The organism is uncultured Streptomyces sp., from assembly GCF_947488945.1.
Lineage (GTDB): Bacteria > Actinomycetota > Actinomycetes > Streptomycetales > Streptomycetaceae > Streptomyces.
The window spans coordinates 170485-282502 of record NZ_CANLBS010000009.1 but is presented as its reverse complement, the minus strand read 5'-3'; the positions used below and the strand labels follow the sequence as shown (position 1 = coordinate 282502).

Annotated in this window: 105 protein-coding genes, 2 pseudogenes and 1 riboswitch (2 of these 108 running past the window's edge); of the genes and pseudogenes, 57 read left to right on the top strand and 50 right to left on the bottom strand. The window is 72.9% G+C overall.

All coding sequences use genetic code 11. The features are described 5' to 3' along the window. Nucleotides 1–209, top strand: the 3' end of a protein-coding gene (locus Q0994_RS17355) for a M1 family metallopeptidase (RefSeq protein WP_299535561.1). 1213 nt of this gene lie to the left of the window's left edge; only the last 209 of its 1422 coding nucleotides appear in the window; its start codon lies beyond the left edge, outside the window; it ends in the stop codon at nucleotides 207–209. A gap of 190 nt (nucleotides 210–399) precedes the next feature. Here the strand turns inward: Q0994_RS17355 and Q0994_RS17350 are convergent, their stop codons facing one another. Then, the gene (locus Q0994_RS17350) at nucleotides 400–975 is read right to left on the bottom strand and encodes a TerD family protein (protein ID WP_299535558.1); all 576 of its coding nucleotides are present in this window, start codon (nucleotides 973–975) and stop codon (nucleotides 400–402) included. Between the two features lie 245 nt (nucleotides 976–1220). On the opposite strand from Q0994_RS17350, the gene arfB reads away from it, so the two are divergent. Further along, nucleotides 1221–1655 carry an alternative ribosome rescue aminoacyl-tRNA hydrolase ArfB gene (gene arfB, locus Q0994_RS17345; RefSeq protein WP_299535555.1) on the top strand — a complete coding sequence of 145 codons (435 nt, stop codon included), beginning with the start codon at nucleotides 1221–1223 and terminating at the stop codon, nucleotides 1653–1655. A gap of 85 nt (nucleotides 1656–1740) precedes the next feature. Here arfB and Q0994_RS17340 read toward each other — a convergent pair whose 3' ends face one another. Next, nucleotides 1741–2259 (bottom strand): flavin reductase family protein, encoded by a 519-nt coding sequence (locus tag Q0994_RS17340; RefSeq protein WP_363325555.1) that lies wholly within the window; start codon nucleotides 2257–2259, stop codon nucleotides 1741–1743. 490 nt (nucleotides 2260–2749) lie between these two features. Between Q0994_RS17340 and cdgB the strand changes: the two genes are divergently transcribed. Next, nucleotides 2750–4411 carry a diguanylate cyclase CdgB gene (cdgB, locus tag Q0994_RS17335; protein ID WP_299535551.1) on the top strand — a complete coding sequence of 554 codons (1662 nt, stop codon included), beginning with the start codon at nucleotides 2750–2752 and terminating at the stop codon, nucleotides 4409–4411. A 144-nt stretch (nucleotides 4412–4555) separates the two neighbouring features. Next, nucleotides 4556–5551, top strand: a complete 996-nt coding sequence (locus Q0994_RS17330; RefSeq protein WP_299535548.1) for a carbohydrate-binding protein — start codon at nucleotides 4556–4558, stop codon at nucleotides 5549–5551. 87 nt (nucleotides 5552–5638) lie between these two features. On the opposite strand, the gene Q0994_RS17325 is transcribed toward Q0994_RS17330, so the two are convergent. From Q0994_RS17325 to Q0994_RS17310, 4 genes are all read right to left on the bottom strand, one after another. Next, nucleotides 5639–6484, bottom strand: a complete 846-nt coding sequence (locus tag Q0994_RS17325) for a class II fructose-bisphosphate aldolase (protein WP_299535546.1) — start codon at nucleotides 6482–6484, stop codon at nucleotides 5639–5641. 158 nt (nucleotides 6485–6642) lie between these two features. After that, nucleotides 6643–7590 (bottom strand): 1-phosphofructokinase family hexose kinase, encoded by a 948-nt coding sequence (locus Q0994_RS17320; RefSeq protein ID WP_299535544.1) that lies wholly within the window; start codon nucleotides 7588–7590, stop codon nucleotides 6643–6645. A 158-nt stretch (nucleotides 7591–7748) separates the two neighbouring features. Then, complete coding sequence (gene nagA, locus Q0994_RS17315; RefSeq protein ID WP_299535542.1) at nucleotides 7749–8915, bottom strand: N-acetylglucosamine-6-phosphate deacetylase; 1167 nt, start codon at nucleotides 8913–8915, stop codon at nucleotides 7749–7751. Further along, on the bottom strand, nucleotides 8915–9847 hold the full coding sequence (locus tag Q0994_RS17310; RefSeq protein ID WP_299535540.1) for an ROK family protein: 933 nt from the start codon (nucleotides 9845–9847) through the stop codon (nucleotides 8915–8917). Before Q0994_RS17310 ends, nagA begins: the two co-directional genes overlap by 1 nt. Before the next feature lie 230 nt (nucleotides 9848–10077). Between Q0994_RS17310 and Q0994_RS17305 the strand changes: the two genes are divergently transcribed. Beyond that, nucleotides 10078–10476 (top strand): DUF3263 domain-containing protein, encoded by a 399-nt coding sequence (locus Q0994_RS17305; RefSeq protein ID WP_299535536.1) that lies wholly within the window; start codon nucleotides 10078–10080, stop codon nucleotides 10474–10476. Between the two features lie 70 nt (nucleotides 10477–10546). Continuing rightward, a complete protein-coding gene (gene otsB / locus Q0994_RS17300) occupies nucleotides 10547–11398 on the top strand; it encodes a trehalose-phosphatase (RefSeq protein ID WP_299535534.1) in 852 nt (283 codons plus the stop codon). A 67-nt stretch (nucleotides 11399–11465) separates the two neighbouring features. Here otsB and Q0994_RS17295 read toward each other — a convergent pair whose 3' ends face one another. Then, nucleotides 11466–12851 carry a trehalose-6-phosphate synthase gene (locus Q0994_RS17295; protein WP_299535532.1) on the bottom strand — a complete coding sequence of 462 codons (1386 nt, stop codon included), beginning with the start codon at nucleotides 12849–12851 and terminating at the stop codon, nucleotides 11466–11468. A gap of 252 nt (nucleotides 12852–13103) precedes the next feature. Then, complete coding sequence (locus Q0994_RS17290; protein ID WP_299535530.1) at nucleotides 13104–14051, bottom strand: glucosyl-3-phosphoglycerate synthase; 948 nt, start codon at nucleotides 14049–14051, stop codon at nucleotides 13104–13106. 152 nt (nucleotides 14052–14203) lie between these two features. Then, nucleotides 14204–14331, top strand: a riboswitch (SAM riboswitch). 19 nt (nucleotides 14332–14350) lie between these two features. Between Q0994_RS17290 and thrC the strand changes: the two genes are divergently transcribed. The 5 genes from thrC (at nucleotide 14351) to Q0994_RS17265 (ending at nucleotide 19497) form a co-directional block, all read left to right on the top strand. Next, a complete protein-coding gene (gene thrC / locus Q0994_RS17285; RefSeq protein WP_299535528.1) occupies nucleotides 14351–15643 on the top strand; it encodes a threonine synthase in 1293 nt (430 codons plus the stop codon). Nucleotides 15644–15671: 28 nt separating this feature from the next. Further along, nucleotides 15672–15950 carry a MoaD/ThiS family protein gene (locus Q0994_RS17280; RefSeq protein ID WP_299535526.1) on the top strand — a complete coding sequence of 93 codons (279 nt, stop codon included), beginning with the start codon at nucleotides 15672–15674 and terminating at the stop codon, nucleotides 15948–15950. A 476-nt stretch (nucleotides 15951–16426) separates the two neighbouring features. Further along, nucleotides 16427–16633, top strand: a complete 207-nt coding sequence (locus tag Q0994_RS17275; protein WP_003967346.1) for a cold-shock protein — start codon at nucleotides 16427–16429, stop codon at nucleotides 16631–16633. A 434-nt stretch (nucleotides 16634–17067) separates the two neighbouring features. Further along, entirely contained in the window at nucleotides 17068–18690 is a 1623-nt protein-coding gene (groL, locus tag Q0994_RS17270; protein ID WP_299535469.1) for a chaperonin GroEL, read from the top strand. Between the two features lie 237 nt (nucleotides 18691–18927). Further along, a complete protein-coding gene (locus tag Q0994_RS17265) occupies nucleotides 18928–19497 on the top strand; it encodes a potassium channel family protein (protein WP_299535466.1) in 570 nt (189 codons plus the stop codon). A gap of 58 nt (nucleotides 19498–19555) precedes the next feature. Here Q0994_RS17265 and Q0994_RS17260 read toward each other — a convergent pair whose 3' ends face one another. Both Q0994_RS17260 and hemC read right to left on the bottom strand, forming a co-directional pair. Then, complete coding sequence (locus tag Q0994_RS17260) at nucleotides 19556–20494, bottom strand: hypothetical protein (protein ID WP_299535464.1); 939 nt, start codon at nucleotides 20492–20494, stop codon at nucleotides 19556–19558. Between the two features lie 1424 nt (nucleotides 20495–21918). Next, nucleotides 21919–22854, bottom strand: a complete 936-nt coding sequence (gene hemC / locus Q0994_RS17255) for a hydroxymethylbilane synthase (RefSeq protein WP_299535462.1) — start codon at nucleotides 22852–22854, stop codon at nucleotides 21919–21921. A 188-nt stretch (nucleotides 22855–23042) separates the two neighbouring features. Between hemC and Q0994_RS17250 the strand changes: the two genes are divergently transcribed. From Q0994_RS17250 to Q0994_RS17240, 3 genes are all read left to right on the top strand, one after another. Continuing rightward, entirely contained in the window at nucleotides 23043–24083 is a 1041-nt protein-coding gene (locus tag Q0994_RS17250) for a phosphotransferase (protein WP_299535460.1), read from the top strand. 150 nt (nucleotides 24084–24233) lie between these two features. Next, the gene (locus tag Q0994_RS17245; protein ID WP_299535458.1) at nucleotides 24234–24503 is read left to right on the top strand and encodes a hypothetical protein; all 270 of its coding nucleotides are present in this window, start codon (nucleotides 24234–24236) and stop codon (nucleotides 24501–24503) included. 331 nt (nucleotides 24504–24834) lie between these two features. Beyond that, complete coding sequence (locus Q0994_RS17240; RefSeq protein WP_299535750.1) at nucleotides 24835–25074, top strand: hypothetical protein; 240 nt, start codon at nucleotides 24835–24837, stop codon at nucleotides 25072–25074. A gap of 189 nt (nucleotides 25075–25263) precedes the next feature. On the opposite strand, the gene Q0994_RS17235 is transcribed toward Q0994_RS17240, so the two are convergent. The 6 genes from Q0994_RS17235 to Q0994_RS17210 form a co-directional block, all read right to left on the bottom strand. Continuing rightward, nucleotides 25264–25617, bottom strand: a complete 354-nt coding sequence (locus Q0994_RS17235; RefSeq protein WP_299535456.1) for a PRC-barrel domain-containing protein — start codon at nucleotides 25615–25617, stop codon at nucleotides 25264–25266. Nucleotides 25618–26025: 408 nt separating this feature from the next. Further along, the gene (locus tag Q0994_RS17230) at nucleotides 26026–26196 is read right to left on the bottom strand and encodes a hydrophobic protein (protein WP_299535453.1); all 171 of its coding nucleotides are present in this window, start codon (nucleotides 26194–26196) and stop codon (nucleotides 26026–26028) included. Between the two features lie 366 nt (nucleotides 26197–26562). Then, entirely contained in the window at nucleotides 26563–26829 is a 267-nt protein-coding gene (locus Q0994_RS17225; RefSeq protein ID WP_299535451.1) for a hypothetical protein, read from the bottom strand. A 593-nt stretch (nucleotides 26830–27422) separates the two neighbouring features. Then, the gene (locus Q0994_RS17220) at nucleotides 27423–29069 is read right to left on the bottom strand and encodes a PTS transporter subunit EIIC (protein ID WP_299535449.1); all 1647 of its coding nucleotides are present in this window, start codon (nucleotides 29067–29069) and stop codon (nucleotides 27423–27425) included. A gap of 52 nt (nucleotides 29070–29121) precedes the next feature. After that, nucleotides 29122–30102: an N-acetylmuramic acid 6-phosphate etherase gene (gene murQ / locus Q0994_RS17215; protein ID WP_299535446.1), complete on the bottom strand. Its 981-nt coding sequence runs from the start codon at nucleotides 30100–30102 to the stop codon at nucleotides 29122–29124. A 60-nt stretch (nucleotides 30103–30162) separates the two neighbouring features. Next, entirely contained in the window at nucleotides 30163–31077 is a 915-nt protein-coding gene (locus Q0994_RS17210; RefSeq protein WP_299535442.1) for a MurR/RpiR family transcriptional regulator, read from the bottom strand. A gap of 157 nt (nucleotides 31078–31234) precedes the next feature. Here Q0994_RS17210 and Q0994_RS17205 point away from each other — a divergent pair, with 157 nt between their 5' ends. After that, the gene (locus Q0994_RS17205) at nucleotides 31235–31603 is read left to right on the top strand and encodes a hypothetical protein (protein WP_299535440.1); all 369 of its coding nucleotides are present in this window, start codon (nucleotides 31235–31237) and stop codon (nucleotides 31601–31603) included. Then, the gene (locus tag Q0994_RS17200) at nucleotides 31600–31881 is read left to right on the top strand and encodes a DUF4031 domain-containing protein (RefSeq protein WP_299535437.1); all 282 of its coding nucleotides are present in this window, start codon (nucleotides 31600–31602) and stop codon (nucleotides 31879–31881) included. Before Q0994_RS17205 ends, Q0994_RS17200 begins: the two co-directional genes overlap by 4 nt. Nucleotides 31882–32071: 190 nt before the next feature. Here Q0994_RS17200 and Q0994_RS17195 read toward each other — a convergent pair whose 3' ends face one another. Next, nucleotides 32072–33364 carry a Cmx/CmrA family chloramphenicol efflux MFS transporter gene (locus tag Q0994_RS17195; protein WP_299535748.1) on the bottom strand — a complete coding sequence of 431 codons (1293 nt, stop codon included), beginning with the start codon at nucleotides 33362–33364 and terminating at the stop codon, nucleotides 32072–32074. A 275-nt stretch (nucleotides 33365–33639) separates the two neighbouring features. Here Q0994_RS17195 and Q0994_RS17190 point away from each other — a divergent pair, with 275 nt between their 5' ends. Beyond that, nucleotides 33640–34239, top strand: a complete 600-nt coding sequence (locus Q0994_RS17190) for a hypothetical protein (protein WP_299535435.1) — start codon at nucleotides 33640–33642, stop codon at nucleotides 34237–34239. A 181-nt stretch (nucleotides 34240–34420) separates the two neighbouring features. Here the strand turns inward: Q0994_RS17190 and Q0994_RS17185 are convergent, their stop codons facing one another. After that, the gene (locus Q0994_RS17185) at nucleotides 34421–35122 is read right to left on the bottom strand and encodes a hypothetical protein (RefSeq protein ID WP_299535433.1); all 702 of its coding nucleotides are present in this window, start codon (nucleotides 35120–35122) and stop codon (nucleotides 34421–34423) included. A gap of 95 nt (nucleotides 35123–35217) precedes the next feature. Here Q0994_RS17185 and Q0994_RS17180 point away from each other — a divergent pair, with 95 nt between their 5' ends. From Q0994_RS17180 to Q0994_RS17165, 4 genes are all read left to right on the top strand, one after another. Then, the gene (locus tag Q0994_RS17180) at nucleotides 35218–35967 is read left to right on the top strand and encodes a LamB/YcsF family protein (RefSeq protein ID WP_299535746.1); all 750 of its coding nucleotides are present in this window, start codon (nucleotides 35218–35220) and stop codon (nucleotides 35965–35967) included. An 89-nt stretch (nucleotides 35968–36056) separates the two neighbouring features. Further along, entirely contained in the window at nucleotides 36057–36719 is a 663-nt protein-coding gene (locus tag Q0994_RS17175; RefSeq protein WP_299535744.1) for an allophanate hydrolase subunit 1, read from the top strand. After that, the gene (locus Q0994_RS17170) at nucleotides 36716–37657 is read left to right on the top strand and encodes a biotin-dependent carboxyltransferase family protein (RefSeq protein WP_299535431.1); all 942 of its coding nucleotides are present in this window, start codon (nucleotides 36716–36718) and stop codon (nucleotides 37655–37657) included. Before Q0994_RS17175 ends, Q0994_RS17170 begins: the two co-directional genes overlap by 4 nt. Before the next feature lie 260 nt (nucleotides 37658–37917). Next, nucleotides 37918–38607 carry a copper homeostasis protein CutC gene (locus tag Q0994_RS17165; protein ID WP_299535428.1) on the top strand — a complete coding sequence of 230 codons (690 nt, stop codon included), beginning with the start codon at nucleotides 37918–37920 and terminating at the stop codon, nucleotides 38605–38607. A 61-nt stretch (nucleotides 38608–38668) separates the two neighbouring features. On the opposite strand, the gene Q0994_RS17160 is transcribed toward Q0994_RS17165, so the two are convergent. Continuing rightward, the gene (locus Q0994_RS17160; RefSeq protein WP_299535426.1) at nucleotides 38669–40744 is read right to left on the bottom strand and encodes an AAA family ATPase; all 2076 of its coding nucleotides are present in this window, start codon (nucleotides 40742–40744) and stop codon (nucleotides 38669–38671) included. A 488-nt stretch (nucleotides 40745–41232) separates the two neighbouring features. Here Q0994_RS17160 and Q0994_RS17155 point away from each other — a divergent pair, with 488 nt between their 5' ends. Then, complete coding sequence (locus tag Q0994_RS17155) at nucleotides 41233–41421, top strand: hypothetical protein (protein ID WP_299535424.1); 189 nt, start codon at nucleotides 41233–41235, stop codon at nucleotides 41419–41421. Nucleotides 41422–41475: 54 nt separating this feature from the next. On the opposite strand, the gene Q0994_RS17150 is transcribed toward Q0994_RS17155, so the two are convergent. Further along, nucleotides 41476–43119 carry a DNA repair helicase XPB gene (locus tag Q0994_RS17150; protein ID WP_299535422.1) on the bottom strand — a complete coding sequence of 548 codons (1644 nt, stop codon included), beginning with the start codon at nucleotides 43117–43119 and terminating at the stop codon, nucleotides 41476–41478. A 189-nt stretch (nucleotides 43120–43308) separates the two neighbouring features. Beyond that, nucleotides 43309–43818, bottom strand: a complete 510-nt coding sequence (locus Q0994_RS17145) for an Lrp/AsnC family transcriptional regulator (RefSeq protein ID WP_299535420.1) — start codon at nucleotides 43816–43818, stop codon at nucleotides 43309–43311. Between the two features lie 159 nt (nucleotides 43819–43977). Between Q0994_RS17145 and Q0994_RS17140 the strand changes: the two genes are divergently transcribed. Continuing rightward, nucleotides 43978–44514, top strand: coding sequence for a DUF2000 domain-containing protein (locus tag Q0994_RS17140; protein WP_299535417.1), 537 nt, complete (start codon nucleotides 43978–43980; stop codon nucleotides 44512–44514). 49 nt (nucleotides 44515–44563) lie between these two features. On the opposite strand, the gene Q0994_RS17135 is transcribed toward Q0994_RS17140, so the two are convergent. Further along, complete coding sequence (locus Q0994_RS17135) at nucleotides 44564–47080, bottom strand: helicase C-terminal domain-containing protein (protein WP_299535415.1); 2517 nt, start codon at nucleotides 47078–47080, stop codon at nucleotides 44564–44566. Between the two features lie 73 nt (nucleotides 47081–47153). On the opposite strand from Q0994_RS17135, the gene Q0994_RS17130 reads away from it, so the two are divergent. After that, nucleotides 47154–48194, top strand: a complete 1041-nt coding sequence (locus Q0994_RS17130) for a hypothetical protein (protein ID WP_299535413.1) — start codon at nucleotides 47154–47156, stop codon at nucleotides 48192–48194. 59 nt (nucleotides 48195–48253) lie between these two features. On the opposite strand, the gene Q0994_RS17125 is transcribed toward Q0994_RS17130, so the two are convergent. Then, the gene (locus Q0994_RS17125; RefSeq protein ID WP_299535411.1) at nucleotides 48254–49423 is read right to left on the bottom strand and encodes a serine hydrolase; all 1170 of its coding nucleotides are present in this window, start codon (nucleotides 49421–49423) and stop codon (nucleotides 48254–48256) included. 241 nt (nucleotides 49424–49664) lie between these two features. Here Q0994_RS17125 and Q0994_RS17120 point away from each other — a divergent pair, with 241 nt between their 5' ends. After that, nucleotides 49665–50324 (top strand): HAD family hydrolase, encoded by a 660-nt coding sequence (locus Q0994_RS17120; RefSeq protein WP_299535408.1) that lies wholly within the window; start codon nucleotides 49665–49667, stop codon nucleotides 50322–50324. 50 nt (nucleotides 50325–50374) lie between these two features. Here the strand turns inward: Q0994_RS17120 and Q0994_RS17115 are convergent, their stop codons facing one another. Further along, nucleotides 50375–50614, bottom strand: coding sequence for a hypothetical protein (locus Q0994_RS17115; protein ID WP_299535406.1), 240 nt, complete (start codon nucleotides 50612–50614; stop codon nucleotides 50375–50377). 170 nt (nucleotides 50615–50784) lie between these two features. Here Q0994_RS17115 and Q0994_RS17110 point away from each other — a divergent pair, with 170 nt between their 5' ends. Further along, nucleotides 50785–51168, top strand: coding sequence for a cold-shock protein (locus tag Q0994_RS17110; protein WP_299535404.1), 384 nt, complete (start codon nucleotides 50785–50787; stop codon nucleotides 51166–51168). 108 nt (nucleotides 51169–51276) lie between these two features. On the opposite strand, the gene Q0994_RS17105 is transcribed toward Q0994_RS17110, so the two are convergent. The 4 genes from Q0994_RS17105 to Q0994_RS17090 are packed head-to-tail and all read right to left on the bottom strand — an operon-like array spanning nucleotide 51277 to nucleotide 54812. After that, a complete protein-coding gene (locus Q0994_RS17105; protein WP_299535402.1) occupies nucleotides 51277–52134 on the bottom strand; it encodes a 1,4-dihydroxy-6-naphthoate synthase in 858 nt (285 codons plus the stop codon). Further along, complete coding sequence (locus Q0994_RS17100) at nucleotides 52118–52819, bottom strand: futalosine hydrolase (protein WP_299535400.1); 702 nt, start codon at nucleotides 52817–52819, stop codon at nucleotides 52118–52120. Before Q0994_RS17100 ends, Q0994_RS17105 begins: the two co-directional genes overlap by 17 nt. A gap of 31 nt (nucleotides 52820–52850) precedes the next feature. Beyond that, on the bottom strand, nucleotides 52851–53330 hold the full coding sequence (locus tag Q0994_RS17095; protein WP_299535397.1) for a DUF2771 domain-containing protein: 480 nt from the start codon (nucleotides 53328–53330) through the stop codon (nucleotides 52851–52853). A gap of 27 nt (nucleotides 53331–53357) precedes the next feature. After that, entirely contained in the window at nucleotides 53358–54812 is a 1455-nt protein-coding gene (locus tag Q0994_RS17090; protein WP_299535395.1) for an MFS transporter, read from the bottom strand. Between the two features lie 408 nt (nucleotides 54813–55220). Here Q0994_RS17090 and Q0994_RS17085 point away from each other — a divergent pair, with 408 nt between their 5' ends. From Q0994_RS17085 to Q0994_RS17075, 3 genes and pseudogenes are all read left to right on the top strand, one after another. Beyond that, on the top strand, nucleotides 55221–56147 hold the full coding sequence (locus Q0994_RS17085; protein WP_299535393.1) for a DUF3027 domain-containing protein: 927 nt from the start codon (nucleotides 55221–55223) through the stop codon (nucleotides 56145–56147). Nucleotides 56148–56378: 231 nt separating this feature from the next. Next, a complete protein-coding gene (locus Q0994_RS17080) occupies nucleotides 56379–59636 on the top strand; it encodes a sacsin N-terminal ATP-binding-like domain-containing protein (protein WP_299535742.1) in 3258 nt (1085 codons plus the stop codon). A gap of 172 nt (nucleotides 59637–59808) precedes the next feature. Further along, nucleotides 59809–59961: pseudogene (locus tag Q0994_RS17075) on the top strand (calcium-binding protein); the annotation flags it as partial. Between the two features lie 122 nt (nucleotides 59962–60083). Here the strand turns inward: Q0994_RS17075 and Q0994_RS17070 are convergent. Together Q0994_RS17070 and Q0994_RS17065 are read right to left on the bottom strand one after the other, a co-directional pair. After that, nucleotides 60084–62504 (bottom strand): HAD-IC family P-type ATPase, encoded by a 2421-nt coding sequence (locus Q0994_RS17070; RefSeq protein ID WP_299535391.1) that lies wholly within the window; start codon nucleotides 62502–62504, stop codon nucleotides 60084–60086. A 158-nt stretch (nucleotides 62505–62662) separates the two neighbouring features. Further along, on the bottom strand, nucleotides 62663–62953 hold the full coding sequence (locus tag Q0994_RS17065; RefSeq protein ID WP_299535389.1) for a DUF2530 domain-containing protein: 291 nt from the start codon (nucleotides 62951–62953) through the stop codon (nucleotides 62663–62665). 335 nt (nucleotides 62954–63288) lie between these two features. Here Q0994_RS17065 and Q0994_RS17060 point away from each other — a divergent pair, with 335 nt between their 5' ends. Beyond that, complete coding sequence (locus Q0994_RS17060) at nucleotides 63289–64746, top strand: NCS2 family permease (protein WP_299535387.1); 1458 nt, start codon at nucleotides 63289–63291, stop codon at nucleotides 64744–64746. Here Q0994_RS17060 and Q0994_RS17055 read toward each other — a convergent pair. Next, a complete protein-coding gene (locus Q0994_RS17055) occupies nucleotides 64713–65021 on the bottom strand; it encodes a hypothetical protein (RefSeq protein ID WP_299535384.1) in 309 nt (102 codons plus the stop codon). The two genes, Q0994_RS17060 and Q0994_RS17055, sit on opposite strands and share 34 nt — an antisense overlap. Before the next feature lie 134 nt (nucleotides 65022–65155). On the opposite strand from Q0994_RS17055, the gene Q0994_RS17050 reads away from it, so the two are divergent. The 3 genes from Q0994_RS17050 (at nucleotide 65156) to thpR (ending at nucleotide 67712) form a co-directional block, all read left to right on the top strand. Next, nucleotides 65156–65596 carry a MarR family winged helix-turn-helix transcriptional regulator gene (locus Q0994_RS17050; protein ID WP_299535381.1) on the top strand — a complete coding sequence of 147 codons (441 nt, stop codon included), beginning with the start codon at nucleotides 65156–65158 and terminating at the stop codon, nucleotides 65594–65596. A gap of 97 nt (nucleotides 65597–65693) precedes the next feature. Continuing rightward, nucleotides 65694–67028: an MFS transporter gene (locus Q0994_RS17045; RefSeq protein WP_299535379.1), complete on the top strand. Its 1335-nt coding sequence runs from the start codon at nucleotides 65694–65696 to the stop codon at nucleotides 67026–67028. Nucleotides 67029–67148: 120 nt separating this feature from the next. Further along, nucleotides 67149–67712, top strand: coding sequence for an RNA 2',3'-cyclic phosphodiesterase (thpR, locus tag Q0994_RS17040; RefSeq protein WP_299535376.1), 564 nt, complete (start codon nucleotides 67149–67151; stop codon nucleotides 67710–67712). Between the two features lie 160 nt (nucleotides 67713–67872). Here thpR and Q0994_RS17035 read toward each other — a convergent pair whose 3' ends face one another. After that, nucleotides 67873–68868: an aldo/keto reductase gene (locus Q0994_RS17035; RefSeq protein WP_299535373.1), complete on the bottom strand. Its 996-nt coding sequence runs from the start codon at nucleotides 68866–68868 to the stop codon at nucleotides 67873–67875. Between the two features lie 298 nt (nucleotides 68869–69166). Here Q0994_RS17035 and Q0994_RS17030 point away from each other — a divergent pair, with 298 nt between their 5' ends. After that, nucleotides 69167–69697, top strand: a complete 531-nt coding sequence (locus tag Q0994_RS17030) for a hypothetical protein (protein ID WP_299535371.1) — start codon at nucleotides 69167–69169, stop codon at nucleotides 69695–69697. Between the two features lie 30 nt (nucleotides 69698–69727). On the opposite strand, the gene Q0994_RS17025 is transcribed toward Q0994_RS17030, so the two are convergent. Continuing rightward, complete coding sequence (locus Q0994_RS17025; RefSeq protein ID WP_299535369.1) at nucleotides 69728–71620, bottom strand: serine/threonine-protein kinase; 1893 nt, start codon at nucleotides 71618–71620, stop codon at nucleotides 69728–69730. A 516-nt stretch (nucleotides 71621–72136) separates the two neighbouring features. Between Q0994_RS17025 and Q0994_RS17020 the strand changes: the two are divergent. Continuing rightward, nucleotides 72137–73068 (top strand): annotated as a pseudogene (locus tag Q0994_RS17020) (IS5 family transposase). Nucleotides 73069–73071: 3 nt separating this feature from the next. Here the strand turns inward: Q0994_RS17020 and Q0994_RS17015 are convergent. From Q0994_RS17015 to Q0994_RS17005, 3 genes are read right to left on the bottom strand one after another with little or no spacing between them, the layout of a single operon-like run. Next, nucleotides 73072–73506 (bottom strand): hypothetical protein, encoded by a 435-nt coding sequence (locus tag Q0994_RS17015; RefSeq protein WP_299535367.1) that lies wholly within the window; start codon nucleotides 73504–73506, stop codon nucleotides 73072–73074. A 55-nt stretch (nucleotides 73507–73561) separates the two neighbouring features. Continuing rightward, complete coding sequence (locus Q0994_RS17010) at nucleotides 73562–74143, bottom strand: HD family hydrolase (RefSeq protein WP_299535365.1); 582 nt, start codon at nucleotides 74141–74143, stop codon at nucleotides 73562–73564. Between the two features lie 20 nt (nucleotides 74144–74163). After that, nucleotides 74164–75288 (bottom strand): DNA-binding transcriptional regulator, encoded by a 1125-nt coding sequence (locus tag Q0994_RS17005; protein ID WP_299535362.1) that lies wholly within the window; start codon nucleotides 75286–75288, stop codon nucleotides 74164–74166. Between the two features lie 223 nt (nucleotides 75289–75511). Between Q0994_RS17005 and Q0994_RS17000 the strand changes: the two genes are divergently transcribed. The 9 genes from Q0994_RS17000 (at nucleotide 75512) to Q0994_RS16960 (ending at nucleotide 81611) form a co-directional block, all read left to right on the top strand. Continuing rightward, nucleotides 75512–75994, top strand: coding sequence for an ATP-binding protein (locus Q0994_RS17000; RefSeq protein WP_299535359.1), 483 nt, complete (start codon nucleotides 75512–75514; stop codon nucleotides 75992–75994). Continuing rightward, a complete protein-coding gene (locus Q0994_RS16995) occupies nucleotides 75991–76386 on the top strand; it encodes a DUF6415 family natural product biosynthesis protein (protein ID WP_299535357.1) in 396 nt (131 codons plus the stop codon). The genes Q0994_RS17000 and Q0994_RS16995 overlap by 4 nt, the downstream gene beginning before the upstream one ends. Nucleotides 76387–76475: 89 nt before the next feature. Next, nucleotides 76476–77009, top strand: a complete 534-nt coding sequence (locus tag Q0994_RS16990; protein ID WP_299535354.1) for an NUDIX domain-containing protein — start codon at nucleotides 76476–76478, stop codon at nucleotides 77007–77009. 228 nt (nucleotides 77010–77237) lie between these two features. After that, on the top strand, nucleotides 77238–78281 hold the full coding sequence (locus Q0994_RS16985; protein WP_299535352.1) for a radical SAM protein: 1044 nt from the start codon (nucleotides 77238–77240) through the stop codon (nucleotides 78279–78281). Between the two features lie 18 nt (nucleotides 78282–78299). After that, nucleotides 78300–78941 (top strand): AAA family ATPase, encoded by a 642-nt coding sequence (locus tag Q0994_RS16980; protein WP_299535349.1) that lies wholly within the window; start codon nucleotides 78300–78302, stop codon nucleotides 78939–78941. Next, a complete protein-coding gene (locus tag Q0994_RS16975) occupies nucleotides 78934–79440 on the top strand; it encodes a hypothetical protein (RefSeq protein ID WP_299535347.1) in 507 nt (168 codons plus the stop codon). The genes Q0994_RS16980 and Q0994_RS16975 overlap by 8 nt, the downstream gene beginning before the upstream one ends. After that, nucleotides 79437–80234, top strand: a complete 798-nt coding sequence (locus Q0994_RS16970; RefSeq protein WP_299535345.1) for an STM4013/SEN3800 family hydrolase — start codon at nucleotides 79437–79439, stop codon at nucleotides 80232–80234. Before Q0994_RS16975 ends, Q0994_RS16970 begins: the two co-directional genes overlap by 4 nt. Before the next feature lie 19 nt (nucleotides 80235–80253). Continuing rightward, nucleotides 80254–80706 (top strand): NUDIX hydrolase, encoded by a 453-nt coding sequence (locus Q0994_RS16965; RefSeq protein WP_299535344.1) that lies wholly within the window; start codon nucleotides 80254–80256, stop codon nucleotides 80704–80706. 380 nt (nucleotides 80707–81086) lie between these two features. Further along, complete coding sequence (locus tag Q0994_RS16960) at nucleotides 81087–81611, top strand: O-acetyl-ADP-ribose deacetylase (protein WP_299535342.1); 525 nt, start codon at nucleotides 81087–81089, stop codon at nucleotides 81609–81611. 247 nt (nucleotides 81612–81858) lie between these two features. On the opposite strand, the gene Q0994_RS16955 is transcribed toward Q0994_RS16960, so the two are convergent. Beyond that, complete coding sequence (locus Q0994_RS16955; protein ID WP_299535339.1) at nucleotides 81859–83397, bottom strand: choice-of-anchor A family protein; 1539 nt, start codon at nucleotides 83395–83397, stop codon at nucleotides 81859–81861. Nucleotides 83398–83643: 246 nt separating this feature from the next. Between Q0994_RS16955 and Q0994_RS16950 the strand changes: the two genes are divergently transcribed. Both Q0994_RS16950 and Q0994_RS16945 read left to right on the top strand, forming a co-directional pair. Next, nucleotides 83644–84333, top strand: a complete 690-nt coding sequence (locus tag Q0994_RS16950; RefSeq protein ID WP_299535336.1) for a hypothetical protein — start codon at nucleotides 83644–83646, stop codon at nucleotides 84331–84333. Nucleotides 84334–84596: 263 nt separating this feature from the next. Continuing rightward, nucleotides 84597–85256 (top strand): TetR/AcrR family transcriptional regulator, encoded by a 660-nt coding sequence (locus Q0994_RS16945; RefSeq protein ID WP_299535333.1) that lies wholly within the window; start codon nucleotides 84597–84599, stop codon nucleotides 85254–85256. Here Q0994_RS16945 and Q0994_RS16940 read toward each other — a convergent pair. Then, on the bottom strand, nucleotides 85234–86022 hold the full coding sequence (locus Q0994_RS16940) for a GDSL-type esterase/lipase family protein (RefSeq protein ID WP_299535330.1): 789 nt from the start codon (nucleotides 86020–86022) through the stop codon (nucleotides 85234–85236). The two genes, Q0994_RS16945 and Q0994_RS16940, sit on opposite strands and share 23 nt — an antisense overlap. Here Q0994_RS16940 and Q0994_RS16935 point away from each other — a divergent pair. Next, the gene (locus Q0994_RS16935; RefSeq protein ID WP_299535327.1) at nucleotides 86021–87028 is read left to right on the top strand and encodes a WD40 repeat domain-containing protein; all 1008 of its coding nucleotides are present in this window, start codon (nucleotides 86021–86023) and stop codon (nucleotides 87026–87028) included. The genes Q0994_RS16940 and Q0994_RS16935 overlap by 2 nt on opposite strands. A 66-nt stretch (nucleotides 87029–87094) precedes the next feature. Then, the gene (locus tag Q0994_RS16930; protein ID WP_299535324.1) at nucleotides 87095–87793 is read left to right on the top strand and encodes a class I SAM-dependent methyltransferase; all 699 of its coding nucleotides are present in this window, start codon (nucleotides 87095–87097) and stop codon (nucleotides 87791–87793) included. Between the two features lie 10 nt (nucleotides 87794–87803). On the opposite strand, the gene Q0994_RS16925 is transcribed toward Q0994_RS16930, so the two are convergent. The 9 genes from Q0994_RS16925 to Q0994_RS16885 form a co-directional block, all read right to left on the bottom strand. After that, nucleotides 87804–88445, bottom strand: coding sequence for a Uma2 family endonuclease (locus Q0994_RS16925; protein ID WP_299535322.1), 642 nt, complete (start codon nucleotides 88443–88445; stop codon nucleotides 87804–87806). Nucleotides 88446–88635: 190 nt separating this feature from the next. Further along, nucleotides 88636–89754 (bottom strand): phosphoserine transaminase, encoded by a 1119-nt coding sequence (gene serC, locus Q0994_RS16920; protein ID WP_299535320.1) that lies wholly within the window; start codon nucleotides 89752–89754, stop codon nucleotides 88636–88638. A gap of 148 nt (nucleotides 89755–89902) precedes the next feature. Then, entirely contained in the window at nucleotides 89903–91111 is a 1209-nt protein-coding gene (locus tag Q0994_RS16915; protein WP_299535318.1) for a cytochrome P450, read from the bottom strand. Further along, nucleotides 91108–92343, bottom strand: a complete 1236-nt coding sequence (locus Q0994_RS16910) for a cytochrome P450 (protein ID WP_299535316.1) — start codon at nucleotides 92341–92343, stop codon at nucleotides 91108–91110. Before Q0994_RS16910 ends, Q0994_RS16915 begins: the two co-directional genes overlap by 4 nt. Then, a complete protein-coding gene (locus tag Q0994_RS16905; RefSeq protein ID WP_299535314.1) occupies nucleotides 92340–92987 on the bottom strand; it encodes an ATP/GTP-binding protein in 648 nt (215 codons plus the stop codon). Before Q0994_RS16905 ends, Q0994_RS16910 begins: the two co-directional genes overlap by 4 nt. Next, a complete protein-coding gene (locus tag Q0994_RS16900) occupies nucleotides 92968–93339 on the bottom strand; it encodes a DUF742 domain-containing protein (RefSeq protein WP_299535311.1) in 372 nt (123 codons plus the stop codon). Before Q0994_RS16900 ends, Q0994_RS16905 begins: the two co-directional genes overlap by 20 nt. Beyond that, a complete protein-coding gene (locus Q0994_RS16895; protein WP_299535309.1) occupies nucleotides 93336–93770 on the bottom strand; it encodes a roadblock/LC7 domain-containing protein in 435 nt (144 codons plus the stop codon). The genes Q0994_RS16900 and Q0994_RS16895 overlap by 4 nt, the downstream gene beginning before the upstream one ends. Continuing rightward, entirely contained in the window at nucleotides 93767–95395 is a 1629-nt protein-coding gene (locus Q0994_RS16890; protein WP_299535307.1) for an ATP-binding protein, read from the bottom strand. The genes Q0994_RS16895 and Q0994_RS16890 overlap by 4 nt, the downstream gene beginning before the upstream one ends. A gap of 378 nt (nucleotides 95396–95773) precedes the next feature. Next, the gene (locus tag Q0994_RS16885) at nucleotides 95774–96712 is read right to left on the bottom strand and encodes a LysR family transcriptional regulator (RefSeq protein WP_299535304.1); all 939 of its coding nucleotides are present in this window, start codon (nucleotides 96710–96712) and stop codon (nucleotides 95774–95776) included. Between the two features lie 218 nt (nucleotides 96713–96930). Between Q0994_RS16885 and Q0994_RS16880 the strand changes: the two genes are divergently transcribed. Then, nucleotides 96931–97932, top strand: coding sequence for a DMT family transporter (locus Q0994_RS16880; RefSeq protein ID WP_299535301.1), 1002 nt, complete (start codon nucleotides 96931–96933; stop codon nucleotides 97930–97932). 49 nt (nucleotides 97933–97981) lie between these two features. On the opposite strand, the gene Q0994_RS16875 is transcribed toward Q0994_RS16880, so the two are convergent. After that, nucleotides 97982–98488, bottom strand: a complete 507-nt coding sequence (locus Q0994_RS16875; RefSeq protein ID WP_299535298.1) for an SRPBCC family protein — start codon at nucleotides 98486–98488, stop codon at nucleotides 97982–97984. 3 nt (nucleotides 98489–98491) lie between these two features. Next, nucleotides 98492–98842 (bottom strand): metalloregulator ArsR/SmtB family transcription factor, encoded by a 351-nt coding sequence (locus Q0994_RS16870; RefSeq protein WP_299535296.1) that lies wholly within the window; start codon nucleotides 98840–98842, stop codon nucleotides 98492–98494. Between the two features lie 162 nt (nucleotides 98843–99004). On the opposite strand from Q0994_RS16870, the gene Q0994_RS16865 reads away from it, so the two are divergent. From Q0994_RS16865 to Q0994_RS16830, 8 genes are all read left to right on the top strand, one after another. Then, the gene (locus tag Q0994_RS16865) at nucleotides 99005–99802 is read left to right on the top strand and encodes a TIGR03084 family metal-binding protein (protein ID WP_299535294.1); all 798 of its coding nucleotides are present in this window, start codon (nucleotides 99005–99007) and stop codon (nucleotides 99800–99802) included. A gap of 107 nt (nucleotides 99803–99909) precedes the next feature. Further along, nucleotides 99910–101640 carry an acyclic terpene utilization AtuA family protein gene (locus Q0994_RS16860; protein ID WP_299535740.1) on the top strand — a complete coding sequence of 577 codons (1731 nt, stop codon included), beginning with the start codon at nucleotides 99910–99912 and terminating at the stop codon, nucleotides 101638–101640. Beyond that, nucleotides 101637–103235: an acyl-CoA carboxylase subunit beta gene (locus tag Q0994_RS16855; RefSeq protein WP_299535291.1), complete on the top strand. Its 1599-nt coding sequence runs from the start codon at nucleotides 101637–101639 to the stop codon at nucleotides 103233–103235. The genes Q0994_RS16860 and Q0994_RS16855 overlap by 4 nt, the downstream gene beginning before the upstream one ends. An 8-nt stretch (nucleotides 103236–103243) precedes the next feature. Further along, nucleotides 103244–105250 (top strand): biotin carboxylase N-terminal domain-containing protein, encoded by a 2007-nt coding sequence (locus Q0994_RS16850; RefSeq protein WP_299535289.1) that lies wholly within the window; start codon nucleotides 103244–103246, stop codon nucleotides 105248–105250. A gap of 112 nt (nucleotides 105251–105362) precedes the next feature. Continuing rightward, complete coding sequence (locus tag Q0994_RS16845) at nucleotides 105363–106523, top strand: acyl-CoA dehydrogenase family protein (RefSeq protein ID WP_299535287.1); 1161 nt, start codon at nucleotides 105363–105365, stop codon at nucleotides 106521–106523. A gap of 194 nt (nucleotides 106524–106717) precedes the next feature. Next, the gene (locus Q0994_RS16840) at nucleotides 106718–108364 is read left to right on the top strand and encodes a 4-coumarate--CoA ligase family protein (RefSeq protein WP_299535284.1); all 1647 of its coding nucleotides are present in this window, start codon (nucleotides 106718–106720) and stop codon (nucleotides 108362–108364) included. Further along, nucleotides 108361–109125, top strand: a complete 765-nt coding sequence (locus Q0994_RS16835; protein ID WP_299535281.1) for an enoyl-CoA hydratase family protein — start codon at nucleotides 108361–108363, stop codon at nucleotides 109123–109125. Before Q0994_RS16840 ends, Q0994_RS16835 begins: the two co-directional genes overlap by 4 nt. Then, nucleotides 109113–109715, top strand: coding sequence for a TetR/AcrR family transcriptional regulator (locus Q0994_RS16830; RefSeq protein ID WP_299535279.1), 603 nt, complete (start codon nucleotides 109113–109115; stop codon nucleotides 109713–109715). The genes Q0994_RS16835 and Q0994_RS16830 overlap by 13 nt, the downstream gene beginning before the upstream one ends. A gap of 61 nt (nucleotides 109716–109776) precedes the next feature. On the opposite strand, the gene Q0994_RS16825 is transcribed toward Q0994_RS16830, so the two are convergent. Then, a protein-coding gene (locus Q0994_RS16825; protein WP_299535276.1) for a PA14 domain-containing protein crosses the window boundary here: on the bottom strand, nucleotides 109777–112018 show its 3' portion. It continues 203 nt past the right edge of the window; only the last 2242 of its 2445 coding nucleotides appear in the window; its start codon lies beyond the right edge, outside the window; the stop codon is at nucleotides 109777–109779.

Below are 112018 nucleotides of genomic sequence, written 5' to 3'. Positions count from 1 at the left end.
GCGGGGCGATGGTGGTGCACCGTCTCCGGCTGGCGATCGACGACGACGAGGCGTTCTTCGCCCTACTCAAGGGCTGGACGGCCGCGCACCGCCACGGCAACGCCGCCACCGGCGACTTCACCGCCTACGCGGAACGCCGCACCGGCCTCGACCTGGCCCCCCTGTGGGACGCCTGGCTCTACGGCGACGGACGCCCTTCCCGCGCCTGACGCCTGAACCGGGCCCCGCCGCCCGGTCCTGGCCTGACGCCCGACCCTGGGGTCAGGTCTCGTGGACACCGCACGGGGGAAGCCCCCGGCCGACAGGAACGACCGGGGGCTTCTCTCATGCGCCCGGGTCACGGACGACGCGGCGGACGACCGACGCGTCGTCGCATGCTGAAGCGGGGTGGAGCGTGCGTCAGAGGTTGACGCCGAAGTCGGTGGCGATGCCGCGCAGGCCCGAGGCGTAACCCTGGCCGACCGCGCGGAACTTCCACTCGGCGCCGTTGCGGTAGAGCTCGCCGAAGACCATGGCGGTCTCGGTGGCGGCGTCCTCGCTGAGGTCGTAGCGGGCGATCTCGGTGCCGCCGGCCTGGTTGATGATGCGGATGAAGGCGTTCCGCACCTGGCCGAAGTTCTGGCTGCGGTTCTCGGCGTCGTAGATCGAGACCGGGAAGACGATCTTGTCGATGTCGGCCGGGAGGGCCGCCAGGTTGACGTTGATCTGCTCGTCGTCGCCCTCGCCCTGGCCGGTGACGTTGTCACCGGTGTGGACGATGGTCTGGTCCGGCGTCGACTTGTTGTTGAAGAAGACGAAGTGGCCGTCGGAGTAGACCTTGCCGGCGTTGTTGACCGCGATCGCCGAGGCGTCGAGGTCGAAGTCGGTGCCGGTGGTGGTGCGGACGTCCCAGCCGAGGCCGACCGTGACGGCGGTCAGGCCGGGTGCCTCCTTGGTGAGCGAGACGTTGCCGCCCTTGGACAGGCTTACAGCCATGGGAAGTGCCTTTCCTCGTCTTGTGCGGGCCTCGTGCCCTCACGAAAGCTACCGTCACCCGTCATAACGCACGCATGGGACCACGAGGTTCCTGGTCCCTTTACTTTCTTTGCCGAACTTCTGTCCCGTTCCGTCCCGTCCGTGTCGCGGGACGGTGGAACCGGGGCGTCCGCGGCCCCGCGGCCGCTTCGCGCGGCAGGAGTGCGGGCAAAAGAAGGTGACGTGGGGGGTCCGTTGCGGGGAACATGGGTGTCATGTCCGGGCCCTATGTCATCCGCGGCTCGGTCTCCCTCCCGGAGGCCGAGCTCATGTGGCGTTTCTCGCGGTCCTCCGGGCCCGGCGGCCAGCACGTCAACACCAGCGACTCGCAGGTGGAGCTCCGCTTCGACCTGGCGGCGACCGGGTCGCTGCCCGAGGTGTGGAAAGCGCGCGCCTTGGAGCGGCTGGCGGGCCGGCTGGTCGACGGCGTCGTCTCGGTGCGCGCTTCCGAGCACCGCTCGCAGTGGCGCAACCGCGAGACGGCGGCGGTGCGGCTCGCCTCGCTGCTCGCGGAGGCCACCGCGCCGCCGCCCAAGCCCCGCATCAAGCGGAAGATCCCGCGTGGCATCAACGAACGCAGGCTGCGGGAGAAGAAGCAGCGCGGCGACACCAAGCGCGGGCGCTCCGGCCGCGACTGGTGATCCGTGCGGGCCGCCCGTCGCACGGAGCGGGCGGGAGGGCCGGACGGCGGGGCCGCGAGGCGTGGGGCCGTGCGGCCACCGGACTTCAGTCCCCCGGCCGGTCCAGGTGCCGGTAGGCGCCCCGGTAGTAGGCGAGCGGCTCGCCGGGGACGGACGGCATCCTGGCGGCCAGCACCCGGCCGATGACCAGGGTGTGGTCGCCCGCCACCACGCGCTGCTCGGTGCGGCACTCCAGCGAGGCGAGCGCCCCGTCGACCAGCGGCGCGCCGGTGACCTCTCCCCGCGCGTGCGGGATCTCGGTGAAGAGCAGCCGGTCGCTGAGCCGGCCCTTCATGGCGAACCGGGCGGCGATCAGCCGCTGGTCCTCCGCGAGCACGGAGACGGCCCACAGCGGCTGTTCGGCCAGCAGGTCGTCCATCCGTGAGTCGTTGCGGACGCTCACCATGACCAGGGGCGGGTCCAGCGACACGGACATGAAGGCGGTGGCCGTCATCCCGGCGTCCTCGCCCCTGCCGTCCGCGTCGAGCGGGGGTTCCTGGGCGGTGATCAGGACCACGCCCGCGGCCAGCCGGGACAGGGCGGCCCGGAACTCTTCGTTGCTCACCCCCTCAGCATGGGGGACGGTCGGTGCGGCCGGGGTGGAGGTCTTCGTCTGGAACACGAGTGGAACGCTAGTCGCGGGGTCCCGGCGGCCACATCGGGCCAGGGGACCAGCCGGGTCCTAGGACCCGCAGCCGGTGCGGCGGTGCTGACGTCCGGCTCCGGGCGCCTGCGGAGTGGACGGGGCAAGAGGCGTACGCCGGAGCGCGGGGCCGAGGACGCGCGACCGCGGGAACGAGGGCGGCGTGCGGAAGTCACCGGGAACCCTCCCCCGGCTCTTGTGACTTGACTCACAGAAGTCACAATTTGCTGACCCTGTGTACCGGTTGCACAGCTCACTGTGATTCAGTGAGGTTGACGCTGAAACAAGTACGGAGATAGGGCATGCGACGTGTACGCCCATATGTACGTCGTCTTGTGCGTCGATATGTGCGGCGATGAGCACGTCGCTGGGAAACCGGGAGTTGCTGTCGAGGTCTCGGGGAGAGCGAGTCATGGAGGCCGAGTCGGAGCCCTACGTCCGCCTTGCGACCATGCGGCAGCTGCACCAGGCCGTCGCTGAGCTCAACAGGGCGCGCAGCCTGGCCGACACCCTGCAGACCGTGGCCGACGGGATCGTCTCCGGTCTCGGCTACGAGCTGGGCTGCGTCAACCTCGTGCAGCCGGACGGCCACCTCGTCGTCGCCGCGTTCGCCGGGAACGACGCCGCCGAATCCCTCATATCCGGCCGGGTCGGCTCCCGTGAGGCGTGGGAGCGCCGGCTCGGCATGGGGGAGGCCTGGGGCGAGCTGCGGTTCATCCCCCACACCGAGGGCTGGGTCCTGCTCGACGACGACGTGCCCCAGTGGCACACCGAGGGCCCGGAGCCCCGCTTCGAGGACGAGTGGCACTCCCTCGACCGCCTCTACGCCCCCATGTACACCTCCGGGGGCGGGCGCGACCTGCTCGGCGTCCTGTCCGTCGACCGTCCGCGCAACGGCCGCCGCCCCGGCGCCTGGGGCCGCGAGGCCCTCCAGATGTACGCCTCGCAGGCCGCCATAGCGATCAGCAACGCACGGCTGCGGGCCAACATGCAGCGGGCGCTGGTCCGGCTCGAACGGGAGCAGCAGGCACTGCGGGCCAGTGAGGAATCCTTCCGGCAGGCCTTCGAGTACGCCCCCAGCGGCATGGCGATAGCCGAGATGGGCGGCGACCAGCACGGCCGGCTGCTGCGCACCAACGACGCCCTGTGCCGACTGCTCGGCCGCCCGGCGTCGGTGCTGCGCCGCTACTCCTTCGCCGACCTGGTCCACCCCGAGGACATCGGCACCCTGCTCCGCACCTCGGCCGAGGGCGGCCGCGCGGAGCTGCGGCTCGGCCGGCGCGACGGCACCTACCTCTGGGTGTCGCTGCGCAACTCGGTCGTGGCGGACACCACCGACGGCCCCCGCTTCCTGCTGACGCACGTCGAGGACATCGAGGAGCGCAAGCGGCACGAGCTCAATCTCGCCCATCGTGCCTCGCACGACGCCCTCACCGGGCTGCCCAACAGCGCGGAACTGCGTTCCCGGCTCAGTGCCCGGCTCTGCGAGCGCCCCCACGAGGCGTCCACCACCACCGCCATCGAGGCGCTGGACGCCGCGTACGGCGACGTGTCGGGCCGCCGCGCCGACGCGTACGAGGGACACGACGGGTACGAGAGGGAGGCGGTGCCCGTCGCCGGGGCCTACGACCACCACGTGCACATCGTGGCTCCCGACGCCGCCCGCGACGACGGCGCGAAAGGGCTCGCGGTCCTCTTCTGCGACCTCGACGGCTTCAAGTCCATCAACGACCGGTTCGGGCACCACACCGGGGACGCGGTCCTCATCGAGGTGGCCCGGCGGCTCACCACCTGCGTGCGCGACGGCGACACCGTCGCCCGGCTCGGCGGGGACGAGTTCGTGGTGCTCGCCGACGGCCTCGGCGCCGCCGACGCCGCCGACCTGGCCGTACGCCTGCGGAACGCGATCATTCCGCCGATCAGGGTGGACGGCCGGGCCGTCCGGGTGGGCGCGAGTTTCGGCATCGGCTGGGCGGAATGCGGCATGAGCGTGGAAGAGGTGCTGCGCTCCGCGGACCAGCGGATGTACATCGAGAAGCGGTCGCGGGCGAAGGTTCACCGCAGGGCCGTGTGACGTTCACGACGAAGCTTTCCCCGCGCCCGTGCCCTCGCGGGGGCGTGGCGTCCGGGGCCCGGAGTCCCATTCGGCCCGTGCTCCGTTCGGGGTAGGCTCGGCCGGTCGGCGACGGCTGGCGACATGGTGAGGAGTGACTGAGGGATGACGGCCGGAAACAACGGCACGAGCAAGCCCGAGGACGACGATCCGTTCGGCTACCTGTACGCGGACGGTCAGGCGGCGGGCGCCCAGGCGCCCGGTCAGGGCGGCTACGGCTACCCGGGACCGGCCGCGCAGCCCGGTGTGCCGCGGACCTCGTACAACCAGGTCCGGACGGTCGGCGAGCGGCAGTACGGACAGGTCCCGCAGCAGGGGTACGGCTACCCGCCCCAGCAGGCGTACGGGCAGCAGCAGCCGCAGCAGGGCTACCAGCAGAACCCGCAGTACGCGGCCCCCGAGACCTATCCCGGCGGCGCGCCCACCGCTGCGGTCCCCCAGGCGGGCGGCGGCGCGGGGCGGGGCGGGGGCTCCGGCCGGGGCGGACCGAACAACAAGGGCCTGATCATCGGTGCGGTCGCGGTCGTCGCGGTCGTGCTCATCGGCATCGGCGCGGCCCTCATGACCGGCGACGACGGCGAGGACGACCGGGCCACGGACCAGGCGTCCAGCTCGGCGGCCCCCTCCGCGGGCACGGACGAGTCCGCCTCGCCGAAGGCGACGGAGTCCAAGGAGCCGGTGGAGCTGCCCGAGCAGGACGCGGCGGCGCTGACCCTCGGCGGCACGGCGACCCTGGACAACACCGTCCCCGGCGCCAAGAGCGCCAGCGGGCAGTACATCAGCCTCAACGAGGTCGGCCGCTCGGCCACCTGGACGCTCGACGTCCCGGAGGCCGGGGAGTACACCCTGTACGTGACGTACGGCGTGCCCGGCAAGGACGCGAAGACGACGCTCACGGTCAACTCCGAGAAGCCGCGTTCCATCAACATGAAGAACTTCGCCCACGCGGCTGAGGGCGACCTGGCGAAGGGGTGGACCAGCACCTACGCGTGGGTCAACCTCACGAAGGGGTCCAACACCCTCAAGCTGTCCTGCGAGACCGGCGACCAGTGCGACGCCAACCTCGACCAGCTCTCGCTGAAGGCGGGCCACCTCCAGTAGGGGAGCCGCCTCGTGCGTCCGGGCGGCCCGGCGGGTCACCACCCGCCGGGCCGCCCGTGCGTCGTGGCCCGGTCGGCCGGTTGCGGGTCAGCCGGTCAGTCCGAGGAAGGCGGCCACCGTCGCGGCCATCGCGGCGCGCGCCGGGGTCAGGTACCCGCGCGGGTCGACGGCGGCCGGGTGCTCCGCCAGATGGGCCCGGACCGCGCCGCTGAACGCGGTGTTGAGCGCGGTGCCCACGTTGATCTTCACCATGCCGGAGGCCACCGCCCGGCGGATCTCCTCGTCCGGCACCCCGCTGGAGCCGTGCAGCACCAGCGGGACCGGGACGGCGTCCCGGAGCCGGCCGATCAGCTCGTGGTCGAGGGCGGCGGTGCGCTCCGTCATGGCGTGCGAGGAGCCGACGGCCACCGCCAGCGCGTCGACGCCGGTGGCCGCCACGTACGCGGCGGCCTCGGCCGGGTCGGTGCGGACGCCGGGCGCGTGGGCGTCCAGCGGCGGTTCCCCGTCCTTGCCGCCCACCCTGCCGAGCTCCGCCTCGATCCACACCCCGTTCCGGTGGCCCTGGCGCACCGCCTCGGCGGTGGCCTTGAGGTTGTCGTCGTAGGGCAGCCGGGAGGCGTCGAACATCACCGAGGAGAAGCCCTCGGCCTGCGCCCGGTGCAGCAGGTCGACGGATTCGACGTGGTCGAGGTGGAGGGCGAGCGGTGCGGTGGAGGTGCGCGCGACCGCCGCCGCGGCCGCGGCGACGGCGGTGACGCCGCCGTGGAACTTCACCGCGTTCTCCGAGATCTGGAGGATGGCCGGGGTGCCCGCGCGTTCGGCCCCCGCGGCGATGGCTTCGGCGTGTTCGAGGGTGATGACGTTGAAGGCGGCGACCCCGCGGCCCTCGGCCCGTGCGGCCTGGACGAGTTCACCGGTGCTGACGAGCGGCATGCTGCCCCCTGTTGCGATGTGCGGATCTTCGGTGCCGCGCCCGGCGTCCTTGCCGTGCGGGTGGCTGCGTCGTGCGCGTACGGGTACGTCTGTGCGGCGTCGGGGTTCCGGAGCGGGCGGCGGGGCGCCCGGCCGGCTCACGGGAGGGGCGCCCGGCGTCAGCTCGCGGGTGCGAGGGGCGTGACGTCGATGCGGGGCAGCAGCTCCGCATAGGCGTCCGGGTCGAACTCCCCTGCGGCCGGGGCGAGTACGGTCGCGGTGGACAGCGCGACGGCGCGTCGCAGCCGGTCCGGCCAGCTCAGCCCCTCCACCAGGCCGGAGAGCAGTCCGGCCACCGCGGAGTCACCGGCCCCGGTCGGGTTGCCGCGCACGGCGGCCGGCGGAGCGGCCCGCCAGTCGCCGTCCGGGGTGACGGCCACCATGCCGTCCGGACCGAGCGACGCGACGACGCCGCCGGCGCCCCGGCGGCGGGCATCACGCGCGGCGCGCAACGGCTCGCGCGATCCGGTGAGTTGAACCAGTTCGTCGGCGTTGGGCTTGACCAGGTCGGGCCTGCCGGCCAGTCCCCGGCGCAGCGGCTCGCCGCTGGTGTCCAGCAGGACGGGGACCCCGGCGCCGCGGGCGTGCCGCACCAGGTCGGCGTAGGCGCCCACGTGGACTCCCGGCGGCAGACTGCCGCACAGCGCCACCGCTGCGGCCCCGGTGAGGAGTTCGTCGTAGACGCGCAGCAACTCCGCCCAGGCGCGCGGGCCGACGTGCGGGCCCGGTTCGTTGAACTGGGTGGTGTCTCCGGTGGAGCGGTCCACCACGGCGAGGGTGCGGCGGGTGTCGCCGGGGACGGCGACCAGCGCGTCGCGCGGGGCGCCGCCCGGTCCCGCGGGCGCCTTCGCCAGCAGGTCGCGGAGCAGTGCCCCGGTGGGTCCCTCGCCGACGAAGCCGGTCGCCACCGTCCCGTGGCCGAGGGCGGACAGCACGCGGGCCACGTTGAGGCCCTTGCCGCCGGGGCGTTCGGAGGCGGCGTCGACGCGGTGGCTGGAGTGCGGGACCAGCGCGTCGACCCCGTACGTGAGGTCCAGGGCCGTGTTCAGTGTGACGGTCAGGATCACGTGTATCCGCCCCCGATCCTTCGCTCGCTTCGCAGTACGCGCTTTCCCCCGCTGCCGCGAGATGCTCGTGATCATGCCAAAGAGGCGGCGATCGGCCCAGGGTCCGGGACCGATCGCCGCCTCTTCGTTATCAGACGGTTTGTCAATAAGTGGCCGGCTCAGTCGAGTTTGGGCTCGACGACCCACTCGCCGCGGCGCATGACGCCCTTCAGCGTGAAGTCCGCGTCCAGCACCACCAGGTCGGCGTCCTTGCCGGGTTCCAGCGAGCCGACCCGGTCGTACAGGCCCAGCAGCCGGGCCGGGTTGGCCGAGATGGACCGCACGACGTCCTCGACCGGGAGCCGGTCGACGGTCACCGCCCGCCGGAAGGCGGTGTCCAGGGTGAGCGTGGACCCGGCGATCGAGCCGCCTTCGACCAGCCGCGCCACCCCGTCCCTGACCTCGACCGCGAGCGGGCCGAGCTGGTACCGCCCGTCCCCGAAGCCGGCCGCGTCCATCGCGTCGGTGATCAGTGCGACGCGCCCGGCGCCCGCGTGGTGGTAGGCGAACTGGAAGGCGGCCGGGTGCAGATGCGTGCCGTCGTCGATCAGCTCGACGGTGATCCGCTCGTCCTCCAGCAGCGCGGCGATCGGCCCCGGCACCCGGTGGCCCAGGGCCGGCATCGCGTTGTAGAGGTGGGTGGCGACGGTGGCGCCCGCGTCGATCGCCTCGACGGTCTGCTCGTACGTCGCGTCGGTGTGGCCGATCGCGGCGATCACCCCGTGCTCGGCGAGCAGGCGCACCGAGTCGATGCCGCCGGGGAGTTCGGTGGCGAGCGTGACCATCTTGGCGGTGCCGCGCGCCGCGTCGACGAGCTTGCGCACCTCGGCGGGGTCGGGGTCGCGCAGCAGTTCCTCGCTGTGGGCGCCCTTGCGGCACGGCGAGATGAACGGTCCCTCGAAGTGGATGCCGGCGAGGTCGCCCTGCTCGACGATCTCGGAGAGCTCTCCGGCGCGCCGCACCAGGAAGTCCATCTCGCCGGTGACCGTGGAGGCCACCACGGTGGTGGTGCCGTGCTCGCGGTGGGTCCGCACCCCGGTGAGGACCTCGTCCACGGTGCCCGAGGTGAAGGACGCGCCGCCGCCGCCGTGGTTGTGCATGTCCACGAAGCCGGGGACCACCCAGTGTCCGGTGAGGTCGACGGTCCGGGCGTCCGGACCGGCCTCCGGGGCGTTTTCGGCGATCCGGCCGTCCCGGACGGTGAGCCGGCCCCCTTCGGCGGTCCCGGTGGGCAGGACCACGCGGGCCCCCGTGAGAACCGTGGTGCCTGCAGCGCTCGTGGCCATCAGACGGATACCTCCGTGGAGAGTAGGTCCCAGGCGAGCAGCCCCGCACCCAGGCAGCCGGCGGTGTCCCCGAGGGCCGCCGGAACGATGGTGGGCAGCTTCTGGAACGTGACGCGTTCCTCGACGGCCGCACGCAGTGGTACGAACAAGGTTTCCCCCGCCTCGGCGAGTCCGCCACCGACGATGAGCATGCGGGGGTCCAGCAGGGTGAGCGCGATGACCAGGCCGGCGGCGAGGGCGTCCACCGCGTCGAGCCAGACCCGCACGGCCGCCGGATCGCCCGCTTCTACGGCCTTCGCGCAGTCGGCGGCGTCCGCGGAGGCGTCCCCGGACGCCTCCGCCCAGGCGCGGGAGACGGCGGCGGCGGAGGCCAGCGTCTCCATGCAGCCGCGCTGGCCGCATCCGCAGTCGGGCCCGTCGGGGCGCACCACGATGTGCCCGATCTCGCCCGCCGAGCCGTGCGCGCCGGCCTCGATGGCGCCGTCGATGCCGATGGCCCCGGCTATCCCGGTGCCGAGCGGAACGAACAGGAAGCGGTCGGCGCCGCGCCCGGCGCCGATCCGGCCCTCGGCGAGGCCGCCGGTGCGTACGTCGTGTCCGAGCGCGACCGGGACGGACCCCAGCCGCTCGGCCAGCAGGTCGCGCAGCGGCAGGTCGCGCCAGCCGAGGTTGGCCGCGTAGACGGCGATGCCCCGCTCGACGTCGATGATGCCGGGCACCGCGACCCCGGCCGCCGCCGCGCTCTCGCCGAAGTGCTCCTCGCCGTACGCCCGCAGGTCTGCGGCGAAGGCGAGGATGGTCTCGACCACGGCCTCGGGCCCGCGCTCCCGGTGGGTGGCGCGCCGGGCCTGGTGGAGCAGCGTGCCGTCGGCCCCGACCAGTGCGGCCTTCATTCCTGTGCCGCCCACATCGAGGGCGATGACATGTCTCACGGGGGACAGTTTCACTCGTTGACCTGGTAAAGGTCTAGTCCACTCTCGGGTTTTGTTGCTCCGCCATACAAAGACGGCGCACGCGGGCCGGTGCGGGGGCGGGGCCGCGAAACCGTACAGGTCGGGCGGTGCGGGGCGTCCGGGGCGGGCCGCGGCACGGGTGCGGGCGGGGCCGGATCGCCGTGTTCATGGCCGGTGGCGTGTCCGACACGGGCGTTAGGTTGGTTGATATGACCGCTTCCCCGCACGGCTCCGACGACCTCGGAGGCCCCCCGTCCGCCCCCCGGGCCGCCGGGGAGCCCGCCCCGCGGGCCGCCGGGCCGGAGTCCGCCCCCGGGGCCGCCGGGCCGGAACAAGCCGCTCCGGAAGCCGCCGGGGCCGAGGAAGCCCCCGCCCCCGAATCCGGACCGCTCTCCGCCCGCGAGCGCGCCGTCCTCGCGATGGAACGGCGCTCCTTCACCGGCCCCGGAGCCAAGGAGCGGGCGGTCCGCGAGGAACTGGGCATCTCCCCGGTGCGCTACTTCCAGTTGCTGAACGCCCTGATCGACGACCGCCGGGCGCTGGAGGAGGACCCCGTCACGGTGAACCGCCTGCACCGGGTCCGGCAGGCCCGTCGCGGCCGCCGCTGACCCGTCCGGCGGGCGCGGAACGCCGCGCCGGGAGGCGGCGCCACCGCGGGCGCGCCGATAGGGTTCGTCCATGGGCAGCAACCACGAACACCTGCCGGAACCGACCACCGCCGCCGGCCGTGACGGCCTCGACGCACTGCTCGCCGGCCCCGGCCGCGCGGTCGTCGCGCTCGACTTCGACGGCACGCTGGCCGACATCGTCCCCGACCCTGAGAAGGCCGAGGCGCACCCCGGCGCGGTAGAGGCGCTCGCCGCGCTCGCGCCCAAGATCGCGGCCGTCGTCGTGATCACCGGCCGGCCGGCCGCGGTCGCCGTGCGGCACGGCGGGTTCGCCGGGGTACCGGGCCTGGACCACCTCGTCGTCCTCGGCCACTACGGCGTCGAGCGCTGGGACGCCGCCACGGGCACGGTGGACGCCCCGGCGCCACCGCCCGGCCTCGCCGCCGTCCGCCGTGAGCTCCCCGGCATCCTGGCCGGCTCCGCCGCCTGGCAGGGCGTCTGGGTGGAGGAGAAGGGCCGGGCCGTCGCCGTCCACACCCGCCGGGCCGCCGACCCGCAGGGCGCCTTCGATTCGCTGCGCGACCCGATGGCCGCCCTGGCCGCCGCACACGGGCTGATCGTCGAACCCGGGCGCCAGGTCCTGGAGCTGCGCCCGCCCGGCATGGACAAGGGCGTCGCGCTCACCGCGTTCGTACGGGAGCTGGGCGCCGGGGCGGTGCTCTACGCGGGCGACGACCTCGGCGACCTGTCGGCGTTCGCCGCGGTGGAGGAACTCCGCACCGCCGACGAGGGCCGGGTGCCCGGTGTGCTGGTGTGCAGCGGCTCCACCGAGGTGCCCGAACTGTCCGGCCGGGCCGACCTCGTCCTGGACGGCCCCGCCCAGGTCGTCGGCCTCCTGTCGGACCTCGCCCGCAGCGTCTGAGCCCGCCCGGACACGCCGCCGCCCCCGCCCGCCCGGCTCGATCCGGAGGACGGGGGCGGCGCGCCGTTCAGCCCTGCCGGAGCGCGTCGAGCTGCTCCAGGAACCACTGCTGCGGAGGCAGCGCCGTGGCCGCCGCGGCGAGGCGCTCGCTGCGGGCCGCCCGCTCGTCGTCGTCCATCGACAGCGCCTCGTGCAGCGCCTCCGCCGTGCCGGTCACGTCGTACGGGTTGACCACGACCGCGTCGGCGCCCAGCTCCTCGTACGCCCCGGCCTCCCGGGACAGCACCAGGGCCACGCCCCGGTCCGAGACGACCGGCATCTCCTTGGCGACCAGGTTCATGCCGTCCCGGATCGGGTTGACCAGCGCCACGTCGGCCAGCCGGTAGGCGGCCAGCGAGCGGGCGAAGTCGTCGCGCACGTGCAGCACCACCGGCGTCCAGCCGTCCGTGCCGTAGGTCTTGTTGATCTCGTCGGTCAGCGTCTGCACGGCCGCCGTGTACGTCCGGTAGGACTCCAGGTCCTGCCGGGACGGGTAGGCGAAGGCCACGTGCACCACCCGCTCGCGCCACTCCGGGCGCTCCTCCAGCAGCGTGCGGTAGGCGTGCAGGCCGCGGACGATGTTCTTCGACAGCTCGGTGCGGTCCACCCGGACGATCGTCCTGCGGCTGCCGTCGCCGCCGATCTGCGCGCGCAGCGCGTCCATCCGCTCGTCCACGTCCGCCTCGTGCGACCTGCGGAGCAGGAAGTCGCCGTCCGCCCCGAGCCCGTGCACCCCGATCCGGGTCCGCCCGGTGCCGCCCAGGATCTCCGCGCAGCAGCCGATGAAGGCGTCCGCCCAGCGCCGGGTCAGGAAGGCCGCCCGGTCCGCGCCGAGGATGCCGCGCAGGAGCTGCTCGCCGATGTCGTCGGGCAGCAGCCGGAAGTAGTCCACGGGCGCCCACGGGGTGTGCGAGAAGTGGCCGATCCGCAGGTCGGGGCGGAGCTCCCGGAGCATGCCGGGGACGAGCGCCAGGTGGTAGTCCTGCACCAGGACCGCCGCGCCCTCGCCGGCCTCCTCCGCGAGCGCCTGCGCGAAGGCCCGGTTGTACGCCTCGTACGCCGCCCACCTGCGGCGGAACTCCGTGTCGAAGACGGGCTCCATCGGCGTGGAGTAGAGCATGTGGTGGACGAACCAGAGCACCGAGTTCGCGATGCCGTTGTAGGCGTCCGCGTGCACCTCGGGGTCGATGTCGAGCATCCGGACGCCCGGCTCGCCGACTCCGCGCCGGACCGCCTCGCGGTCCCCCTCACCGAGCGCCGCGCAGACCCACAGCTTGTCGTCGACGGCGCTGAGACCGGAGACGAGACCGCCGCCGCCCCTGCTCGCGTCGAGGGAGCCGTCCTCCCTCAGCGTGTACGACACGGGGCCGCGGTTGGACGCGACGAGGACTTGTGCAGCGTGCTCGGAGACCATGTAGCGGAACCTAGCCCGATACGTAACCCCCCAAACGTGCTGTCGAGGTGCGGGCCGGGCCGCAAGGCCCCCGGCGCGCGCCCGCGTGTACCCCCGGCGCTCCGCCGGATGTACACACGCCGGTGCACCCGCCCCGAGCGGGCGGATGCACCGGCGTGCGGAGCCCGGGGCCAGGCGAGCCCCTGGAGGCTTCCCGGACACGGGACCGCGCGGCGGGAGGACGAGCCTCGCGCCGCGCGGCGACGGGGGTCCTCAGGCGGCCCGGCTGAGCGTGTACTCCTCGATCTCGCGCATGGGCGGCCGTTCCTCGGTGTCCACCGCGTAGGTGCGGGGGACGAAACCCCTCTCGCCGCGCTCGAACTGCGTCAGCTCGGGCCGTACGAGGTTGCGGGACAGGCGCAGGTGCGCGGTGCGGTAGATGGTGGCGGCCATCCTGCCCAGTGCCTGACCGTCCTGGTGCCGGTGCTTGCGCTCGCCGACGTCGACCTGGGCCAGCGCGTCCAGGCCCACGGTGTGCAGGGCGTCGACCAGCAGGGCCAGCTCGACGCCGTAGCCCACCGGGAACGGCAGCCGTTCCAGCAGGGAGCGGCGGACGGCGTACTCGCCGCCGAGCGGCTGCACGAAGCCCGAGAGCTGCGGCCAGTGCAGGTTGAGCAGCGGTCGCGCGACCAGTTCGGTGACCCTTCCGCCCTGCCCGGTGCTGTCGCCGAGCGGACGGTCGTACATGGCCTTCACGAACTGGACGTCCGGGTCGGTGAGCAGGGGACCCACCGTGCCGGACACGAAGTCCGACGAGAAGTCCTTGAGATCCGCGTCGACGAAGCACACGATCTCGCCCTTGGTCACGAGGAGTGAGCGCCAGAGCACCTCGCCCTTGCCGGGCACGGTGGCCAGGCGCGGCAGTATCTCGTCGCGGTGCACCACACGGGCGCCGGCGGCCCGCGCGACCTCGGAGGTCCGGTCCGTGGAGCCGGAGTCGATCACCACCAGTTCGTCGATCAGAGGCACCTTCTCCATCAGGTCCCGGCGGATCGTGCGCACGATGTCGCCGACGGTCGCCTCTTCGTTCAGGGCGGGGAGCACGACACTCACGCTCGACCTGCGAGCGGCCCGCGCACGGGCCACCAGGAGCTGGTCCAGCGGGCGGTCTGCGGCGGTCCAGGAGCGCCTGGCCAGCCAGCTTTCGACTTCTTCCAGCACGGGCGTACCCCCTCTGTGTGATCCATCTCGCGGAACGGACGACTATCTCGATCGTCCGGTGGTTCGGTTACAGTCTTGAACAACGCGGACTGCCCCCGCATCTCGGGGCCGGTCGGTTGACAAACGCATGGACCGCAGGTCCATTGCCACAGCGCTCATCCAGAGGGACTGAGGGAACGGCCCGTTGAAGTCCCGGCAACCCTCCCGCCGACCGCGAGGTCACGGTGGGGAAGGTGCCAATTCCGTCTTGCGGCGAAATGCGTCGCAAGGAAGATGAGGAGAAAGGGACCTCCCCCATCATGGCTGTTCAGACCGTCGCAGCTGCCGCCGGAACTTCCGTCGACCTCGGCCCCGCCACCGCGCTTTCCTGCCGCGAGTGCGGCGAGCGCTTCGCACTCGGCCCCATCTTCGCGTGCGAGTCCTGTTTCGGGCCGCTCGAAGTGGCGTACGACCTGCCGAGCGGCTCCCCGGACGAGCTGAGGAAGCGCATCGAAGCCGGCCCGAACAACATCTGGCGCTACGCGCCGCTGCTGCCGGTCCCCGCCGACGTCGCGGACAAGCCCAGCATCAACCCCGGCTTCACCAAGCTGGTCAAGGCCGACAACCTCGCCCGTGAACTGGGCGTCACCGGCGGCCTGTACGTCAAGGACGACTCCGGCAACCCGACGCACTCCTTCAAGGACCGTGTCGTCGCCATCGCCGTCGAGGCCGCCCGCGCCTTCGGATTCACCACGCTCTCCTGCTCCTCCACCGGCAACCTCGCCGGCGCGGTCGGCGCCGCCGCCGCGCGGGCCGGTTTCCGCTCCTGCGTGTTCATCCCGCACGACCTGGAGCAGGGCAAGGTCGTCATGGCCGCGGTGTACGGCGGCGAGCTGGTCGGCATCGAGGGCAATTACGACGACGTGAACCGGTTCTGCTCCGAGCTGATCGGCGACCCGCTCGGCGAGGGCTGGGGCTTCGTCAACGTCAACCTGCGTCCTTACTACGGCGAGGGCTCCAAGACGCTGGCGTACGAGATCTGCGAGCAGCTCGGCTGGCGCCTGCCGGACCAGATCGTGATCCCGATCGCCTCGGGCTCGCAGCTCACGAAGATCGACAAGGGTCTCCAGGAGCTGATCAAGCTCGGTCTGGTCGAGGACAAGCCGTACAAGATCTTCGGCGCTCAGGCCGAAGGCTGTTCGCCGGTCTCGACCGCCTTCAAGGCCGGCCACGACGTGGTGCGCCCGCAGAAGCCGAACACCATCGCCAAGTCGCTGGCGATCGGCAACCCGGCCGACGGCCCGTACGTCCTGGACATCGCCCGCCGGACCGGTGGCGCCGTGGAGGACGTGAACGACGAGCAGGTCGTGGACGCGATCAAGCTGCTCGCCCGCACCGAGGGCATCTTCGCCGAGACCGCGGGCGGGGTGACGGTGGGCGTGACGAAGAAGCTCATCGACGCCGGTCTCCTGGACCCGACGCTCACCACCGTCGTCCTCAACACCGGCGACGGCCTGAAGACCCTGGACGCGGTGGCGCCGACCACGGGGCCGACCGCGACCATCAAGCCGAGCCTGGACGCGTTCCGCGACGCCGGCCTCGCCGCCTCCTGACCACCCGAGACCCGAGAAAGGCCGCGCCATGAGCGTCAAGGTCCGCATCCCCACCATCCTCCGCACCTACACCGGCGGCCAGGCCGAGGTCCCGGCCGAGGGCGCCAAGCTGTCCGAGGTCATCGCCTCGCTGGAGGAGAACCACCCGGGCATCGCCGCCCGCGTCCTGGACGACCAGGGCAAGCTCCGCCGCTTCGTCAACGTCTACGTCAACGACGACGACGTGCGTTTCGAGGGCGGCCTCGACGCGGCCACGCCGGACGGCGCGGGCGTCTCGATCATCCCCGCGGTCGCCGGGGGCTGCTGACCCCGCGCGCGTCGTGACGGGACGGTCGGTCAGCCGGCCCGCCGCGTCAACTTCGCCCATCCGTTGTGCCGTTGTTCCCTGCCGTTGCCCCCTCCGTGCCCGTCACGGAGGGGGCAATTCTGCATGGTTGAACGGGGTACAGTTGGGGAAGCCCCCTCCGCTGCCCGCTCCGCCCGCGTACGAGATCGCGCCCGGACGCGACGAGAAGCAGCCAAAGTGCCGTCCCTTCCTGCATGGTAAGTGGCCTATGTCCAGCCCGACTTGTGTGAGATTCTCACTGATTCCTCATGTTCGGGCGTTCAGTTGTGCCCAGAATTCTCGTCCGATTGACCTGTTGCAGAGGGCAGTTGGGCAGATACATTCAGCCGCGGTCGACGCGTTCCGGCGCACGCACCTTCTCCGGTCGGAGGGTGGGTTCTGACCCGGGTCCGCGAGGTGCGGGCCTGTGTAGGGGCCAGTAATAGGGGAGTTAGATCATGGCTCAGGGCACCGTCAAGTGGTTCAACGCGGAGAAGGGGTACGGCTTCATCGCGGTCGACGGTGGTGCGGATGTCTTCGTCCACTACAGCGCGATCCAGATGGACGGGTACCGCACCCTCGAAGAGGGTCAGCGGGTTGAATTCGAGATCTCGCAGGGCCAGAAGGGCCCGCAGGCGGACATGGTCAAGCTCGCCGTCGGCTAGCTCGGCGCGGTCGGCCGACAACACTACTCACGCACGTGGGGCCCGCACCCTCTCCGGAGGGTGCGGGCCCCACGTGCGTCCCTGTTCCCGCGCCGTCCTCCGGCCTGAGTCCCTCGCGCGCCTCGCGCACTTCGCGCGCTCTCGTCGTGCGTGCTTTCCGTGCGCGGGGTTCGCTGATCCCTCCTGCCACACGGGCCCCACGGGTGGCCGGCGAGGTGCTTGCGCCGTCCCCAGGAAGAGGGAGACGCTTGCACTCGCAGGGGTCGAGTGCTAATCATTGGCGTTAGCACTCTCCAGGTGAGAGTGACAGAACTTGGACCGGGCCGGTGAGGCCCGCAGGCGCGGTGGGGCAAGGAACCACCGGGCACGCAGGCCGTCCGTCGCGGGCGCCACTCGGTCCGGAGAATCCACCCCGTCCGGGAGGACCACTTCACATGGCCAAGATCATCGCGTTCGACGAGGAGGCACGGCGCGGTCTCGAGCGCGGGATGAACCAGCTCGCCGACGCCGTCAAGGTCACCCTCGGCCCCAAGGGCCGTAACGTCGTCCTCGAGAAGAAGTGGGGCGCGCCCACGATCACCAACGATGGTGTTTCCATCGCCAAGGAGATCGAGCTCGAGGACCCGTACGAGAAGATCGGTGCGGAGCTGGTCAAGGAGGTCGCCAAGAAGACGGACGACGTCGCCGGCGACGGTACGACCACCGCCACCGTTCTCGCCCAGGCGCTCGTCCGCGAGGGCCTGCGCAACGTCGCCGCCGGTGCCAACCCGATGGCCCTCAAGCGGGGCATCGAGAAGGCCGTCGAGGCCGTCTCCACCGCTCTGCTGGAGCAGGCCAAGGACGTGGAGACCAAGGAGCAGATCGCTTCGACCGCCTCCATCTCCGCCGCCGACACCGAGATCGGCGCCAAGATCGCCGAGGCGATGGACAAGGTCGGCAAGGAAGGCGTCATCACCGTCGAGGAGTCCCAGACCTTCGGTCTGGAGCTGGAGCTCACCGAGGGTATGCGCTTCGACAAGGGCTACATCTCGGCGTACTTCGCGACCGACATGGAGCGTATGGAGGCGTCGCTCGACGACCCGTACATCCTGATCGTCAACTCGAAGATCGGCAGCGTCAAGGACCTCATCCCGCTGCTGGAGAAGGTCATGCAGTCGGGCAAGCCCCTGCTGATCATCGCCGAGGACGTCGAGGGCGAGGCCCTGTCGACCCTGGTCGTCAACAAGATCAAGGGCACCTTCAAGTCCGTCGCCGTCAAGGCTCCGGGCTTCGGCGACCGCCGCAAGGCCATGCTCGCGGACATCGCCATCCTCACCGGCGGCACCGTGATCTCCGAGGAGGTCGGTCTCAAGCTGGAGAACGCCGGCCTGGACCTGCTCGGCCGCGCCCGCAAGGTCGTCATCACCAAGGACGAGACGACGATCGTCGACGGCGCCGGTGAGAGCGACCAGGTTCAGGGTCGCGTCAAGCAGATCCGTGCCGAGATCGAGAACTCCGACTCGGACTACGACCGCGAGAAGCTCCAGGAGCGCCTGGCGAAGCTGGCCGGCGGCGTGGCCGTCATCAAGGCCGGCGCCGCCACCGAGGTGGAGCTCAAGGAGCGCAAGCACCGCATCGAGGACGCGGTGCGCAACGCCAAGGCCGCCGTCGAGGAGGGCATCGTCGCCGGTGGTGGCGTGGCTCTGCTCCAGGCGTCCAGCGTCTTCGACAAGCTCGACCTGACGGGCGACGAGGCCACCGGCGCCAACGCCGTCAAGCTCGCGCTGGAGGCTCCGCTCAAGCAGATCGCCGTCAACGGTGGTCTCGAGGGCGGCGTCATCGTGGAGAAGGTCCGCAACCTGCCGATCGGTCACGGTCTCAACGCCGCGACCGGCGAGTACGTCGACATGATCGCCGAGGGCATCATCGACCCGGCGAAGGTCACGCGCTCCGCTCTGCAGAACGCCGCCTCCATCGCCGCGCTGTTCCTCACCACCGAGGCCGTCATCGCCGACAAGCCCGAGAAGGCCGGCGCTGCCGCCCCGGGTGGCATGCCGGGCGGTGACATGGACTTCTGATCCTCCGGGATCGGTAGTTCCACCGCAGCCTCGCACAGGTGCCACGTCGGCCCCCGGGATTCGTCCCGGGGGCCGACGCGTTGTGTGCGGGGTGCGGGGTGCGGGGCGTGAAGGTGCGGGCGCGGTGAGGGGTGCGTCACGGGGCGTGAGGTACGGCGTCCGGCGTGTGAGGTCCGTGCTCCGGGGTTCTCGCCGTGTCCCGCCGCCGTGGGCCATGGGCGCGGATAGCGTCGGGTCATGCCTCCGTCGTCTGCCGTCTACCTGCTCCGCAAGCTGTTGCTCAACGACCGTTGGCGGCGGCTGCACGTGAAGGCGTCGCTGTGGGCAGCGGCGGGGGTGGTGCTGGTCCTGCTGCTCGGCGCGTGGATCATCGTCCCCTTCGAGGCGTCGTCGCCCAAGGCGTCCATCACCTCTTTCCCGCTCGCCCTGTGGTGGGCGGTGGAGACCGCGACGACGGTCGGCTACGGGGATCTCTACCCGGTCACCCTGGCCGGCCGGATCATCGCGGGGATCGTGATGCTCGTCGGTATTTCTGTGTTCAGCATCGTCACGGCCTCCCTGGCCACCTGGTTCGTGGGCAGCGCGGCGGCGGGTGCCCGTCGTCTGACCCGGGTGGTCGGACATGCCGAAGCCCGAGGCCGGGCCGACGTCGACCAGGAACTTCGTTCCCTGCACACCCGGTTCGACCGGCTGGAGCACCTGCTCACACGCGATGACGGCAGGGGCAGCGGCAGGGGCACGGGCAGCAGTAGCGGCAGCGATGACGCCAGCGGGGGCGGTACGGGGGCGAGGGCTCCGGAGCGCTGAGCCCGGTCGGGTTTCGGGGCCCCGAGTTGGTAGGCCGGGGTGCCCGGGACAGGAGCCGTCAGCTTCGGCGGTGCCGGTGGATGGTGACTCCGGCGCGGCCCCTCGGGCGTTCCTCGCGGGGAAGCATGCCTGCCCTGACCTGGTTCATGCGGCTGCTGACGCCGTCGGAGGCGACGCTGCCGGGGGCGCCGGTGCTGAGGGTGCCCGTGCTGAGGACGCCGGTGCTGAGGGTGCCCGTGCTGAGGACGCCGGTGCTGGGGAGTGTGCCGGGCGTCCCGTACGGGGTGTCGGGGGCAGCGGGGGTCCGACAGGGGCGGCAGAGGCCACCCGGCAGGGCCTCCGGGGGGCCGGGTGCCCCGCACTTCCCGCATTCCAGGGTTCTCAGGACCACGCGCGGCGGCGCGACCCGTAGCGGCGGGAGCTTGTCGACGAGCCGTCGTTCCACCAGCGAGGCTGCGTGGTGGACGGGGTTGGGCAGACCGGCGGTGAGCGCGCGCAGGATCTCCGGCTCGCTCGCGCCCCGTTCGAACCACTCGCTCACCTTCGGCTCCAGCCGTACGCAGTCCCGTTCGGCCAGCGAGAGCGCGGGGGCGGTCCGGCCGAGGGCGGCAAGCAGGATGAACGCCCGTGAACGGGTCGGCCGTTGCGGTTCCGGGAGCGCGTCGCCGTTGGCGAACGCGGCCCACCAGGCGTCCTCGCGTGCGGTACGGGAGAAGTACGTGCGGGTCACCCAGAACAGCATCGTGGCGTCCGCCTCGACGTCCCGGGCACGCCGCAGATGTCCCGCTGCTTGGAGGCGGTTGAGGGTGGTGGCGATCGCACACTGCCCGTAGGGGAGAACCCGTGCCAGCGTCTTCACGGAGATGTCCGAGCCGTCCGGCAACCGGTCCACGTAGGCCGCCACCGCCGCGTCACGAGGGGCCAGGTGGGTGAAGTCCGACGCTGTACGCGGCCGCTGGCCCGGCGCGGAACGCTTGCCGTAACCGGGATTGGCCATCGGGTGCGGTGTTGGGGGTGGCGCAAGGGATGCGGTGGACTTCTGTGCGGGCGGCCCTGATTCGTGCGGGGCACAGGGGGCGTCACTAAACTGGTTGGCAGCCATTGATCGCTCTTTCGATCCGTGTGGTCAGGCCCTCGTCAGGTGTTTTGGACACCGGCGGGGGCCGTCTGGTTTACGGGGCGTTCGGTCGAAGCGCCCTTCCCGGTGGCTCGGAGAGCGCTCCTGCTGGAGCTTTCCGCGATCCCGGTCGGAGTCTCTTTGCCGACCTTCTGACGGTGCGTCGGGTCGGTGGTCTCCGGATGAGGCGAAACGCTAGATCCTCACCACGGTCCGTGGCAAGTCGGTCACGAAACGTCAAATCGGCTACGGGGTGGGTGGGCGGGAAACAGTCCCTCCCTCCCCATCCTTGTTAAGACATCTCGGATCTCGCCCCTTGAGCTTCGGGTGGCCGAGTGGCCGAGTGGCTGGGGTGATCGGCGGTGGCGAGGGCCGGGGTGTCGCGGGGTGCGGGCGCGAACGCGGCGGGGTTGATGCGTTCGGCTCGGGCGGGCGGGCGGTGGCGGGGGTGAGTGTCGGTGCGCGGTTCCGGCCGGGTGGCGAGCGGTGGTGTGACCCGGGCTGGGTGACGGGTGGGGGCGCGCGGGTGGGCCGAGCGTCGACCGAACGTGCTTCCGAATCACCCGATGGGGTCACCTTCACGGAGAGTTATGGTCACGCCGCGCTCGCACTGTTACGTTCTGTAATCAGAGCTGCTGTGGAGGCGGTTCGGCGGGCTTTCCGAGGTCCTGGCGGCGCCGGGACGGTGGGGGACCGCACGTCCGGCCCGTGAGCGGGCCGTTGGGGGAGGCAGTGATGAGGATGAGGGAAGACCTGTATGCCGGCTGTGGCGGAGAAACCCGTGGCTGTGGCTGTGGCTGTGACTGTGGCAGTGGCGTCGACGGCGGAGCCGGGGCGTGCGGTTGCCCCGGTGGCACGGTGCCTCGCGCCGAACGGCGCGAGCTGGACATCGGGACGGCGATCGCAGTGGGGACAGCGAGCACGGTTGGGACAGTGATCGCAGTCGGGACGGCGTCCGCAGTCGGCGGTGGCACCGCAGTCGGGAAAACTGGATGCGAACGTGCGGGGGAGCGGGGCGACCGGCTCGTTGCCGAGGCCGTTCTCGGTGGCCGGGTCCCGGATCTCGGCCTCCGCTGCCAGGCGTTCAGACGTGCCGGGTCCAGGGGGCGCAGCCTGCACCGGCTCCGATCCGGTGACGGCCGGACCGTAGGCGGGGGGCGCTGCGGCCGTGCCGACTGCGGTGCGGCCCGAGTCGGCGGGCGGCGCCGGTTCGTGCTCCGACGGCCGTCGGTCCGGAGACCCGGTGTCGCGTGGCCGGGTCACGGGGCCCGAGACCCGGGCGCCGGGACGTGCGGAGGCCGTCGTCAGTGCGCGATGCCGTCGATGAGACTGCGCGCGCCCTGGCGGAGGAGGGAGACGGCGACGGACGTGCCCAGGGTGGCGGGATCCAGCGGACCTGCCCACTCGTGGGCGTTGAGCACCGTCTTGCCGTCCGGAGTGAACACGCAGGCGCGCAGGGAGAGGTCCCCGTTGCGCTGGGCTTTGGCGAAACCGGCGATCGGGCTGTTGCAGTGGCCCTGGAGGACGTGCAGGAACATCCGCTCCGCGGTGGTCTCACGGTACGTGTCGGGGTGGTTGAGGCCGGCGACCGCTTCCACGGTGGCGTCGTCGCCCTCGCGGCACTGGAGGGCGAGGACGCCCGCGCCGATCGGCGGGCACATGACGTCGGTGGAGAGGATCTCCGTGATCACGTCGGCGCGGCCGATGCGTTCCAGGCCCGAGGCGGCGAGGAGCAACGCGTCCGCCTCCCCGGCGGCCAGCTTCTCCAGTCGCCGGTTGGCGTTGCCCCGGAACGGCACACAGTCGAGGTGGGGGTGGCTGGCCGCGAGCTGGGCGACCCGGCGCACCGACGAGGTCCCGATCCGGGTGCCGGCCGGGAGCTGGTCCAGGGCGAGCCCGCCGGGGTGGACCAAGGCGTCCCGCACGTCGTCCCGTTCCAGGAAGGCGGCGAACACGGTTCCTGCGGGCAGCGGCCGGTCGGCGGGCACGTCCTTGACGCAGTGCACCGCGAGATCCGCCTCTCCGGCGAGTAGCGCGGCGTCGACCTCCTTGGTGAAGGCGCCCTTCCCCTCGACCAGCGAGAGGTCGCCCAGCCATTTGTCCCCGGTGGTCTTCACGGGCACGACCTCGGTGGCGATACCGGGGTGCAGGGCCGCCAGTTCGGTCCGTACGCGTTCCACCTGGGCGAGCGCCATGGGCGAGTCACGGGAAACGATACGGATCAGTTCGGGGGTCGCCATGCTCCCACGATAGACCGCCGCCGTATGGCTGGGCAGATCGACGCGATGCCTTCTCCCGCTTGGTGCAAGGGCGTTCGAGAAACGTCGGACCGGGTGCGCGGGCGAGCCGGTCCAGGGGGCCGCAGGTCGCGGGCGCCCTGCCGGGAAATGCCTGGCCCCCGGGAGGGCGGAGCTGCTGGGATGGTGACATGGAACACGCGAACTCGGAGGCATCGGAAGCGCCGGAGGCGGTGGACCGAGGGCAGTACCCGGACGCGGTGACCCCCTGGGACCGGGTGGACTGGCGGAGCGACGTACACGACTGGGTCGCGGAGCGGCTCGCGGTGCAGGGAATGAGGGGGGCCGGGCGGTGGAGTGTGCGGGTGAGGCCGTGGTCCGTGCTCGCGCGCATTCCCGTGGAGGGAGGCGGCAGGGTCTGGTTCAAGGCGAATCCGCCGGCCGGTGCCTTTGAGGGGCCGCTGGCATCGGTGCTCGCCGACCTGGTCCCGGACCACGTGCTGACACCGCTCGCGGTGGACGAGCGGCGCGGCTGGTCGCTGTTGCCCGAGGGGGGCGAACTGCTCAGGGACGTGCTCGCCCGGAATCCGGACGACGCCCCCGACGCGTGGGCGGCGCTCCTTCGCCAGTACGCGGAGATGCAGCGCGCTCTCCTTCCCCACACCGCGCAGTTGGAGGCGCGGGGGGTCCCGAGCGCCCGTACCGTCGAACTGCCGGAGCTCTTCGACCGGCTCGTCGAGGAGAGCGCCACGCTCCTGCCGGACGAACGTCGGCGACTGGCCGGCCTCCGTCCGCAACTCGCGGAGCGTTGCGAGGAGCTGGCGGCCGTCGGTGTGCCCGATGCGCTGGATCACTCCGACCTGCACGACGGGCAGGTGTTCCGGCCGGCCGCCGGGTGGTTCACGTTCTTCGACTGGGGCGATGCCGCCGTCTCGCACCCCTTCTGCAGCTTTCTGGTGCCCGCCCGTACCGTGCGCGACCAGTACGGTCCCGACTCGCTGCCCGGACTCCGGGACGCCTATCTGGAACCCTGGACCGCCATGGGCGCCACGGCCAAGGAGCTGCGACGGGCTCTGAGTCTGGCCTGCCACCTCGCCGCCCTCGGCCGCGCAGCCTCCTGGACCCGCATGTTCCCCTCTCCGTCCTCGTCCCCGTCCGCCGGGGAGGGCGTGCCCGGCGGACGGGAGAGCGGCCTCTGGCTGATGGAACTCCTCACGGACCCGGAGTTCTGACGGCCCGTTCGCCGGGCAGGGGCGGGCGGGGCGGTTCGGCGACTCCCTGTAGCACATCTGAGGCTGCCGGAGCGGCTCCTCCTTGAGGATCAAGGCGATTTGACCACGCTGTGTATGCATTGCCGCTACTCAGCGTGGAAGGTATGAAGCATGAATGCGACGGAACGACGCAGGGTGGCAGCGGGGGACGTGCGGGAGGCCGAGGACGCGTTGATGCGGCTGAGAAAAGGTCTCGCCGGCGTGGGGGTCCACTTGCCCTCGCTGCGGCTCGATCCCGTGTCCAGTGCGGGCAACCAACCCACGCCCCTGATCGATCTCGGCCGGTGCAACGTGGAGGTGGCCATTCTGCTGAGCAAGGCGCTGGAAGGCCGGGCGGCGTGTTGTGGTGACGAGGAGAAGGCCGCCCGCCATGCAGGGTGAAGGGGGCGCGCCGCGTGGGGCCGGCCGGGGCGAGCGGGAGACGCGCCCGGCCGAATCGGATGAGCAGCCTGTGCTGAGCGATCAATCCGCACCGGGCGGGACGCTGTCGGCACCGGGCGGGTCGCTGCCGGTGCCGGGTGGGACGCTGTCCGCACCGGGCGGGAGGCTGTCCGTGCCGGACGGGACACTCGCGCTGGGCGGACTACCTGCGCCGAGCCAACCAGGCGTGCCGGGCGAGCCGCCCGTGCCCGGCGGGGCGTGTGCGCCGGGTGGGGCACGAGTGCCCGGGTCACCGGCTGCCGCACCGCTGACGCCGGCGGCACCGCTCTCCGTGGCGCCCGCGCCCGAGTCGGTCCACGAACCGCTTGTGCTGGGGTCGTTCGTCGTGGACGGGCGGGCGGGCCGGGTCGGGCGCGTGGTCGAGACCCTCGGGACGGCCGTGCGCCTGAGACCACCCGGCGGTGGGGCGGTGTGGGAGTGCCCGGTGGAGTCGCTGTGCCCGGCGTCTCCGAGTGTCGTGCTGCGTGCCAGGGTGAAGGAGATCAACCGGCAGAGACAGTTGCCGCGTTGAGGCGGGGAGAGGGAAGCGGGCGGCGACGGTGAGCGACGGACGTATATCCGGTGGTGGGCGCGCGGAACGGCGGGGCGTCCCTCTTCGGGCCGCCCCGCCTCTGTGCCGGGTGCGCTGCCGGGCTCTCCGGGTGCGGGCGGACCGGCGCTGGTCCGGGCGTACGGGGCAGAGTCCCGGCCGGTGGGAGCGTCAGACGAAACGGTGCGCGGCGTAGTACGTGCCGAGCTCCGCGTGGTACCCCGGATCCGCCACGTGCGACTGGCGGTCGAAGTCCGGAGACCCCTTGATCTGCTCCTTGGTCAGGTCCACGTAGACCTTGCGGTCCTCCGTGTCGATGCGCGTGACCGTACCGGCGGGCAGCAGCACCTCCTTGCCGAAAATCCACACTCCGGTGTCGATCAACAGGTGGGACGAGCCCACACCGTCGGAGTGCTTGTCGACCTTGCCGATGCTGCCGTCGATGGCCTCGACCGAGAAGCCGGTCAGATCGGTGCCGGCGGCATAGCCACTCGACGGCTGGTAACCCCACAGGTTGTCGCTCATTGATGGGCTCCTTCCTTGGTGGTCCATTCGGCATGAACGCCCGTACCGGAGATATTCGTCCGGTATTCCGCGCGGTGCTCGGAACGAATAACTCTCCGCAGGTGCGGTGTTCCGAATTCCTCGGTGAGGGGCGCTCGAAGCATCGCCTTCCCCCTGTCGTGTCCCTTACACGCGGGAATCTGCAGCGGGTAGCCGTGCATCGTTGCCGGGGGCCGGGGGCCGGGGCGAGACGGTGTCCGGTGTCCGGCGTCCGGTGCCCGGTGCCCGGTGCTGGGTACCGGGCGGAGGCGTACACGTGCGGGGGCCCGGACCGCAACGGACGCTGTTGGTTCGTCCGTGATGGTCCGGGCCCCCGCACGTGGGTGCTCGCCGACGTGTGGTCAGCGGCTCCTTGCCGGAAGCGCTGCTTTACCAGCGGTACCAGCGGCCGCGCTTGCCGCCGCTCGCAGTCGGGCGGACGAAGAATCCGATGAGCCACACCACCAGCACGATGATGGCAATCCACCACAGAGCCTTGAGTGCGAAACCGGCGCCGAAAAGAATCAGTGCGAGCAGGAGAACGAGAAGCAGGGGAACCATAGTTATTACCTCCGAGACACCTGCTGCCCTCGACCACATTGTCTACACGCGGTGTATGCGTGAAAGTTGATGCAGGGTCATCCTGTGCGGGCGAGGAGCGCTTTCTGCGGTTCGTGTGAACGGAGAGGCGTTCCGTGGCTCGCCGGTCCCGGTGTGGTCCCGCCCCGGAGAACGCGCCGGGTGGTGGTGGTCCGGCGCGACGGCTCGGGGGTGCGTAGCGGGGTCGTCCGATGGCGTGCGGCCCGAGGGTGCAGGCGGCCGGAAACGCAGCACTCGGACCGCGTGGGTGCTCAGGGCACCCGTTTCGCGCGGGCGCTCATGGCACCCGGGCCTTGCGGCGCTCATGGCACCGGTGCACGCGGGCGTCTACGGCACCCGGACCTCGCGGAGGAACGCGGCGACCCACGGGAAGTGGTCCGTGCCCCCTACCCGGTCTTGGTGCGTTCCGTGGGCTCGACCTCCGGGGTCCGGCAGCGAGGCGGCGACGGACTCCGTCGTGCCGAGGGCGGATTCCACCGCAGTCGGCCGGGCCTTGCCGATGCCCAACTGACCGGCCTGCGCCGGGTCGGCCACGGTGAAGGCGAGCAGCGCGAGCGCGGTCAGACCTCCGAACTTGGTGAACAACCGTCCCACGGGAGCTCCTGGTGCACTGACGCCATGGCGATCATGGCGAATGCGACGGACTGTAGTGGAATGCATAGGGACAGTGGCATATGTCGTCCCCCGATTGGATCACACGTTTCCAGCCATTCTGGTAGGTCTGAGGAGGGATTGGGCGGCTGACCTGCCTTGCCGCCGAGGCGTGGCTGACCGGATATCGCCTCAGGCCGGAGACGGCGACTCCGGAGGGGTTGACGGTTGACGCGGGTGCGGCCGCACGGTTCACCCCACCCCGGACCGAGTCGCCCCGCCCACCCACCCCGGCTGTCGGCGCGCCCCGCCCCCCAGCCCGGCCGGTCGGCCCACCGCCATCCCGCTCGTCGGCTTCCGGAGCGCCGGCCCCGCCCGCCCCGGGCCGCCCGTGCCGTCGTACGCCCGCCTGCTCGTCCGCGTAGCCGCGGAGTCGCCCCGCTTGCTCGTCCGCGTAGCCGCGGAGCCGTCCCGCTTGCTCGTCCGCGTAGCCGCGGAGCCGCCCCTCCCGTGGGGGAGGGGCGGCTCCGTCATGGTGAGTCACCGGGTTTGCGCCCCGGGTCCCGGCGGGCGGACGCTGGACGGGTCCCGGTCGGTCAGACCCCGACCGGCTTCTTGGGCTCGGTCGGCGCGGGTCCCTCCGGGTCGACGGCCGGTGCGGTGGCCGGGGTACCCGCCGTGGGGGCGGCCGTGGCGGCGGTGGCCGTGGCGGGCACCGGGGTGGCGGCGGGCTCCTGCGACACGTTGAACTCGGCCAGCAGGTCCTTGCTGAAGCCGAAGAAGTACGTGGCGGCGAACCCGACGACGTAACCGACGATCAGCCCACCGGCGTAGATCGCGACGGTCGTGCCGAGGCCCTTGCTGCCGTCGAGCAGCGGGAAGAGGGCCCAGCCGGACGGGCCGATGGCGGTGGAGCCGACCGCGTCGCCGAGCTGGTTGAACAGCCCCACGAAACCGCCGCCGAACGCGCCGCCGACGCAGGCCGTGATGAACGGGCGGCCGAGGGGCAGCGAGACACCGTAGATCAGCGGCTCGCCGACGCCCAGCAGACCGGCCGGCAGCGAGGACTTGATGGTGCGGCGGATCGACTCGTTGCGCGGGAGGCGGAGGTAGACCGCGACGGCCGCACCGACCTGGCCGGCGCCCGCCATGGCGAGGATCGGGAGCAGGACCGTGTAGCCCTGACCCTCGATGAGCGTGGTGTGGATCGGGATGAGCGCCTGGTGCAGGCCGAGCATCACCAGCGGCAGGAAGAAGCCGCCGAGCAGCAGGCCCGCGCCCGCGCCACCGTGGGAGAGCAGCCAGTCGGCGAAGGTGCCGATGCCGGAGGAGACCTCACCGGCCACGAACATCAGGCCGAAGATCGTGACGAGACCCGAGATCAGGACCGTGAGGGTCGGCGTGACCAGCACGTCCAGGGCCTCCGGCACCCAGCGCCGGCACCACTTCTCGACGTAGACGGCGAGGGCGGCCGCGGCGAGGGCGCCGAGGACACCGCCCTGACCGGGCGACAGCGTCTGGCCGAAGGCGTCGATGTTGGCGACGCCCGCGTAGACGATGATCGCGGCGACCGCACCACCGAGAATCGGCGTGCCGCCGAACTCCTTCGCCGTGTTGTACCCCACGAACACCGCGATCAGGGCCATGAAGCCGGAGGCGATGGCGGCCAGCGCGGGGGTCACCGCGGGCAGCCATTCCAGGTTGATCAGCAGGCCGTTGAGACCGGCGATGATGCCGCAGCCGATGAGGGCCGGGATCAGCGGGACGAAGATGTTGGCGATCTTGCGCAGGAACAGCTTGAACGGGGTGGCGTTCTTCGCCTTCCGCGCGGCCCGGATCTCCGCGCCCTGCGCGGCCAGTTCCTCGGCGCTCACCGGGGCCGAACCGGCCGCCGTCTCCGAACCGGCCGCCGTCTCCGTGCCGGCCGCCGTCGCCCCGCCATTCGCCGCCGGGGCGGGCGTCGCGGCCGGAGCCGCCGCCCGTTCCTCCTCGACCAGTTTCTCGAACTCCGGGGTCACCCGGGCGACGGTGCCCGGCCCGAGGACGATCTGGTAGGTGTCGTCGTCGACCACGCCCATCACGGCGGGGAGCGCCTTCAGGGCGTCCTCGTCGACGAGGGTCCGGTCGTGCAGGCCCAGTCGGAGCCGGGTCATGCAGTGGACGACGGAGCCGACGTTCGCGGCGCCACCGACGAGCGGCAGGATCGCGGCGGCAGTGGCGCGGTTCTTGTCATCAGGTGCCATGGTGCGGGGTGCCTTGCTGTGCGGGGGGTTGTGGGGGGTTCGGACGGACGGGTCAGAGGGCGGAGGCGGCGGCGAGCGCGGCCCGCAGGTGGCCCTGGGACTCGCTCAGCAGCCGGGCGGCGGTCGGGCCGTCCACCTGGCCGAGGACGATGAGGATCGCGTGCTTGACCTCGCCGCCGGTGGCGGCGAGGGCGGACTCGATCTCCGCGTCGGAGGCTCCGGTGGCCAGCGACACGATGCGGCGCGAGCGGGCCTGGAGCTTCTCGTTCGAGGCGCGCACGTCGACCATCAGGTTTCCGTAGGTCTTGCCGAGACGGATCATCGTGATGGTCGAGATCATGTTGAGCACGAGCTTCTGGGCCGTGCCGGCCTTCAGACGCGTCGAGCCGGTGAGCAGTTCGGGGCCGGTGACGACCTCCAGGCCGTGCTCGGCGGCGGCGGCGAGCGCGGAGTCGGCGTTGCACGACAGGCCGAGGGTGAGGGCGCCCGCCGCACGGGCGTGCTCGACCGCGCCGATCGCGTACGGGGTGCGGCCCGAGGCGGAGATGCCCACCACCGTGTCGTCGGCGGTCAGGCCGAGACCGTCGAGGTCGGCGGCGGCCAGTTCCTTGCTGTCCTCCGCGCCCTCGACGGCCTTCACCATGGCGGAGGGGCCGCCCGCGATCAGGCCGACGACCTCGGACGGGTCGGTGTTGAAGGTGGGCGGGCACTCGCTGGCGTCCAGCACGCCGAGGCGGCCCGCCGTGCCGGCGCCCGCGTAGATCAGTCGGCCGCCGCGCGCCATGCGGTCCGCCACCGCGTCGATCGCGGCGGCGATCTCCGGGAGCCGTTCGGCCACCGCGGAGGCGACGGACTGGTCCTCGCCGTTCATGATCCGCGCGATCTCCGGCGTGGACAGCCGGTCGATCTCGGCGAGCTCGGGGCGGAACGCCTCGGTCGCGAGGCCGGCGAGTTGCGCGCGCAGTTCGCCGTAGCCGGCGTCGGCCGCGGCGGGCGTGCTGGCGGTGGTACCGGAGGCTGCGGAGGTGGTCATGGAAGCGGCTCTGCTTTCTCGATGCGTGCTACGCCGGCCGGGTGCGGGGCGGGCGACGGTTCAGCGGGTACGGGGGTGTCGGTGGGCGAGCGCCTCGTAGGAGGCGGAGAGGGCCGGGGCGGCCGTCTCGTAGGTGAGCTGGGCGACCCCTATGAAGAGGCAGTCCACGACCAGGAGCTGGCTGGTGCGGCTCGACATGGCGGCGGGCCGCAGCTCGCTCTCCCGCGAGGTCGCCGTGGTCAGCACGTGGTCGGCGTACTGGGTGACCGCGCTGTCGGGGCGACCGGTGATCGCCACGGTGGTCGCGCCGTGGTCGAAGGCCACCCGGAGGGGCTCGATCACGTCGCTGGTCGAACCGGAGTGGGTGACCGCGATCGCCATGTCCCCGGCCCGCAGCTGGACGGCGTTGGTGACCGCCAGGTGCGGGTCGGAGTGGGCGTGCGCGATCAGCCCGATCCGCAGGAGCTTCTGTGCCAGGTCCTGTCCGACGAGGGACGAGGCGCCCACGCCGTACACGTCGATGCGGCGGGCGGTCGCCGCGGCCGCGACGACGGCCGCGAGCTGCGCCGTGTCGAGTCCCGCGGCCGTGTCGGCGAGCGTCTGCTGCTCGTCGAGGGCCAGCTTGGTGACCACGTCCGCTATCGGATCATCCACCGAGATGTCGGCGGTGACCACGGGCGCCCGTCCCGATTCCTGGTGGGCGGCGAGCCCTGCCAGGGCGAGTCGGAGGTCCCGGTAGCCGGGGTATCCGAGCAGGCGCGCGGTGCGTACGACGGTGGCTTCGCTGGTGCCGGTGCGCTCGGCGAGACCGGTGACCGTGAGCGCGGCGCAGCCGGCCGGGTCGCCGGCGACGGCTTCGGCGACGAGCTGCATGGAGCGGGTCATCGACGGCGCGAGCGTCCGCACCTTGGCCGCGAGGGCGGCCGGCGCGGGCGGGTTCTCGCCGGTGAAACTTTCCTTCAGAACGTTGGTCACATCTGAAAGATATTTTCAACCCTCTCGTCCGTCAACCCTCCATTGGTCCCTTTTCCGCCGGGACCATGGGGGCCCGGCGACCCCAGCCCTCCGGACCCACGGCCCCGGCGGGCACCGCGATCGCCGGGCCCGGCCGCGGCGGGGCGACAATGGGCGCATGGAGCTGAACCCCCTGGAGCAAGCACTGCACACCGCGCGCGCCCTCGTCATGGCCGATCTCGTGGCCGGCGACGTCGCGGAGGCGGAGATCGTCTCGATGGTCGAGGACGCGGTGACCGAGCGCCGGTGGTGGGTGGAGCAGTGGCCGCAGGGTGCGGAGTTCGTCGCCGGGCTGATCGCTCAGGACGTGCAGGACGCGCTGCTCGAAAAGTACGGCCGCTGGCCGCTGTGCCCGGTCTGTACGGAAGACGGGCCGCACGCCCTCGACGTGGAGCCCGAACTGGGGCCCGACCCGCACTGGGTCTGCACCAAGGCGGCCGTGCGGGTGGCCCCGGTCGGCGGCCTGGCCGGAATACCGGGCCGATGACGGTGTACATCGACCCGCCGACCTGGCCGGGCCACGGGCGGCTCTGGTCGCACCTGGTCAGCGACGAGTCGTTCGAGGAACTGCACGCCTTCGCGGCCGCCGTCGGCTGCCCGCCGCGCGCCTTCGAGCGGGACCACTACGACGTACCGGAATCGCGCTACGCCGACGTGGTACGGGCCGGGGCGCGGGAGATCGGCTCGAAGGAACTGGTCCGGCGCATCACCGAGGCGGGGCTGCGCCGACCGAAGGGACGGCCCGCGCCCGGCGGCGCGGCCTGACGCGCCCGGCGGCCCGAGCACCCCACGGCCCACCAGCACCCCGAGCCGCCGCCCGGCCGCGCGAACGAGCCGGGCCACACCCCCAGGTCGCGTGAGCACCCCACGCCGGCCTCCCGGCCGCCCGGCCGCGCGAGCGCGCCGCGCCCACCGCACGCCCTACGAGCGCGCCCGCCTCACGAGCCACGCACTCCTACGAGCAGGCCGGGCCCACGCGGTCGTCGGAACCGGTCGGCAGCACCGCCGGTTCCCCGGTGAGCGGTCCGGGCACGGGCTTCGCCGGTTCCGAACGCGCCACCGTCCTGGACCGCTGGGCCGGTACGGCCGTTCCGTCGCCGCCCGCGCTCCTGCGCAGCCGCAGCGCGACGCCGAGCACCCCGAGGGCGACCAGCAGCATCGCCGCGCCCGCCCAGGCGGTGGCGGCGTAACCGAAGTCCGCGTCGATCACCGTGCCGCCGAGCCAGGGGCCGCTGGTGTTGCCCAGGTTGAAGGCGGCGGTGGTGGTGGCGCCCGCCAGCGTCGGGGCGGCCCCGGCCACGTTGAACATCCGGGCGTTCAGGGCGGGGGCCGTGAAGAAGCACGAGAGGCCGAGCAGGAACGCCAGCGCGACCAGGACCACCGGATGCGACGCGAACAGCGCCATCGCCACCAGGAACACCGTGGAGCCGGCGATGCCGGTCAGCAGCACCCCGAAGAGGTGCGCGTCCGCGACCCGGCCCCCGACCGCGGTGCCGACCAGCGCGCCCACGCCGAACAGTGCCAGCACCCACGGCACCCAGCCCGACTCCAGCCCGGCCACGTCCGTCAGCAGCGGCGCCAGATAGCTGAACGTGCAGAACACCCCGCCCGCCGCGAGGGCGGTGACCACGATGGCCAGCCACACCTGCTTGTCGCGGTAGATGGCCGTCTCGCTCCGCAGACTCGGCTTCTCGGCCGGCAGCGGGATACGGGGGATGCGCGTCACCACGCCCACCAGCGCCACCGCCGACGCGACGCCCACCGCCCAGAACGCGGACCGCCAGCCCAGGCTCTCGCCCAGCAGCGCGCCGAGCGGCACACCCATCACGTTGGCGATCGACAGACCGCCGATCATCACCGCCATCGCCCGCGCCCTCATGTTCAGCGGCACCATCGCCACGGCGACCGCCGCGCCCACCGCCCAGAACCCGGCGCAGGCCAGCGCGCTCACCACCCGTGACACGAACAGCACCTCGTACGAGGGGGCCAGCGCACCGGCCACCTGCCCGAGCCCGAAGACCGCGATCAACGCCACCAACGTGGTGCGCCGGGGCAGCCGGAGGGTGGCCACCGCCAGCAGGGGGGCGCCCACCACCATGCCGATGGCGAACGCGGATATGAGGAGGCCTGCCTGCGGAATCGATACGCCCATGTCCTCGGCGATCGGCGGCAGCAGCCCGGACAGCATGAACTCGCTGGTTCCGAGCGCGAAGACGGAGAGGCCGAGAATGTACACGGCGAGGGGCATCCGGGGGTGTCCGGCGGCAGAGTCGGGCATGACCATGGCTAACGATCGGGCTGTTCCGGGCATTCCCGCCGGTGCCGGCCGGTGCCGGCCGGTGTCGCGTACCGGCCACGACGGGCGTGCGGGCCGGTGTCCGCGCGCGACGCCGCAGTGACGGGTGGGGCGGCCGGGGCGATGGGGACCGGTGGGGCGGGATGGTTCGGTTCGCCCTCCTTTACCGCCGTGTCGACGGGGGCATGCTCGAAGCCGGGAGACGACCGACGCACGGGGGGCGGCGCATGTCCGGTGGCGGCAGGAACGGCCGAAGACCGAGAAAGATCGCCCAGGGATGGTTCTGGGCCGAGGTGTTCGAGGCGGCGACCGAGTTCGTGCGGTCGCGCGGGGTCTGGGTGGTGGTGGGCAACGCGGGCACGTTCTTCACAGCCCTGGCGGCACTCGTGCACTACTGGTCGCGCCCGTTGCCGTTCGGCGCCTACGCGGTCGTGCAGCTCGGGTGCCTGGCCTGGCAGGCGATCGCCCTGCTACCGGTGGTCCTGCCCGGCCGTGCGGCGACCCTGCGTGACGCACAGGAGTTCGCGGACCTGCACGAGGGGATGACGGTGCTGACGCTCTGCGGGTCGGGGATATTCGGGATGTTCCCGGGAGTGATGCTCCTCATCGCCTTCGGCGTGGACTCGGAGCGCCCGCCCTGGGGCGCCCTGCTGTTCTCCGGGACGGCTCTCATGCTGGCCTGCGTGGCGGGCCTGTGCCTCGCGACCGGCGTGTCCCACCGTGTACAGGCGCGCTACCGTGCGGCCGGGCCGCCCGGCGTTTCGCACTGGCAGGACGGCGGGGACGGCTTCGCCGACGCGGATGCGGGAGGCTCGGACGGCGACTGAGGGACGCGCCGACCGCCGCCACGGTCACCGCTGACCCGCCAAGGCTTCCGGCGCCCCTGACCAGCCACCGCCTGACCAGCCGCCGCTTCCGCCGGCCTCTGACCCGCCCGTGCGCCGCTTCTCCGTCCCGTCGTCCCGCCGGCCCGTCGCTCTCGCCGTCCCGGCTCCGTGGACGGCGCTCTCAGTCCGTGCCGTCCGCCCCGGTCAGCAGCTCCAGCTCCGTCGCCAGGTTGTGCCGGGCCCGCTCCTCCCACTCCCGCGCGCCGTGCGGGGTGCGGAAGAGCCGGGGCAGTTCCAGCAACTGGCGCAGCACCGCCGACCGGCCCTCCCGGAACGCCTCGTCCGGCACGAAGCCGTACTCCTCGCGGACCTGCGCGGCGTACTCCGCGTACTCCTTCGGCGACGACGCGAGGATCGCCAGGTCCGCGTCGCACAGGACTTCGCCGTCGCGGTCGCCGGGCTCCGGTGCGTGGGTGACGGTCAGCCGGACCAGCCGGGCGACTTCGGACGTGGCGTCGGCCGGGACCCCGGCCTCGGACAGCGCCCGCTCGGCGAGAGCCGCGCTGCGCTCCTCGTTCTCCGTCCGGTCCGGCCGGTACACCGCGTCGTGGAACCACGCCGCGAGCCGCACCCGCGCGGGGTTCGCGGCATGCCCGGCCAGGACGTCGATCCGGTCCAGGACCGCCGTCAGATGGGCGGTGGTGTGGTACCTGCGCTGCGGCTCGGCCCACCGGGCGAGCAGGTTCTCGGCGTACGGCGCCGGGTCCGGTCCGTCGGCCCCGCCACGCGCGGCGTCCAGCGCCTCCTGCCAGCGGGTACGGAGGTCGGTGCCGGACGCGTCGCCGGACGCGTCGTCGGTTCCGGGGCTGCGGTGGTCTGTCATGGGACGACTCTAGGACGGTGGCGGACCGTCCTGGCGGAGCGATCGGCGGAGCGGGACGTTCCGGGGCTCGGGTTGCTAGCGTGCTGCCCGTGATGATGGATCTCAACGCCGACCTCGGTGAGGGCTTCGGCCGCTGGACCCTCACGGACGACGACGCGCTGCTCGACTGCGTCACCAGCGCCAACGTCGCCTGCGGCTTCCACGCGGGGGACCCCTCGGTGATGCGCCGGGTGTGCGCCGCGGCGGCGGAACGCGGGGTGAGCATCGGCGCGCAGGTCTCCTACCGCGACCTGGCCGGCTTCGGACGCCGCTCCATGGACGTGCCCGCCGCCGAGCTGACCGCCGAGATCGCCTACCAGATCGGCGCCCTGCGGGTCTTCGCGGAGGCCGCGGGCAGCACCGTCTCCTACGTGAAACCGCACGGCGCGCTCTACAACCGGACCGTCCGGGACGAGGAACAGGCCGCGGCGGTCGTCGAGGGCGTGCTGCTCGCGGGCGCCACGCCGGCCGTCCTCGGGCTCCCCGGCTCACGGCTGCTGGAGCACGTACGGGCCGCCGGGCTGACCGCCGTCGAGGAGGCGTTCGCGGACCGGGCCTACACCCCGCAGGGCACCCTGGTTCCGCGCGGGGAGGCCGGCGCGGTGGTGCACGACCCCGACGAGGTGGTGCGCCGGAGCGTCGGCATGGCGGTCGGACGCACGGTGACCTGTGCCGACGGCACCGACATCCTCATCGAGGCGCGTTCGCTCTGCGTGCACGGCGACACCCCGGGCGCGGCGGCGCTCGCCCGGCGGGTGCGGGGCGAGCTGGAGGCGGCGGGCGTCACCGTCCGGGCGTTCGCGTGACCGCCGCCGCTCCCACCCCGGCCGAAGGAAGCGGCGACGGCAGCAGCCGTGGAGGCGGCGACGGCAGCAGCGGCGGAGGCGGCGGGCCGGTGGCTCGGCCCGCTCCGGTACGGGTGCTGCCCGCCGGGCGGGAAGCTCTGCTGGTGGAACTGGACTCCGCGGAGGCGGCCGAGGCGTTCCACGCCGAGGTGGTGCGCCGGCGTGCGCGCGGCGACCTGCCCGGGGTGCGCGAGGTCGTGCCCGGCGCGCGCACGGTGCTGCTGGACGGCCTCGCCGGCTCCTCCGACGCCGACCGGGGGCGGCTCGCCCGCGCGCTGGAGTCGTGGACCGTCGAGCCGCTGCACCGGGCCGAGGGACCCCGGACCGAGATCCGGGTGGTCTACGACGGGCCGGATCTGGCCGAGGTCGCCGGGATGTGGGGCGTCGCTCCCCAGGAGGTGGCGGCCCTCCACTCGGCGACGGCCTTCCGGGTGGCGTTCTGCGGGTTCGCGCCGGGGTTCGGCTATCTCACCGGTCTGCCGGAACACCTCCACGTGCCCCGGCGCGCGACCCCGCGCACCCGGGTCCCGGCCGGTGCGGTGGCGCTGGCCGGTCCGTACACGGGCGTCTATCCGCGTCCCTCGCCCGGCGGGTGGCGGCTGGTCGGGCGGATGGAGGACCCGGACCGGCTCTGGGACCCGGCCCGCGAACCCGCCGCCCTGCTCGCACCGGGCACCCGGGTCCGCTTCGTGCCGGTGGAGGCGCACGGATGACCGCCCCGGACGAGACCGGGACGGCGTCCGGCACGGTCCGGCCCGACGCGCGGGCGCCCGGATCCACCGATGGCGCCGCCACGCTCACGGTGGTGCGCGCCGGTGCGCTGACCACCGTGCAGGACGGCGGCCGTACCGGCTGGGCGCACCTCGGCGTGGCGCGCGCCGGAGCACTCGACGAACCCGCACGCCTGCTGGCCAACCGGCTCCTCGGCAACGATCCCGGGGCCGCCGTGCTGGAGACCACGATGACGGGATGCGCGGTCCGCGCAGACCGGGACATGGTGGCGGTCGTCGGCGGCGCGGTGTGCCGGGTGACGGTCGACGGACGCCCGGCCGCCTGGGGCGCACCCGTACGCGTACCGGCCGGAGCGGTGCTCGACGCGGGCCCGGCGCTCAGCGGGGTGCGCGGTTGCCTGGCGTTCGACGGCGGCGGGCTGCTGCCCGAGCCGGTGCTCGGCAGCCGGTCGGCGGACCTGCTGTCCGGCCTCGGACCGCCCCCGCTCCACGACGGCGACGAGCTGCCCGTCGGGCGTGCGCCGGAGCGCGGCGTCCCCGCGCTCCCCGTCGCCGCCCCGTGGCCCGGCGCGCCCGCCGTGCTGGTCCTGCCCGTGCGCCTCGGTCCGCGCGACGCGTGGTTCACCCCCGGTGCGCTGCGGACCCTGTTCACCGCCGCCTACCGGGTCTCCGCGCAGAGCAACCGCATCGGCCTGCGCACCGAGGGCCCCGCCCTCGCGCGTGTCCGCGACGGCGAACTGCCCAGCGAGGGCATGGTGCTCGGCGCGGTGCAGGTGCCGCCCGACGGCCGGCCGGTCGTCTTCCTCAACGACCACCCGACCACCGGCGGCTATCCGGTCGTCGGTGTCGTCGCCGCGCCCGCCCTCGCGGCGGCCGCGCAGGCGGCCCCCGGCACCCCGGTCAGATTCGTACCCGCCTGAGTCCCGCCCGCCCCTGGCGGTGCCTGTCCGTGCCCGTCCGTGCCCGTCCGTGCCTGTGCCCCCGGTTCGCCCCCGGGTTCGCACGGACTACGCCGGCCGGGGACGTACGGGGCATCCTGGGCGACGTCCGGACGTGCCGGACCTCCCGGCCCGCACCGGCAGCGGAATCGGGCGGCGGCGGGCTGCGCCGCTTGATGATCGACCGTAGGCTGGCTAATGGACTAGACCTGTGGGCAGCTCTCTGAGAATGGTGGGGTCGTATGAGCAACCGTGCAGTCCTGGAGGTGATCGCTCTCGACGTGGAGGACGCGGTCGCGGCCCGGGCCGGAGGTGCGGACCGGCTCGAACTGGTCACCGACATGGCGGCGGACGGCCTCACCCCGTCGCGGGAGACGTTCGCCGCCGTCCGTGAGGCCGTCGGTATCCCGGTCCGCGTGATGCTCAGGGAGAGCGACGGGTTCGCCGCGGGCGACATCGACGCGCTGGTCCGACGGGCGCGGGAGCTGCGCGCGGCGGGTGCGGACGAGTTCGTCCTCGGCTTCCTCGACGAGGAGGGGCACCCCGACCTCGTCGCGGTCGAACGGCTGGTGGCGGCCCTGGACGGCTGCCGGTGGACGTTCCACCGGGCGATCGACCGGGCCGTCGACCGGGCGGCGCTGCGCAAGCAGCTCGCCGACCTGCCGGGCCTGGACACCTACCTCACCGCCGGCTCCGCGAGCGGTGTCGACGACGGCATCCCGACCCTGCTCGACGAGGCGTCCCGCGGCCGCGAACCCGGCTACGAGCCGCAGCTCCTCGTCGGCGGCGGTCTCCGCCTCGACCACCTGCCCCGCCTGCGCGAGGCGGGACTCGACGCCTTCCACATCGGCGGCGCGGCCCGTCCACAGGGCTGGAACGGCCCGGTGGACGAAGCGGCGGTGCGCGCATGGCGCGAGGCCCTCGACGGTTGAGGCGGCCGAGGCCGCTGTTCCCCACCGAGCGCGCGCGGGGGCAGGCCGCCCGCACCGGCCGCTACGCCGTGAGTGCCTCCGGCAGCGGTGCGGCGTGCACCACGGCGAGGCCGGAGACCGCACGGGTCAGCGCCACGTACAGCCGGCGCAGGCCCGTGCGCCCGTCCGGTTCGCCGTCGACCACCGCGGCCGGTTCGTCCAGCACCACGTAGTCGTACTCCAGGCCCTTCGCGAGCGAGGCCGGGACCAGGGTGAGACGGGACTCGGCGCTCGTCTCCTCGCCCGGTGACAGGTACGCGTGACCCGCCGCCGTCAGCGCCCCGGCGAGCGCCGGGATGCGGGCGTCGGCCGCGATCAGACCGATCGAGCCCTCCCGGTGCAGCGACTCCTCGCACGCGGCGACCACCGCCGCGTCCAGCGCGTCGCCCGCCACCTCCGTGACCGTCAGCGACCCCGGCGACTCACGCACCGACTCCACCGGGGCCAGCCCCGGCGAGATGGCCGGCAGCAGCCGCGAGGCGTACGCGATCACCTCGCGCGGCACGCGGAAGCCCGCCGTCAGCTCCTCCACCACCGCGTCCGGCTTGCCCAGGTGCGCCAGCGCCTGCGCCCAGCTCGCCGTCGACCACGGGGTGGTGCCCTGCGCCAGGTCGCCGAGGACCGTCACCGAACCGGTCGAGCAGCGCCGCCCCACCGCGCGGTACTGCATCGGCGACAGGTCCTGCGCCTCGTCGAGCACCACCAGCCCGAGCGACTGGGTGCGGGAGACCAGGTCGCGGGCCTCGTCGATCAGCACCGCGTCCGCCGCCGACCACTTCACCGACTTCACGCTCCGGGCCGGCTTCGTCCACAGGATCGTCCTCTGCTCGTCCTCGTCGAACAGGCCCTCGGCGTGCGCGCCGAGGAAATCGGCGTCGGACAGCAGCCGCAGTACCAGCTTCGCCGGGTCCACCGCCGGCCAGATCGCCTTCACCGCCGCCTTCACGGCGGGGTTGCGGGCCACCGCGTTCTGCACCCGGTCGTCGGGCGCCTCGCCCGCCTCCTCCATGCGGACCAGGACGCTGTGCGCGATGCGCTGCGGCAACGCCTCGTGAGCGGCCCCGTACCGCATGTCACGGGCCAGCAACTCCGTGACCATCTCCGCCACTTCGTACGCCGGGACCCGCCAGCGGCGCGAGCCGCGGACCACCACGACCGGTTCGGTCGGCGGGGTCACGTGCGAGCGGATCGCCCGCCGCAGCACCTCCGCCATCCGCGCGTCGCCCTTGAGGACGGCTGCCGGGGCCTCGTCCGTGCCGCGCACCTCGACGTCCTTGGTCACCAGGTCGTCCACGGTGGCCTGCGCCACCGACAGCTCGCCGAGAGCGGGCAGCACCTGCTCGATGTACTGGAGGAACGAGCGGTTCGGCCCGATGACGAGGGTGCCGGTGCGGGCCAGCCGCTCCCGGTGCGCGTAGAGCAGGTAGGCGACCCGGTGCAGGCCGACGGCGGTCTTGCCGGTGCCGGGGCCGCCCTGCACGCAGACCGATCCGGCGAGGCCGCCGCGGACGATCTCGTCCTGCTCCGGCTGGATCGTGGCCACGATGTCGCGCATCGGACCCACGCGGGGCCGCTCGATCTCCGCCTGGAGCAGCCGGCTGGTGTGCGCGGACTCCGTGGGGTCGGTGAGGTTCTCGTCCTCGTACGCGCTGAGATCGCCGCCGGTGTAGCCGAACCGTCGGCGCAGCCCCACGTCCTGCGGGTCCTTGCGGGAGGCGCGGTAGAACGGCTGGGAGACGGGCGCGCGCCAGTCGATGACCATCGGGTCGCCGTCGGCGTCGTGCACGTGGCGGCGGCCGATGTAGAACCGCTCGCCCTCGGCGCCCTCGGCCCGATCCGCACCCACCGGGTGCAGGTAGTCCAGGCGCCCGAAGAAGAGCGGGGTGCCGGCGAGGTCGGCGAGCGCCTTGATGCGCTCGTCCATCTGCGCCTGAAGGACGGCGGCGTTGACCCAGTTCGCGGTGACGTCGCGGATGTCGAGGGACTGCACGTCCTCCCGCATGGCGCGCAGCGCGGCCCGGGAGGCGTGCAGATGGGACCGCTCGCGGGCGAGTGGATCGGTGGACGGATCGCTTTCCGCAAGAGGGGACGCGGACACGGTGGAGCCTCCGGCTTTTCGGCGCGGGTCGAAACCGCGCGGCACCGTCGGGCGGGGCGCGGTCCGTTCCCTGAAAGGAATCACACGGGTACGCGGCGGGAGCGCGCGTACGGCTGTCGGCCGGTTTCCGTCCGGTCGGCGGCGCTCCCCCGGCTGCCGGTGCCGGAGAGGGGTTCTCCGGGCCGGTACCACGGTGCGGGAGGCGGGCAGACCGGCGATTGTATCCACGGCGGACAGGGCGGTCCAACCAATATCGTTGACGCGGCGCGAGGTTGACGTGCACCGCCCCGCCGCCCCGGCCGCCACTGCCCGGTCCGCTGCCCCTTACGGGTCGTGTCCTCCCGGCGTCCCGTACTCCGGGGAGAGGGCGTACGCCGCAGGGCTTGGGCGCCGGTGGGGAGGTCCACCCCGAGCGGCAGGTGAATGCCCCGGCATCCACCCCCGCGGGCCGACGCGTCCGGGCGGCCACCGGGAGCACCATGGAAGACATGAGCACCGCGCTTCTCGACCCCCGCAGGACCGGACCCGCGCACGGCGCGACCGCGGTCACCGGTCACCCCCGCCACCATCGCGCCGGCGACGCGCTCCGCGCCGTCAGGATCTTCGCCACCACCGCGTTCGACGTCGTCGTGCGCGGCGAGTACGCGGCGGACGCGGGCGTCCGCCGCGCCCGCTGAGCCCACCCGCCGCGCACCGGACCACCGCGCGCCCGCGCGCCGCGGCGGACCCCGTCAGCTTCCGGCGAGCAGTTCGTCCGAGTCGATGATCCGGTAGGCGTACCCCTGCTCGGCCAGGAACCGCTGGCGGTGCGCCGCGAAGTCCTGGTCGACGGTGTCCCGGGCGACCACCGAGTAGAACCGGGCCTCGTGCCCGTCCGCCTTCGGCCGCAGCACCCGGCCCAGGCGCTGGGCCTCCTCCTGGCGGGACCCGAACGTCCCGGAGACCTGGATGGCGACCGTGGCCTCCGGCAGGTCGATGGAGAAGTTGGCGACCTTCGAGACCACCAGGACGTTGATCTCGCCCTGCCGGAACGCCTCGAAGAGCTTCTCCCGCTGCGCGTTCGACGTCTCGCCCTTGATCACCGGCGCGTCCAGGTGCTCGCCCAGCTCGTCGAGCTGGTCGATGTACTGGCCGATGACGAGGGTCTGCTCGCCCCGGTGCTTGCGCACCAGCGCCTCGGTGACCTTGCGCTTCGTCGCCGTGGTGGCGCAGAACCGGTACTTCTCCTCCGTCTCGGCGGTCGCGTAGGCGAGCCGCTCGGAGTCGGTGAGGTTGACCCGGACCTCGACGCAGTCGGCGGGCGCGATGTAGCCCTGCGCCTCGATCTCCTTCCACGGCGCGTCGAACCGCTTGGGTCCGATCAGCGAGAACACGTCCGACTCGCGGCCGTCCTCGCGCACCAGCGTCGCGGTGAGCCCCAGCCGGCGGCGGGCCTGGAGGTCGGCGGTGAACTTGAAGACGGGGGCGGGCAGCAGGTGCACCTCGTCGTAGATCACCAGGCCCCAGTCGCGCGAGTCGAAGAGCTCCAGGTGCGGGTAGACGCCCTTGCGGCGCGTGGTGAGCACCTGGTACGTCGCGATGGTGACCGGGCGGATCTCCTTGCGGGTGCCGCTGTACTCGCCGATCTCCTCCTCGGTCAGCGAGGTCCGCTTCACCAGTTCGTGCTTCCACTGGCGGGCGGAGACGGTGTTGGTCACCAGGATCAGCGTGGTCGCCTTGGCCTCGGCCATCGCGCCCGCGCCGACCAGCGTCTTGCCCGCGCCGCAGGGCAGCACCACGACCCCGGAGCCGCCGTGCCAGAAGCCGTCGACGGCCTGCCGCTGGTAGGGCCGCAGCGACCAGCCGTCCTGGTCCAGCTCGATCGGGTGCGCCTCGCCGTCGACGTACCCGGCGAGGTCCTCGGCCGGCCAGCCCAGCTTCAGCAGCGTCTGCTTGATCTGCCCGCGCTCCGAGGGGTGCACGGCGACCGTGTCCGGGTCGAGCCGCGCCCCGACCAGCGGGGCCACCTTCTTGGACCGCAGGATCTCCTCCAGCACCGGCCGGTCGGTGCTGGTCAGCACGAGACCGTGGACGGGGTGCTTGGAGAGGGTGAGGCGGCCGTACCGGGCCATCGTCTCGGCGATGTCGACGAGGAGCGCGTGCGGCACGGGGTAACGCGAGTACTCCACCAGCGCGTCGACGACCTGCTCGGCGTCGTGCCCGGCCGCCCGTGCGTTCCACAGGCCGAGCGGCGTCAGCCGGTAGGTGTGCATGTGCTCCGGAGCGCGCTCCAGCTCGGCGAAGGGCGCGATGGCCCTCCGGCATGCCTCCGCCTGCTCGTGGTCGACTTCCAGGAGCAGTGTCTTGTCGCTCTGAACGATGAGGGGTCCGGTCACGTACGTACATCCCTTCCACGGGCCAAACGTCCAGTGTGCCGCATCGCGGGGCGGGGCGGAGGGGGTGCGGGCCGGGAGGTCTCCGGGCGGGCCGGCCCCGGGCGCCGTTCCGGCAGGTGCGGCCCGCACCCGCCGCGCCCGCGACGCCCGCCCGCGCTCACCGGCCCCGGCGCTCACCTGCTCCCGCGTTCACCGGCCCCGGCGGCCGCCGTCCCGGCCGCCGTCGGTCGTGCCGGGCGGCGGGGACGGCTCGATGGTGTGGGTGCGGACGTGCTCGTAGGCCATCGTCGTCTGCACGTCGACGACCTCGCGCCGGTCGGTGAGCCGGTCGATGACGAAGGAGTAGACGCCGTTCACGTCCGGGACCGCGATGTGGATGAGGAAGTCGTGGGCCCCCGAGGTCACGAACAGTCCGATGACCTCCGGCAGCCGGGCCGCCCATTCGCGGAACCCCTCGATGACCGGCCGGGCGGGTGGCCGGATGCGGACCGAGATGAGGGCCTGTACGGGCCGGCCGGCCGCCTCCAGGTCCAGCGCCGCGTGGTAGCCGGTGATGATCCCTCGCTCGCGGAGCAGCCTCACCCGCTCCAGCGAGGTGGAGGGCGAGACACCCGTCTTCGCGGCCAGCTCGCGGTTGGTCTGCCGTGCGTCGTCCTGCAGTTCCCGCAGCAGGGCGCGGTCGAGCGCATCAAGTTCCACGATTTCTCCCGTCGGGCGCACGAAGTTCGGTGAGCGACACGATGGCCCCCACAGGTGTCTAGCGTAGGCGTGCCCGGTTGCACGAAGGGCGGTCCGTCCGCTTCTTCGCCCCCACCGGACCCGACCCCCCCTGTACGAGCAGAGCCCCAAGGAGCCCCCGTGCCCTCCACCCCTCAGCCGATCTCCCAGCCGATCTCCCGGCCGACCGACCGGCCGGCCAGCGGGTCGGCCCCCGCGCCCCGGTTGTCCGACGAGGACATCCGTACCGATCTCTCCACCCGGCAGGCCCGGCTCAAGTGGGTCATCGTCGTCGACGAGGCGCTGCCCGCCGGGCGGCAGGCGAACGCCGCGGCCTGCATGGCGGCCTCGGTCGGCCGTGCGCTGCCGGAGCTGGTCGGCCGGGACGGCGAGGACGCCTCCGGCGCCGCCCATCCGGGGCTCCCCTGGGCGGGCTGTTCCGTACTGGCCGCCGACGCCGCCACCCTGCACGGCGTGCGCGGCCGGGCCGCCGCGCTCGGCGGCGAGGTGCTGGTCGTCGACATGCCCGAGCAGGCCCAGACCTCCCGCGTCTACGACGAGTACCTCGACCGGCTCGCCGGGACCGGCGCCGACGACCTGACCTACTGCGCGGTGTCCCTGGTCGGCCCCCGCAAGAAGGTCGACAAGCTGGTCCGTACACTCAGCCTGCTCGGCTGAGGACCGACCGCCCCCGCGATCCGCGCGGACCCCGCGCCCGGCGTCGCCCTCAGGCCGTCGCGTCGTCCGCCAGCTCCGCCACGCCCGTGATCCGGTGCAGCGGATAGGTGCGGACCTCGTCGGCGGTGTGGTCGTACGCGGTGACGAAACCGCCCTCCACCCGGACCGGGGCGATGACCCGCTGACTGGCCGCGCCGTCCGCGTTGACGTACCCGATCCAGACCGCTGAGCCCGTCATGGCCGCCGCCTGCACCGTGGCCAGCGTCTCCGCCGCCGAAGTGCGCGGCAGACCCCTCGGGGACGGGGCCTCGCGGGACTCCGGGACGGTGGCGGACTCCTTGCGCGGCACGGTGGCCGCGGTGTCCCCGGCGCGGATCGCGCGCACGGCGGCGCCGAGCAGGGTCTCATCCGGCACCGGCGGCCCCTCCGGCACCGGGGCGGGCGCCTGCCGGGCCGGGGTTCGGCGGGTGCCGGCCCGGGTGATCAGCACGTCCCCGTCGGTGGACTCGGCGGCCGGCGCGCACCCCATCTCCCGCAGCCCTTCGAGCAGCGAGGCCGGGTCGGCCTGGGCCGCCAGCACGGTCGGCGCCAGCCGGCGCAGCCGCAGCGCGGCGGAGCGCCGGTCGGCCAGGATCTCGTTCAGGACGGACTCGTCGTCGCACCGCACGTAGGCGGAGGCCGCGCCGATCCGCAGGTGGCCGTGGCGCCGGGCCACGTCGTCGATCAGGTAGGTGAGCGGCTGCGGCACCGGGGTCCGGCTGTGGGTGGCCAGGAACGCGTGCAGATCGGAGGCGGCCTGCCCGGCGTCCAGGGCGCGGCGTACCGACCCCGGCGTGAAGCGGTAGACGGTGGCGCCGCCCTTGGACTCGATGTCGGCGAGCACCGCGAGGAGTTCGGCCAGCGGCCGTTCCAGCGGGCCGGGCGCGACGGCCGTCAGGTCGGCCTGCAGGAGTACGTGGTCGAGCGGCTCGGGCAGCAGCGGCGCGAGCAGGGCGGCAGCCGCCGCCGGGTCGCCGTCCAGCAGCGCGCGGGCCTGCGAGGAGAGCGCGCCGCGCCCGGTGATGCCGAGCAGCTCCGCCTCGTTGACGGTCCACAGCGCGATCCGGGACCGCAGGTCGGAGGTGTCGGTCGCGGACGAGGGGGCGGGCGCGGTGCCCTGCTGCCGGGCCTGGAGTTCGGTGCGGGAGGCGCCCCGCAGCGGGCGTTCCCATCTGAGCCGGGCCAGCAGCGTCGCCGTGTCCGGCGCGGTGCCCGGCGGCAGCGCGGCGAACAGGGCCAGGACCCGGTGGCGTACGTCGGGCGCGGCGGAGCGGTCGAGGTCGGGGCCGAGTGCGGACAGCGCCCGCCCCTTGGCGTCCTGCCCGCCGACCAGCCCGGCCGTGCGGGTGGCGGCCAGCCAGGCGGTGGCGAGCCGGACCCACCTCTGCTGTGCCGGCAGCTCGACCCAGTCGTCGTACGCCGGGGTCGCGCCGTAGCGTTCGTCGGTCTCGCCGTCGGAGGCCACCAGGCCGGCCGCGTAGGCGAGTTCGACCCAGAAGGCGGCCATCGGCTCGGTGGTGTCGAGCGCGGACGCCACCCGCTTCAGCTCGCGGACGCTGAGCCCGCCGGAGCGCAGCACGGCGGGACCGCCGGTGTTCCAGAAGGCGACCAGGTCGTCGACGGTGCCGAGTGCGGCGAGCGCCTGACCGGCGGCGGCCGCGTCCACCGCCCGGGGTTCCCGCTCGGCGGCGGCCGTCACCACCGGAGCCACCGGCTCCGGCATCCGGTGGGCGCGCCCGGCCCGCAGGTGCAGCGCCGCCTCGCGCGGCAGCACCACCGTGCGGGTGGCGACCGGCAGCAGCAGGCCCCGGTCGCGCAACCAGCGAACCGGCGGCGTCGGATGGGGCGTGATCTCGCCGTAGGGCGGCCCCCAGACCAGCCGGTCCAGCACCGACAGGGCCTCCACCGGGGCGCCGTCCAGCAGCTCCGCCATCCGCGCGCGGTCGGTGAACAGCCCGGACAGCGCGGTGACCGCGGAGACCGGGTCGTGGGTGGCGGGCAGTCCGGCGGCGGCGAGGATCTCCTGGAGCCTCCCCGGCGACATGCCCGCGGTGGCCTCGGCGACCGTGGGGCCGAGCCCGGTGGGGGAGGCGTGCTGGGGCGACGGCGCCAGCAGTTCGCGGGCGGTGCGCACCAGGCGCAGCCGGTCGTCCTCGCCCCAGACGAGGGCCTGTTCGCGCAGGGTCGCCAGGGCGCGGGGCAGCTCCCGGGCGAGGGCGGCCCCCGCGTCGTCGCGGTGGTCGCCGTCGTCCTGCCCGTCGCCCGTGAGCAGGGACAGCAGCGTCCCGTACGGGGCGGGGTCGGGCGCCACGGCGAGCGCCTCCGCGGTCTGCAGCGCGAACCGGTCGAGGTGTTCCAGCGCGCGCACGACGGAGGCACGGGTGCCCGCCCTGGTGGCGAGCTGGGTGATGTCGTTCGGCACGGGACTGAGCAGGTCGGGGCGGGCCCGCAGCAGCCCGGCCAACGATGCGTCGTCGCGGGCGCGCAGAGCTTCGGCGAGCGTGCGCGGTGGTGTGGTCGTCCCCATCCGTCCCACGGTAGCCCCTGGAACGCTACGGTCGGGGCAGGGCCAGCCGCAGGGCAGCGAGGGGAAGCATCGGGTGGGGATCGAGAGCGACCGGATCGTCGACGCGTATCTGGACCGGGTCGGCGACCTGGCACGGCGTCAGGGGCTCGGACCCGACGCCAGGAGCAGACTCCTCGACGGGCTGAGCGAGGAGATCGGGCGACGGCGCGGCGGCACCGGGCCGGACGACCCGGAGTCCGTGCGGCGCCTGGTCCTGGAGTTCGGCACCCCGGAGGAAGTCGTCTCCGCCGCCGGCCCGGCGGCCACCCCCCTGCTGCCCCGCCCCCGTACGGAGGACGACGGGGACGGGCCGGGCGCGGCGGCGGACCGGGCGGAAGCGGACGCGTACGAGGACGGCGGCGCGCCCCCGGCCTGGCCCGACGCCTCCGCCCCGCACATGCTCGGCCTGGGCGGCGAGGGTTCCGACGGCGGCGATCCGGGCTGGTGGCGGGTGCGGCCGGGCCCCTTCGGCGACGGGGTGCGGGTGCCCGGCTTCGTCGGGGGCGTGGAGATCCCCGAGCTGCTGAAACCTCCGCCGGGCCCGGACGACGAGCCGCCCGGCGAGCAGGACGCGGAGACCGGCGACTCCGCCGTCGAGGCTGTCGAGCAGGCCGGTGGGGGAACGGCCGGGGAGGCGGGGGAGGCCCCGCCGCGGCGGCGTCGGCTGCTGCCCGGACGGCGTCGCCGCGGGCCGGCCCCGGCGCCGGTCGCCGAGGCGCCCGCACCGTCCCGGCGGCGGATCGGGCAGCCGCTGCTGTTGCTGGCCGCCGCGCTGCTGGTGGCGGGCGCGGTCGCCGGGTCCTGGCTGGCGCTGGCGGGCGGCTGGCTCCTCGCGTACAGCTCGCGGACCCTGTCGAGGGCCGAGGCGAAGTGGGTGGCGATGGGGCTGCCCAGCGTGGTGGTGGCCGGTGCGCTGGTCTGGGTGTGGGGGCGGCTCGACGGGCGCTGGGGCGATCCGATCGCCGAGGGCGCGACGGGCGAGGTACTGACCGGGCTCTGGCCGGTGGTGGTCCGCACCGCGGCGGTGGTCTCTGCGCTCTACCTGGTGTGGCGGGCGCGCCGGGCGCGGGGCTGAACGGCGGCGGGCGGGAACCCGCCGCCGGTCCCGGCCGCCCGCGCCCCTCGCCGGCCCGGTTACCGCCGCAGCAGCGCGCAGACGAAGTCCTCCTGCACGGCGCGCAGCCGCTCCAGCAGCTCCGGGTCGGTCGTCTTGTTGATCTGGGTGGTCACCGAGAAGGTCAGCGACCGCTCGCCGTCCGGGGTGGCCGCGACGAGCTGGGTGTAGCCGGGGAAGTTGCCGGTGTGGCCCACCACCGTGCCGCAGCGGGTGGTGTACCGGAACAGTCCCAGCCCCGCCTTGTTCGCGCCGGGACCGGCCGGTTCGGAGGCCCCGTCCACCCAGGCCCGCTGCCGGCGGCGGGTGGGGGCGGAGAGCAGCCGGTCCCCGGCGTAGCCGCGTACGAACGCCGTCATGTCACCCGGCGTCGACACGATTCCGCCCGAGGCCCACACCCCGGACGCGCTCAGCACCTCGCTGACGTCCTCGGGCGGCCGGGGCGGGTCGGCCTCGTAGCCGTGCAGGTACGGCTCCGGAAGCTCGTACCCCTGGGGCAGGCTGGTGTCGCGCAGGTCCAGCGGTCGGTACACGAGCCGGTCGAGCAGTTCCTCGTACCGGCGGCCGGTCACCGCCTCGGCCATCAGGGCCACCGCGATGTTGTCGGAGTTGGAGTAGGCGTAGCGGGTGCCGGGGCGGAACCCCGGCGGCCGGTCGGCGACGAAGTCCAGCAGCCGGCGGGAGTCGAACCGGCGGCGCGGGTCCTCGGTCACCAGGGCGATGAACTCCGGGTCGGTGGTGTAGTCCGGCAGGCCGCTGGTGTGGTTGAGGAGCTGGCGCAGGGTGACCCGGTGCCAGGCGCGCGGCAGCCTCGGGAGGACCCGGCCGAGGGTGTCGTCCAGGCCGAGCTTCCCGCGGTCCACGAGCCCGAGGGCGACCGCGCCGCTGAACGCCTTGGCGGTACTGGCGATCCGCATGTGGTCGCCGATCGTGGGCGGCCGGCCGCTGCCGGTGTCGGCGACACCGGCCCGGACCATCTCGGTGTGCGGGCCGCGGGTGAGCACGGCGATCGCGCCGGGCGGCCCGCCGGGCGTCCGGGTCAGCTCCGCCAACTGCTCGCGCAGCGGGCGGTCGCGGCCCGCGGGCCGGTCGGTGGCGCGGGCCGGGGAGTACAGCAGGCCGGCCGTGCAGGCGGCGGCCAGCAGGGCGGCCGCGGAGAGACGGAACCGTGGGGAGCGGGGCAGGGGCACGGGGAACTCCTGGCGTGGGCGGGGCGGGAACGCCAGCTTCGGCCGCGCCCGTGCAGCCTGCGCGCGGCGCTGCTCCATCCGGACGGTCCCGGATCCGGCCCCGGACCCGGTCCCGGCGCCGCCCCGCGCATGCCGCGCGTGCCGTCGCCGTGGGAGGGCCGCGGGTGGTGTCCTCACAGATCGGAGCCGTGACGGGAGGCGGACCGCGGCATTCCGGTCGGCGGGTCGGCACAATGGCGGGATGGCTACCCACCCCCTGACGGTCGGATTCGACCTCGACATGACGCTCATAGACTCCCGCCCCGGCATTCGGGCGACCTACCTGGCGCTGGCCGCCGAGACGGGGGCGGTGATCGACGCCGACCTCGTGGTCACCCGTCTCGGGCCGCCGCTGGAGGAGGAGCTGATCCACTGGTTCCCGGCCGACCGGGTGCCCGCCGTGGCCGACCGCTACCGCGCGATCTACCCGGTGCACGCGATCACGCCCACCGGCGCGATGCCGGGCGCCCGTGAGGCGATCGGGGCGGTCCGGGAGGCCGGGGGCCGGGCGGTCGTGGTGACCGCGAAGTACGAGCCGAACGCCCGGCTCCACCTCGACCACCTCGGGATCGACCCCGAGCTGGTGCTGGGCGGGCTGTGGGCCGAGGCGAAGGGGACGGCGCTGAGGGAACTGGGCGCCGCGGTCTACGTCGGCGACCACACCGGCGACGTGCGCGGAGCACGGGTGGCCGGGGCCGTCTCGGTCGCGGTGCCGACCGGCCCCTGCGACGCCGCGGAGCTGCGGGCGGCGGGCGCGGACGTGATCCTGCCGGACCTCACGGCCTTCGCCGACTGGCTGCGGGGATACACGGCGGGCGGGACCGGCGGCCCCGCGGCCCCGGCCGGGACCACCACGGCCTGATCCCCGGACCGGGCGCGGGCCGTCGTCGCCCGTGTGTGTGACGAGGGGCGCTACGAGCGGCCCGCCGCGCGCCTCGGGGAGTTGACCCAGGCGGAACGGAACACTCCGGCCGCGGCGATCAGGAAGCCGGCGCCCATCAGCATGGAGACCGCGTAGGCGATCGTCGGAAACGGATCGGTGCCCAGGAACAGAGGGGCCACGGTGACCAGAGTGGCCAGTGCGCCGACGAAGAAGACGATCGCACCGACCTGAACCAGCCGGTCACCCGCGCCCGAAGGAGTAGTAGTCACCCGGCAAGGGTAGTTCCCGCTCCGGGGAAACCCTCCGGCGACGTCCCGTCTCCCGCCCCGGGGCCACTAGCCTTGGCCGCGACGGGTCGTGCAGACCCGTCGTCCTGCTGTACGGAGCCGTTCACCGCGGCTTCTCCGCGCACCGACGATCTACGAGGACGAAGACGGACATGCCCACCGGCAAGGTGAAGTGGTTCAACAGCGAGAAGGGCTTCGGCTTCCTCTCCCGCGACGACGGCGGGGACGTCTTCGTGCACTCGTCGGTCCTGCCCGCGGGGGTCGAGGCGCTCAAGCCGGGCCAGCGCGTGGAGTTCGGCGTGGTCGCGGGCCAGCGGGGTGACCAGGCGCTCTCCGTCACCGTGCTCGACCCCACCCCGTCGGTCGCGGCGGCGACCCGCCGCAAGCCCGACGAGCTGGCGTCGATCGTCCAGGACCTGACGACCGTGCTGGAGAACATCACGCCGCTGCTGGAGCGGGGCCGCTACCCCGACAAGGCGGCGGGGGCGAAGATCGCCGGCCTGCTGCGGGCGGTCGCCGACCAGCTCGACGTGTGACGGCCCGGCCGGGCCGTCAGGACCGCCCACGGCCGCACGGACGCCGTCGCGCGCCGTGCGGCCGTCGCGCGGGCGGGCGGGCCGGCCGGCGGACGGCGGACGGCCCGGTCAGGGGAAGTCCAGCGCGTCCGGGCCGAGCGGCGGGACGAGGCCCTCGGCCGCCGCGCGCGTCAGCAGCCCGCGGATCGCCGCGTAGCCGTCCTCGCCCAGATCGGCGGTGAACTCGTTGACGTACAGCCCGATGTGCTGGTCGGCCACCGCGGGGTCCATCTCCTGCGCGTGCTCGCGCACGTACCCCCGCGAGGCCTCCGGGTCGTCCCAGGCCATCCGCACCGAGGTGCGCACGGAGTCGGCCAGGGCGCGCAGGGTCTCCTCGCCCAGTGAGCGCTTGGCGACGATCGCGCCCAGCGGGATCGGCAGACCGGTCGTGGACTCCCAGTGCTGCCCCATGTCGGCCAGGTTGTGCAGACCGTAGTTCTGGTAGGTGAACCGGGCCTCGTGGATGACGAGGCCGGCGTCCACCTCGCCCTCGCGGACGGCGGGCATGATCCGGTCGAACGGCATCACGACGATCTCGCCGACGCCGCCGGGCACCATCTCGGCCGCCCACAGCCGGAACAGCAGATAGGCGGTCGAGCGCTCGCTCGGCACCGCGACCGTCTTGCCCGTCAGGTCCGCGCCCGGCTCCCGGGTCAGCACCAGCGGGCCGCAGCCCCGGCCCAGCGCCCCGCCGCACGGCAGCAGGGCGTACTCGTCGAGGATCCACGGCAGCACCGCGTAGCTGACCTTCAGCACGTCCAGTTCGCCGCGCTCGGCCTGGCCGTTGGTGATGTCGATGTCCGCGAAGGTGACGTCCAGGGCGGGGGCGCCGGGGACCCGGCCGTGCGCCCACGCGTCGAAGACGAAGGTGTCGTTGGGGCAGGGGGAGAAGGCGATCTTCAGAGCGCCGTCAGTGGTCTCGGTCATGCGGGGTCCAACCTTCCAGTACGGGTATGAGCTTCCCGAACGCCCCGGTGAGCGCGGTCAGCGCGTCGCCGATGCGCCAGGCGGCGCGGTCGCGCGGCCCGACGGTGTTCGAGACGGCCCGGATCTCCAGTGCGGGCAGCCCGAGCCCGGCTGCGGCCTCCGCGACCCCGAACCCTTCCATCGCCTCGGCGACGGCGGTGGGGTGGGCGGCCAGCAGCGCCGCGGTGCGGGCGGCGGAGCCGGTCACCGTGGAGAGTGTGAGCACCGGGCCGGTCACGGCCCCGGTGACCGAGGCGGCCTCGCGCACCAGCGCGGGCGGCGGCTCGAACCGGTCCCGGCCGAAGCCCAGGCCGGTGACGGGCACGAAGCCGTCGGGGGTCTCCGCGCCCAGGTCGGCGGCGACGATCGCGTCCGCGACCACCAGCGAGCCGACCGGCGCCGCGGGCGCGAACCCGCCGCCGATCCCGGCCGAGACGACCAGGCCGTACGCACCGGAGCAGGCCGCCAGGGCGAACGCGGTGGCGGCCGAGGCGGCGGCCGGACCGGCCCCGCCCGCCAGCACGTCGAGCGGCCCGGTGCGGTGGATCTCCGCGCCGGGCACCCGCAGCACCTCGGGACTCCCCCCGGACGCACGCGTGACCGCGTCCCGTTCGACGGGGACCGCGGTCACGACCAGCACACGCACGAGGGGTGATCCTCCCGGATCGGGAGGAGGGTCAGTCGGTCTTCTTGAGCTTGAAGTGCCAGACGCCGACGAGCTTCTGGCCCTTGGTCTCCACGACGCTGATCTGGCTCTGCGAGGTGGTCTCGCCGGTCTGGCTGGAGAAGAACGCGCTGCCGGTGATCGACCGGTAGGTCTTCTTGTACGGCTCCTGCTCGGCCTGCTGGCCCTCGATGAAGAGCGTCCAGCCGTTCTCGGCGACCTCCGGGTCGACGCCGAAGCGGACCTTGTCGTCCATGGCGACGTCGATCGTCTTGTCGGCCTTCTTGTTCAGGCAGCCCTGGATCTCGGATTCCTTGAGGGCGTCGCCGTCGTTGTAGCAGGAGGCCTCGGTACTCACCGAGTTGTCGCCGACCGTCACGGTGGCGAGCGGCGTCGGCTTGTCGCAGGCGGACAGGACGAGGAGTCCTGCGGACACGGCACCAAGAGCGACGCCGATTCGACGGCCCTTACGGGAAGAGAACGCAACGGTCATGGGCCGAAGGCTATCGGTCGCCCCGGATCACGCCACGCGGGGGTGCGGCGAGCCGCGCCGGGCGCTCGTCAGCAGCCCCCGTACGGACGCGGCCGCGCCCAGCGCGAGGATGCCCGCGGCCACGCCCATGCCGAGCACTCCGTTGAGCGGCAGGGCGATGCCGATGCCGCCGCCGGCCACCCACGCCATCTGCAGCAGCGTCTCCGAGCGCGCGAACGCCGAGGTCCGCACCTCCTCCGGCACGTCGCGCTGGATCATCGCGTCCAGCGACAGCTTGGACAGCGCCTGGGTGAACCCGGCGACGGCGCCGAGCGCGGCGACGAGGACCGTGGAGAAGAAGACGGTGGCCAGCACGGCGACGCCCAGCGCGACGGTGAGCACCGCGGCGATGATCATCTCCGGCGCGCGCGCCCGCAGCCAGGCGCCGACGGCGGTGCCGCAGGCGTTGCCCGCACCGGCCGCGACGCCCACGATCCCCAGCGACACCGCGGCGCTCTGGCCCGACAGCGGGTGCTCGCGCAGCAGGAACGCCAGGAAGAAGATGAGGAAGCCGGAGAGCGCGCGGTGCGCGGCGTTGGCCTGCAGGCCGTGCAGGACCGATCCGCCCACCGACCGCAGCCCCGGCGGGCGTTCCCGGCGGCGGCCGCCGAACAGCCGTCGCCGCCCCGGCCCGCCGCCGTCCGTCCGGGTCGACCCGGTCCGCTTCCCGGTCCGGGGCGGGGCGGCGGCCCGGGCCGCGGTCCGCTCGGCCAGCAGCGCGCGCCGCTCGCCCTTCGCGGAGTCGACCTTGGGCGGCATCGAGAACGCGAGGAAGGTGCCGCCGACGAAGATCGCGCACGCCCCGTAGAGCGGCCAGGCCGTGCCGACGGTCTGGAGCCCGGCGCCGATGGGCGCGGCCACACCGGTGGCCAGCAGACCGGCCAGGGTGACCCGCGAATTGGCCTTGACCAGGGAGAACCGCGGGGGCAGCAGCCGCGGCACCACGGCGCTGCGCACCACCCCGTACGCCTTCGAGCAGACCAGCACGCCGAGCGCCGCCGGGTACAGCTCCAGGCCGCCCGAGGCCACCGCCCCGGACATCGCGATTGCCAGCACCGCGCGGGCCAGCATCGCCCCCGCCATCGCCGCCCGGCGGCCGTGCGGCAGCCGGTCCAGCAGCGGGCCGATCACCGGGGCGAGCAGGGTGAACGGGGCCATGGTGATGGCCAGGTAGAGGGCGACCCGGCCGCGGGCCTCGTCGGTGGGCACCGAGAAGAAGACGGTCGACGCCAGGGCCACGGTGATCATCACGTCGCCCGCGCCGTTCACGGCGTGCAGTTCGATCAGCTTGCCGAGCCCGGACTCGCCGGCCCCGTGGGCGTGGGTGACCTTGCGGATGGAACGCCCGGTGCCGGTGACCGAGGAGTGCAGGGCATGTCCCACCGACCGCCCTGCCGTACGCAGGGGGCCCGGGGGTGCGTCGTGCGACCTGGCGGAAGCCACTTGCACATAGTGCCCCAAGGGGCGTGGTCATGAACGTGTCCGACGCGGACGGTGGGCACCGGCGTCCGTGACGGACCCGCCGCGGACGCCGTACCGGCCGGAGGGCGCCCCGGCGCCTCCCGGAACCGGCTTCCGGCAAGAGGATGGGCCGTGTTTGGGACGGGCAGGTGGGCGCGGGGCGGCGGAGAGGGTAGCGTGCGTTACGCGCCACCGGCGGTTGTTCTTGGCCGCGCGCCTCTCCGCGATACCGCAGAATGGGTGTCGAGAGGCACGCCCGAGGCAGGCACAACGGGTGTGGACGTCGACGCGGCCCCCAGGTCCGCTCCGCCCACGACCGTCAGGCCGAAATCGGTCATCGATGGAGCCACTGGCGCGCTCGTGAGACTGCGTAGGAGAGAAGCGAGACCTGTGAGTGCTGCGACGACGCGAAGCCGTACGGCCCGTACCCCCGTTCCCGACCGGTTGTGTGCCGAGGCGGTAGACCTCGCGCGCGCCGCGGCCGAGGAGGCCGCCGCGCCCGGAGTGGTCGGTGAACACGTGGGCGCGGTCGCGGAGGGCGACCGGGTCGTCACGCACTTCTTCGAGGCGAAGGAGCCCGGCTACCGGGGCTGGCGCTGGGCGGTGACCGTCGCGCGGGCCTCCCGCGCGAAGAACGTCACCCTCGACGAAACGGTGCTGCTGCCGGGCGCCGACGCCCTGCTGGCCCCCGAGTGGGTGCCGTGGAGCGAGCGGCTGCGCCCCGGCGACATGGGCCCCGGCGACCTGCTGCCCACCGAGGCCGACGACCTGCGGCTGGAGCCCGGATACCTCGGCCCCGAGGAGCCGCTGCCGGACTCCCCGGTCTCCGAGGAGATGGCGGACCTCGTCGACGCGGAGGACGCCGAGCTGACGGACCGCCCGGCCGCCCCGGCGCGCGGTTCGATCACCGCGGTCGCGGACGAACTGGGCATGCGCCGGGCGCGCGTGCTGTCCCGCTACGGCCTGCACGCGGCGGCCGACCGCTGGGACGAGGAGTTCGGGGCGAAGACCCCGATGGCGCAGGCGGCGCCCGCCTCGTGCGTCAGCTGTGCGTTCCTGGTGCCGCTGTCGGGCTCGCTGCGGCAGGCCTTCGGCGTCTGCGCCAACGAGTTCGGCCCCGCCGACGGACACGTGGTGTCGCTGTCCTACGGCTGCGGCGGCCACTCGGAGGCCGCGGTCATGCCGAAGCCGCCGCGTCCCGCGCCGCACGCGATGGACACGATGCGGGTGGACGCGTACTCGCTGCTCTCGCCGGCCGCCGACGGCTCGGTGCCGGACGACGACGACGCCACCGACGACGGGCTCGGCCACTCCTGACCCGCCGCGCACCCCCGGCCGTGCCGCCGGGGGCGCGCCCGCCCGCGTGTTCCGCGCACCCGCCGCCGGCTCCCGCCGTGTGCGGCGCCTCCGCGCGCCCCCGCCCGGTGGCGGATTCGCTCCGCGCGACACACGCGGTACCTTCGGGCGCACACGGGGCGGCACCGGTCGACGGCCGAGGCCCTCATGGAACCGGGACGTACCGGAACAGAGCGGAGTCGAAGCGTGAGCATGAAGGCGACCGAGGGGGCCGATCCGTTCGGGACGGCACGGCTGCGGCGCGGCGTGCTCGACGCGTGGGGGGCCGGGCCCGCCCGCTTCCGCGAGGACGCCAACGCCGAGGAGGACCTCGCCCTCGGCGGCTACCGCGACCGGCTCGTGGTGGAGCTCGCCCAGAACGCCGCCGACGCCGCCGGCCGGGCCGGCCGGCCCGGCCGGCTGCGCCTCACCCTGCACCCCGGCGGCCCCGGCGAACCGGTGGTGCTCGCAGCCGCCAACACCGGCGCCCCGCTGGACGCCACCGGAGTGGAATCGCTGTCCACCCTGCGTGCCTCGGCCAAGCGCGAGGGCCACGAGTCCTCCGTCGGCCGGTTCGGCGTCGGCTTCGCGGCGGTCCTCGCGGTCAGCGACGAACCCGCCGTCGTCGGCCGCCACGGCGGCGTCCGCTGGTCCCTCGCGGAAGCCCGCGAACTCGCCCGCGGCGCGGCCGTCGGCAGTCCGGGCCTGGGCGACGAACTGCGCCGCCGCGACGGGCACGTCCCGCTGCTACGGCTGCCGCTGCCCGCCGAGGGCACCGCGCCCGACGGATACGACACCGTGGTGGTGCTGCCGCTGCGGGACGGCGTCGCCGAGGACCTGGTGGGCCGGCTGCTCGCCGCCGTCGACGACGCGCTGCTGCTGACCCTGCCCGGCCTGGACGAGATCGTGGTGGAGACGCCCGACGGCGTCCGCACCCTGCGCCGCTCGCAGCACGGCCCCTACACGCACGTCGAGGACTCGGCGCGCGGCACCCACCGCTGGCGCACGGTCCTCCACCACGGACCGATCGAGCCCGCGCTGCTCGCCGACCGGCCGGTCGAGGAGCGGCTGCGCCCGCACTGGTCGGTCACCTGGGCGGTGCCGGTGGACGAGGCGGGCGCGCCGCTGGGCCCCCGTACCGCGCCGGTCGTGCACGCGCCGACGCCCACCGACGAACCGCTCGGCATCCCCGCCCTGCTCATCGCCTCGCTGCCGCTCGACACCGCCCGCAGGCACCCCGCTCCCGGCCCGCTCACCGACTTCCTGGTGGCCCGCGCCGCCGACGCGTACGCCGAACTGGTCGCCGAGTGGCACCCGGTGACCACCGGAACCCTGGACCTGGTGCCCGGTCCGCTCGGCAAGGGCGGCATCGACGGGGCGCTGCGCGCGGCGATCCTGGAGCGGCTGCCGCGGGTGGCGTTCCTGGAGCCCGCCGCGCCCCGCGACCCGGCCGCCGGGCCGGACCGCTGGGCCGGCGACTGGGAGGCGCCGGAGCCCGGCGGCGCGCGTCCCGGGGACGCCGCGGCGCTGCGGCCCGTCGAGGCCGAGGTGGTGGAGGGCGCCGGGGCGGAGACCGTACGGGTGCTCGCCGAGGTGCTGCCCTGCCTGCTGCCCGCCGGACTGGAGCGCCGCACCGAACTGCGCACCCTCGGCGTCGGCCGCGTCCCGCTCACCGAGGCGATCGACCGGCTGGCCGGGCTGGAACGGGCCCCCGAGTGGTGGCACCGGCTCTACGACAGCCTGGCCGGGGTCGACCCCGACCGGCTGACCGGACTGCCCGTCCCGCTCGCCGGCCACGACCGGCCGGAACCGGACGGGCCGGACGGGCCGGACGAGACGTACGACGATCTCCGGCCCGCTCGGGACGGACGACTGCCCCGCACCGCCGTCGGGCCCCGCCAGGTCCTGCTGCCGCTGCCGGACGCCCTCGCCGGGCCCGTCCTCGACCGGCTCTCCCGGCTCGGGCTCAAGGTCGCCCACCCGGACGCCGCCCACCCCCTGCTGGAGAAGCTGGGCGCGCTTCCGGCCACCCCGCGCGCCGTGCTGACGACCCCGCAGGTGCGGGCGGCCGTGGCCGGATCGCTGGACGCCGGTGAGATCTGGGACGAGGACGCCCTCGACGGCGAGGAACTCGCCGAGATCGTCCTCACCCTGGTGCGCGACGCCGACCTGGCCCCCGGCGACGAGCCCTGGCTCGGCGCGCTCGCCCTCCCCGACGAGGACGGCGAACCGGCCCCGGCCGGTGAACTCGTGCTGCCGGGATCGGAGTTCGCCCGCGTCATGCGCGAGGGCGAACTCGCCCTGGTGGACGAGGAACTGGCGGGCCGCTGGGGCGAACGGCCCCTGACCGCGTGCGGGGTGCTCGCCACCTTCGCCCTGGTGCGCGCCACCGACGTCGTCCTCGACCCTGACGAACTGGAGCCCCGCGAGGGCGACTTCGCCGAACCGGACGACGCCGGACTGCTGGACTCCGTCGACGTGTGGTGCGAGGACGTGCTCGACCGGCTTCCGGACACCCCGGTGCCGCCGGTGGCGACCGAGATCGTCGCCGTGCGCGATCTGGACCTGGTGGACGACGACGCCTGGCCGCAGGCGCTCGCGATGCTCTCCCGCCCGCCGCTGCGCGACGCCCTGACCCAGCCGGTCCGGGTGCTGCTGCCGGACGGCACCACCCAGTCGGTGCGCCCCTACACCGCCTGGTGGCTCCGCGACCACCCGGTGCTGGCGGGCCGCCGCCCGGCCGGACTGCGCGCCGAGGGCGGCGATCCCCGGCTGGCCGGACTCTACGACGCGGTCGACGCGAGCGGTTTCGACGACGCCGAGGTGCTGCGCGCGCTCGGCGTCCGCACCTCCGTCGCCGCCCTGCTCGACGAGCCGGGCGGGGCCGCCGAGCTGCTGGGCCGGCTCGCCGACGAGGACCGCCCGGTGACCGCGGCGCAGCTCCACTCCCTCTACACCGCGCTGGCCGAACTCGATCCGGAGCAGGTGACGCTGCCGGACGAGCTGCGGGTCGTGGTGGACGACGAGGTGCGGGTGGTCGACGCCGCCGACGCGGTGATCGCGGACGCCCCCGACGTGCTGCCGCTGAGCGAGGGGCTGCCGCTGCTGCCGGTCGCGCCCTCCCGCGCGGCCGATCTGGCCGAGCTGTTCCAGGTGCGGCGGCTCGGCGAGACGGTCGAGGCGGAGGTGACGACGGACGGCGAGGAGCACCGGGTGCCCGACGCGGTCCGGATCCTGCTCGGCCCCGGCACCCCCGCGGTCTACGTCGAGCACGAGGAACTGCGCGCGGGCGGCGTCGAGCTGGACTGGCGCCGGACACCTGACGGCACCGTGCACGCCGCGACCCTGGAAGGCGTCGCCGCCGGTCTTGCCTGGGCCGCCGGACAGTGGCCGCGCCGCTTCGAGGTGGCGGCCCTGTTGGAGGACCCGTCCCGCACCGAGGAACTGGCCCGCGACCGCTGGTTCGACTGAGCCGACGAACACGTCCTCGGCCCCCGGGGAGTGAGCGGTCCGGGACCGGGCGTGATCTTCACGGAAAATGCAGGGAAAACTCTCGGCCAACGCACAACCATCCCCCGGTGTCGCAAGTCTGTTCGGTGAGTCCATCGGGCTCATCGACCACACGGGCCCCGCGGACGCGGACCACATCACCGTCAAGAACATCAAGACGGACGGCGTCGGCAACCTGAAGACCACCTACAAGGCGTCGGTGGACGGCTACTGGCGCTACAGCTTCGCGGGCACCCTCACGACCCCCGCCGTCACCACCGCCGGTGACTTCGTCGACGTGAAGTGACCCGCGGCGGGACGACGTGACCCCGAGGGGGTCGCACCCGCACCGTGCGCGTGAGGGCTTCCCGGCCGGCCGGGGAGCCCTCACGCCGTTCCGCCGGCGGCTTTCGCGCCTCCGGAGACCGCTCACGGACCGAAGCGGCGGGTCACCAGGCGCCAGGCGAACTCCAGCGCTGCCGAGGCGACCACGGCGATGGCCACGGCCGCCCACGGCATCGTCGTGCCCACCAGCTTCAGCGCGAAGAAGTCCTGGAGCCACGGCACCGCCAGCACCACCAGGAACGCCAGCCCCATTGCCGCCACCAGGCAGATCCGCCACAGGGTGTACGGGCGGGCGATGATCGCCAGGACCCACATCGACACCAGGAACAGCGTCAGCGTCGCCGCGCTCGTCTCTGCGTCCAGCGCGTCCTTGCCCGAGTAGTGGTGGCCGGCCAGCAGATAGGTGGCGAAGGTGGCCACCGCGGCGATGACCCCGGAGGGGATCGCGTACCGCATCACCCGGCGCACGAAGTGCGGGTGCGCCCGTTCCTTGTTGGGCGCGAGCGCCAGGAAGAAGGCGGGGACGCCGATCGTCAGCGTGGACAGCAGCGTCAGGTGCCGGGGCAGGAACGGGTACTCCACCTGGAAGCAGACCACCAGGACCGCCAGCAGCACCGAGTAGACCGTCTTCGTCAGGAACAGGGTGGCGACGCGGGTGATGTTGCCGATGACGCGGCGGCCCTCCGCGACCACCGACGGCAGCGTGGCGAAGCTGTTGTCGAGCAGCACGATCTGCGCCACCGCACGGGTCGCCTCCGATCCCGACCCCATCGACACCCCGATGTCGGCGTCCTTCAGCGCGAGCACGTCGTTGACCCCGTCACCCGTCATCGCCACGGTGTGACCGCGCGACTGGAGCGCCGCCACCATGTTCCGCTTCTGCTGCGGGGTGACCCGGCCGAAGACGGCGTTCTCCTCCATGGCGGTCGCCATCCGGTCCCGCTCGGCGGGCAGCCGGCGCGCGTCCAGCGGGTGCTCGGCGCCCGGCAGGCTCAGCTTGGCCGCCACCGCCCCCACCGACACGGCGTTGTCGCCGGAGATCACCTTCGCCGCGACGCGCTGCTCCGCGAAGTACTCCAGCGTCTCGCCCGCGTCCGGCCGCAGCCGCTGCTCCAGCACGATCAGCGCCGTCGGCACCGCGTCCGCGGACGCGTCGGGATCGTCCAGCCCGGCCCGCGCACGGGCCAGCAGCAGCACCCGCAGGCCCTGCCGGTTCAGCTCCTCCACCTCGGCCAGCTCCGCCGCGCCCTCCGGCAGCAGCACGTCGGGCGCGCCCAGCAGCCACGCCGACCCGCCCGCCCCGCCCTCGTCGAAGGCGGCACCGCTGTACTTCCGGGCCGAGGAGAACGGCAACGTGTCGGTCACCCGCCAGTCCCCGCGCTCCGGGTACGCCTCCACGATGGCCGCCAGGCTCGCGTTGGGGTGCGGGTCGGAGCCGCCCAGCGCGCCGAGCACCCGGCCCACGTACGCCTCGTCCGCCTCGCCGAGCCGGCGCACCCCGGTGACGTCCATGCCGCCCTCGGTGAGGGTGCCGGTCTTGTCGAGGCAGACCACGTCCACCCGCGCCAGGCCCTCGATGGCGGGCAGCTCCTGCACCAGGCACTGCTTGCGCCCCAGCCGTACCACCCCGATGGCGAAGGCCACCGAGGTCAGCAGCACCAGCCCCTCGGGGATCATCGGCACGATCCCGCCGACGGTCCGCGCGACGGAGTCCTTGAAGTCGTTCTCCTTGACCACCAGCTGGCTGATGATCAGGCCGATCGCGGTCGGCACCATCATCCAGGTCACGTACTTCAGGATCGTGGAGATGCCGGTGCGCAGCTCGGAGCGGACCAGGGTGAAGCGGGACGCCTCCTCCGCGAGTTGCGCCGCGTACGCCTCACGTCCGACCTTGGTGGCGGTGAAGGCGCCGCCGCCCGCGACGACGAAGCTGCCGGACATCACCGGGTCGCCCCGGGACTTGAGCACCGGGTCGGCCTCGCCGGTCAGCAGCGACTCGTCGATCTCCAGGCCGTCCGCCTCGGCGACGCTGCCGTCCACCACGACCTTGTCGCCGGGGCCCAGCTCGATGAGATCGCCCAGCACGATCGCCGAGGTGGAGATCTCGGCGGCCTCGCCGTCCCGCCGGACGGTCGGTTTCGCCTCGCCGATCACGGCCAGGCTGTCCAGTGTCCGCTTGGCCCGCCACTCCTGGAAGATGCCGATCACGGTGTTGGCGACGATCACGAATCCGAAGAGGCTGTCCTGGATCGGCGCGACCATCAGCATGATCACCCAGAGCACGCCGATGATCAGGTTGAACCGGGTCAGGACGTTGGCCCGGACGATCTCGGTGATCGAGCGCGAGGACCGCACCGGCACGTCGTTGACCTCGCCCCGCGCCACCCGTTCGGCGACCTCGGCGGTGCTCAGCCCGCCGGGCCGGTACTCCGGGGGCGGGGGCGCCACCGGGTGGACGGGGTCGGGATTCTGCCCGCCGGAGGAATCGAGTGCCCGCTGCGTCATGGTTCCGACCGTACGGGCCGACGGCCCGGCTCACCCGGCGAGCGGGCGCAGATCCTCCCGGCGGCCGAGGAACCGACGCTTCCGGCCCACGGGGTTCACCCCGGAGTCCCCGAGAGGCGCCGGAGGCGCGTGGCCGGTGCGGTGGGCAGCGCCGGGGATCAGCGGGCGGTGTCGGGGCCTGCCGGGTGCCCGGCCGCCGCGTGCTCGGCCGCCTGGCGCTTGAGGGCGGCGTCGCGGCCGCGTACGTACCAGATGCCGATCAGACCCAGACCGGCCCCGGCCAGGCAGGTCCAGACCCACCAGATGTGGCCGTGGTCGTCGAACCAGCCGTAGAACGGAAGCTGCACGAGGAAGAGGACGAACCAGAGGATCGTGCCGCCGGTGACGGTGGCGACGACGGGCCCCTCCAGCGGTGGGGGCGCCTCGTGCTTCGCTGTCCACTTCTCCATGCGGCCCAGTCTAGGCGGACGCCCCGCTGCGGCCCCACGCGCCCGGCCCGCGCCGGGCGGCCCGACGTACCGGCCGCGTCCGTCCCGTACGGGCACCCCGCACGCGGCCGACGCGCCGTGAGGGACGGACGCGGCCGAACGGGGGAGGTGAGGGCCAGGTGGGTAAAGGCGCGGAGGTCAGGTGGCACAAGGGTCTACGCGCGGAGATAGCGATCTTCGCCTTATGTATTCATACTGAATCCGTTTGGGAATGGCTCGATTTGTTCGTCTGAAAGTCCAAAGATGGCCATCTTTCCCCCCATGATCATGGCTCCTACGCACGACTGAGGTCACACATGTCCCCCTCGGCCACCGCTCAGGTCGACCCCGAGCAGTCCCCGGCTCCCCAGCCGCACGGCGCGCTGGACCGTTTCTTCAAGATCTCGGAACGGGGTTCGTCGGTCGCCCGCGAGGTCCGCGGCGGGTTCGCCACCTTCTTCGCGATGGCGTACATCATCGTGCTGAACCCGATCATCCTCGGCAGCGCGAAGGACATGTACGGGCACCAGCTCGACAGCGGCCAGCTCGTCACCGCCACGGTCCTGACCGCCGCGTTCTCCACCCTGCTCATGGGTGTCATCGGCAACGTGCCGATCGCGCTCGCCGCCGGTCTCGGCGTGAACACCGTGGTCGCGCTCCAGCTCGCCCCCCGGATGAGCTGGCCGGACGCGATGGGCATGGTGGTCCTCGCGGGCATCGTGGTCATGCTGCTGGTCGCGACCGGACTGCGGGAGCGCGTGATGGCGGCGGTGCCGCGATCGATCCGCAAGGGCATCTCGATCGGCATCGGTCTGTTCATCCTGCTGATCGGCCTGGTCGACTCCGGCTTCGTCTCCCGCATTCCGGACGTCGCGCAGACGACCGTCCCGCTCCAGCTCGGCGGCGACGGCCACCTCAACGGCTGGCCGGTTCTCGTCTTCGTGCTGGGCGCGCTGCTGACGCTGGCGCTCCTCGTCCGCAAGGTGCCGGGCGCCATCCTGATCTCGATCATCGTCATGACGGTCGTCGCGCTGGTCATCGACGCCGTCGCCGACCTGCCGGCCGCCTCCTGGGGCCTCACCGTCCCGCAGTGGCCCGGCAACCCGGTCGCCTCGCCCGACTTCTCGCTGGTCGGTCAGTTCAGCCTGTTCGGCGGGTTCCACAAGGTCGGCGTCCTCACCGGCGTGCTGTTCGTCTTCACGGTGCTGCTGTCCTGCTTCTTCGACGCGATGGGCACGATCCTCGGCGTCGGCGACGAGGCCGAGCTGATGGACGAGAAGGGCAACTTCCCCGGCATCAACAAGGTGCTGCTGGTCGACGGCGTCGCCGTCGCCGCCGGCGGCGCGAGCTCCTCCTCCGCCGCCACCTGCTTCGTGGAGTCCACGGCGGGTGTCGGCGAGGGCGCCCGCACCGGTCTGGCGAGCGTGGTGAGCGGCCTGCTGTTCACGGTGGCGCTGTTCCTCACGCCGCTGGCGACGATGGTGCCGTCCCAGGCGGCGACCCCGGCCCTGCTGGCGGTCGGCTTCCTGATCATCTCGGGTGCGGTGCGGGACATCGACTGGAGCGACTACACGCTCGCGATCCCGGCCTTCCTCGCCATGGTCATGATGCCGTTCACCTACTCGATCACCAACGGCATCGGCATCGGCTTCATCGCCTTCTGCGTGCTGCGGCTGGCGGCCGGCCGCGGCCGGTCCGTGCCGGTGGCGATGTACGTGGTCTCGGCGGTCTTCGTCTTCTACTACGCGATGCCGGCCCTCGGCCTCACGTCCTGACCCGGTAGTCCCGTCGGGTCCCGCCGGCCGCGTCCGCGCGGTTCCGGGGGACCGGCCCTCAGACGGCCCGGCGTGCCCTCCGGCTCGTGCCGCGCCCCCTCCCCGTAGAACTTCTCCGTCTCGTCGACGGCCGCCTTGAAGCGTTCGTCGAAGTCGTCGCGCACCAGCGTCCGGACCACGTAGTCCTGGACGCTCATGCCGCGCCGCGCGGCGTGCTGCCGGAGCCGGTCGAGCAGCTCACCGTCTATCCGCAGGCTGAGCACTGTCGATCCCATGTCTTGCAGCGTCCTCGCCCCGACCCCGCTTTCGGGTTGTTTTCCACGCTCGACTCACTCGTTCGGGTGATCGGAATCTCGCGCGTGTACCACCGAGTGGTATTTAGCGTAGGTAATGAGTTACGCTAACGAACATGCCTGACCTGATCCACGACGGCGACAGTGCGGCCGCCGTGAGCTCCCTCCGCTCCGCCGTGATGCTGCTCGGCCGACGTCTGAAGCACCAGCACGTCGACGAGTCGCTGAGCCCCACCGAGATGTCGGTGCTCGGCACCCTCGCCCGGTGCGGCTCCGCCACGCCCGGCGAACTCGCCCGCAAGGAGCACGTCCAGCCTCCTTCGATGACCCGCATCGTCGCCTTGCTGGAAGCCAAGGGACTGGTCAGGCTTGAACCGCACCCCGACGACCGTCGGCAGAAGAGGGTCAGCCAGACGGAGCAGGCCGAGGCCATGCTCCGCCAGAGCCGCACGAAGCGGAACGCCTGGCTGGCCACCCTCGCCGAGGGTCTGGACGAGGACGAGTGGGAGACGCTGCGCGTGGCGGCGCCCGTGCTGGAGAAGCTGGCCCACCTCTGACCTCGCGGCGTCCCGCGGCCCACAGCCGCCCGGCCCGCCCGGTCGTGTCCCGTCACCGCACGCACCCCAGCCCCCCACAACGAGGAGATGAACCCTTTTGAGTACGGGATCCGGAGCAGCCTCCGCCCCCGCACCGACTTCCACCCACGAGAGCACCACCGGCGGGACCTTCTCGTCGCTGAAGATCCGTAACTACCGCCTGTTCGCCACGGGCGCCGTGATCTCCAACACCGGCACCTGGATGTCCCGCATCACGCAGGACTGGCTCGTACTGAGCCTCACCGGGTCCGCCGCGGCCGTCGGCATCACCACGGCCCTGCAGTTCCTGCCCATGCTGCTGTTCGGCCTGTACGGCGGCGTCATCGCCGACCGCTTCCCCAAGCGGCGGCTCCTGCTCGTCAGCCAGGCCATGCTCGGCCTGTGCGGCATCGCGCTCGCCGTGCTCACCCTCTCCGGCGCCGTCGAGGTCTGGCACGTCTACCTGATCGCGTTCCTGCTCGGCATGGTCACGGTCGTGGACAACCCGGCCCGCCAGTCGTTCGTCTCCGAGATGGTCGGGCCGAAGCACCTGCGCAACGCCGTCAGCCTGAACTCGGCGAACTTCCAGTCCGCCCGGCTCATCGGCCCCGCCGTCGCGGGTGTACTGATCACCACCGTCGGCAGCGGCTGGGCGTTCATGTTCAACGGCCTGTCCTTCCTCGCCCCGCTCGTCGGCCTGCTGATGATGCGGACGAGTGAAATGCACGCGTCGGTCACCGTGCCGCGCGCCAAGGGACAGCTCCGGGAGGGCCTGCGCTACGTCCGGGGCCGACCGGACCTGATCTGGCCGATCGTGCTGGTCGGCTTCGTCGGCACCTTCGGATTCAACTTCCCGATCTGGCTGACCGCCTTCGCCGACGAGATCTTCGACGGCGGCGCGGGGATGTACTCGTTCTTCAACATCCTGATGGCCGCCGGCTCCCTCGCCGGGGCCCTGCTGGCCGCCCGCCGCCGCTCCTCGCGGCTGCGCATGGTGGTCGTGGCGGCCGCCCTGTTCGCCCTGCTGGAGATCGCCGCCTCGGTGGCTCCCACGGTCTGGATCTTCGCGATCCTGCTGGTCCCGATCGGCATGCTCGGCATGACGACCAACATCAGCGCGAACACCAGTGTCCAGATGGCCGCGGACCCGGCGATGCGGGGCCGGGTGATGAGCCTCTACATGATGGTCTTCGCCGGCGGCACCCCGGTCGGCGCGCCGATCGTCGGCTGGATCAGCGACACCTACGGTCCCCGCACCGGCTTCGCGGCCGGGGGCGCCGTCTCGCTGGTGGCGGCCCTCGCGGTCGGCTTCATGCTGGCCCGCCTCGGCGGCCTCCGCCTCCAGGTGGACCTGCGTCCCGGCCGCCCGCACGTGCGCTTCGTGCCGCGCGAACAGCTCGCCACGGCGGCGTAGGCCGTCCACCCGCCCGTCCGACCACCGGACACCGCCCTCCTTCCCGTACGCGGGAGGAGGGCGGAGTGCTGTGCGGGGCCGGAGGGCGCGGGCACGTGCAGGGCTGGGAGACTCGCGCGCATGAGACTGTTCGCCGCCGTCCTGCCGCCCCCTGCGGCCGTCGAGGAGCTGCGCCGCGCCGTGCAGCCGCTGCGCGCGCTGCCCGGCGCGCCCGCTCTGCGCTGGACCGACGTCCGGGGCTGGCACTACACGCTGGCGTTCTTCGGCGAGCCGGCGGACGCCCTGCTGCCGGGGCTGTACGCGGAGCTGGCGGAGGCTGCCCGGCGCACCGCCCCCTTCGCGCTGCGGGTGGACGGCGGCGGCCGGTTCGGCGGGCGTGCCCTGTGGGCGGGGGCCTCGGGGGAGCCGGACGCGCTGCGGCTGCTGGCGGGCCGGACGGCGGCCGCCGCCGGGCGGGCCGGGGTGTCGCTGGAGAAGCATCGCGACTACGTCCCGCACCTCACGCTCGCCCGCAGCCGTGCCGAGGCGGATCTCGGCCCGTTCACCGCCGGGCTCGCGGATTTCGCCGGCACCCCCTGGCAGGCGGCGGCGCTGAGCCTGGTGCGCAGCGATCCGCAGGCGGGCGGGGCGCCGGGCGGGCGGCCCCGGTACGAGGTGGTGCGGGCCTGGCCGCTGGGAAGGTGAGTGGTGCGGTTACGCTCGACGGGTGGATCCGAAGACCAGAAACCGTGTCATGGCCGCCGTGCTCGTGCTGATGTTCGCCGTCGTCGCCGTGGCGGCCGCCCTCGGGTGATGAGGACGGCCGCCGTCCGGCGGTCACCGCGTCGCGCGGGACGCGGCGCGACTACCAGGCGAAGTTCTCCGGCGACGGGCCGGGGCCCGGGAAGATCTCGTCCAGCTCCGCCAGCAGTTCGTCCGACAGCTCCAGCTCGACCGCCCGCAGCGCCGAGTCGAGCTGCTCGCGGGTGCGGGGGCCGGAGATCGGGCCGGTGACGCCCGGTCGCGTCAGCAGCCATGCCAGACCGACCTCGCCCGGCTCCAGGCCGTGCTTGTCGAGCAGGTCCTCGTACGCCTGCACCTTGGCGCGGCCCGCCGGGTCGGCGAGCGTGGCGGCGGAGCGGCCGGAGGTGGAGCGGGGCGTGCCGCCCTCGCGTTCCTTGCGCAGCGCCCCGCTGAGCAGTCCGCCGTGCAGCGGCGACCAGGGGATGACGCCGAGGCCGTACTCCTGGGCGGCCGGGATGACCTCCATCTCGGCGCCGCGTTCCATCAGGTTGTAGATGCACTGCTCGCTGACGAGCCCGTACATCCCCCGGCGCGCGGCCCGCTCGTTGGCCTGGGCGATGCCCCAGCCGGGGAAGTTCGAGGAGCCGGCGTAGAGGATCTTGCCCTGCTGGATCAGGACCTCGATGGCCTGCCAGATCTCGTCGACCGGGGTCGACCGGTCGATGTGGTGGAACTGGTACAGGTCGATGTGGTCCGTCTGGAGCCGCTTGAGGCTGGCGTCGACGGCCCGGCGGATGTTGAGGGCGGAGAGCTTGTCGTGGTTGGGCCACGCCTCGCCGTCCGCGCCCATGTTGCCGTAGACCTTGGTGGCGAGGACGACCTTGTCGCGGCGGTCGCCGCCCTGCGCGAACCAGGTGCCGAGGATCTCCTCGGTCCGTCCCTTGTTCTCGCCCCAGCCGTAGACGTTGGCCGTGTCGAAGAAGTTGACGCCCGCGTCCAGGGCGGCGTCCATGAGCGTGTGGCTGTCCGACTCGTTGGTCTGCGGGCCGAAGTTCATCGTCCCGAGGACGAGTCGGCTGACCTTGAGTCCCGTGCGTCCGAGCTGCGTGTACTTCATGTCCCCAGCCAACTCCTTGGAGTCCGCTCGAAGCAAGGGCGCCGTGCGGTGCGGCGGCGCTCACGCGCAGAAGCGGGCCAGCGCGGCGAGTTCGGCGCGGCGGGAACGGCTCCGCGGGCGGGGGCGGGGACGTGTCGTGGGTCATCGGGTCCCTCCGTGCGTGCGGCGGCGGCCCCGGCGCGGGCGGAGCGACGTCGCGGGCCCGCCGGGCGAAGGGGACAGCGTACGGGGGTGCCGGAGGGGGCGGGCGCCGGTCCGCGCCCGCCGTCGCGGGCACGGTCCGCGTACCCTCGACCGCGTGAACGCCGCGCCCAGCAATCTCGCCCTGCTCTCCGGACTGCTCGCCACCGCGGCCCCGGCGGACCGCGGCTCCCTCTGGCGGCTGGCGACGTCCGGGAGGCAGTTGGACGCCAATCTGGTGCGGCTGCCGCCGCACGGCGAGGTCGGCGAGCACCAGGAGGACGGTCTGGACGTGCTGCTGGTCGTCCTGGCGGGCGGCGGCCGGGTCGTCACGGGCGCGGAGAGCCTGGACCTCACCCCGACCACCGTCACCTGGCTGCCCCGCACCTCGCGCCGTGCCCTCGTGGCGGGGCCGGACGGTCTCGCTTTCCTCACCGTCCACCGCCGCCGGCCGGGCATGACCATCGGGCGTGCACCCGGACCGGGTATCGCCGGAGCGGAGTCCCCCGGCGCGGTCTCCGGGCCCGCCGTGGAGGAGGGCGGCGAGGCGCCGTGCGGGCGGGACCGGGTGTGCGCGGAATGCGGACGGATGGCCGAGGGGCGGGCCCCGAAGTACTGCGCGGAGTGCGGGACGGCCCTCGGGGGCTGACCGCCCCGCGACCGGCCGGGTTCCGCTCCGTCAGCGGTCCTCGCACTCGGTGAGCGGCGGCTCGTCCGGCGGCTCGTCGATCCCCATCGTCTTCATCAGGGGTTCCAGGTTCTCCGTGTAGAGGTCGTCCCAGGTGCCGTCGGCCATGACGCTGCGCAGCGCCGCGCACACCTCGCCCTTGAGGCCCGGATTGCCCGCCTTCATCGCCACCCCGTACCGCTCGGAGCCCTGGACGCCCTTGAGAATCCGCAGGTTGGAGTTGTCCCTGGCGTATCCGGCGAGGATCACGTCGTCGGTGCTGACGGCGGCGACCGGGTTGTCGTCGTCCTGGAGATACCGCATGCACGCGCCGTACGTGGTCGGCAGGTTCTCCAGCACCGTGTAGTGGTTCTCGGGCAGATACGTCTCGTACGTCGAGCCGCTGGCCGTGCACACCACGGCGTCGTCGTCCTTCAACTGGCTGGCGTCGCCGTACTCGCGGCCCTTGTCGGTGCGCACCAGGAAGCTCGGCACCGCGACGTAGTAGGGGCCGGCGAAGTCGAGCCCGGCCGCCTTTCGTTCGGGCGTGATGCTGTAACTCGCTATCACCAGGTCGCCGCGGCCGGTGTCGGTGAGGAAGTCGGCGCGGTCGCCGCTGGTCACCGCGGTGAACTTGATCTCGTCGGCGGCGTACCCCATCTGTTCGCCCACGGCCCGCGCCAGATCGACGTCGTATCCCTCGTACCGTCCCGTCTTCGCGTTCAACTCGCTCAGTCCGGGCTGGTCCGCCTTGACGCCGATGCGCAGGATCGGGTGGCTCTCCTTGTACGGCGCGGTGTCCGCCTGCCGGTCCCAGACGAACCATCCGCCGCCCGCCAGGACCGCGCAGCAGACCGCCGCGCCGAGAAGGGCGCGTCGCTTGCGGGACGGTCCGCGCCGGGGCGGCCGAGGGGGTTCGTCGAGAGCGGGGCGGCGCTGGGAGTGGTCGTCGTCGGTGTCGTCGGAGTCCGCGGGCGGGTCGCCGGTGACCCGCTGGAGCATCACCTCCACCTCGGCCGCCGACGGCCGCAGCTTCGGGTCCTTCTGCAGCAGCGCCTCGATCACCGGAGCCAGCGGCCCGGCGTTCCGCGGCACCGGAACCGGTTCCTCGATGACCGCGATGAAGATCTCGTACGAACTCAGACCGGTGAACGGGGCCTGTCCCTCGACCATTTCGTACAGCGTGACGCCGAGCGACCACAGGTCGGAGGCGGGGGAGGCGGGGCCGCCCTCGGAGCTGCCGATCCGGATCAGTTCGGGGGCGAGGTACTTCGGGGTGCCGATGATCTCCTGCGACTTGGTGAGCTGCACCGCCCCTTCGAAGGTGGCGATGCCGAAGTCCATCAGCAGCGCACGGCCGTTGGGCCGGAAGAGGATGTTGTGCGGCTTCACGTCGCGGTGCAGCACCCCGGCCTCGTGGACGGCGCGCAGCCCGCGCAGCACATGGAGGCCGATGCGGGCGGCCCGCGCCACCGGCAGCGGTCGGCGCTCGCGCAACTCATCGGCCAGGGAACGGGCGTTGAGCAGCTCCATCACGATCCAGACCTGGCTGTCCGCCTCGATCACGTCGTGCACCGCGACCACGTTGGGGTGGCCGATCCGGGCGATGGCCTGCGCCTCGCGCCGGGCGCGGGCCACCCACTGCGCCTGGGTGTCGGGCTCCACCGAGCCCCGGTAGAGCAGCCCCTTCACCGCGACCAGCCGGCCGAGGCGCCGGTCCAGCGCCTCCCACACGACTCCCATGCCGCCGCTGCCCAGTTGGCGCTGCAGTTCGTAGCGGTCCGCGATGACCGTGTGCGGGCGGAGCACCGCGTCGGGCTCCGGTGTCCGCGCCCCGGACGGGCCGGCGGGGTCCGCGCCGGATCCCCGCTCAGGACCATCGGCGGCTGTTCCCTCGCTGCGCATGCGACCCCCTGTGCACTTCACGGATGGAGTCAGAGTAGACGTTCGCTCAAGTGTCCACCGGGCCACGCGGACCGAGGTTTCCGGGGCCCGGCGGATCTTCACCTTTCGTCCGGGATGTGCGGTACGGCCCCGCGGAGGGTCTCCTCGGTCACCGGTCACGGAGGGAGGGTGGTACGGGCGCCCGGAGGGATTGGGGGCCTTCCCGGCGAACAGCGGGCCGCGTGGTCCTGGCCCGGCGGGCGCGCGCCGAGAGTGCTGTGGCATACGACGCGGGTGCCCCGACCGGGGCGCGGCAGGTCGGGGTGCGGCACGTGGAGGTGTTCGGCGGGTCCGACCGTGGGTGTCCCACCGTGACCCGGACAAGGCGACGGGCACCCGGCGGGCCGCGGAGGAGGCAGCGGACTGGCCGACCTCCCATCCGCGGTGCCGCAGGGCGTTCGGGCCCCGGCCGGTAGCCGACTAGGAGTTGTCCGGCCGATCATGTGACTATTCCCCGCCCAGGTCGTTGATATGGACATGGGGCGGGGTGATCTGAGTGATGCCGAGTGGGAACGGCTGCGGCCGTTCCTGCCGGTCAGCAACAGGCGTTGTGGCAGGTGGAGGGACCACCGGCAGGTGATCAACGGAATTCTGCACCGGGTGCGGACCGGTGTTCACTGGCGGGACCTGCCGGAACGGTTCGGGCCGTGGAAGACGGTCTACGAACGGCACCGGCTGTGGTCGGCCGACGGGACGTGGGAGCATCTGCTCCAGCAGGTCCAGGCCGCGGCCGACGCGGTGGGTGAGATCGACTGGGATGTCTCGGTCGACTCCACCGTCGTGCGGGCGCATCAGCACGCCGCGGGTGCCCGCACCGACCCGCCGCCGGCCCTCGCCTCAAAGGGGGACGATTCACAAGAACACCAGCACGAGACACCGTGGCAGAGCCTCATCGCCCGGCTGGTGGAGGTGGTGCTGGAGGTGAGGGCCTGGGCCGCTCGCGCGGCGGGTTCACGACCAAGCTCCACCTGAGCGCGGACGGCCGCTGCCGCCCGCTTTCCCTGATCGTCACACCAGGTCAGCGAGCGGACTGCACGCAGTTCAAGCCGGTCCTGGAGAAGATCCGTGTGCCCAAACTCGGACCCGGCAGGCCCCGCAAGAAGCCCGACAGCGTCGCCGCGGACAAGGCATACAGCTACCGGCCATGCCGCGAATACCTGCGACAACGCGGCATCCGGCACACGATCCCAGAGAAGACCGACAGCCAGGCCACCCGCCGACGCAAAGGATCACTCGGTGGACGACCACCAGGATTCGACGAAGACCGCTACAAGAAGCGCAACACCGTCGAACGGGCCATCAACCGGCTCAAGCAGCACCGGGCGGTGGCCACTCGCTATGACAAGCGCCGCTACATCTACCTCGGCACGGCGACCGCAGCAGCCCTCACCATCTGGCTACGAACCTGACCCCTACGCGACCCAGCAGTAGACACCGCGACCATGTGCTTCGACCCCACGGGCCAGAGTGCCCAGACTTTCCAACATCTCGACCGCCACCTCAGATCCGATTTCCTCGCCGTCCTCGGCCCGCTGCCGGGCCCACTCCACTGCGACCTCACGCAATCGGGAAGGTTCCGCCTCGGCCAGAGCACCCACCAGACGCGCGGAGAGCACGAAGACAACACATCCGTCATCGTCGTCGCCAGCAACGATCCGCGGTTCGCCGGCCTCCAGGAGCTCCTCGAAGCCGTCTCCGAAGAAGAGGCATTCCCACTCGACCACGGCACTCTCGGAATCGAAGTTGCCGAACGAGACAGACTCGAAAACGAGTCCCGGTCCGCCCTCGACGACGCGGGCAGCAGCCGCATCGTCCGGTGCCACGAAGAACTTAACGATGATGCTCACCGATGCATGATGCCCGACTGACCAGGCTCCACCACCGTGATCGGCCGGACAGCTCCTAGCGGAGGTAGGTGCGCTGCCACTCTGCCAGCGACATGGTCTGTGCTGCCTCGGCCAGGGCGAGAGCTGACGGCGTCTTGAGCTTGGCCCTGGTCGAGTCCACCCACTCCTGCGCGGCCGGATACCCCTGCTGAAGGTACTCCAGCCCCTGGATCATGCACTCCAGCTTGTCGGCGTCGTGCGCGACGAGGACTTCGAGGGAGTCGCCGTTCTCGTACTCGTCAACAATGGCCTTGATGCCTTCTGCGACGGCCGGGTGTGCGTCTGCCACCTGGTCTGCTGTGACGTCCTCGTTCTTCGCGACCTTGATGTAGCGGCGGCCGATCCACGGGATGTCGCCGATCCGGGTTTCCTGCGTGTCGTGGAAGGTGCACAGCAGGGCGACTCTCGCGGGGTCCGCGCCTTCCATCATGGCCAGGACGGAGCCGATGACGGCAGTCCGCCATGAGTGTTCGGCGATCGTCTCGGGGTCCTTGACGCCGGCGATCCACCAGCCGCTGCGCTTCCCGCGTTTGAGGGCGCCCATCTCCAGCATGTATCCGACGGTGCCGGTGTCCTCGGTGCTTTCGGTCTCGCTCATGCCGTCCCCTCCTGCGGTGATCACGTGTGCAAGTTCAGACCGTAGTGCACTGCCTCCAACTCGCGACGAGTCTGTGCGGAGATCGAGTTGCCGTCCAGAAGGGCGGACACACGGGTGCTGAGTTCGGTGTTCAGGGAAGGGTCGGCCGCGAGTAGGCCACGGCGTGCGGTGAGCAGGGCCCACACGCTGTGCGCGTTCAGGTCGATGCACCCGAGTCCTGGGGTGAGCCGGTTGGTGAGACCGCGTAGGAGGGTCAGTCCGTCCCAGTGACCACCGGTGGTGTCGACCATGAACGTGTCGTCGGAGCGGGGGATGCGGTCGATGCCCAGCCAGTACGCCCAGTAGTTCAAGTTGGCGATCTCGCCCGTTTCGGTGCCCATCCCGTGGCGGATGAACGCTTGCATCGGTTCGTTGTCGCCGTGCCGGGTGAGTGAGGCGGCGAGGGACCGGGTGTCCGCCCAGTGGAGTGTCCAGCCCTTCGGGTGGTGGGTCGTCTTACGCATGTCGGCGAGCCACCGATGGGTATCCGTGGCCCGGTCGTATGAACTCAGGTACAGAGCCTGGCGGCGCAGGAGCGCGCCGCTGACTCCGGCCTGGTCTGCGAGTTCCGCTGCTCGCCGCATGTGTGCGAAGAACGCCGCCCGCTCGTCTGCCGGGAGCAGAGGGGACGAAGCTGTGGGGCCATGCCGTCGGCGGGCGGGCTGGGCGGGAAGGGCGGCGGGCGGCGTTCCGTTGAGGGCCCAGGCGAGCAGGTGGGTCGTGTTGCGGGTGAACACCCATCCGGAGAGCGGGTGATCACTCATGCGGTTCGTTGGGGGGCCGCTCATGGCGTGGGAGACGATCGCGTCCGCGTCCACCGCCTCGTCCAGCAGTCGGAGCACTTCTGCAGGCGCTCCGAGCTGGATCAGCTTCCTGGTGATGCTCCTGAGCGTGCCGGCGCGCGTCGCTGTGAGCGGCCGCCGGCCGGACTCCCATCCCTGGATCGTAGTGCTGTCGACGCCGAGGGCTTCGGCTAAACCGGGCTGTGTGAGCGGGATCTGCTCCCGAACGGTCTTGAAGAGGTAGCCGGTGATGACGCCCTCTCGGGGGCGACCGGTACTGCCGGTCAGTGCTGGGCGGGATGGCCGTCTGCTATCTGCCGCCATCGTCCCTCCTCGCGGCCGTGGGGGTCTGCTCGTACTCGTACCCGCGGTCAGTCCTCACGTCACACGCTGAGAAATAGCCTCGATTCAACGGCGGCGCGGCATCGCGGGCTCCGAGCGTACTGCGCATACGGGGTGCGGAGTTGAGGTCCGGCTACGTGGCATATCCGGCCAGTCCCGCGCCCGGTGTGACCAGCACTGCACATGACGTCTCTTTGGAGGATCCGTGAAAGGGAACACCATCTGTCCTCCGTACGCGCTGCAGCGAGAAGAGGTCGGCGGCAGCCGTGGGACAAGGGCGCAGGGAGGCCCCAGTGGCCTTCGGAAGCGGTACGTCGCATCCGTGTACCGGCAGCCGCACATGGTTGGCCGGGAGCGCCGCGCCGTACGGGTGCTTCTGCGGAAGTGGGGGGTGGCTCCGGAGCCGTCAGTTGACGCCGTCCTCATTGTGGTCAGCGAACTCCTCTCCAACGCCGTGCTGTACGGCACGGCAGACTTCGTCGTCCTGTCGATCACCTGTACGCAACACGAGATCCGCATCGAGGTCGATGACCGGACGCCGGGGGAGTGGCCGGCGCGCATCTGCCCAGCAGATGACGACGAGAACGGGCGGGGGCTCCTCCTGGCTGCTGCGTTGAGCGTCGCTTCCGGCGTGAGCGAGGACGGGACGGTCGCGTGGAGCACCGTGGTTATCGGGCAGACCCCGTGAACTCCACTCCGCTCGGCGTCCTGCACGGCGCGGCTGACAACAGCACGGCGACGCTGGAGAGGCTGGCTGCGTCGCTGCGCTCCTGGCCGCTGAGCACGGTGATCCTGGACGGAATCTTCGAGGACCTGGAAGCGGTGCTCTCCGAGTACTCCAATCCGGATGACGAGGAGATCGAGGCGCTGCTCCTACGGGCCCGCGGTTCGCTGATGCAGTTGATGGCCGTGACCAGCACACGAGACCGAGATCCCGGCCCGGTGGGCGACCTGCTCGGCCGTGCTCGTGACCTGGTGTCGGCGGTGCCCGCCACCGGATGCATGGGGCCCCGCGTCCTGCTGCGGCGCATGGCCCTCGCGGTCATGGAACTTCTCGACCGCATGGAACCGATTTCCTGAGCCGCATGCCCTGCGGTTCGACCACACCCCGCTCCTGCCACCCCACACACGGAGTGGTCCTTCACCAACCCTTCTGACGACAGGACATCATGACTCAGCAGATCAACTTGGTGGCACCGCCTGCTTGCCGTATCGGCGGGCTCGCCTGGATCCCGAACGAGCACGGGGAAATCCTCACCGTGCGGGCGAACTACGGCTCCAAGGCCGGGTATCACCAGCTCCCCGGTGGCCACGCCGGCGACAACGAACCGAACCTCGCCGCGATGATCAACCACACCCGGCGCGAGACCGGCATCACCCCCGTTCCGGTCCGGCTCCTCGGCATCGACTGGGTGCCGGGCAACCCCGACGAGGCGCAGCCGGCCGCCATGGGCCAGAACTTCGTCTACCAGTGCTCGGCCGTCCACAGCACCGCCGATCTTCGCCTGCCGCCCGCGCCCGACGGCGGAGAGCTGGAGCTGTCCGGTTACGCGTGGGTGGGGCCGGACACCGCCCGCACGTGCATGCGGCCGTACCAGCACCGCCGCTTCCTCGGGATGTGGAACGCGTGGAAGAACGGCACGACAGCCGTCCTCCAGGACGGGCGTCCCGTGCTCGGGGGCTCTCGGGGGGTGGAGCTGTGACCTCATCGGGCACGGTCACTGTCGACGCGGTCCCGAGAACCCGTGAGCTTGCTCTGCCCAGCACTCGGCGTCACCGATCTGAACCCCAGATTCCGGGGCGCCTACCGCGCGCGGGCCGCCCGTCACTGAGCTGATGCAGAGCCCAGGGGAGAGACGGCGCCGGTTTCGCACTACGCAGTTCCGCAAGCAGGAACGACGAACCCACCTGCCCAACCGTTGGAGGCCACAGTGTCACTGCACGACCTCGGGCCCGCACCGACCGATCTGACTGCTTTGAAGAGCTTCGCAGCGTTACGTGGCCAGCTCCGGGTGTCCCTGACCCCGCGGTGCAACATCTTCTGCAACTTCTGCCACGACGAGGGCGACAAGCCGCCAGTACTCGTCAGGGCCGACCGCACGGTTCGACCCAGGAGCCGCGAACTCGACGCCTACCAGTATCTCCACCTGATCAACTCGTTGATTGCCGCCGGTATGAAGCGGGTCTACTTCACCGGCGGGGAACCGCTGATCTCCCCGCTCGCACGGCCTGTCCTCACCGGCCTGACCAGCCCGACGGCCGACACGTCGTACACGCTGATCACGAACGGCACGCGTGTGCGCCGGAGTGCCGGCTGGCTGAGACAGGCACCTCTCGACAAGGTGAAGGTCTCGCTGCACTACTTTTCCGACGAGTCGCTGTACGACATTGCCAACACCCGCATCGGGATCGGCGCGGTGCTTGATGGAATCGATGCCGCACGCGACATGTTCGAGCGTGTCGAGCTGAACTGCCTGCTGCTCCAGCGCAACGCCGAGGAAGTGCCGCGCATCCTCGACTACGCCCTGGAACGGCGGCTGCCCGTCCAGTTCATCGAACTCGTTGACACCAACCACAATCAGGCGATGGCCGAGACCGCGTTGCCGGCCGAAACCGTCGTGTCTCGTCTGCGCACCATGACCGACGACGAGCGCGTTGAGGTAGCCGGAGCGGGGCAGGGTCGCCGCATCTTCCGCATCGATGGCGTCGAGGTCGATGTTATCGAGCGCAACCTGGGCCGGTACCACGTCGGGCAGTGCGGAACGTGTCCCCTCCGTGCGCAGTGCGTCGAGGGTTTCTGGGCACTGCGCTTGGACCACGCCGGTGGTGTGCAGCCGTGCCTCCTTCGAGAAGACCTGCGGCTCGACGTCAAGGACTACGTCCACGACGTTGGTCAGCTTGTGCACCGTGTTGCGGATCACGTCGCCGCCTTCACCGAGGGAACCGCCCAGTCCCAGCCCCAACGCCTTGCCTGAGTCGAAGGGACCTTCGAAGTGACCGCAGCGCAGCCGTACCAGCCGCTCGCTTTCGAGACGCCAGGGCCGGCGCCCGCCTTCATCGTTCTGGAAGGCGTCTCCGGAATCGGGAAGTCCACTCTCGCCCGAACCCTCGCCCGCCGCCTGGCCGCCTCCAGCCTGCACACCTTGCCCCGCCCTCACACCGACTGGGCAAGCACCATCAACAGCCGCCTTCGGCCGCTGCCTCAGTTCGCGTTCTACCTGTCGGGCCTGTTGCACGCCGCCGACGCCATACGGGAATGCCGTCCTCTGGGCCCGGTCGTGGCCGACCGCTACGTCTCGTCCGTCATCGCCTGCCATGCCGCAGCGCACCGAGTTCCGGTCAACGACGTCGAGTGCCTGCTCCAGCCGTTCCGCGGCTACCTCGTTCCGCCGACCCACACGTTCTACCTTCGCTGCTCCGAGGAAACTCTCCGCGCCCGAATGGAGACCAAGGCCGACCTCAAGCGCGACGACACCGACCTCTTCACCGTTCCCGGGCGGCTGGGCCGGCTGTTGAGCAACTTTGAGGACGTCGCGGCGAGGGACCCGAGCGCCATCACGCTCGACACGGACGACCAATCCCCCGACGAACTGGCCGATGTCGTCACCAGACTCGCAGGAGGCACGCATGCTTAGCTCTGCGGGAGCGGACGCGATCTTCACCGAGCGTAGTGTTCGGGGTCGCTTCCCCGACCAGGTGCACCAAGGCATCGGTTGGTGGCTCGGAGCCTGCTTGGTCGTCACCCAGCAGGCATCGCGCCTTGCGGTCGCCCACGACGGTCACCCCGTGGTTTCCGAGATCGCTGCTCGGCTGTGCAGAGGAGCCATCAACGCCCAGCACTACCGTTGCCAGGTGCAGTACCTCGGCCACAGCAGCACAGACGACTTCTTCAGCGCAATGAAGGCATCCGGCGGAGCGTGCGGCGCTTGGCTCGATGCCAGCGACGACCTCGGCGTGACCACCGTCGAGATCACCCTCTACAGTCGCGGCGGGCTCGCACTGCCGCCAGCAGCACTTCGCGGAATTCGGTTGCTCATGGAACGGGACCAGGTGCCCATCCCGGTCAACGATGCGGCGCGAGGTGCCATCCAGGTCAGCTCGGGCGACACCGATCCTGGACGAATCCCCTCATGATCAAGGCCCGCGAAGTCATCGGCAGCGGGACGAGCATCCTCTTCGTCACCCTCGACTCCCTTCGCTACGACGTGGCCAGGGACACCCTTGCCTCGGGCCGTACGCCACATCTGGAGTCTCTGCTTCCCACCGGCGGATGGGAGCGCCGTCACACCCCGGGCACCTTCACCCTCCCCGCGCACATGGCGTTCTTCTCCGGCTTCCTACCGAAGCTGCCGCAACCGCAGCAGCCACCCCGACTGTGGGAGTGCAGGCCCCCCGCCTTCAAGACGCCACATCCGCAGACTTTCGTGTTCGAGGCCCCCAGCCTTCTCCAGGGCCTTGCTCAGTACGGCTACCGGAGCGTCTGCATCGGCGGAGTCACGTACTTCTCTCGCGAGACGCCGCTCGGCTCCGTTCTGCCCGACATGTTCGATGAGGACCACTGGCGTCCTGAGTTCTGCTCACCCGAACCTGACTCGACTCGCCACCAGGTGGACCAAGCCCTGGAGGTGGTCGCCGAGTTCCGCGGTCGTCAGCCACTCTTCCTCTTCGTCAACGTGTCAGCCACCCATGTCCCGCACGGTCACTACATCGGCCGCAGCGTCGATTCCCGGACGTCGCAGGAAGGCGCCCTGCAATACGCAGACGAACATCTCGGCCGGCTGGTCACCCAGCTCACGGAGGACGAGAAGTGGTTGATCATCCTGTGCGCCGACCACGGAGACGCCTACGGAGAGGACGGATTCCACGGCCGTGGCGTCGCACACCCAACCGTCGTGAACGTCCCCTTCTCGGCGTTTTTGCGCGGCTGAACCACTATGCTTCCTGCGCATGAACAGCCAAGGCCGAGCGCCGAGCAGGGACGCGTCTGTCGTCGTGGCTCGTGACAGCAACGGTACCGTCGCGATTCTGCGCGCACAGTTCCCCGAGTACGGCGGCGAGTTCCTCTTCCTGCCGGGCGGTCGCCGGGAGGACGGCGAGACGGCGGAGGCGTGTGCACACCGCGAACTCCGGGAGGAGGCGGGTCTGACCGCCTCCTCTTGGAAGGCTCTGGGCTCCTACGCCATCACACTCGGATCGGCTGCACGGGTCCATCTCTTCGAGGCATCAGGCCTTACCCACGGGCCTCAGGAACTCACGGCCACCGAGGCGGACTTCAAGCTGGAATGGTGGCCTCTGGGTCGGGCCATCGACGCCGCTACCGAGGGGCGTTTTCTCCTGCCTGCCGGACCGTTGGCCTTGCTGCTGGCAGAACGGGCCGTCTCTGTCGGACCAGGGTCATAGCTTGGCGATCACGACTGTAGGCGCCGGGCTGACGTGGGGGCCGTCAGCGGCGTGGTCGCGCGTGAAATCCTGACCGACACCATCCGCATCTTCCGGCTGGGCGAGCCGGTCCGCAACGAGGAGACCGGCCCGTAGACCGGCCTGTACGAGGCGGGAACCGCCTTCGTGTTCCACCGGAGGGCCCGGCACGATCTTCCCGGACAACGGGTTCCGGCATCGTCCCCCCACGGCAGGGCCGGGTGTACGCCGACGACTGCTCCTCCCTGTGCGTACCGCACACCCCGCTCAGCGCCCCGCTGGTGTCCCTTGCCCGTGACAACCGCACCCGATCCGGTCTCGGTGGACCGGTGCCGTCCGTCCCGCGCGGGCAGGATGGCGGTATGACGACTTCGCCGAAGATCGTCCTCGTGCGCGGGGACATCACCGAGCAGCACGCCGACGCCCTGGTCAACGCCGCCAACTCCTCGCTCCTCGGCGGCGGCGGGGTGGACGGTGCGATCCACCGGCGGGGAGGGCCCGAGATCCTCGCCGCCTGCCGCGCGCTGCGGGCCTCGCACTGGGGCGGCGGCCTGCCGACCGGCAAGGCCGTGGCGACCACGGCCGGCCGGCTGCACGCCCAGCACGTCATCCACACCGTGGGCCCGGTCTGGTCGCGCACCGAAGACCGGTCCGCCCTGCTGGCCTCGTGCTACCGGGAGTCCCTGCGGGTGGCCTCGGAGCTGGGCGCCCGGACGGTGGCCTTCCCGGCCATCTCGACGGGGATCTACGGCTGGCCACTGGACGACGGGGCGCGCATCGCGGTGCGCACGGTCCGGGAGGCGGCCCTCCCGCCGGTCGACGAGGTCCGGTTCGTGCTGTTCGGCGACGAGGCGTACACGTGCTTCGAGGAGGCGTTGGCCGCGTGACGGCGTGACGGCGTGACGGCGTGACGGCGTGACGGCGTGACGGGGGACCGCGGGGGACCGGGGGGACCACCGCACGGGGAGACCGTACGGGAGAGGCCGTGGGGCCACCGGCGGCGCGGGAAGCGACCGGCGGCGGGCCCGGTGGCATAGGCGCCGCGCCGCGTGTCCGGCCCTGGCGGGCGGGGCACGCGGCGCGGTGGTGTGCGGGCCGGGGACCCGAGGGGGCGTCCCTGGCGGGTCAACCGGATCAGTGGCGCGGGCGCCTGCGGAACTTCAGGGCCAGGCCGGTGGCGGCCGCCAGCAGCGCGCCGCCGGCGACGAAGCCCATGCCCGACGGGCCGCTGCTCGCCAACTCGCCCCCGCCTCCATGACCGCCGCCACTGCCGTGGCCGCCGTCGCCGTACCCTCCGCCACTGCCGTGGCCGCCCCCGTCGCCGGAGCCGCCGCTGCCGTAGCCGCCGCCACTGCCCTCCCCGTACGGGTCGGACGGGGACGGGTGCGGGTGCCCGGTCGGGGGAGGTGTGGGCCCGGTCGGGGTCGGGGGCGAGGTGGGTCCGGTGGGCGTCGGGGTGGGTCCGGTCGGCGTCGGCGTGGGTCCGGTCGGGGTCGGGGTCGGGGTCGGTCCGGTCGGCGTCGGAGTCGGCGTGGGGGTCGGGTCCGTCGGTGTCGGAGTGGGGGTCGGCGTCGGGGTCGGCGAGGGGTCTCCCAGGTCCGAGCAGTCGATGTCCGCGGCGAACGGGAACTCGTGGATCTCACCGGCGTTGACCACGTCCGCGCCACCGTCGATCAGCGGGCCGGCGATCAGCTCCTTCGCGATGACCTGGCCCTCCAGGTTCGACGCGTCGATGTCGGTCACCCTGGCGCGCGGGGCGTAGATCGTGCCTTCCAGCGAGTCGCCCTCGGTGATCGTGATGTCGGTGGCGTCCGGGAAGTTCCACAGGATGTAGGGGGCCTGGTCCCCGGAGATCCCCGCCAGCTCCGGAATGCTCCAGGAGTACACGCCGCCGGTGCCGCTGGTGTCCACGTTGACGACCAGCGGGGTCGAGGCGGTGGGCAGGTTGTCGAAGGTCAGCTCGGAGAGGTTGTTGAGGTTCTCGCCGGTGATGTTGAGGACGTTGGTCTGCCCCTCGGTGAGGGTGATGAAGGCGTTGGTGCCCGCCGGGATGTCGTCCTGGTCGGGCAGCGGCTGCCCCTGGTCGTCCCGGAGCAGGACGTTGGTGGTGCAGGAGGCGATGTCCGTCGAGCGCTCGCGGTAGGTGGTGAAGAGCGAGCCGAAGTCCATCAGGCCGCTCTGGTGGACGTTGGCCTCGTCCTGGTGGACGGTCGTCTCGATGCGGGGCGTGGAGTCGTACCCCGCCCCCTCCACCACCTCATGGGTGTTGACCTCGGCACCGTTGGCGTCCTCGTCCAGGGCGTCGCTGCCGGTGGGGTCGCCCACCTTGAGGAGGCCGTTGCTCAGGACGCGCAGCACGCCCTGCGGCGAGCCGGCTCCCCAGTTCACCGCCCCGCCGACCAGCAGCGTGGTGGGGGTCGTGTCGCCCGGGGCGACGAAGGTGCCGGGCGTGTTCAGGCCGACGTTGTAGCCGGGGCCGATCGTCAGATCGCCTCCGATGGCGACGGCGCCCTCGGTCTCGGTGCTGCCCAGGGTGGCGTCACCCTCCACCACCACCCCGAAACCGTTGCTGCCGGCCAACGGGTTGCCCGAGTACGCACCGAAGGCGGGCCCGGTCACGGCGAGGCAGACGGCGGTGCAGGCGGTCAGGGTCATCAAGCGTGCTCGACTCATGCGGCGGACCGTAGGCAGGTGCCCGCACGCGACCTGCGGCACCGCTCCGAGGGCGTCGCTCGTACGAGTGTGCGGCAGTCGGCCGGACGGACCGCCGTCCCGGTCCGCAGGGCTCCGGGACGTGTCCGCGTGCGGACCGCGCGGCGGGACGACCTCCGTGCCGCCCGCGGGAGTTGGGCCGGGAAAATTCTGTGAATAGCACCCGTGTGCGTCGAACGGGAGAGTGCGGGCGGGGACAATGGGCGGGTGATCCCTTCCGACGCCCTCGCGCCCTCCGCGGACATACGCGCCCACTTCGTCCACCGACTCAACATGGCGCTGCGCCGGCCGTCCTTGTGGGGCGACGAGGCCGTCCTCCAGCTCATGTGCGAGGACCTGCTGTACGTCGAGGGCCGCGCCGGCGCGTGGGCCGAGCAGCGGGCGGAGTGGGAGGCGCGCGGGGCCTGGTCGCCGCTCGGGGCCAAGGGCGCCTTCACCCGGCACCTGCACCTCCAGGGACACGAGTACGCGGTGGCCTCCCTCTACGCGGAGCTGGCCCACCGCGCGGGCTGGCTGCGGGCCGACCGGCTGCTGACCGGCGACGAGTACGCCCGGCTGCGTGCGACGGTCCGCGACTGGACGGTGGAGCGGGACCGCGACTGGACGGACGTCACGACGGCGTTCGGCCCGCCCTCGGTCCGCTTCGGCGGCTCGGACCCCCGCTACGGCAAGGCGCTCGGCTACGCCACCGCCGACCCTGCGGACCCCGTGGTCACCTTCCACCTCTGGAACGGCACCGCCCCCGGGGCCGCCTACACCTGGCCGCCCGAGCACACCCAGCCCGTGCTGCTGGCGACCCGGTGGGGGTCCGGGCCCTTCCCCCAGTCCTTCGCCTTCACGCCGGAGGGTGAGCGGCAGCGGCCCGCGGTCTCCGAGACGGTCAGCCTGTTCGACTGACCCGTGCGGGCTCCTGACGGAGCCGGGGTGCTTCTCCGAAGTTCGCCCGCCTGTACGGGCGTTCGGACTGCCGTGCGGGCCAGGGGGCGCGTAACGGGCGTGAGAGGTGGACCGGGGGCGGGCGGACGGCGTCCGGAGGGTGAACTCCGCGGCAGAACGTGGCGTTTGCCGCCAACCGGCCCACAGGAGAGGACAATGACTCGGGCGGTCCGTTGCAGAGGTGGAGCAGCCTCTCCCGCGCCTTCTGCTGAGGAGGTCCGGTGATGGACGGCTCGGAGACGGGGAAGACCGCGACCGGTGAGGGTTTCCGTGCGCTGGAGCGTGCCCAACTGACGCAGGCGGCACGCGACTTGTTCGGTACGTTCGGGTACGCCCGGACGACCACCGAGGCGCTCTGCCGACGGGCGGGCGTGCCGGTGCGCATCCTGGAGGAGGAGTACGGCTCGCTGGAGGGCCTGCTCGTCGCGCTCCACGACCAGGTGACCACCAAGGGGCTGCGGGCTGCCGAGGAAGCCCTGTTGGCCGAGGGTATGGACGACCTTCCGATGGGCCCGCGCACCAAGATCCTCTTCGAAGCCTACGTGAAGGCGGTCACCGAGGACCCGCACGAGGCCCGGGTCACGTTCGTCGAGGTGCTGGGCGTCAGCCACCGGGTGGACGCGCACGTGAAGCGCTGGCGCGACGTGTGGGTGGACTTCCTCACCGGCGAGGCCCAGCGCGCGGTGGCGCGCGGCGAGGCGGAGCCAGGGGACCACCGGGTCACCGTGATGGTGACGGTGGGCACCGTGCACGAGTTCATGGCGCACTACGCGCGGCGCTCCCGGCGGGCCCAGCCGGCCGAGGTGTCCGAGGAACTCGTGAAGCTGGCCCTGTCGATGCTGGGCATCACCGCGGGCAGCGTCAGCGAGGAACCGGCGCTGTAGGGCGCGGGGGCCCGGCCGCGGCACCTGCTCCGTAGGGCAGGCCGAGCCCCCACGCCTGGTGCATCGCGTCCGCGAACGCGGCGGCCAGCTTGTGCTCTCCCGACGGGCCCGGATGGGTGCCGTCGTAGGTGTCGGCACCGAGGTCGTAGCCGGCCGGGTGCGAGGCGAGGAGCAGGGGCGAGGCCGGCTGGTCGAGGTCGGCCACGGCCTTCGCGAGCAGGGTGTTGAAGCGCTCGCACTCGGCCGCGAACGGCGCGTCGGTCAGCGCCCGGACGTTCGGTATGACCGGCAGCAGCACCGCCCCGACCGAGGGGTTGGCCCGGCGGGCCGCCGCGACGAACGCGCGGGCGTTGGCCGCGGTCTGGTCGCTGTCCGTGTAGAAGCCGAGGTCGATCAGACCCAGCGACACCAGCAGGACGTCGGCCCGCGTCGCGGCGACCGTCTCCTCGATGACCGGTGCCAGATGCAGCCAGCCCTGGCCCCAGCCGGCGAGATGGCGCCGGGCGTCGGGCGGGAAGCCGGGATCGGCGTAGGCCGTGGAGAGGGGGGCGTCGGCCTCCGTGTCGTGCAGGGCGGTGCGCGGTCCGACGATGGCGTAGCCGCCCTCGCCGAAGGACGCTTCGAGGTGGCGCCACATGCGGTAGCGCCAGGTGAAGTCGCCGGCGCGACCGACGGTCATGGAATCGCCGACGAACAGAAAACGCATGCCGTCATCATGGCCGATCCAGGCGTCACGCTGCGACGTGATGATGGACACTGGCGCCATGCGCGCCTCTCTCACCGCCCTCGCCGGGCTGCTCCTGCTCGCGGGAGCCGCGGCCCCCGCCGTGGCCGACGACGGCGGTCGCGCGGACCGCTCCTTCACGATCGAGGACCCGCGGATCACCGAGTCCAGCGGCCTCGCCGCCAGCCGCATCCATCCCGGCGTCTACTGGACCCACAACGACAGCGAGGACGGCCCCTACCTGTACGCCGTCGACTCCCGCACCGGGCGGACCGTCGCCACCGTCACCATGACCGGGGTCGGCGAGCCGCGCGACGTGGAGGCGATCTCGATCGGCCCCGACGGGAACCTGTACGTCGGCGACATCGGCGACAACCTGAACGGCACCTGGGACCATGTCTGGATCTACCGTCTGCCGGAACCGAAGGAACTCCGCGACACCACGGTCCGCGCGACGCAGTTCGACGTGACGTACGCCGACGGGGCGCGCGACGCCGAGGCGCTGATGGTCCATCCGAAGACCGGCCGGGTCTACATCGCCTCCAAGAACCAGGACGGTGGCGGCCTCTACGAAGGCCCCGCGGAGCTTTCCACCGGCGGCGACAACGTCTTCCACAGGGTGGGGAAGGTGGGCTGGGTGACCGACGGCGCCTTCTCGCCGGACGGCACCCGGCTGGTGCTGCGCTCCTACCTCGGGGCGCGCGTCCACGACTTCGCCGACGGCCGGATCGGTGCCGAGCACCCGGTGGACGCCCCCTTCCAGGGGCAGTCGGAGTCGGTGACGTACACGGCGGACGGCTCGGCCCTGATGTACGGCTACGAAGGGGCGCGCAGTCGGGTGGAGCGGGTGGACGTCGGGGGCGGCGCGGCCGAGCCGTCGGCGGACGGTTCCGGCTCCCCCTCCGCGAAGCCCACCGAGGGGAGCGGGCCGGCCGGCGGTTCCGGCGGGAACGGCGCGGAGAAGGGCAGCGCCACCGTGGGCGGACTCGTGATCCTCGGCGCGGTGGTGCTCGCCTTCCGCTTCCGGCGGCGGCGCGGCGGAGACTGACCGGCGGCATCCGGCCCTCCCGGACCGGGGTGCGCCCGCCCGGGGTCGGGCGTACGCTGCCGGGTCATGCCGATCAGCGAACCGGACTTCGTCCGGGACACCCGTGCCTCCTACGACCGTCTCGCCGCCGACTACGCGGCCCGTTTCCAGGACGAGTTGGCCGCCAAGCCGGTGGAGCGCGCCCTGCTGGCGGCCTTCGCGGAGACGGTGCGGGCCACCGGCGGCGGACGGCCGGTCGCGGACGTGGGGTGCGGCACGGGACGCGTCACCGCGTACCTGCACGGCCTCGGGGCCGACGTGTTCGGCGTCGACCTGTCGCCCGGGATGCTGGCCGAGGCACGCGGCCGTCACCCCGGACTCCGCTTCGCCGAGGGATCGATGCTCGCGCTGGACCTCGCGGACGGGTCGCTCGGCGGCCTGCTGGCCTGGTACTCCACCATCCACGTCACCGACGACCTGCTGCCGGACGTCTTCGCGGAGTTCCGCCGGGTGCTGGCTCCGGGCGCGCACGCGCTGCTCGGCTTCCAGATCGGCGCGGAGCCCGCCCGGTACGAGGAGGCGTGGGGCCACCGGGTGCGGCTCGACTTCCACCGGCGTACCCCGGAGCGCGTCGAGGGCCTGCTGACCGCCGCCGGGCTGGAGATCCGGGCCCGCACGGTGCGGCAGCCGGACACCGAGGGCGAGTTCCCGGAGTCCACCGCCCAGGCGGTCGTCCTCGCCCGCAGGCCGCTGGATCCCGGCGGCCGGGCCGCGACGGGGCGTTGAGGACGCCGGCTCAGCCCGGCGCGGGGCCGGTGGACCTCGGGGCCGTGTCCGGGCTTCCCGCGCGGACGAGCGCGCCGACGTCCAGGCTCACCCGCCCGCCGATCGAGCCGGGCAGCACGGCCGTCTGTCCGGGGGCGTACACCTGGTGGTTGTCCCAGGCGCCGCCTCCGGGTTCCGTCAGCACATGGAGGCGTCCGTGCTTGCGGTCCAGGATCACGTAGACCGGAATCTTCGCCTCGGCGTAGGCGACCACCTTGTGCCGGAGGTCGCTGGTCCAGTTGCTGGAGGTGACCTCCAGCACGAGGCGGAACACCGCGGGGTCGTAGCAGTGGTTCTCCGCCCGGTGGGCGTCGAAGTCGGCGTCCACGACGGCCAGGTCGGGAATGGCGTAATCCTGCGGGCCGCCCGGCAGCCAGAGTCCGATTCCCTGGATCAGAGCGGTCTCGCCGTCGTCGAGACCCGCCGCCAGGAACGGTCGCATCAGCTTGGTCAGTGCCCGGCCGTGCGGGCCGTCCGGGGGTGGGGCCACGGTGATCAGGCCTCCAAGAATCTCGACACGGTGACCGGGCAGCTGCTCCGCGAGTCGGTTCGCGCTGGCCAGCAGGGATTCCGGTTCACCGTCACAGGGGTACTCGACTGCTGACGCAGACATGACGTCCTCCTGAGGTGACCGGTGCCGATGCCATCATCGTAGGTCGCGGCACCGGCGGGGGCCCGTAGGTCTCTCGCTCACCCCCGCGGGTGACGTCCGTCGCCGGCGTCACGGGCACCCGGACGTGCGACGGCCCCGCGTACCGTCGTGCGGTGGCGGGGCCGTCGGGGCGGGGCGGTGGTGCGGCGGACTACAGCTTCTCGATGACGAAGTCGATGCAGGCCGTCAGGGCCTGGACGTCGGCCGGGTCGATCGCCGGGAACATCGCGACGCGCAGCTGGTTGCGGCCCAGCTTGCGGTACGGCTCGGTGTCCACGATGCCGTTGGCGCGCAGCGCCTTGGCGACGGCGGCGGCGTCGATCTCGTCCGCGAAGTCGATCGTGCCGATGACCTGCGAACGCTTCGCCGGGTCGGTGACGAACGGGGTCGCGTACTTCGAGTCCTCGGCCCAGCCGTACAGCGCCTGCGAGGAGGCGGCGGTGCGTCCGGTCGTGAACTCCAGACCGCCCTGCGTGTTCATCCACTTCAGCTGCTCGTTGAGCAGGAACAGGGTGGCGAGCGCGGGGGTGTTGTACGTCTGGTTCTTCAGCGAGTTGTCGATCGCCGTCGGCAGCGAGAAGAACTCCGGCACGTGCCGGCCGGAGGCGTGCACGCGCGCGGCGCGCTCCAGGGCGGCCGGGGAGAAGGCCGCGATCCACAGGCCGCCGTCCGAGGCGAACGACTTCTGCGGGGCGAAGTAGTAGACGTCCGTCTCGGTGATGTCGACCGGCAGGCCGCCGGCGCCGGAGGTGGCGTCCACGAGGACGAGCGAGCCCTCGTCGGCGCCCGCGACGCGCTTGATCGGCGCGGCGACACCCGTGGAGGTCTCGTTGTGGGTGAAGGCGTACACGTCGACGCCGGCCTCGGCCTGCGGCTCCGGGTGGGTGCCCGGGTCGGAGGAGATGACGGTCGGCTCCGCGAGCCAGGGCGCGAGCTTCGCGGCCTTGGCGAACTTCGACGAGAACTCGCCGAAGCTCAGGTGCTGGGACTTCGACTCGATGAGACCGTGCGTCGCCACGTCCCAGAAGGCGGTGGAGCCGCCGTTGCCGAGAACGACCTCGTACCCCTCGGGGAGGGAGAAGAGCGCGCGCACGCCCTCGCGGACCTCGCCGACCAGGTTCTTGACCGGAGCCTGGCGGTGGGAGGTGCCGAGAAGAGAGGTGCCGGTGGCGGCCAGCGCGTCGAGCGCCTGAGTCCGCACCTTGGAGGGACCGGCGCCGAAGCGCCCGTCGGCGGGCTTGATGTCAGCGGGAATCTGGATGTCGGCCACGAGTCGGAGCGTAATGCCTCCCGGAGACGGCCCGTGACCGTGTCCGTCCGGTGAGACGTTCGCTCCGGTCCGTGGACGCCCCCGCCTCGTCCCGCCCCCGTCCGGGACGGGCGCGGGACCGGCCGGTCCCGCGCCCCGCGGGCGGGGATCAGCCCAGGTCGACCGGCAGCTCGTGCAGGTCGTTCTGCGTCACGATCGGCTTGTTGCGCAGCTCGGACGGGGGCACCGCGAGCTCCAGGTCCGGGAAGCGCTCGTAGAGGGCGGGGAGGGCCACCCCCGCCTCCAGGCGGGACAGGGCCGCTCCCGGGCAGACGTGCGGGCCGTGGCCGAAGGCGATGTGCCGGTTCGGGGACCGGGTGGCGTCGAACTCGCCGGCCGTCGGACCGTACTGGGCCTCGTCCCGGCCCAGCGCGCCGAACGACACGATGAGCGCCTCGCCCTTCGGCAGCACCCGGTCGCCGACCTCGACGTCCTCGGTCGCGAACCGGATGAGCACGTGCGAGGTCGGGGTGTTCCAGCGCAGCGTCTCCTCGATCACGTTCTCCCACGGGATCTCGCCGCTCAGCACCGCCTTGCGCTGCTCGGGGTGGGTCTGCAGCGCCTCGACGACGTTCACGATCAGGCTGATCGTGGTCTCGTGACCGGCCGCGATGATCAGTTGCAGGGTGTTGACGATCTCCTCGTCGGTGAGCTGGTCGCCGTTCTCGGAGGCCAGGATCAGCGCGCTGGTCAGGTCGTCGCCGGGCGCGGCCCGCTTGGCGTCGACGATCTTCGTGAAGAGGGCGCCGAGGTCCGCCATCATCTGCGGCACCTCCTCCGGCGGCGTCTGCGTCGAGAAGAACTTCTCGAACAGCTCCTTCAGCCGGGGGTGGTCGTCCGCCTCCACGCCCATCAGCTCGCTGATGACGTTCATCGGCAGCGGGTAGGCGAACTCCGCCTTGAGATCGACCGTCCCGCCCTGCGGGAGCGCCGCGAGCCGGTCCAGGCTCGCGTGGGTGAGGGCCTCGATGCCGGCCCGCAGCCGCTCCACCCGCTTCACCGTCAGCGCCTGCGCGACCAGCGTGCGGAGCCGGCGGTGGTCCGCCCCGTCGACCGTCAGCATCGAGCGCCCCGGATTGACCAGGCCGATCAGCGGCCAGTCCATCGGGATCTCGCCGCGCTGCCAGGCGTTCCAGACGTTGATGTCCTTCACGACCCGGCCGTCGGTGAGCAGCTGACGCGCCTCGGCGTGGTGGGTGACGGCGTACACCCGGACGCCGCCGGGCAGTTCGACCTCGGCCAGCGGCCCGGCGGCGCGCAGGGCGGCGCTCTCCGCGTCGAGGTCGGTCACGAAGGGATCGAGGACGATCCGGGTCATTTTTGGTCTCCCAGGGCGAGTGTCGGAGTGAATCGCACCGGCAGGTCCGTCAGGCCGCGCAGCCAGGGTGACGGGCGCCGGGTGAGCTGTTCCTCGGGGACCGCGAGGTCCACGTCCGGCAGCCGGTCGAGCAGCACCTCGATGCCGGTGCGGGCGATGACCTCGGACGTCTCCTGGGCCGGGAACGGGCAGCGGTGCTCGCCGTGTCCGAAGGAGAGGAAGGCGTTGTTCCCGCCGGTGAGGGCGGAGCCGTCCGTCCTGACCTGCGGGTCCCCGTTGGCGGCGGCGATGCCGAGCAGCAGCATGTCGCCCGCCCGGATGTGCCGGCCGCCGAGGCGGGTGTCGCGGGAGGCCCAGCGGCCCGCCACGTTCTGGGTGGGCGTGTCCTCCCACAGCACCTCGTTCATGGCCTCGCCGACGCTGTGCCGGCCGCCGGAGAGCGAGGCGGCGAAGCGGTCGTCGGTGAGCATCAGCCGCAGCGAGTTGCCGATCCAGTCGGCCGTCGGCTGGTGGCCGGCGGCCATCATGACCATCAGGTCCTGGGTGACCTCCTCGTCGGTGAACCCGCCGGGGTCGGCCAGCATCCTGCTGGTGACGTCGTCGCCGGGGGCGGACTTTCGGGAGGCGACCAGGTCGGTCATGGCGGCGCCGAGGTGCTGCTGGCCGGCCAGGGCGCGTTCGCGGCCGTCGATCATGTCGTTGAGCGCGCTCACCAGGGCCGCCCCGACCTCGTTGTCGAAGCCGTAGAGCCGTGCCAGGACGAGTGCGGGCAGCAGCATCGCGTACTCCGCGATGATGTCGGTGCGGCCCGCGGCGCAGAAGCGGTCGACGAGGCCGTCGGCGAACTCCTCCGCGTACCGCTTGAGGGCGAACGGGTCGACGCCTTCGAGGGCGTTGCTGATCATCGCCTGCCGCTCGGTGTGCCGGCGGCCGACCGTGTAGAGGATGGAGGGCTGCCTGCGGCCGATCATCGGCAGCAGCGGCCAGCCCTCGGGGATGTTCTCCCACTGGCTCCACAGCTCGGAGTCCCGGCTGAAGAGCACCGGGTCGTTGGTGACCTGGTGGAGTTCGCGGTAGCCGAGGATCAGCCAGGCGGGTATGTCGCCGTCGAGCACGACCGGGGCGACCGGCCCGTGGTCGCGCCGCATGTCCCGGTACAACCGCACGGGGTCGGTCTGGAACCGGGGCCCGGACAGGGGGACGGATCCGTGGGACACGGGGCACTGGGTCATGGAGTGGGCTCCGGGGTCCTGGCCGCGGCGGCGGTGTCCGCCGGTGATCCGGCGGACCGGGCGCGGGCGGAGAGGGCGTGGAGGTGTTCGACGAGCGTGATCAGCACGTACTTGCTGGACGAGCGGTCCCGGGCGTCGCACTCGACGAGCGGGACGTCGGGGGAGAGGTCCAGCGCCTTGCGGATCTGCTCCTCGGTGTGCAGCGGCCCGCCGAAGTCGTTGCAGGCCACGATGAACGGCGTGCCGTGGTGCTCCAGCCGGTCGATGGCGTACCAGGAGTCGGCGAGCCGGCGGGTGTCCACCAGGACGACCGCGCCGAGGGTGCCGGAGAACAGCCGGTCCCACAGGAACCAGAAGCGCTCCTGGCCGGGCGCGCCGAAGAGGTAGAGCACCGAGCGCGCGTCCAGGGTGATCCGGCCGAAGTCGAAGGCGACGGTGGTGGCGGTCTTGGAGTGGACGCCGTCGAGGTCGTCGACCTCCTCGCCCGCGCGGGTCATGGTCTCTTCGGTGTTGAGCGGGCGGATCTCGCTGACGGAACGGACCAGGGTGGTCTTGCCCACGCCGAAGCCGCCGACGACGACGATCTTCAAGCCGTTGTCGGCCGTCGGCCGCAGGGCGTCCCGGTCAGAGGTTGCGGAGTCCAACGAGCACCTGTTCCAGAATGTCGGGGTCGGGGAGCCGGTCCGCGACACGGGCGGTACGGGGATGGCGGGCGCTGATCCGGCCGGTGTCGAGCAGGTCGCACAGCATGATGCGGACGATGCCGACGGGCAGGTTCAGGCTCGCGGAGATCTCGACCACGGCGGTGGGGCGTTCGCACATCCGCAGGATGGCGACGTGCTCCGACTGCATGCCGGGGGCCGGTTCGCACTCGGAGACGACGAGCGTCACCAGGTCGAACGCGGCCGAGTCGGACCGGCTGCGGCCACCGGTGAGGGTGTACAGCCGGTCGGGATCGTCGTCGCGCCCCGGACGGGGGCGGGGCGCCGGGGTCATACGTCCACGGTCTCGGAGGAAGCGGCGTCGGCCGGGCTCCGCGGCGGGGCGACCAGGTGTTCGCCGATCTGCTCCACCAGTTCGCTCATGTTGTGGCCGACGAGGCCGACGTCGGAGTCCTCGTCGGCGACGACCGCGAGGTGCGCGCCCGCGCCCGCCTCCACGATGAACAGCACCCCGCCGTAGAACTCCGCCATCGCGGACCGTACGCCGCCGGTGCCGTCGCCGAACTCGATGGACGCACCGTGCGAAAGGGACTGGATGCCGGCGGAGATGGCCGCCAACTGGTCGGCCTGGTCGACGGAGAGCTCGGGGGTCCGGCACAGCTTGAGGCCGTCGCGGGACAGGACGAGGGCGTGCCGGGCGCCGGGCGTCCGGTCGAGCAGCCCCTCCAGCAGCCAGTTGAGCTTCTCGTCGGTGGTCGCGGTCATCGGGTGTTGCCTTCCGGGTGCGGTGGGGTGGCGCGTACGGCCTTGCTGAAGGTGCTGAAGCGAGCGGCCTGCACCTTCGGGTCGGTGGCACGGCGGGGGGCGCCGGTGCCGGAGCCGCCGCCGTCGGCGGCCGCGGCGCGGGACTCGGCGGCGGCCAGGGTGCGGCCGCGCCGGCGCTGGGGCAGCCCGCTGTCGCCCAGCAGCGGGAAGGAGCCGGTCGATTCGGCGTCCTGCGTGTCCTCGGCCGTCGCCTTCGCCCGGGTGGGGAGCGCCTCCGGGGCGGCCGGGGCCTCCCGGTCGCGGCCGGGGGCGTCGGCACCGGACTCGGCCGCGGCGCCGTGCGCCGGTTCCGGCTCGGCGACGGGAGCGGCGGTCCGTGCGGGGGACGCCGCGGGGACGGCGTCGTCGGTCCGGACGGCCGGGGCTGCCGCCGCCGGGGCGGGTGCGGAGGTACGGGTGATGATCTCCTGCGGCAGCATCATCAGCACGCCGGTGCCGCCGCGCGCGGAGGGCCGGAAGGAGACGGTCAGGCCGTGCTTGCGGGCCAGCCGGCCGACGACGGCCAGGCCGAGCCGGGTGCCGGAGAGGCCGGTCAGGTCCTGGTTCTCGGCGGACACCGCCCGCTCCGCGCGCCGCAGTTGGACGTCGCCCATGATCAGGCCGCTGTCCTCGATGGTGATGACGGTGCCCGCCGGGACCTCCTCCACGTACACGTGCACCTCGGCCGTGGGCGGCGAGAAGTTCGCCGCGTTGTCGAGGAGTTCGGCGAGGGCGTGCATGACGCCCTCGGCGGCGTGGCCGGCGACGGCGACGTCGCTCACCGAGTGCAGCCGGATGCGCTGGTAGCCGCCGATGCGTCCCATGGCGCCGCGCAGGATGGACTCCATCACGATCGGCTTGGCCCAGCGGCGGCCCGAACGGGCACCGGTCAGCACGGCGATGGAGTCGGCGAGGCGGCCCGCCTGGGCCGTGCGGTGGTCGAGGTGGAGCAGGTCGCCGAGGACCGTGTCGTCGTTGTGCCGGTTCTCCATCTCGCGGAGGTCGGCCAGCATGCTCGTGGACAGCGCCTGCATCCGGCCCGCCGCGTTGGCGCAGGCGGCGACGGCGGCGGCGCGCTCGCTCTCGCTGCGCCGGGCGCGGGCGAGCGCGCGGGCCGCCTCGGCGACCAGCTTCTCCCGCTCGGCGGCGGCCTCGGCGGTGACCCGCTCCGCCTCCTCGGTCAGCCGCCTCCGTTCGGCGGCGGCCTCGGCGGCCATCCGCTCCTTCGCGGCTGCGGCGGCGGTGGCGATCCGCTCCGTCTCGGCGCGGGCGGAGGCCTTCACGCGGGCGGTCTCGGCCGTGAAGCGCTGGGCCTCGGCCGCGGACGCCGACACGAGCCGGGTGGTCTCGGCGGTGAACCGCCGGCTCTCCTCGGCCCGCGCGGCGCGCAGGGCCCGCGCGGTGTGCAGGGAATGGACGGAGACGGTGACGGCGGCGGTCAGCAGCACCGCCGCGCATCCCGCCCCCCAGGCGAGCGGGGTGCGTACCCCCTCGGGTGCGGCGACGACGGCCGCCACGCAGGCGAGGCCGGTGAGAGCCGCCGATATCAGCAGGGCCGGCGCGGAAGACCGGAGGGAGGGGCGCAAGCGGAATCCTCGTTGCGGGCGGCGGGAGGGGGCACCAGGCGCGCGCCGGCTGAGTCGTCGACTCAGGGCGGCGGCCTGACAGATTCGGTGCAAGTCGTGGCCACTATAGGAGAATTGACAGCCGATTTGGGAAGCTCAGGTGTTGATTTCTGGTCGGTGTGTGTGGTGTTTGTGGCTGTGCGGGTGGTGTTGTCCGCCGTGTCGGGGGTGACCGGTGGGGCGTACGGGGTCCGGAAGGGGTCCCGACCACGGAGATCCCGGAGGCTCCCGGCGTCCCGCCCGGTCCTCTTGCGCCCGCTCTCGCGTCCCGCCCGGCCCTCCCGCCCGCCCTCCCAGCCGGGTCGGTCCGGTGTCCCGGTCAGGCCCTCGCGCGCCGGGTCACTCCGGCGTCCCCGTCGGGCCCTCACCGGCCGGGTCGCTCCGCATCCCGCCCGGCTCTCCCCGGCGTACGACCTCGTGGGCCAGGGCGACCAGGTTCGCCAGGGCGGGGTGGCCCGGTCCGTCGCGGTGCGCGAGGAGGACCGGGACCGGCGGCGCGTCGGTGAGCGGGAGGTAGACGACCCCGGCGTGCGGGTGCATCTGCGCGGTGGAGGCCGCCGACACTCCGCTGCCCCGCCCTGCGGCGATGGCGGTCAGCCAGTCGTCGGTGTTGGCGACGGTGACGGTGGCCGCGGGCCGGGCGTCGGCCGGCCACAGTCCGGGGGTGGTGGTGCCGGAGACCGTGTTGAGGACCACCGGAGCGCCCGCCAGGTCGGCGAGGGAGAGCCGGGACCGGCCGGCGAGCGGGCCGTCCGCCGTCACGGCGGCCATCCGCGCCTCGGTGAACAGCACCTCGGTCACGAGACCGGGGGCGTCCACCGGCCCGCGCAGCAGCGCCGCGTCCACCTCGCCCCGGGTCAGCCCGGCGGTGCGGTCGTCGATGCGCAGCAGTTCCAGCGGCGTGCCCGGATGCCGTCGCTGCCAGGAACGCAGCAGCGGGGTGGTGTACGGGCCGAGCGCCGACCAGGCGTGCCCGAGCCGCAGCGGCCAGTGGTGCAGTCGCCCCGCGTCCAGGGCCTCGTCGAACGCGGCGACGGCGGCCGCCGCCTTGTCGCGGAAGGCGGTCCCCTCGGAGGTGAGCGCCAGATGGTGGGTGGAACGATCCACCAGCCGCACGCCGAGGTGGGCCTCGAGGGCCGCGAGGGTCCGGGACACCGCGGGCTGGGTCAGGTGCAGCGCGGCGGCGGCGCGGGTGACGCTGCCCTCCTCCGCCACGGCGAGGAAGGCACGCAGGTGCCGGAGCTCCATGTGGCGTCCGGAAGACGGTCCGAGGTTCATGCGTGTGGAGCATAACGGGAGCGCAGAAGGCATTTCACGGGACGCGCGCGGGTCTCTACGGTGGGAGGTGCGCATTCCGTGGTCGGTGCGGTGTACATGACTGTAGAGTGCAGTGTGATGTACCGGCACGGTGAGCCGTCCGGGAGTCCTGGACGGCCCCCGCCACTCGCCCGCCCGTCCCGTCCCGCCCGTCGTGCCGCCCTCCGGAAGGCCCTCCCGTGAATCACCCGCGCAGCGCCGCAGAACCCGTGGCGGCCGTCGCCGCGCCCGAAGCGGCCGGCGTGCTGGAAGAGGCCGTCGAGACCCGCGGCGCCTCCGGCCGCCGCGGTGCCGCGCTGGTGCCGATCGCGCTCGTGGTCGGCGGCGTGCTCTCGGTCCAGTTCGGCTCGGCGGTCGCCGCGCTGCTGATGCCGAAGGCGGGCCCGCTCGGGGTGGTGACCCTGCGGCTCGCGGTGGCCGCGCTCGTGCTGATGGCCGTCTGCCGGCCCCGGCTGCGCGGCCACTCGCGCGCCGACTGGGGCACGGTGGTCGCCTTCGGCGTGGCGATGGGCGGCATGAACAACCTCTTCTACGAGGCCCTGCACCGCATCCCGCTCGGCATCGCCGTCACGCTGGAGGTGCTGGGGCCGCTCGCCCTCTCGGTCATCGCCTCCCGGCGCCTGGCCAGCCTGCTCTGGGCGGTGCTGGCCCTCGCGGGGGTGGCGCTGCTCGGCGGCGGGGGGTTCGACCGGCTCGACCCGGCGGGCGCGGCCTTCGCGCTCGGGGCCGGGGTGATGTGGGCGCTCTACATCGTCTTCAGCGCCCGCACCGGCCGCCGCTTCCCGCAGGCCGACGGGCTGGCGCTGGCGATGGTGGTGGCCGCTGCGCTCTCCCTGCCGCTCGGCGTCCTGGAGTCCGGTTCCAAGCTGCTCGTGCCCACCACGCTCGGCCTCGGCGCGGCCGTCGCGCTGCTCAGTTCGGTGCTGCCGTACACCCTCGAACTCATGGCGCTCCGCCGCCTGCCCGCCTCGACCTTCGCCGTGATGATGAGCCTGGAACCGGCCATCGCCGCCATGGCGGGCTTCTTCATCCTCGACCAGGCCCTCTCCACGACCGACGCCCTGGCCATCGCGCTGGTGATCGGCGCCAGCGTCGGCGCGGTGCGCGGTACCCGCCCGGCGCGGCCCGGCGGGCGGGCCCGCCGGCGCGAGGTCCGCAAGGCGCGCACCCCGGCCGAGTGAGCGGCCGGGATGGGCCCGCGCCCCCGGAGCGCCGGCCCGGAGGGCGGGCTCAGCCGTCGGCCCCCTTCCGGAGGTTCTCGGTGACGTAGGCGGCCAGGTTGTCCAGGGTCTGCCCGCCGGCCTCGATCGCGTGGTACTTCTCGACCGCCTCGTCGCGCTGCTCCCTGGTGGGGAACACCGTCAGCATCTCGACCCGGGTCGACGTCCCGTCGGACTCGAACGTCAGGACCGACTCGAAGGCGTTCGGGTCGTCGCGCTTCTCCCCGTGCAGCATCGCGATGCGTTCCGGCCGGGTGAGGCCGGTCCAGGTGATCCACTCCTGGTAGTCCGTCCCGTCCGGTCCGTGCAGCACGAAGTCCCACACCCCGCCGACCCGGAACTCGAACGCCCGCGTGGTGGTGGCGAACCCCTCCGGCCCCCACCACCGCGACAGGTGCCGGACGTCGGTGAACGCCTCGAACACCAGCTCCCGCGGGGCGTCGACGGTACGGGAGATGACGACGGTGCGGTCGGACGCCGCCGACCCTTCCTGTGCTGCCCGGTGTGCCGTGTTCATCGACTACTCCTCTTCCTTCGTCCGCTTCGTCCGCTTCAGGTCCTGCACATAGGCGTCCAGCCGGTCGAAGCTCTCGTTCCAGAACTGCTCGAAACCGCCGGTCCACTCGTGGACGGAGCGCAGTCCGCCGGCGTCGAGGCCGTAGAGGCGCTGCTTGCCCGCCTTGCGGTCGCGCACCAGCCCGACCTCCCGCAGCACCCGCAGGTGCTTGGACGCCCCCGGCTGGGTCATGCCCAGCTCCTGGGCCAGCTCGGTCACCGACCGCTCGCCCGCCCGCAGCAGGGCCAGGATGTCCCGGCGCTGCGGTTCGGCGATCGCGTTGAACACGTCCGACGTCGTCGCTGCTCGTGCCATGCGGCAATCATATTCCCATATCGGAATGTGTCAACTTCCAACGGTCCGGTGCGCCCGCCGCCCGCGTCTTCCGCCGGAAAAAAATCATGCAAGCACGCTTGCTTGTTTCTGGACCCACTGCCATGCTCCTGGGCACCACGCCATGCCCCGAGGGGAGCGCCCGTGTCCGATGCCGATGCCGTGATCGACGACCTGCGTGACGAGGGCGAGGAACTCGACGCGCTGGTCGCCGGACTGACCGACGACCGGTGGGCGGCGGCCACCCCTGCCCCCGGCTGGACGGTCGGGCACCAGATCGCCCATCTCACCTGGACCGACGAGGTCGCGCTCGCCGCCGCCACCGACCCGGACGCCTTCGCCGCCGAGGTGGGCCGGGCGCTCGCCGCCCCCGACACGTTCGTGGACACGGCCGCCGCCGCGATCCTCGACGGCGCTCGCCCTGCCGCCCTGCTGGCCCGCTGGCGGGACGGCCGCCACCGGCTCGGCGAGGCGCTGCGGTCCGCGCCGCCCGGCACCCGCCTCCCCTGGTACGGCCCGCCGATGAGCGTTCCGTCGATGGCGAGCGCCCGGCTGATGGAGACCTGGGCCCACGGCCAGGACGTCGCCGACGCCCTCGGGGCGGTCCGCGAGCCCACCGGCCGGCTGCGGCACGTCGCCCGGATCGGCTACCGGGCCCGCGACTACGCCTACCTCGTGCACGGCCTGCCCGCGCCGGGGGAGCCCTTCCGGGTGGAGCTGCGGACCGGCGGCGGAGACCTGCTCGGGTACGGCCCCGAGGACGCGGCCCAGCGGGTCACCGGCCCGCTGCTGGACTTCTGCCTGCTGGTCACCCGCCGGGCACACCGCGACGATCTCGCGCTGACCGCCGAGGGGGCGGACGCCGACCGGTGGCTGGACATCGCCCAGGCGTTCGCCGGTCCGCCGGGTCCCGGTCGCGCGCCGGGCGGGAGCGCCGCGTGACCGCCCCCGCCGCCGGGGAGCGGCCCGCGGGCACCGCCGCCCCGGCCCTCGCCGCCCCGGTCACCGCCGGCCCGGTGACCGCGCCCGAGCCGTCCGCCGGCCCGCATGTGCGGGCGGCCCGCCCCACCGTCGGGCCGCTGCGCATCGGGAACGCCTCCGGCTTCTACGGGGACCGCTTCGACGCCCTGCGCGAGATGCTGACCGGCGGCCCGCTCGACGTGCTCACCGGCGACTACCTCGCCGAACTCACCATGCTGATCCTCGGCCGCAGCCGCTTGAAGGACCCCTCGCGCGGCTACGCCACCACCTTCCTGCGCCAGCTCGAAGAAGGGCTCGGCCTCGCCCACGACCGGGGCGTGAAGATCGTCGCCAACGCGGGCGGGCTCAACCCGGCCGGGCTCGCCGACGCCGTGCGGGCGCTCGCGGCGAAGACCGGCGTCCCGGTGCGGGTGGCCCACGTGGAGGGCGACGGACTGCCGGTGCCGGAGGGGTTCCTCACCGCCAACGCCTATCTCGGCGGCGCCGGCATCGCCGCCTGCCTGCGGGCCGGCGCGGACGTCGTGGTGACCGGCCGGGTCACCGACGCGGCCCTGGTCACCGGTCCGGCCGCCGCCCACTTCGGCTGGGGGCCGGACGACCTGGACGCCCTCGCCGGAGCCGTCGTCGCCGGGCACGTGCTGGAGTGCGGCACCCAGGCCACCGGCGGCAACTACTCCTTCTTCCGCGACCACGACGTGCGCCGCCCCGGCTTCCCGCTCGCCGAGATCCACTCCGACGGCTCGAGCGTCATCACCAAGCACCCCGGCACCGGCGGGGTGGTGGACATCGGGACCGTCACCGCCCAACTGCTCTACGAGACCGGGGGAGCGAGGTACCCGGGCCCCGACGTGACCGCCCGGCTCGACACCGTACGGCTCCACCGGGACGGGCCGGACCGGGTCAGGATCTCCGGCGTGCGCGGTGAGGCCCCGCCGTCCACCCTCAAGGTCGGCCTCAACCGGCTCGGCGGCTGGCGCAACGAGGTGGTCTTCGTCCTCACCGGTCTCGACGTCGAGGCCAAGGCGGCACTGGTGCGGACGCAGTTCGCGGACGCCCTGGAGCGTGCCGACCGGCCGCCCGCCGAGGTGACCTGGGAGCTGTCCAGGACCGACCGGCCCGACGCGGAGACCGAGGAGACCGCGAGCGCCCTGCTGCGGCTGGTCGTCCGCGACCCGGACCCCGACGCGGTCGGCCGGTCGGTGTCGGGGGCGGCGATCGAACTGGCCCTCGGCAGCTATCCGGGCTTCCACGTCACCGCGCCGCCCGGCAAGGGTTCCCCCTACGGGGTCTTCGAGTCGGTGTACGTGCCCGCCAAGGAGGTCGAGCACGTGGCGGTCGCCCCCGACGGGACCCGGACCGTGCTGCCCGCCCCCGCCGTGACCCGCGACCTGGACGCCGTGGCACAGCCGCCGCTGCCGCCCCCGCCGCCCGAGGGACCGGTGCGCACCGTGCCGCTCGGCCTGGTCGCCGGGGCGCGCAGCGGCGACAAGGGCGGCGACGCCAACGTCGGCGTCTGGGTCCGCTCCGACGAGGCGTGGCGCTGGCTGGCGCACACGTTGACCGTCGACCGGTTCCGGGCGCTGCTGCCGGAGACCGCGGAGCTGGAGGTGGTCCGCCACGTGCTGCCGGGCCTGCGGGCCCTGAACTTCACCGTGACCGGTCTGCTCGGCGAAGGGGTCGCCGCACAGGCCCGGTTCGACCCGCAGGCCAAGGCGGTCGGGGAGTGGCTGCGTGCGCGCCGGCTCCCCGTACCCGTATCGCTGCTGGAACCCACCCCCGCACCGGAGGTCTCCGCATGACCGTCCTGTCCACCGGGCTCGACACCGCAGGATCCGAGTACGCCGAGCACCGGGACGTCATGCTCGGCCGGCTGGAGGCGCTGGCCGCCGAGCACGCCAAGGCGCTGGCCGGCGGCGGCGAGAAGTACGTCGCGCGCCACCGGGGGCGCGGCAAACTGCCCGCCCGGGAACGGATCGAGCTGCTGGTCGACCCGGACACCCCGTTCCTGGAGCTGTCCCCGCTCGCCGGATGGGGCAGCGACTACACGGTGGGCGCGTCGCTGGTCACCGGCATCGGGGTGGTCGAGGGGGTGGAGTGCCTGATCACCGCCAACGATCCGACCGTGCGGGGCGGCGCGTCGAACCCCTGGACGCTGAAGAAGGCGCTGCGGGCCAACGAGATCGCGTTCGCCAACCGGCTGCCCGTCATCAGCCTGGTGGAGTCCGGCGGTGCGGACCTGCCCTCGCAGAAGGAGATCTTCATCCCCGGCGGGGCGCTCTTCCGCGACCTGACCCGGCTGTCCGCCGCGGGCATCCCGACGATCGCCGTCGTCTTCGGCAACTCCACCGCCGGCGGCGCCTACGTGCCCGGGATGTCCGACCACACCGTCATGATCAAGGAGCGGTCGAAGGTGTTCCTCGGCGGGCCGCCGCTGGTGAAGATGGCGACCGGCGAGGAGAGTGACGACGAGTCGCTCGGCGGGGCCGGGATGCACGCCCGCATCTCCGGGCTGGCCGACCACTTCGCCGCCGACGAGCCCGACGCGCTGCGCCGGGCCCGCCGGATCGTCGCCCGGCTCAACTGGCGCAAGGCGCACCCCGGTCCGGGGCCGGCCGAACCCCCGAAGTACGACGAGGAGGAGTTGCTGGGCATCGTCCCCGGCGACCTGAAGGTGCCGTTCGACCCGCGCGAGGTCATCGCCCGGCTGGTGGACGGCTCGGACTTCGACGCGTTCAAGCCGCTGTACGGGACGAGCCTGGTCACCGGCTGGGCCCGGCTGCACGGCTATCCCGTCGGCATCCTCGCCAACGCGCAGGGCGTGCTGTTCAGCGAGGAGTCGCAGAAGGCCGCCCAGTTCATCCAACTGGCCAACCAGCGTGACATCCCGCTGCTCTTCCTGCACAACACCACCGGCTACATGGTCGGCAAGGAGTACGAGCAGGGCGGCATCATCAAGCACGGCGCGATGATGATCAACGCGGTCTCCAACTCGAAGGTCCCGCACCTGTCCGTGCTGATGGGCGCCTCCTACGGGGCCGGCCACTACGGCATGTGCGGCAGGGCCTACGACCCGCGGTTCCTCTTCGCCTGGCCCAGCAGCAAGTCGGCGGTCATGGGACCGCAGCAGCTCGCCGGGGTGCTCTCCCTCGTCGCCCGCGCCTCCGCCGCCGCGAAGGGCCGGCCGTACGACGACGAGGCGGACGCCGGGCTCCGCGCGCTGGTCGAGCAGCAGATCGAGGCCGAGTCGCTGCCCGCCTTCCTCTCCGGCCGGCTCTACGACGACGGGGTCATCGACCCCCGCGACACCAGGACCGTCCTCGGGATGTGCCTGTCCGCGATCCACACCGCACCGGTCGAGGGCGCCCGCGGCGGCTTCGGCATCTTCCGGATGTGAGGACGACCATGATCAGCTCCCTGCTCGTCGCCAACCGGGGCGAGATCGCCTGCCGGATCTTCCGCACCTGCCGAGCGCTCGGCATCACCGCCGTGGCCGTGTACTCCGACGCGGACGCCGGCGCCCTGCACGTCCGCGAGGCCGACCTCGCCGTACGCCTGCCGGGGTCCTCGCCCGCCGACACCTACCTCCGGGGCGACCTGCTGGTGGCCGCCGCCCGTGCCGCCGGAGCCGACGCCGTCCACCCCGGCTACGGCTTCCTCTCCGAGAACGCCGCCTTCGCCGCCGCCGTCGAGGACGCCGGACTGGTGTGGGTCGGACCGCCGGTGAAGGCCATCGAGCTGATGGCGTCCAAGACGCGCGCCAAGGAGCTGATGGCCGCCGCCGGGGTGCCGCTGCTCGCCCCGGTGGACCCGGCCGCCGCCGGGGAGGGGGACCTGCCGCTGCTGCTCAAGGCGGCGGCCGGCGGCGGCGGGCGCGGGATGCGGATCGTCCGCGACCTCGCCGAACTGCCCGCCGAGCTGCGGGCGGCCACCGCCGAGGCGGCGTCCGCGTTCGGCGACGGCGAGGTGTTCGCCGAGCCGTACGTGGAGCGGGGACGGCACGTGGAGGTGCAGATCATGGCCGACGCCCGGGGGACGGTGTGGGCGCTCGGCACCCGCGACTGCTCGCTCCAGCGCCGGCACCAGAAGGTCGTGGAGGAGGCCCCCGCGCCGGGACTCGACGACGCCCTGCGCGAGCGCCTGCACACGGCCGCCGTCGCCGCCGCCCGCGCGGTCGGCTACCGGGGCGCGGGGACCGTGGAGTTCCTGCTGTCCGCCGACGGCCGCCCGTACTTCCTGGAGATGAACACCCGGCTCCAGGTCGAACACCCCGTCACCGAGGCGGTGTTCGGGCTCGACTTGGTGGCGCTGCAACTGCAAGTCGCCGAGGGCGAGCCGCTGCCCGACGCCGGTCCGCCCGCCCCGCACGGCCACGCCGTGGAGGCCCGGCTCTACGCCGAGGACCCGGCGCGCGACTGGCGGCCGCAGACCGGCCGCGTCCACACCCTGCGGGTGCCGGACGGGCCGGGGGTGCGGCTGGACACCGGATTCGCCGACGGGGACACGGTCGGCGTGCACTACGACCCGATGCTCGCCAAGGTCGTCGCGCACGCCGCCACCCGCGCCGAGGCGGTCCGCCTGCTGGCCCGCACGCTGGAGCGCTCGACGGTCCACGGGCCGCCGACCAACCGGGAGTTGCTCGTACGCTCGCTGCGCCACCCGGACTTCGTCGCGGGCCGCCCGGACACCGGCTTCTACGACCGCCACCTGACCGCGCTGACCGCCGGGCCCGATCCGGCCGACCGGCGGCTCGCCGCGCTGGCCGCCGTGCTGGTGGGGGCGGCGGGACCGGCCGACGCCGCGCCGCCGCGCCGCTTCGGCGCCTGGCGCAACCTCCCCTCGCAGCCGCAGACCGTCCTCCTGCGCGCGGAACCCGACGGCGACGAGATCCTGTCCGCCTACCACGCCACCCGCACCGGCCCGGAGCCGCACGACCGGCCCGGCGTGCGCGTCCTCTCCCTCGCGCCGGGCCTCGCCCGCCTGGAAGTCGACGGTGTGGTACGGAAGTTCGCCGTCGCGGTCCACGGCGACCAGGTCTACGTGGACGCGACCGACGGCTCGTACGCCTTCACCGCCCTGCCCCGCTTCACGGACCCGGCCGCCCGCACCGAACCGGGCTCACTGCTCGCTCCGATGCCGGGCACCGTCGTCCGGGTCGCGGAGGGGCTGGCGGCGGGCTCGGCCGTCGAGGCGGGTCAGCCGCTGATCTGGCTGGAGGCGATGAAGATGGAGCACCGGATCGTGGCACCCGCCGCCGGCGTCCTCGCCGCGCTCCATGCCGCCCCGGGCCTACAGGTCGAGGTCGGCGCCCTGCTGGCCGTCGTCCAGGGAGCCGACTCCGGAGGCGCGGACGCCCCGGGCGCGGATACCCCGGGCGCCGACCGGGACGCCGACCGGGACGCGGGGGAGTGACCCCCGCCGCCGCGCCCGAATCTCCCGCCCGCACCAGTTCCCACCCGTCCCACCAGCCGTGTCACAGCCGAGTCATCCGTGTCATCCGTGTCGCACAGGAGGAACCGAAGCCATGAGCACCGTCCTCGAAACCGAAGAACTCCAGGCGCTCCGCAAGGCCGTCGGCGCGCTCGGCAAGCGCTACGGCCGCGCCTACGTCGACACCGTCATCGCGGAGGGGCGGCACACCGACGAACTCTGGGCCGAGGCCGGGAAGCTCGGCTACCTCGGCGTCAACCTGCCGGAGGAGTACGGCGGCGGGGGCGGCGGCATGGCCGAACTCTCCATCGTGCTGGAGGAGTTGGGTGCGGCCGGTGCCCCGCTGCTGATGATGGTGGTGTCACCGGCGATCTGCGGCACGGTCATCGCCCGGTTCGGCACCGAGGAGCAGAAGCGCCAATGGCTCCCCGGCCTCGCCGGGGGCGCGCTCACCATGGCGTTCGGCATCACCGAGCCCGACGCCGGCTCCAACTCCCACCGGATCACCACCACCGCCCGGCGGGACGGCGACGACTGGCTGCTCACCGGCCGCAAGGTCTTCGTCTCCGGGGTGGACGTCGCCGACGCCACGCTCATCGTCGGCCGCACCGAGGACGCCCGCTCCGGCAAGCTGAAGCCCTGCCTCTTCATCGTCCCGCGCGATGCCCCCGGCTTCGGCAGGTCCCCGATCGAGATGGAACTGCACGCCCCCGAGAAGCAGTTCGAGCTGGTGCTGGACGACGTCAGACTGCCCGCCGACGCCCTGGTGGGCGACGAGGACGCCGGGCTGCTCCAGCTCTTCGCCGGACTCAACCCCGAGCGGATCATGACCGCCGCGTTCGGCATCGGGATGGGCCGTTACGCGCTGGCGAAGGCCGTCGACTACGCGGGCACCCGGCAGGTGTGGAAGGCGCCCATCGGCGCGCACCAGGCCATCGCGCACCCGCTCGCCGTCGCCCACATCGAACTCGAGCTGGCCCGGCTGATGATGCAGAAGGCGGCCGCGCTGTACGACGCGGGCGACGACATCGGGGCCGGCGAGGCGGCGAACATGGCGAAGTACGCGGCCGGCGAGGCCTGTGTGAAGGCGGTCGACCAGGCCGTGCACACCCTCGGCGGCAACGGCCTCACCCGCGAGTACGGTCTCGCCTCGCTCATCACGGCCGCCCGGGTGGCCCGGATCGCCCCGGTGAGCCGGGAGATGATCCTCAACTACGTCTCCCACCAGTCGCTGGGCCTCCCGAAGTCCTACTGACCCGCGCGCCCGCCACCCGGCCCGTACGCGGCCCGCCACCCGGCCCGTACGCGGCCCGCACCCGGCCCGCACCCGGCCCGTACGCCCCACGCCGGCCCGCCCGCCGTACGCCGCCCCGCCCGCCGCACGGCCCCACGCCGTTCGTCACCCGCATCCGCGCCCGCGCCCATCCACCGCGTCGACAGGGGACCGCCATGGTGTTCCGCAGCGAGTACGAAGACGTTCCGATCCTCGACACACCCATCCACGAGGCGGTGCTCGGCCACGCCACCGAGCGGTACGGCGACACCGCCGCGCTGATCGACGGCACCAACGGCACGACCGTCAGCTACGCCCAGCTCGACACCTTCCACCGCCGGATCGCCGCCGCCCTCGCGGAGGCCGGGGTCGTCAAGGGCGACGTGCTCGCGCTGCACAGCCCCAACACCATCGCCTACCCGGCCGTCTTCTACGGCGCCACCCGCGCGGGCGCCTCCGTCACCACCGTCCATCCGCTGGCCACCGCCCAGGAGTTCGCCAAGCAGCTGACCGACTCATCGGCCCGCTGGATCGTGACCATCTCGCTGCTGCTGGACACCGCCCGCGAGGCGGCCGCGCTGGCCGGATCGGTCGAGCGGATCTTCGTCTGCGACCAGGCCGAAGGGCACCTCTCGGTGCTCGACATGCTCGGATCGACCGCCGCCGAGCCGCGCGTCGACATCGACCCCGGCGAGGACGTGGCCGCGCTGCCGTACTCCTCCGGCACCACCGGCGCCCCCAAGGGCGTCATGCTCACCCACCGCTCCATCGCCACCAACCTCGACCAGCTCCGCCCACTGGTCCCCCTCGGACCGGGCGAACGCGTCCTGGCCGTCCTGCCGTTCTTCCACATCTACGGGCTCACCGCCCTGATGAACGGCCCGCTCCGGCACGGCGCCACCGTCGTCGTACTGCCCCGCTTCGACCTCCACGAGTTCCTCGGCGCCATCCAGACCCACCGCATCACCGGCCTCTACGTGGCCCCGCCGATCGTGCTGGCGCTCGCCAAGCACCCGGCGGTGGAGGGCTACGACCTCACCTCGCTCCGCTACCTCGTCTGCGCCGCCGCCCCGCTCGACGCCGGGCTCGCCCGCGCCTGCTCCGCCCGCCTCGGCCTGCCCCCGGTCCGCCAGGCGTACGGGATGACCGAACTGTCGCCCGGTACCCACGTCGTGCCGCTGGACGCCGAGAACCCGCCGGACGGCGCGGTCGGCAAGCTCCTGCCCGGCACGGAGATGCGGATCGTGGAGCTGGACGGCTCCGGGGACGACACCGCCCCCGGAGCGGCCGGGGAGATCCTCATCCGGGGGCCGCAGGTCATGAAGGGCTACCTCGGCCGCCCCGAGGCCACCGCCGCGATGATCGACGCCGAGGGATGGGTGCACACCGGGGACGTCGGGCGGGTGGACGACGACGGCTGGCTCTTCGTCGTCGACCGGGTCAAGGAACTGATCAAGTACAAGGGCTACCAGGTCGCCCCCGCCGAACTGGAGGCGCTGCTGCTGACCCACGGGTCCGTCGCCGACGCCGCCGTCATCGGGGTCCAGGACGACGACGGCAACGAGATCCCGAAGGCGTTCGTCGTCCGGGGCGCCCCGACGGCCGGCGCCGCCCTGACCGAGGGTGAGGTGCTGGCGTACGTCGCCGAGCGGGTCGCCCCGTACAAGAAGGTGCGGCGGGTCGAGTTCGTCGACGCCGTGCCCCGGGCCACCTCCGGCAAGATCCTCCGCCGCGAACTCCGCGACCGCGACCGCGAACAGTCCCGCACCGCCCCGGAAGCGGGGGCCGAACTCCCGCCCGACACCGAGGAGTCCGCCGTATGACGCTCGCCGCACCCGTCCACGACCGGGGCGTCACCACCCTCACCCTCGACGCCCCCGCCCGCCGCAACGCCCTCTCCGGGCCGCTGGTGCGGGCGCTCGCCGGGGCGCTCGACGACTGCGCGGCCGACGACTCGGTGCGCGCGGTGGTGCTGACCCACACCGGTGGCACGTTCTGCGCGGGGGCCGACCTCACCTCCCCGCCCGAACCGGCCGCGTTCGTCGGACTGATGCGACAGATCACCGCCCTGCCCAAGCCGGTGGTCGCCCGGGTCACCGGCCACGTCCGGGCCGGGGGCCTCGGCCTGCTCGCGGCGTGCGACATCGCGGTGGCCGGCGCCGGGGCGAGCTTCGCGCTTACCGAGGCGCGCCTCGGGCTGGCCCCCGCCGTCATCTCGCTCACGCTGCTGCCGAAGGTCGACCGGACGGCCGCCGCCCGCTACTACCTGACCGGCGAACGCTTCGACGCGCGGGAGGCCGCCCGGATCTCCCTGATCACCCTGGCCGCCGAAGGCGGCGCGGACGGCTCCGACGGGGCCGCCGAGGTGGACAAGGCGCTCGAACCCGTCCTGGACGGGCTGCGGCGCTCCTCCCCGCAGGGACTGATGATGTCCAAGCGGCTGGTCACGGCTACGGTGCTGGAGAGTTTCGACCAGCACACCGAAGACCTCATCGCCCTGTCGGCCTCGCTCTTCGCGTCCGAGGAGGCCGGGGAGGGGATGAACGCCTTCCTGGAACGACGGGACCCCACATGGGTGCTGTGACACCTTCCGGACCCCCGGCCGCGAAGGCCCCCAAGCAGGACCGCAGCCGCGCCACCCGCCAACGGCTGCTCGAAGCGGCGGTCGCCTGCCTCGCCGAACACGGATGGGCGGGCTCCACCGTCTCCGTCGTCGCCGAACGCGCCGGCGTCTCGCGGGGCGCGGCCCAGCACCACTTCCCCACCCGCGAGGACCTGTTCACCGGCGCCGTCGAGTACGTCGCCGAGGAACGCTCCGCCGCCCTGCGCGCGCTGCCGGTCCAGGGCCGCGCGGAGGTGGTCGCCGCCCTGGTGGACCTCTACACCGGCCCGCTGTTCCGGGCCGCGCTCCAGCTCTGGGTCGCCGCCTCGAACGAGCCCCAGCTGCGGCCCCGCGTCACCGAACTGGAGGCCCGGGTCGGCCGCGAGACCCATCGCATCGCGGTCGGGCTGCTGCGCGCCGACGAGACCCGGCCCGGCGTCCGCGAGACGGTACAGGGCCTCCTCGACATGGCCCGCGGCCTCGGCCTCGCCAACCTCCTGACCGACGACGCCGCCCGCCGCGCCCGCGTGGTCGCCCAGTGGGCCGCCCTGCTGGACGACGCACTGGGGTGACGACCCCCGCGCGGACCGGTGGCCGGCGGCCCTGTGCCCGGCACACCCGGAGCCGGCGGACCTAGAGGTAGGCGCCCCTGGCCGAGGCGAAGTGGGCGACGGCCGCCGTCGTGCCGTCCGCCGCCACGCCCGTGATCCGGAAGTACGCCGTCACGCCGAGCGTGTTCCGGACGACCGCGTGGTACGTCCGGAGCGGGATGGAGGGGACGGCGCCCAGCAGGTCGTAGGCGCCCGTGGCGGCGTTCCAGCGCTCCACGCGGAACGTGGTGATCGCGGCGCAGGCCGCCTCGTCGGCGCAGATCCACTGCACCGTGCCGGTCCGGGAGGCCAGGACGGCGCGGTTCAGGATGCTGATCGGCCCGGTGTCCTCGTCGCGGGCGTCGGCCGGCCGGCCGTCGAGTTCGGTGGTGGTCACCGTGGGCAGGTCGGCGAAGGGCGTGGCGTTGCCCCACGGGTCGACCGGCACCACGACGAACGTCACCGTCTCGCCGTCCGCCGGACCGGCGCACAGCATCGTGTTCGGCAGGTCGCCGGCGATGCCCAGGGCCCGCGCGTCGTGGCACCCGTCGCTGTCGTAGGTGACGGTGCCGTCCGCCCTGCGCACGACGCGTGCGGCGGCGTGGGTCAGACGGCTCTCGGCCGGCGCGTCCCAGCTCAGCACGACACCGTCCCCGCGCGGGGTGGCCGTCAGGCCGGTGAGCGGGGCCGGCGGCACGCTGTCGGGCGTCACCGTCCTCGCCGCCGACAGCGGTGACACGTTGCCCGCGGCGTCGGTCACCGATACCGCGTAGGTGTAGGCGGTCCCGTCGAACGCGGGCAGTTCGTCCACGTACACGTAGCCCACCGAGGAGAGGGAGGTGAGGCGTTCGGGGTCGTCGCCGAGGGTGTCGCCGGTGGACCGGTAGACCTGGACGGTGCCGCCCGCGCGCAGCTCCGCCTCGGTGGGGGCGTCCAGGTTGATCTTCAGGGAACGGGGGGAATTGGCGAGGTGGCTCACCGCGATCACCGGGGCGGGCGGTACGACGGTGTCGACCGGGGTGACCGTGACCACGGGGCTCGACCCGGAGAGGTTGCCGGCCCGGTCGCTCACGGCCACGTAGAACTCCACGGGTCTGCCGTCGCGGCGGAGTCCGGTCGCGGTCCAGGATGTCTTCTGCACGAAGGCCACGGGCGCCCAGTCGCCGACGGCCGTCCGCCGGTAGACCTGGTAGTACGCCAGGTCCATCTCCTTGTTGGGGGCCCAGGAGAGGGCGGCCGAGTCGTGCGCCGGGTCGTACACCGCCTTCACGCCGGTGGGCGTGAGCGGAGCGATCGTGTCCACGCCCTCGCCGGTGCGGGGGGTGTAGGCGAACGTGACGGCGGCGGAGCCGGTCCAGTTGACGTAGTCGACGCGTAGGACGTGGGTGCCCTTGGGGATGGTCAGGTTGACGGTCTTGGAGACGGTGGTGGTGCCGTTCTTCCAGAGGTCGATCTTGCGTACGCCGTCGAGGTGGACGCGGATGCCGTCCTGTCCGGAGGCGGTGAAGGTGAAGGGGCCTCCGGAGCCGAAGTCGCGGGTGGTCTGCCAGCGGACGCCGAAGCCGTCCTTGCCGATCCCGGTCACGCCGGGCGTGCCGGCTCCCCAGTTCTCGTGGATCGTGCCGTCGGTGTCGGTGCGCTTGGGCGTACCGGTGAGTGTGCTGTTGGCGAAGTACTGGCGCAGGAAGACGGGGTTGCCCGTGACCGACACGTCCGCCGACCCGCCGGACGCGTTGCCGGACCTGTCGACGGCGCGCACCTCGTACAGGTGGGTGGCCGACCCGGCCGTGGAATCGGTGAACGTGGTGCCGGTGACCGTGGCGACCGGGGAGCCGAAGGAAGACTCCCCGGGGGTACGGCGGTAGACGCGGTACCCCGCGAGGTCCAGCTCCTTGTTCGCCGACCAGCGCAGGACGTTCCGCTTCGTCCCCGCGTCCCGGGCGATCGTCGCGCCGCCCGGGGTGAGCGGGGCGACCTTGTCCACGCCCTCGCCGGTGCGGGGGGTGTAGGCGAACGTGACGGCGGCGGAGCCGGTCCAGTTGACGTAGTCGACGCGCAGGGTGTGGGTGCCCTTGGGGATGGTCAGGTTGACGGTCTTGGAGACGGTGGTGGTGCCGTTCTTCCAGAGGTCGATCTTGCGTACGCCGTCGAGGTGGACGCGGATGCCGTCCTGTCCGGAGGCGGTGAAGGTGAAGGGGCCTCCGGAGCCGAAGTCGCGGGTGGTCTGCCAGCGGACGCCGAAGCCGTCCTTGCCGATCCCGGTCACGCCGGGCGTGCCGGCTCCC

What these genes read in the sequence shown, in the direction of transcription:
- Q0994_RS16945 (WP_299535333.1), top strand. Translation starts at nt 84,597, where the DNA reads ATGGACGGCTCGGAGACGGGGAAGACCGCGACCGGTGAGGGTTTCCGT.
- Q0994_RS16850 (WP_299535289.1), top strand. Translation starts at nt 103,244, where the DNA reads ATGATCAGCTCCCTGCTCGTCGCCAACCGGGGCGAGATCGCCTGCCGG.
- Q0994_RS17010 (WP_299535365.1), bottom strand. Translation starts at nt 74,143, where the DNA reads ATGAGCGAGACCGAAAGCACCGAGGACACCGGCACCGTCGGATACATG.
- groL (WP_299535469.1), top strand. Translation starts at nt 17,068, where the DNA reads ATGGCCAAGATCATCGCGTTCGACGAGGAGGCACGGCGCGGTCTCGAG.
- Q0994_RS16970 (WP_299535345.1), top strand. Translation starts at nt 79,437, where the DNA reads ATGATCAAGGCCCGCGAAGTCATCGGCAGCGGGACGAGCATCCTCTTC.
- Q0994_RS17350 (WP_299535558.1), bottom strand. Translation starts at nt 975, where the DNA reads ATGGCTGTAAGCCTGTCCAAGGGCGGCAACGTCTCGCTCACCAAGGAG.
- murQ (WP_299535446.1), bottom strand. Translation starts at nt 30,102, where the DNA reads ATGACCACCTCCGCAGCCTCCGGTACCACCGCCAGCACGCCCGCCGCG.
- thpR (WP_299535376.1), top strand. Translation starts at nt 67,149, where the DNA reads ATGAGACTGTTCGCCGCCGTCCTGCCGCCCCCTGCGGCCGTCGAGGAG.
- Q0994_RS16870 (WP_299535296.1), bottom strand. Translation starts at nt 98,842, where the DNA reads ATGGCACGAGCAGCGACGACGTCGGACGTGTTCAACGCGATCGCCGAA.
- Q0994_RS16940 (WP_299535330.1), bottom strand. Translation starts at nt 86,022, where the DNA reads ATGGCGCCAGTGTCCATCATCACGTCGCAGCGTGACGCCTGGATCGGC.
- Q0994_RS17330 (WP_299535548.1), top strand. Translation starts at nt 4,556, where the DNA reads ATGACGGCCGGAAACAACGGCACGAGCAAGCCCGAGGACGACGATCCG.
- thrC (WP_299535528.1), top strand. Translation starts at nt 14,351, where the DNA reads ATGGCTGTTCAGACCGTCGCAGCTGCCGCCGGAACTTCCGTCGACCTC.
- Q0994_RS17025 (WP_299535369.1), bottom strand. Translation starts at nt 71,620, where the DNA reads ATGCGCAGCGAGGGAACAGCCGCCGATGGTCCTGAGCGGGGATCCGGC.
- Q0994_RS16960 (WP_299535342.1), top strand. Translation starts at nt 81,087, where the DNA reads ATGACGACTTCGCCGAAGATCGTCCTCGTGCGCGGGGACATCACCGAG.
- Q0994_RS16935 (WP_299535327.1), top strand. Translation starts at nt 86,021, where the DNA reads ATGCGCGCCTCTCTCACCGCCCTCGCCGGGCTGCTCCTGCTCGCGGGA.
- Q0994_RS16845 (WP_299535287.1), top strand. Translation starts at nt 105,363, where the DNA reads ATGAGCACCGTCCTCGAAACCGAAGAACTCCAGGCGCTCCGCAAGGCC.
- Q0994_RS17275 (WP_003967346.1), top strand. Translation starts at nt 16,427, where the DNA reads ATGGCTCAGGGCACCGTCAAGTGGTTCAACGCGGAGAAGGGGTACGGC.
- Q0994_RS17055 (WP_299535384.1), bottom strand. Translation starts at nt 65,021, where the DNA reads ATGGGATCGACAGTGCTCAGCCTGCGGATAGACGGTGAGCTGCTCGAC.
- Q0994_RS16830 (WP_299535279.1), top strand. Translation starts at nt 109,113, where the DNA reads ATGGGTGCTGTGACACCTTCCGGACCCCCGGCCGCGAAGGCCCCCAAG.
- Q0994_RS17200 (WP_299535437.1), top strand. Translation starts at nt 31,600, where the DNA reads ATGACGGTGTACATCGACCCGCCGACCTGGCCGGGCCACGGGCGGCTC.
- Q0994_RS17220 (WP_299535449.1), bottom strand. Translation starts at nt 29,069, where the DNA reads ATGGCACCTGATGACAAGAACCGCGCCACTGCCGCCGCGATCCTGCCG.
- Q0994_RS16835 (WP_299535281.1), top strand. Translation starts at nt 108,361, where the DNA reads ATGACGCTCGCCGCACCCGTCCACGACCGGGGCGTCACCACCCTCACC.
- arfB (WP_299535555.1), top strand. Translation starts at nt 1,221, where the DNA reads ATGGGTGTCATGTCCGGGCCCTATGTCATCCGCGGCTCGGTCTCCCTC.
- Q0994_RS16915 (WP_299535318.1), bottom strand. Translation starts at nt 91,111, where the DNA reads ATGACCCGGATCGTCCTCGATCCCTTCGTGACCGACCTCGACGCGGAG.
- Q0994_RS17110 (WP_299535404.1), top strand. Translation starts at nt 50,785, where the DNA reads ATGCCCACCGGCAAGGTGAAGTGGTTCAACAGCGAGAAGGGCTTCGGC.
- Q0994_RS17165 (WP_299535428.1), top strand. Translation starts at nt 37,918, where the DNA reads ATGAGCAACCGTGCAGTCCTGGAGGTGATCGCTCTCGACGTGGAGGAC.
- Q0994_RS16965 (WP_299535344.1), top strand. Translation starts at nt 80,254, where the DNA reads ATGAACAGCCAAGGCCGAGCGCCGAGCAGGGACGCGTCTGTCGTCGTG.
- Q0994_RS16900 (WP_299535311.1), bottom strand. Translation starts at nt 93,339, where the DNA reads ATGACCCCGGCGCCCCGCCCCCGTCCGGGGCGCGACGACGATCCCGAC.
- Q0994_RS17250 (WP_299535460.1), top strand. Translation starts at nt 23,043, where the DNA reads ATGGAACACGCGAACTCGGAGGCATCGGAAGCGCCGGAGGCGGTGGAC.
- Q0994_RS17095 (WP_299535397.1), bottom strand. Translation starts at nt 53,330, where the DNA reads ATGACCGTTGCGTTCTCTTCCCGTAAGGGCCGTCGAATCGGCGTCGCT.
- Q0994_RS16930 (WP_299535324.1), top strand. Translation starts at nt 87,095, where the DNA reads ATGCCGATCAGCGAACCGGACTTCGTCCGGGACACCCGTGCCTCCTAC.
- hemC (WP_299535462.1), bottom strand. Translation starts at nt 22,854, where the DNA reads ATGGCGACCCCCGAACTGATCCGTATCGTTTCCCGTGACTCGCCCATG.
- Q0994_RS17280 (WP_299535526.1), top strand. Translation starts at nt 15,672, where the DNA reads ATGAGCGTCAAGGTCCGCATCCCCACCATCCTCCGCACCTACACCGGC.
- Q0994_RS17120 (WP_299535408.1), top strand. Translation starts at nt 49,665, where the DNA reads ATGGCTACCCACCCCCTGACGGTCGGATTCGACCTCGACATGACGCTC.
- Q0994_RS16885 (WP_299535304.1), bottom strand. Translation starts at nt 96,712, where the DNA reads ATGAACCTCGGACCGTCTTCCGGACGCCACATGGAGCTCCGGCACCTG.
- Q0994_RS17230 (WP_299535453.1), bottom strand. Translation starts at nt 26,196, where the DNA reads ATGGTTCCCCTGCTTCTCGTTCTCCTGCTCGCACTGATTCTTTTCGGC.
- nagA (WP_299535542.1), bottom strand. Translation starts at nt 8,915, where the DNA reads ATGGCCACGAGCGCTGCAGGCACCACGGTTCTCACGGGGGCCCGCGTG.
- Q0994_RS17245 (WP_299535458.1), top strand. Translation starts at nt 24,234, where the DNA reads ATGAATGCGACGGAACGACGCAGGGTGGCAGCGGGGGACGTGCGGGAG.
- Q0994_RS16975 (WP_299535347.1), top strand. Translation starts at nt 78,934, where the DNA reads ATGCTTAGCTCTGCGGGAGCGGACGCGATCTTCACCGAGCGTAGTGTT.
- Q0994_RS17295 (WP_299535532.1), bottom strand. Translation starts at nt 12,851, where the DNA reads ATGGTCTCCGAGCACGCTGCACAAGTCCTCGTCGCGTCCAACCGCGGC.
- Q0994_RS17265 (WP_299535466.1), top strand. Translation starts at nt 18,928, where the DNA reads ATGCCTCCGTCGTCTGCCGTCTACCTGCTCCGCAAGCTGTTGCTCAAC.
- Q0994_RS16955 (WP_299535339.1), bottom strand. Translation starts at nt 83,397, where the DNA reads ATGAGTCGAGCACGCTTGATGACCCTGACCGCCTGCACCGCCGTCTGC.
- Q0994_RS17205 (WP_299535440.1), top strand. Translation starts at nt 31,235, where the DNA reads ATGGAGCTGAACCCCCTGGAGCAAGCACTGCACACCGCGCGCGCCCTC.
- Q0994_RS17155 (WP_299535424.1), top strand. Translation starts at nt 41,233, where the DNA reads ATGAGCACCGCGCTTCTCGACCCCCGCAGGACCGGACCCGCGCACGGC.
- Q0994_RS17190 (WP_299535435.1), top strand. Translation starts at nt 33,640, where the DNA reads ATGTCCGGTGGCGGCAGGAACGGCCGAAGACCGAGAAAGATCGCCCAG.
- Q0994_RS17185 (WP_299535433.1), bottom strand. Translation starts at nt 35,122, where the DNA reads ATGACAGACCACCGCAGCCCCGGAACCGACGACGCGTCCGGCGACGCG.
- Q0994_RS17035 (WP_299535373.1), bottom strand. Translation starts at nt 68,868, where the DNA reads ATGAAGTACACGCAGCTCGGACGCACGGGACTCAAGGTCAGCCGACTC.
- cdgB (WP_299535551.1), top strand. Translation starts at nt 2,750, where the DNA reads ATGGAGGCCGAGTCGGAGCCCTACGTCCGCCTTGCGACCATGCGGCAG.
- Q0994_RS17105 (WP_299535402.1), bottom strand. Translation starts at nt 52,134, where the DNA reads ATGACCGAGACCACTGACGGCGCTCTGAAGATCGCCTTCTCCCCCTGC.
- Q0994_RS17005 (WP_299535362.1), bottom strand. Translation starts at nt 75,288, where the DNA reads ATGGCGGCAGATAGCAGACGGCCATCCCGCCCAGCACTGACCGGCAGT.
- Q0994_RS17170 (WP_299535431.1), top strand. Translation starts at nt 36,716, where the DNA reads ATGACCGCCCCGGACGAGACCGGGACGGCGTCCGGCACGGTCCGGCCC.
- Q0994_RS17260 (WP_299535464.1), bottom strand. Translation starts at nt 20,494, where the DNA reads ATGGCCAATCCCGGTTACGGCAAGCGTTCCGCGCCGGGCCAGCGGCCG.
- Q0994_RS16855 (WP_299535291.1), top strand. Translation starts at nt 101,637, where the DNA reads ATGACCGTCCTGTCCACCGGGCTCGACACCGCAGGATCCGAGTACGCC.
- Q0994_RS17050 (WP_299535381.1), top strand. Translation starts at nt 65,156, where the DNA reads ATGCCTGACCTGATCCACGACGGCGACAGTGCGGCCGCCGTGAGCTCC.
- Q0994_RS16925 (WP_299535322.1), bottom strand. Translation starts at nt 88,445, where the DNA reads ATGTCTGCGTCAGCAGTCGAGTACCCCTGTGACGGTGAACCGGAATCC.
- Q0994_RS17180 (WP_299535746.1), top strand. Translation starts at nt 35,218, where the DNA reads ATGGATCTCAACGCCGACCTCGGTGAGGGCTTCGGCCGCTGGACCCTC.
- Q0994_RS17135 (WP_299535415.1), bottom strand. Translation starts at nt 47,080, where the DNA reads ATGGGGACGACCACACCACCGCGCACGCTCGCCGAAGCTCTGCGCGCC.
- Q0994_RS17325 (WP_299535546.1), bottom strand. Translation starts at nt 6,484, where the DNA reads ATGCCGCTCGTCAGCACCGGTGAACTCGTCCAGGCCGCACGGGCCGAG.
- otsB (WP_299535534.1), top strand. Translation starts at nt 10,547, where the DNA reads ATGGGCAGCAACCACGAACACCTGCCGGAACCGACCACCGCCGCCGGC.
- Q0994_RS16875 (WP_299535298.1), bottom strand. Translation starts at nt 98,488, where the DNA reads ATGAACACGGCACACCGGGCAGCACAGGAAGGGTCGGCGGCGTCCGAC.
- Q0994_RS17065 (WP_299535389.1), bottom strand. Translation starts at nt 62,953, where the DNA reads ATGGAGAAGTGGACAGCGAAGCACGAGGCGCCCCCACCGCTGGAGGGG.
- Q0994_RS16990 (WP_299535354.1), top strand. Translation starts at nt 76,476, where the DNA reads ATGACTCAGCAGATCAACTTGGTGGCACCGCCTGCTTGCCGTATCGGC.
- Q0994_RS16840 (WP_299535284.1), top strand. Translation starts at nt 106,718, where the DNA reads ATGGTGTTCCGCAGCGAGTACGAAGACGTTCCGATCCTCGACACACCC.
- Q0994_RS17070 (WP_299535391.1), bottom strand. Translation starts at nt 62,504, where the DNA reads ATGACGCAGCGGGCACTCGATTCCTCCGGCGGGCAGAATCCCGACCCC.
- Q0994_RS17060 (WP_299535387.1), top strand. Translation starts at nt 63,289, where the DNA reads ATGTCCCCCTCGGCCACCGCTCAGGTCGACCCCGAGCAGTCCCCGGCT.
- Q0994_RS17080 (WP_299535742.1), top strand. Translation starts at nt 56,379, where the DNA reads ATGAAGGCGACCGAGGGGGCCGATCCGTTCGGGACGGCACGGCTGCGG.
- Q0994_RS16895 (WP_299535309.1), bottom strand. Translation starts at nt 93,770, where the DNA reads ATGACCGCGACCACCGACGAGAAGCTCAACTGGCTGCTGGAGGGGCTG.
- Q0994_RS16910 (WP_299535316.1), bottom strand. Translation starts at nt 92,343, where the DNA reads ATGACCCAGTGCCCCGTGTCCCACGGATCCGTCCCCCTGTCCGGGCCC.
- Q0994_RS17195 (WP_299535748.1), bottom strand. Translation starts at nt 33,364, where the DNA reads ATGCCCCTCGCCGTGTACATTCTCGGCCTCTCCGTCTTCGCGCTCGGA.
- Q0994_RS17305 (WP_299535536.1), top strand. Translation starts at nt 10,078, where the DNA reads ATGACCGCTTCCCCGCACGGCTCCGACGACCTCGGAGGCCCCCCGTCC.
- Q0994_RS17235 (WP_299535456.1), bottom strand. Translation starts at nt 25,617, where the DNA reads ATGAGCGACAACCTGTGGGGTTACCAGCCGTCGAGTGGCTATGCCGCC.